The sequence below is a fragment of the Streptomyces sp. TLI_185 genome, assembly GCF_003814765.1.
In the GTDB taxonomy this organism is placed as follows: Bacteria; Actinomycetota; Actinomycetes; order Streptomycetales; family Streptomycetaceae; genus Streptomyces.
This window is the reverse complement of the sequence record NZ_RKRB01000001.1, coordinates 910,503-1,024,942: the sequence shown is the minus strand read 5'-3', so window position 1 is coordinate 1,024,942 and position 114,440 is coordinate 910,503. Positions and strand designations below refer to the sequence as shown.

General features: G+C 70.0%; 102 protein-coding genes and 3 pseudogenes (2 of these 105 cut by a window edge). 66 read left to right on the top strand and 39 right to left on the bottom strand.

Annotated elements, in window-relative coordinates:
• From EDD92_RS04735 to EDD92_RS04635, 21 genes are all read left to right on the top strand, one after another.
• Positions 1–961 carry the 3' portion of a sugar transferase gene (locus tag EDD92_RS04735; protein WP_123963137.1) on the top strand. It extends 518 nt beyond the left edge of the window, so 961 of the gene's 1,479 nt are visible here — the last part of the coding sequence; its start codon lies beyond the left edge, outside the window; it ends in the stop codon at positions 959–961.
• A 103-nt stretch (positions 962–1,064) separates the two neighbouring features.
• Positions 1,065–2,381 (top strand): nucleotide sugar dehydrogenase, encoded by a 1,317-nt coding sequence (locus tag EDD92_RS04730; protein WP_123963136.1) that lies wholly within the window; start codon positions 1,065–1,067, stop codon positions 2,379–2,381.
• On the top strand, positions 2,338–3,636 hold the full coding sequence (locus EDD92_RS04725) for a glycosyltransferase family 4 protein (protein WP_123963135.1): 1,299 nt from the start codon (positions 2,338–2,340) through the stop codon (positions 3,634–3,636). Before EDD92_RS04730 ends, EDD92_RS04725 begins: the two co-directional genes overlap by 44 nt.
• Complete coding sequence (locus EDD92_RS04720; protein WP_123963134.1) at positions 3,633–5,003, top strand: polysaccharide biosynthesis protein; 1,371 nt, start codon at positions 3,633–3,635, stop codon at positions 5,001–5,003. Before EDD92_RS04725 ends, EDD92_RS04720 begins: the two co-directional genes overlap by 4 nt.
• The gene (locus tag EDD92_RS04715; RefSeq protein ID WP_123963133.1) at positions 5,000–6,514 is read left to right on the top strand and encodes a Wzz/FepE/Etk N-terminal domain-containing protein; all 1,515 of its coding nucleotides are present in this window, start codon (positions 5,000–5,002) and stop codon (positions 6,512–6,514) included. Before EDD92_RS04720 ends, EDD92_RS04715 begins: the two co-directional genes overlap by 4 nt.
• Positions 6,515–6,517: 3 nt before the next feature.
• Complete coding sequence (gene asnB / locus EDD92_RS04710; protein WP_123963132.1) at positions 6,518–8,452, top strand: asparagine synthase (glutamine-hydrolyzing); 1,935 nt, start codon at positions 6,518–6,520, stop codon at positions 8,450–8,452.
• Between the two features lie 17 nt (positions 8,453–8,469).
• The gene (locus EDD92_RS04705; protein WP_123963131.1) at positions 8,470–10,650 is read left to right on the top strand and encodes a bi-domain-containing oxidoreductase; all 2,181 of its coding nucleotides are present in this window, start codon (positions 8,470–8,472) and stop codon (positions 10,648–10,650) included.
• Positions 10,647–12,605, top strand: a complete 1,959-nt coding sequence (locus EDD92_RS04700) for an alginate lyase family protein (protein WP_123963130.1) — start codon at positions 10,647–10,649, stop codon at positions 12,603–12,605. The genes EDD92_RS04705 and EDD92_RS04700 overlap by 4 nt, the downstream gene beginning before the upstream one ends.
• A gap of 8 nt (positions 12,606–12,613) precedes the next feature.
• The gene (locus EDD92_RS04695) at positions 12,614–14,152 is read left to right on the top strand and encodes a right-handed parallel beta-helix repeat-containing protein (RefSeq protein ID WP_123963129.1); all 1,539 of its coding nucleotides are present in this window, start codon (positions 12,614–12,616) and stop codon (positions 14,150–14,152) included.
• A gap of 1 nt (position 14,153) precedes the next feature.
• Positions 14,154–15,434 (top strand): O-antigen ligase domain-containing protein, encoded by a 1,281-nt coding sequence (locus EDD92_RS04690; RefSeq protein ID WP_123963128.1) that lies wholly within the window; start codon positions 14,154–14,156, stop codon positions 15,432–15,434.
• Between the two features lie 2 nt (positions 15,435–15,436).
• Entirely contained in the window at positions 15,437–16,681 is a 1,245-nt protein-coding gene (locus tag EDD92_RS04685) for a glycosyltransferase (protein ID WP_123963127.1), read from the top strand.
• On the top strand, positions 16,678–17,928 hold the full coding sequence (locus tag EDD92_RS04680; RefSeq protein WP_123963126.1) for a class I SAM-dependent methyltransferase: 1,251 nt from the start codon (positions 16,678–16,680) through the stop codon (positions 17,926–17,928). The genes EDD92_RS04685 and EDD92_RS04680 overlap by 4 nt, the downstream gene beginning before the upstream one ends.
• Positions 17,925–18,719, top strand: coding sequence for a glucose-1-phosphate cytidylyltransferase (locus EDD92_RS04675; RefSeq protein ID WP_123963125.1), 795 nt, complete (start codon positions 17,925–17,927; stop codon positions 18,717–18,719). Before EDD92_RS04680 ends, EDD92_RS04675 begins: the two co-directional genes overlap by 4 nt.
• Positions 18,716–19,363, top strand: a complete 648-nt coding sequence (locus EDD92_RS04670) for a PIG-L deacetylase family protein (RefSeq protein ID WP_123963124.1) — start codon at positions 18,716–18,718, stop codon at positions 19,361–19,363. Before EDD92_RS04675 ends, EDD92_RS04670 begins: the two co-directional genes overlap by 4 nt.
• A 3-nt stretch (positions 19,364–19,366) precedes the next feature.
• Positions 19,367–20,392 (top strand): NAD(P)-dependent oxidoreductase, encoded by a 1,026-nt coding sequence (locus EDD92_RS04665; protein ID WP_123963123.1) that lies wholly within the window; start codon positions 19,367–19,369, stop codon positions 20,390–20,392.
• Positions 20,380–21,663 carry a DUF4910 domain-containing protein gene (locus EDD92_RS04660; protein ID WP_123963122.1) on the top strand — a complete coding sequence of 428 codons (1,284 nt, stop codon included), beginning with the start codon at positions 20,380–20,382 and terminating at the stop codon, positions 21,661–21,663. The genes EDD92_RS04665 and EDD92_RS04660 overlap by 13 nt, the downstream gene beginning before the upstream one ends.
• Complete coding sequence (locus EDD92_RS04655) at positions 21,660–22,967, top strand: hypothetical protein (protein WP_123963121.1); 1,308 nt, start codon at positions 21,660–21,662, stop codon at positions 22,965–22,967. Before EDD92_RS04660 ends, EDD92_RS04655 begins: the two co-directional genes overlap by 4 nt.
• Positions 22,964–23,911 carry a glycosyltransferase family 2 protein gene (locus tag EDD92_RS04650; protein WP_123963120.1) on the top strand — a complete coding sequence of 316 codons (948 nt, stop codon included), beginning with the start codon at positions 22,964–22,966 and terminating at the stop codon, positions 23,909–23,911. The genes EDD92_RS04655 and EDD92_RS04650 overlap by 4 nt, the downstream gene beginning before the upstream one ends.
• Complete coding sequence (locus EDD92_RS04645; protein ID WP_123963119.1) at positions 23,908–25,128, top strand: polysaccharide pyruvyl transferase family protein; 1,221 nt, start codon at positions 23,908–23,910, stop codon at positions 25,126–25,128. Before EDD92_RS04650 ends, EDD92_RS04645 begins: the two co-directional genes overlap by 4 nt.
• Complete coding sequence (gene rfbC / locus EDD92_RS04640; RefSeq protein ID WP_123963118.1) at positions 25,125–25,676, top strand: dTDP-4-dehydrorhamnose 3,5-epimerase; 552 nt, start codon at positions 25,125–25,127, stop codon at positions 25,674–25,676. Before EDD92_RS04645 ends, rfbC begins: the two co-directional genes overlap by 4 nt.
• A 7-nt stretch (positions 25,677–25,683) precedes the next feature.
• Entirely contained in the window at positions 25,684–27,009 is a 1,326-nt protein-coding gene (locus EDD92_RS04635; RefSeq protein WP_123963117.1) for a glutamate-1-semialdehyde 2,1-aminomutase, read from the top strand.
• Positions 27,010–27,011: 2 nt separating this feature from the next.
• On the opposite strand, the gene EDD92_RS04630 is transcribed toward EDD92_RS04635, so the two are convergent.
• The 3 genes from EDD92_RS04630 to EDD92_RS04620 all read right to left on the bottom strand — a co-directional run bounded on the left by EDD92_RS04630 (position 27,012) and on the right by EDD92_RS04620 (position 31,477).
• Complete coding sequence (locus EDD92_RS04630; protein WP_123963116.1) at positions 27,012–27,698, bottom strand: phosphatase PAP2 family protein; 687 nt, start codon at positions 27,696–27,698, stop codon at positions 27,012–27,014.
• Between the two features lie 194 nt (positions 27,699–27,892).
• Positions 27,893–30,073: an RICIN domain-containing protein gene (locus tag EDD92_RS04625; RefSeq protein ID WP_123963115.1), complete on the bottom strand. Its 2,181-nt coding sequence runs from the start codon at positions 30,071–30,073 to the stop codon at positions 27,893–27,895.
• A 30-nt stretch (positions 30,074–30,103) separates the two neighbouring features.
• Positions 30,104–31,477: a chitinase gene (locus EDD92_RS04620; protein WP_123963114.1), complete on the bottom strand. Its 1,374-nt coding sequence runs from the start codon at positions 31,475–31,477 to the stop codon at positions 30,104–30,106.
• Between the two features lie 266 nt (positions 31,478–31,743).
• Here EDD92_RS04620 and EDD92_RS04615 point away from each other — a divergent pair, with 266 nt between their 5' ends.
• A complete protein-coding gene (locus EDD92_RS04615) occupies positions 31,744–31,974 on the top strand; it encodes a hypothetical protein (protein WP_185123933.1) in 231 nt (76 codons plus the stop codon).
• 79 nt (positions 31,975–32,053) lie between these two features.
• On the opposite strand, the gene EDD92_RS04610 is transcribed toward EDD92_RS04615, so the two are convergent.
• From EDD92_RS04610 to EDD92_RS04595, 4 genes are all read right to left on the bottom strand, one after another.
• Positions 32,054–33,274: an SGNH/GDSL hydrolase family protein gene (locus tag EDD92_RS04610; RefSeq protein WP_260326314.1), complete on the bottom strand. Its 1,221-nt coding sequence runs from the start codon at positions 33,272–33,274 to the stop codon at positions 32,054–32,056.
• 123 nt (positions 33,275–33,397) lie between these two features.
• Positions 33,398–35,815, bottom strand: a complete 2,418-nt coding sequence (locus EDD92_RS04605; protein WP_123963111.1) for a glycosyl hydrolase family 95 catalytic domain-containing protein — start codon at positions 35,813–35,815, stop codon at positions 33,398–33,400.
• A 123-nt stretch (positions 35,816–35,938) separates the two neighbouring features.
• Positions 35,939–37,807, bottom strand: a complete 1,869-nt coding sequence (locus EDD92_RS04600) for a carbohydrate-binding protein (RefSeq protein WP_123963110.1) — start codon at positions 37,805–37,807, stop codon at positions 35,939–35,941.
• Positions 37,808–37,930: 123 nt separating this feature from the next.
• The gene (locus EDD92_RS04595; protein ID WP_185123931.1) at positions 37,931–39,118 is read right to left on the bottom strand and encodes an ROK family transcriptional regulator; all 1,188 of its coding nucleotides are present in this window, start codon (positions 39,116–39,118) and stop codon (positions 37,931–37,933) included.
• 201 nt (positions 39,119–39,319) lie between these two features.
• Between EDD92_RS04595 and EDD92_RS04590 the strand changes: the two genes are divergently transcribed.
• On the top strand, positions 39,320–39,868 hold the full coding sequence (locus EDD92_RS04590) for an ABATE domain-containing protein (protein ID WP_123963109.1): 549 nt from the start codon (positions 39,320–39,322) through the stop codon (positions 39,866–39,868).
• 68 nt (positions 39,869–39,936) lie between these two features.
• Entirely contained in the window at positions 39,937–40,296 is a 360-nt protein-coding gene (locus EDD92_RS04585; protein ID WP_260326313.1) for a hypothetical protein, read from the top strand.
• Positions 40,297–40,305: 9 nt separating this feature from the next.
• Here EDD92_RS04585 and EDD92_RS04580 read toward each other — a convergent pair whose 3' ends face one another.
• Positions 40,306–41,337, bottom strand: a complete 1,032-nt coding sequence (locus EDD92_RS04580) for an alpha/beta fold hydrolase (protein WP_123963107.1) — start codon at positions 41,335–41,337, stop codon at positions 40,306–40,308.
• Positions 41,338–41,550: 213 nt separating this feature from the next.
• Here EDD92_RS04580 and EDD92_RS04575 point away from each other — a divergent pair, with 213 nt between their 5' ends.
• From EDD92_RS04575 to EDD92_RS04560, 4 genes are all read left to right on the top strand, one after another.
• Positions 41,551–41,745, top strand: a complete 195-nt coding sequence (locus tag EDD92_RS04575) for a hypothetical protein (RefSeq protein ID WP_123963106.1) — start codon at positions 41,551–41,553, stop codon at positions 41,743–41,745.
• Between the two features lie 28 nt (positions 41,746–41,773).
• Positions 41,774–43,348 (top strand): tannase/feruloyl esterase family alpha/beta hydrolase, encoded by a 1,575-nt coding sequence (locus EDD92_RS04570; RefSeq protein ID WP_123963105.1) that lies wholly within the window; start codon positions 41,774–41,776, stop codon positions 43,346–43,348.
• 79 nt (positions 43,349–43,427) lie between these two features.
• The gene (locus tag EDD92_RS04565) at positions 43,428–43,874 is read left to right on the top strand and encodes an Ohr family peroxiredoxin (protein ID WP_123963104.1); all 447 of its coding nucleotides are present in this window, start codon (positions 43,428–43,430) and stop codon (positions 43,872–43,874) included.
• A 65-nt stretch (positions 43,875–43,939) separates the two neighbouring features.
• Positions 43,940–44,725: an alpha/beta fold hydrolase gene (locus tag EDD92_RS04560; RefSeq protein ID WP_185124394.1), complete on the top strand. Its 786-nt coding sequence runs from the start codon at positions 43,940–43,942 to the stop codon at positions 44,723–44,725.
• Positions 44,726–44,826: 101 nt separating this feature from the next.
• Here the strand turns inward: EDD92_RS04560 and EDD92_RS52065 are convergent.
• Positions 44,827–44,931, bottom strand: a pseudogene (locus EDD92_RS52065) (glucose-1-phosphate thymidylyltransferase); the annotation flags it as partial.
• 37 nt (positions 44,932–44,968) lie between these two features.
• Positions 44,969–45,298: pseudogene (locus tag EDD92_RS52060) on the bottom strand (alpha/beta hydrolase fold domain-containing protein); the annotation flags it as partial.
• A gap of 328 nt (positions 45,299–45,626) precedes the next feature.
• Here EDD92_RS52060 and EDD92_RS04550 point away from each other — a divergent pair.
• Both EDD92_RS04550 and EDD92_RS04545 read left to right on the top strand, forming a co-directional pair.
• Entirely contained in the window at positions 45,627–47,147 is a 1,521-nt protein-coding gene (locus EDD92_RS04550; RefSeq protein ID WP_123963102.1) for a carboxylesterase/lipase family protein, read from the top strand.
• Between the two features lie 141 nt (positions 47,148–47,288).
• Positions 47,289–48,959: a hypothetical protein gene (locus tag EDD92_RS04545; RefSeq protein WP_123963101.1), complete on the top strand. Its 1,671-nt coding sequence runs from the start codon at positions 47,289–47,291 to the stop codon at positions 48,957–48,959.
• Between the two features lie 15 nt (positions 48,960–48,974).
• On the opposite strand, the gene EDD92_RS04540 is transcribed toward EDD92_RS04545, so the two are convergent.
• The 3 genes from EDD92_RS04540 to EDD92_RS04530 are packed head-to-tail and all read right to left on the bottom strand — an operon-like array spanning position 48,975 to position 51,328.
• The gene (locus EDD92_RS04540) at positions 48,975–49,553 is read right to left on the bottom strand and encodes a DUF6817 domain-containing protein (protein ID WP_123963100.1); all 579 of its coding nucleotides are present in this window, start codon (positions 49,551–49,553) and stop codon (positions 48,975–48,977) included.
• 60 nt (positions 49,554–49,613) lie between these two features.
• Entirely contained in the window at positions 49,614–50,693 is a 1,080-nt protein-coding gene (locus tag EDD92_RS04535; protein ID WP_123963099.1) for an endonuclease/exonuclease/phosphatase family protein, read from the bottom strand.
• Between the two features lie 23 nt (positions 50,694–50,716).
• Positions 50,717–51,328, bottom strand: a complete 612-nt coding sequence (locus EDD92_RS04530) for a M15 family metallopeptidase (RefSeq protein WP_123963098.1) — start codon at positions 51,326–51,328, stop codon at positions 50,717–50,719.
• A gap of 279 nt (positions 51,329–51,607) precedes the next feature.
• On the opposite strand from EDD92_RS04530, the gene EDD92_RS04525 reads away from it, so the two are divergent.
• Positions 51,608–52,846, top strand: a complete 1,239-nt coding sequence (locus EDD92_RS04525; protein ID WP_260327278.1) for an MFS transporter — start codon at positions 51,608–51,610, stop codon at positions 52,844–52,846.
• A 94-nt stretch (positions 52,847–52,940) separates the two neighbouring features.
• Here the strand turns inward: EDD92_RS04525 and EDD92_RS04520 are convergent, their stop codons facing one another.
• Positions 52,941–53,351, bottom strand: coding sequence for a hypothetical protein (locus EDD92_RS04520; protein WP_123963097.1), 411 nt, complete (start codon positions 53,349–53,351; stop codon positions 52,941–52,943).
• 269 nt (positions 53,352–53,620) lie between these two features.
• Here EDD92_RS04520 and EDD92_RS04515 point away from each other — a divergent pair, with 269 nt between their 5' ends.
• Positions 53,621–55,267, top strand: coding sequence for a sigma-70 family RNA polymerase sigma factor (locus EDD92_RS04515; protein ID WP_123963096.1), 1,647 nt, complete (start codon positions 53,621–53,623; stop codon positions 55,265–55,267).
• Positions 55,268–55,296: 29 nt separating this feature from the next.
• On the opposite strand, the gene EDD92_RS04510 is transcribed toward EDD92_RS04515, so the two are convergent.
• From EDD92_RS04510 to EDD92_RS04495, 4 genes are all read right to left on the bottom strand, one after another.
• Positions 55,297–56,076 (bottom strand): polysaccharide deacetylase family protein, encoded by a 780-nt coding sequence (locus EDD92_RS04510; protein WP_123963095.1) that lies wholly within the window; start codon positions 56,074–56,076, stop codon positions 55,297–55,299.
• 234 nt (positions 56,077–56,310) lie between these two features.
• Positions 56,311–57,018, bottom strand: a complete 708-nt coding sequence (locus EDD92_RS04505; protein WP_123963094.1) for a response regulator transcription factor — start codon at positions 57,016–57,018, stop codon at positions 56,311–56,313.
• A 147-nt stretch (positions 57,019–57,165) separates the two neighbouring features.
• Entirely contained in the window at positions 57,166–58,617 is a 1,452-nt protein-coding gene (locus EDD92_RS04500; protein ID WP_260326311.1) for a cytosine permease, read from the bottom strand.
• A 100-nt stretch (positions 58,618–58,717) separates the two neighbouring features.
• A complete protein-coding gene (locus EDD92_RS04495; protein WP_123963093.1) occupies positions 58,718–60,163 on the bottom strand; it encodes a glyceraldehyde-3-phosphate dehydrogenase in 1,446 nt (481 codons plus the stop codon).
• 195 nt (positions 60,164–60,358) lie between these two features.
• On the opposite strand from EDD92_RS04495, the gene gndA reads away from it, so the two are divergent.
• From gndA to EDD92_RS04465, 6 genes are all read left to right on the top strand, one after another.
• Positions 60,359–61,798 (top strand): NADP-dependent phosphogluconate dehydrogenase, encoded by a 1,440-nt coding sequence (gndA, locus tag EDD92_RS04490; protein ID WP_123963092.1) that lies wholly within the window; start codon positions 60,359–60,361, stop codon positions 61,796–61,798.
• A gap of 138 nt (positions 61,799–61,936) precedes the next feature.
• The gene (locus tag EDD92_RS04485) at positions 61,937–63,442 is read left to right on the top strand and encodes a cytosine permease (protein WP_123963091.1); all 1,506 of its coding nucleotides are present in this window, start codon (positions 61,937–61,939) and stop codon (positions 63,440–63,442) included.
• Entirely contained in the window at positions 63,439–63,996 is a 558-nt protein-coding gene (locus EDD92_RS04480; protein WP_123963090.1) for a cysteine hydrolase family protein, read from the top strand. The genes EDD92_RS04485 and EDD92_RS04480 overlap by 4 nt, the downstream gene beginning before the upstream one ends.
• Positions 63,993–64,715 (top strand): peptidase E, encoded by a 723-nt coding sequence (locus tag EDD92_RS04475; protein ID WP_123963089.1) that lies wholly within the window; start codon positions 63,993–63,995, stop codon positions 64,713–64,715. Before EDD92_RS04480 ends, EDD92_RS04475 begins: the two co-directional genes overlap by 4 nt.
• A 108-nt stretch (positions 64,716–64,823) precedes the next feature.
• Positions 64,824–66,065, top strand: coding sequence for an acyl-CoA dehydrogenase family protein (locus EDD92_RS04470; RefSeq protein WP_123963088.1), 1,242 nt, complete (start codon positions 64,824–64,826; stop codon positions 66,063–66,065).
• Positions 66,066–66,198: 133 nt separating this feature from the next.
• Entirely contained in the window at positions 66,199–66,600 is a 402-nt protein-coding gene (locus EDD92_RS04465) for an SseB family protein (RefSeq protein WP_123963087.1), read from the top strand.
• Positions 66,601–66,804: 204 nt separating this feature from the next.
• Here EDD92_RS04465 and EDD92_RS52360 read toward each other — a convergent pair whose 3' ends face one another.
• A complete protein-coding gene (locus EDD92_RS52360; protein WP_185123930.1) occupies positions 66,805–67,005 on the bottom strand; it encodes an FAD-linked oxidase C-terminal domain-containing protein in 201 nt (66 codons plus the stop codon).
• Between the two features lie 125 nt (positions 67,006–67,130).
• Between EDD92_RS52360 and EDD92_RS04455 the strand changes: the two genes are divergently transcribed.
• The 3 genes from EDD92_RS04455 (at position 67,131) to EDD92_RS04440 (ending at position 70,167) form a co-directional block, all read left to right on the top strand.
• Entirely contained in the window at positions 67,131–67,565 is a 435-nt protein-coding gene (locus EDD92_RS04455) for a VOC family protein (protein WP_123963086.1), read from the top strand.
• A 358-nt stretch (positions 67,566–67,923) separates the two neighbouring features.
• Entirely contained in the window at positions 67,924–69,051 is a 1,128-nt protein-coding gene (locus EDD92_RS04445; RefSeq protein ID WP_185123929.1) for a hypothetical protein, read from the top strand.
• A gap of 36 nt (positions 69,052–69,087) precedes the next feature.
• Positions 69,088–70,167, top strand: coding sequence for a hypothetical protein (locus tag EDD92_RS04440; RefSeq protein ID WP_123963085.1), 1,080 nt, complete (start codon positions 69,088–69,090; stop codon positions 70,165–70,167).
• 116 nt (positions 70,168–70,283) lie between these two features.
• Here EDD92_RS04440 and EDD92_RS04435 read toward each other — a convergent pair whose 3' ends face one another.
• Positions 70,284–71,198 (bottom strand): oxidoreductase, encoded by a 915-nt coding sequence (locus EDD92_RS04435; RefSeq protein ID WP_123963084.1) that lies wholly within the window; start codon positions 71,196–71,198, stop codon positions 70,284–70,286.
• Positions 71,199–71,298: 100 nt separating this feature from the next.
• On the opposite strand from EDD92_RS04435, the gene EDD92_RS04430 reads away from it, so the two are divergent.
• Complete coding sequence (locus EDD92_RS04430) at positions 71,299–71,898, top strand: TetR/AcrR family transcriptional regulator (RefSeq protein ID WP_123963083.1); 600 nt, start codon at positions 71,299–71,301, stop codon at positions 71,896–71,898.
• A 109-nt stretch (positions 71,899–72,007) separates the two neighbouring features.
• Positions 72,008–72,994 carry a L,D-transpeptidase gene (locus EDD92_RS04425; RefSeq protein ID WP_260326310.1) on the top strand — a complete coding sequence of 329 codons (987 nt, stop codon included), beginning with the start codon at positions 72,008–72,010 and terminating at the stop codon, positions 72,992–72,994.
• 31 nt (positions 72,995–73,025) lie between these two features.
• Here the strand turns inward: EDD92_RS04425 and EDD92_RS04420 are convergent, their stop codons facing one another.
• Together EDD92_RS04420 and EDD92_RS04415 are read right to left on the bottom strand one after the other, a co-directional pair.
• The gene (locus tag EDD92_RS04420; RefSeq protein ID WP_123963082.1) at positions 73,026–73,439 is read right to left on the bottom strand and encodes a MarR family winged helix-turn-helix transcriptional regulator; all 414 of its coding nucleotides are present in this window, start codon (positions 73,437–73,439) and stop codon (positions 73,026–73,028) included.
• 73 nt (positions 73,440–73,512) lie between these two features.
• Positions 73,513–73,863: a VOC family protein gene (locus tag EDD92_RS04415; RefSeq protein ID WP_030926708.1), complete on the bottom strand. Its 351-nt coding sequence runs from the start codon at positions 73,861–73,863 to the stop codon at positions 73,513–73,515.
• Between the two features lie 258 nt (positions 73,864–74,121).
• On the opposite strand from EDD92_RS04415, the gene EDD92_RS04410 reads away from it, so the two are divergent.
• The gene (locus EDD92_RS04410) at positions 74,122–74,415 is read left to right on the top strand and encodes a hypothetical protein (protein WP_123963081.1); all 294 of its coding nucleotides are present in this window, start codon (positions 74,122–74,124) and stop codon (positions 74,413–74,415) included.
• Positions 74,416–74,994: 579 nt separating this feature from the next.
• Here EDD92_RS04410 and EDD92_RS04405 read toward each other — a convergent pair.
• The 4 genes from EDD92_RS04405 to EDD92_RS04390 are packed head-to-tail and all read right to left on the bottom strand — an operon-like array spanning position 74,995 to position 79,164.
• Positions 74,995–76,026 (bottom strand): LacI family DNA-binding transcriptional regulator, encoded by a 1,032-nt coding sequence (locus tag EDD92_RS04405; RefSeq protein ID WP_123963080.1) that lies wholly within the window; start codon positions 76,024–76,026, stop codon positions 74,995–74,997.
• Entirely contained in the window at positions 76,023–76,928 is a 906-nt protein-coding gene (locus tag EDD92_RS04400) for a carbohydrate ABC transporter permease (RefSeq protein ID WP_123963079.1), read from the bottom strand. The genes EDD92_RS04405 and EDD92_RS04400 overlap by 4 nt, the downstream gene beginning before the upstream one ends.
• On the bottom strand, positions 76,925–77,848 hold the full coding sequence (locus EDD92_RS04395) for a carbohydrate ABC transporter permease (protein ID WP_123963078.1): 924 nt from the start codon (positions 77,846–77,848) through the stop codon (positions 76,925–76,927). Before EDD92_RS04395 ends, EDD92_RS04400 begins: the two co-directional genes overlap by 4 nt.
• A complete protein-coding gene (locus EDD92_RS04390; protein ID WP_123963077.1) occupies positions 77,845–79,164 on the bottom strand; it encodes an ABC transporter substrate-binding protein in 1,320 nt (439 codons plus the stop codon). Before EDD92_RS04390 ends, EDD92_RS04395 begins: the two co-directional genes overlap by 4 nt.
• A 229-nt stretch (positions 79,165–79,393) precedes the next feature.
• Between EDD92_RS04390 and EDD92_RS04385 the strand changes: the two genes are divergently transcribed.
• Together EDD92_RS04385 and EDD92_RS04380 are read left to right on the top strand one after the other, a co-directional pair.
• Positions 79,394–81,415 (top strand): beta-galactosidase, encoded by a 2,022-nt coding sequence (locus EDD92_RS04385; RefSeq protein WP_123963076.1) that lies wholly within the window; start codon positions 79,394–79,396, stop codon positions 81,413–81,415.
• A 130-nt stretch (positions 81,416–81,545) separates the two neighbouring features.
• On the top strand, positions 81,546–83,114 hold the full coding sequence (locus EDD92_RS04380) for an arabinogalactan endo-1,4-beta-galactosidase (RefSeq protein WP_123963075.1): 1,569 nt from the start codon (positions 81,546–81,548) through the stop codon (positions 83,112–83,114).
• A 58-nt stretch (positions 83,115–83,172) separates the two neighbouring features.
• Here the strand turns inward: EDD92_RS04380 and EDD92_RS04375 are convergent, their stop codons facing one another.
• Positions 83,173–84,015 carry a ribonuclease BN gene (locus EDD92_RS04375; RefSeq protein WP_123963074.1) on the bottom strand — a complete coding sequence of 281 codons (843 nt, stop codon included), beginning with the start codon at positions 84,013–84,015 and terminating at the stop codon, positions 83,173–83,175.
• A gap of 153 nt (positions 84,016–84,168) precedes the next feature.
• On the opposite strand from EDD92_RS04375, the gene EDD92_RS04370 reads away from it, so the two are divergent.
• The 13 genes from EDD92_RS04370 (at position 84,169) to EDD92_RS50865 (ending at position 97,250) form a co-directional block, all read left to right on the top strand.
• Entirely contained in the window at positions 84,169–85,131 is a 963-nt protein-coding gene (locus tag EDD92_RS04370) for an SMP-30/gluconolactonase/LRE family protein (RefSeq protein ID WP_123970261.1), read from the top strand.
• A 170-nt stretch (positions 85,132–85,301) separates the two neighbouring features.
• Positions 85,302–85,763: a fluoride efflux transporter CrcB gene (crcB, locus tag EDD92_RS04365; protein ID WP_123963073.1), complete on the top strand. Its 462-nt coding sequence runs from the start codon at positions 85,302–85,304 to the stop codon at positions 85,761–85,763.
• Positions 85,760–86,140: a DUF190 domain-containing protein gene (locus EDD92_RS04360; protein WP_123963072.1), complete on the top strand. Its 381-nt coding sequence runs from the start codon at positions 85,760–85,762 to the stop codon at positions 86,138–86,140. The genes crcB (EDD92_RS04365) and EDD92_RS04360 overlap by 4 nt, the downstream gene beginning before the upstream one ends.
• The gene (crcB, locus tag EDD92_RS04355; RefSeq protein WP_123963071.1) at positions 86,137–86,511 is read left to right on the top strand and encodes a fluoride efflux transporter CrcB; all 375 of its coding nucleotides are present in this window, start codon (positions 86,137–86,139) and stop codon (positions 86,509–86,511) included. The genes EDD92_RS04360 and crcB (EDD92_RS04355) overlap by 4 nt, the downstream gene beginning before the upstream one ends.
• A gap of 73 nt (positions 86,512–86,584) precedes the next feature.
• Positions 86,585–87,421, top strand: coding sequence for an undecaprenyl-diphosphate phosphatase (locus EDD92_RS04350; protein ID WP_123963070.1), 837 nt, complete (start codon positions 86,585–86,587; stop codon positions 87,419–87,421).
• A 178-nt stretch (positions 87,422–87,599) separates the two neighbouring features.
• Complete coding sequence (locus tag EDD92_RS04345) at positions 87,600–88,253, top strand: TOPRIM nucleotidyl transferase/hydrolase domain-containing protein (protein WP_123963069.1); 654 nt, start codon at positions 87,600–87,602, stop codon at positions 88,251–88,253.
• A 238-nt stretch (positions 88,254–88,491) separates the two neighbouring features.
• On the top strand, positions 88,492–89,169 hold the full coding sequence (locus EDD92_RS04340; protein WP_030926741.1) for a FadR/GntR family transcriptional regulator: 678 nt from the start codon (positions 88,492–88,494) through the stop codon (positions 89,167–89,169).
• On the top strand, positions 89,166–90,620 hold the full coding sequence (locus EDD92_RS04335; protein WP_123963068.1) for an amino acid permease: 1,455 nt from the start codon (positions 89,166–89,168) through the stop codon (positions 90,618–90,620). Before EDD92_RS04340 ends, EDD92_RS04335 begins: the two co-directional genes overlap by 4 nt.
• 31 nt (positions 90,621–90,651) lie before the next feature.
• Entirely contained in the window at positions 90,652–91,668 is a 1,017-nt protein-coding gene (locus EDD92_RS04330; RefSeq protein WP_123963067.1) for an asparaginase, read from the top strand.
• A 263-nt stretch (positions 91,669–91,931) separates the two neighbouring features.
• Positions 91,932–93,344: an aspartate ammonia-lyase gene (gene aspA, locus EDD92_RS04325; protein ID WP_123963066.1), complete on the top strand. Its 1,413-nt coding sequence runs from the start codon at positions 91,932–91,934 to the stop codon at positions 93,342–93,344.
• Between the two features lie 45 nt (positions 93,345–93,389).
• On the top strand, positions 93,390–94,319 hold the full coding sequence (locus tag EDD92_RS04320; protein ID WP_399181833.1) for a glutaminase: 930 nt from the start codon (positions 93,390–93,392) through the stop codon (positions 94,317–94,319).
• Between the two features lie 193 nt (positions 94,320–94,512).
• Positions 94,513–95,907, top strand: coding sequence for a polyprenol phosphomannose-dependent alpha 1,6 mannosyltransferase MptB (gene mptB, locus EDD92_RS04315; RefSeq protein WP_123963064.1), 1,395 nt, complete (start codon positions 94,513–94,515; stop codon positions 95,905–95,907).
• Positions 95,904–97,250 carry a glycosyltransferase 87 family protein gene (locus tag EDD92_RS50865; RefSeq protein ID WP_123963063.1) on the top strand — a complete coding sequence of 449 codons (1,347 nt, stop codon included), beginning with the start codon at positions 95,904–95,906 and terminating at the stop codon, positions 97,248–97,250. The genes mptB and EDD92_RS50865 overlap by 4 nt, the downstream gene beginning before the upstream one ends.
• 83 nt (positions 97,251–97,333) lie before the next feature.
• Here EDD92_RS50865 and EDD92_RS04305 read toward each other — a convergent pair.
• The 4 genes and pseudogenes from EDD92_RS04305 to EDD92_RS04290 form a co-directional block, all read right to left on the bottom strand.
• Positions 97,334–98,164 (bottom strand): annotated as a pseudogene (locus EDD92_RS04305) (D-alanyl-D-alanine carboxypeptidase family protein); the annotation flags it as partial.
• A 100-nt stretch (positions 98,165–98,264) separates the two neighbouring features.
• The gene (locus EDD92_RS04300) at positions 98,265–98,444 is read right to left on the bottom strand and encodes a hypothetical protein (RefSeq protein WP_311736755.1); all 180 of its coding nucleotides are present in this window, start codon (positions 98,442–98,444) and stop codon (positions 98,265–98,267) included.
• Between the two features lie 172 nt (positions 98,445–98,616).
• Positions 98,617–98,970, bottom strand: a complete 354-nt coding sequence (locus EDD92_RS04295) for a hypothetical protein (RefSeq protein ID WP_123963061.1) — start codon at positions 98,968–98,970, stop codon at positions 98,617–98,619.
• A gap of 32 nt (positions 98,971–99,002) precedes the next feature.
• Positions 99,003–99,644, bottom strand: a complete 642-nt coding sequence (locus tag EDD92_RS04290) for a maleylpyruvate isomerase family mycothiol-dependent enzyme (RefSeq protein ID WP_123963060.1) — start codon at positions 99,642–99,644, stop codon at positions 99,003–99,005.
• Positions 99,645–99,714: 70 nt separating this feature from the next.
• Here EDD92_RS04290 and EDD92_RS04285 point away from each other — a divergent pair, with 70 nt between their 5' ends.
• Positions 99,715–100,158, top strand: a complete 444-nt coding sequence (locus EDD92_RS04285) for a MarR family winged helix-turn-helix transcriptional regulator (protein WP_123963059.1) — start codon at positions 99,715–99,717, stop codon at positions 100,156–100,158.
• 742 nt (positions 100,159–100,900) lie between these two features.
• On the opposite strand, the gene EDD92_RS04280 is transcribed toward EDD92_RS04285, so the two are convergent.
• On the bottom strand, positions 100,901–101,776 hold the full coding sequence (locus EDD92_RS04280; protein ID WP_123963058.1) for an alpha/beta fold hydrolase: 876 nt from the start codon (positions 101,774–101,776) through the stop codon (positions 100,901–100,903).
• Here EDD92_RS04280 and EDD92_RS04275 point away from each other — a divergent pair.
• Both EDD92_RS04275 and EDD92_RS52355 read left to right on the top strand, forming a co-directional pair.
• On the top strand, positions 101,775–101,957 hold the full coding sequence (locus EDD92_RS04275) for a hypothetical protein (RefSeq protein WP_221268304.1): 183 nt from the start codon (positions 101,775–101,777) through the stop codon (positions 101,955–101,957). The genes EDD92_RS04280 and EDD92_RS04275 overlap by 2 nt on opposite strands.
• A gap of 147 nt (positions 101,958–102,104) precedes the next feature.
• Positions 102,105–103,025: a VOC family protein gene (locus tag EDD92_RS52355; RefSeq protein ID WP_399181826.1), complete on the top strand. Its 921-nt coding sequence runs from the start codon at positions 102,105–102,107 to the stop codon at positions 103,023–103,025.
• 439 nt (positions 103,026–103,464) lie between these two features.
• Here the strand turns inward: EDD92_RS52355 and EDD92_RS04260 are convergent, their stop codons facing one another.
• From EDD92_RS04260 to EDD92_RS04250, 3 genes are all read right to left on the bottom strand, one after another.
• Entirely contained in the window at positions 103,465–104,430 is a 966-nt protein-coding gene (locus tag EDD92_RS04260) for an NAD(P)H-quinone oxidoreductase (RefSeq protein ID WP_095849784.1), read from the bottom strand.
• 233 nt (positions 104,431–104,663) lie between these two features.
• Positions 104,664–105,347, bottom strand: a complete 684-nt coding sequence (locus tag EDD92_RS04255; RefSeq protein ID WP_093868131.1) for a type 1 glutamine amidotransferase domain-containing protein — start codon at positions 105,345–105,347, stop codon at positions 104,664–104,666.
• A gap of 227 nt (positions 105,348–105,574) precedes the next feature.
• Positions 105,575–106,270: a type 1 glutamine amidotransferase domain-containing protein gene (locus EDD92_RS04250; RefSeq protein WP_095849785.1), complete on the bottom strand. Its 696-nt coding sequence runs from the start codon at positions 106,268–106,270 to the stop codon at positions 105,575–105,577.
• A gap of 197 nt (positions 106,271–106,467) precedes the next feature.
• On the opposite strand from EDD92_RS04250, the gene EDD92_RS04245 reads away from it, so the two are divergent.
• Positions 106,468–107,376, top strand: coding sequence for a LysR family transcriptional regulator (locus EDD92_RS04245; RefSeq protein WP_260326308.1), 909 nt, complete (start codon positions 106,468–106,470; stop codon positions 107,374–107,376).
• Between the two features lie 675 nt (positions 107,377–108,051).
• Positions 108,052–108,846, top strand: a complete 795-nt coding sequence (locus EDD92_RS04240) for an IS5 family transposase (RefSeq protein ID WP_123963057.1) — start codon at positions 108,052–108,054, stop codon at positions 108,844–108,846.
• Here EDD92_RS04240 and EDD92_RS04235 read toward each other — a convergent pair.
• Positions 108,794–109,321, bottom strand: coding sequence for a hypothetical protein (locus EDD92_RS04235; RefSeq protein WP_179436212.1), 528 nt, complete (start codon positions 109,319–109,321; stop codon positions 108,794–108,796). The genes EDD92_RS04240 and EDD92_RS04235 overlap by 53 nt on opposite strands.
• Positions 109,322–109,563: 242 nt before the next feature.
• Between EDD92_RS04235 and EDD92_RS04230 the strand changes: the two genes are divergently transcribed.
• Positions 109,564–110,379, top strand: coding sequence for an endonuclease/exonuclease/phosphatase family protein (locus tag EDD92_RS04230; RefSeq protein ID WP_123963056.1), 816 nt, complete (start codon positions 109,564–109,566; stop codon positions 110,377–110,379).
• Between the two features lie 66 nt (positions 110,380–110,445).
• Here EDD92_RS04230 and EDD92_RS04225 read toward each other — a convergent pair whose 3' ends face one another.
• The 3 genes from EDD92_RS04225 to EDD92_RS52345 form a co-directional block, all read right to left on the bottom strand.
• The gene (locus EDD92_RS04225) at positions 110,446–110,685 is read right to left on the bottom strand and encodes a hypothetical protein (protein ID WP_123963055.1); all 240 of its coding nucleotides are present in this window, start codon (positions 110,683–110,685) and stop codon (positions 110,446–110,448) included.
• A 483-nt stretch (positions 110,686–111,168) separates the two neighbouring features.
• On the bottom strand, positions 111,169–111,582 hold the full coding sequence (locus EDD92_RS52350; protein WP_399181819.1) for a hypothetical protein: 414 nt from the start codon (positions 111,580–111,582) through the stop codon (positions 111,169–111,171).
• Entirely contained in the window at positions 111,533–111,793 is a 261-nt protein-coding gene (locus EDD92_RS52345) for a hypothetical protein (RefSeq protein WP_399181816.1), read from the bottom strand. Before EDD92_RS52345 ends, EDD92_RS52350 begins: the two co-directional genes overlap by 50 nt.
• Positions 111,794–112,481: 688 nt before the next feature.
• Between EDD92_RS52345 and EDD92_RS04215 the strand changes: the two genes are divergently transcribed.
• Positions 112,482–114,440, top strand: partial view of a LamG-like jellyroll fold domain-containing protein gene (locus EDD92_RS04215; protein ID WP_123963054.1) — the 5' portion only. It continues 660 nt past the right edge of the window; 1,959 of the gene's 2,619 nt are visible here — the first part of the coding sequence; its start codon is at positions 112,482–112,484; its stop codon lies beyond the right edge, outside the window.

Below are 114,440 nucleotides of genomic sequence, written 5' to 3'. Positions count from 1 at the left end.
CACCGTGCGCGACCTGATCAGCCGAACTCGCAAGTTCCCGCACATAGGCTGGCGGGTGGAGGCGGTGTGCACGACGGACGGTCGCGGGATCGACGGCGACCAACTGGACGGCGTGCCGGTCGTCGGCCGGCTGACGGACGTCGCCAAGCACGTCCGCCACGACGGCTACCGCGTCGTCGCGGTCACACCGGACCCGTACTGGACACCGGACCGGCTGCAGCGCCTGGCCTGGAACCTCGAAGGCAGTGATGCCGAGATGGTCGTGGCCCCGGTGCTGATGGAGGTGGCCGGCCCACGGCTGCACGTCGACGCGGTGCTCGGGATACCGCTGCTGCGGGTCAGCATGCCGACCTTCACCGGGGGCCGCCGGGCGATCAAGGGGGTCGTCGACCGGGTGGGCGCGGCGGTCCTGCTGATGGTGTTCGCGCCGCTGATGGTGTTCGTCGCGCTGCTCGTCCTGATGGACAGCAGGGGCGGGGCCTTCTACCGCCAGCGCAGGGTCGGCAAGGACGGCCGCGAGTTCACCATCCTCAAGTTCCGCACCATGGTCTCCGGGGCTCACGGAGCACGGGCCGAGCTCGCCGAGCGCAACGAGGGCGCAGGACTGCTGTTCAAGGTCCGCCGGGACCCGAGGGTGACCCGGGTGGGAGCAGTACTGCGCCGGTACTCGATCGACGAACTCCCGCAACTGTTCAACGTACTGACCGGATCGATGTCGCTCGTCGGTCCGCGGCCGCCCCTGCCGGAGGAGTGCGCCGCGTACGACCCGGACATCCGGCGGCGACTGCTGGTCAAGCCCGGGCTCACCGGCTTGTGGCAGATCAGCGGACGCAGCGATCTGCCGTGGGAGGAGGCCGTCCGCCTCGACCTGCGGTACGTGGAGGACTGGTCGCTCGCCCTCGACACAGTGATCTTGTGGAAGACGATGCGTGCGGTGCTTCACGGGCAGGGGGCCTACTGATGCGCGGGGGGCGTCGTCCGGCCGACATGTGGACGGCAGGCCGCAAGGGCCTGACTGGGGGGACCGCAGGCCACAAGGGCCTGTGTGGGGGGAGGAACGGGTCATGAGAGTCAGCGTTTTCGGGCTCGGCTACGTGGGCTGCGTGTCGGCCGCGTGCCTGGCCAGCATGGGGCACGAGGTCATCGGCGTGGACGTCAACCAGGTGAAGGTCGACCTGGTCAACGACGGCAAGGCCCCGGTGGTCGAGGAGCGGATCGGCGAGCTCATCGCCGACGTCGTGCGGACCGGAGCCCTGCGCGCCACCGGTGACGTCCGCGAGGCGATCATGGACAGCGAGATCTCGCTGATCTGCGTCGGCACGCCGTCGGAGCCCAACGGCAGCCTGTGCACCACGTACTTGGAGCGGGTCACCGAGGAGATCGGCGCAGCGCTGGCCGAGCGGGGCGGGCGGCACACCGTCGTGTTCCGCAGCACCATGCTCCCGGGCACCTGCCTGAACCTGCTGGTGCCGATCCTGGAGAAGAACCTCGGCGGCACGGTCGGGGTGGACGTCGGGGTCGCGGTCAACCCGGAGTTCCTGCGCGAGGGCACGAGCGTGCGGGACTTCTTCGACCCGCCCAAGACCGTCGTCGGCGAGCTCGACCCGGCAAGCGGCGACGCGGTGATGGCGCTGTACGACGGCCTGCCCGGCGAGGTGTTCCGGGTGCCGGTCCCGACGGCCGAGGCGATCAAGTACGCGGACAACGCGTTCCACGGACTCAAGATCGGCTTCGCGAACGAGCTGGGTGCGGTGTGCCAGGCGCTCGGGGTGGACTCGCACCAGGTCATGGACGTGTTCCTGGCCGACCGCAAGCTGAACATCAGTCCCGCCTATCTGCGGCCCGGCTTCGCCTTCGGCGGCTCCTGCCTGCCCAAGGACCTGCGCAGCCTGGTGCACGCGGCACAGCGGGCCGACGTCTCGGTGCCCATCCTCTCCCACGTGCTGCCCTCCAACGCCGACCATCTGCAGCGCGCGGTGGACCTGGTCGAGCGCACCGGCAAGCGCCGCGTGGGAATGTTCGGGCTGTCCTTCAAACCCGGCACCGACGACCTCCGCGAGAGCCCGCTCGTCGAGCTGGCCGAGCGGCTCTTCGGCAAGGGATACGACCTCAAGATCTACGACGCCAATGTGAGCCTCTCCCGGCTGCTCGGCGCGAACCGCGAGTACATCGAGAGCCGGCTGCCGCACCTCGCGCAGCTGCTCGCGGAGTCCGTCGAGGAGGTGCTCGACCATGCCGAGGTCTGCCTGGTCGGGACCAGGGATCCGGCCGTGCTGTCGGTGCTGCCCCATGGGAACGCCCCGGTGATCGTCGACCTCATCCACCTTCCCGACGCCGATGCGCGCCGGACCGAACCGGGGTACGTGGGCCTTGCTTGGTAATGCAATCAGCGGTGAGGGGTCGGGGCGACGCGCCCTGATCCTGGTGGAGAACCTGTCGGTGCCCTTCGACCGGCGGGTGTGGCAGGAGTGCACGACGCTGCGCGACGCGGGCTGGACGGTCCACGTCATCTGTCCGCAGGGCACCAAGCGCGACACGGAGCCGGAGGCCGAGATCGACGGGGTGCGGATCCACCGCTACCCGTTGCGCGCGGCCACCGGCGGACCGGCCGGCTACCTGAAGGAGTACGGATCGGCGTTGTGGCACACGGCCCGGCTGGCCCGCAAGGTCGGCCCGGTCGACGTGGTCCACGCCTGCAACCCGCCCGACCTGCTGTTCCTGCCGGCCCTGTGGCTCAAGCGGCGCGGTGCCCGGTTCGTCTTCGACCAGCACGACCTGGTGCCCGAGCTGTACCTGTCCCGGTTCGACCGCGGCAAGGACCTGCTCTACCGCGGCGTGTGCGCGCTGGAACGGCGGACCTACCGGGCCGCGGACATCGTCCTCGCCACGAACGAGAGCTACCGGGACGTCGCGATGCGCCGAGGCGGCAAGCGCCCGGAGGACGTCTTCGTGGTGCGCAGCGCGCCCCAGATCGAGCGGTTCCAACCGGTGCCGCCCGAGCCGGAGTTGAAGCGCGGCAAGTCTCATCTGCTGTGCTACCTCGGCGTCATGGGCCCCCAGGACGGCGTCGACTACGCCCTGCGGTCCCTGGCGAAGCTGCGCGACGAGCTCGGGCGGACCGACTGGCATGCGGTGTTCGTCGGCTCCGGCGACGCCTTCGACGCCATGGTGGAGCTGTCCAAGAAGCTCGGGCTCACCGAGCAGGTGCAGTTCACCGGCCGCATTCCGGACGCCGACCTGGTGCGCTATCTGTCCACCGCTGACGTGTGTCTTTCCCCCGACCCGCGCAATCCGCTCAACGACGTGTCGACCATGAACAAGGTCCTCGAGTACATGGCGATGGGCCGGCCGATCGTCTCCTTCGACCTGAAGGAGGCGCGCGTCTCCGCCGGTGACGCCGCCGTCTACGCACCCGCCAATGACGAGGCCCGATTCGCCGAACTCGTCGCGGAGTTGATGGACGATCCGGACAAGCGGGCCCGGATGGGCAAGATCGGCCAGGAGCGGATCAGCGGTCCGCTCTCCTGGCAGAACTCACAAGCGTCGCTGCTCGCCGCCTACGCGGCCGCCTGCCGTGACCACACCCCGGTGTCGGCGATCGGCCGGGTCCGGACAGGGAAGAGGCAGCGCAGTTGAGCGAGGACACGATACGCCTGGTCACCATCGGGCGGATATTCCATCGGCGTTGGCGGCTCCTCGCCGTCCTCGCCGTCGTGGGCGCGCTGGTCGGCTTCGGCGCCTCGGTCGTGGTGTTCCCACCGCGTTACACGGCCTCGGCACCGGTGCTGCTGCCGGGACTGTGGGAGGAGCGCGAGCTGCTCACCCAGGTGGACATCGCGACCAGTTCGGCGGTGGTCGACCGCGCGGCCGACACTCTGCACTGGTCCGGCGTCAGCGGCACCGAGCTGCGCGACCAGGTGAGCGCCAAGGCCGCGGACGGGAACATCATCACGATCGCGGGTACGGCCGACACCCCGAAGCGCGCGCAGCAGCTCGCCGACCAGGTGGCCCAGCAATTCGTGCAGTACACCGCGCAGATCGCGGGCAGCGGTACGGACTCCGCAGCGACCACGGCAAACGACGCGCTGCGGAAGAAGGTCGAGGAGACCAACCGCCGCATCAGCGACCTGGCCAAGGCGGCCGACCCGGGTCAGACCGTGGAGAGCGTGCAGGCCCGCACCGCGCTCGAGAACCTGCGCACCTCGCTGGAGGGGGCCATGAAGAAGGTGGCCGAGGCCAACCCGGCGACGAACAAGGCAGGCATGGTCGTCATGGGGCCCGCCGCCCCGCCGACCGGCGAGGCGGCGCCGACGAGGATCCAGCTCATCGTCGGCGGAGCGCTGTTGTTCTTCCTGCTCGCGGTCATCGGCCATCTCGTGGCCGCACGGATGAACCGCCGGCTGCGCACCGAACCGGAGATCGCCGCGGCGCTGGGTTCGACGCTCCTCGGCACCGTCGACGTGGCCGGTGAACGGCGCGCGCACCGGCCGGAAGGCGGCGGCCCACGAGCCCGGATCCGCCGACTCCTCGGCGTCGACACCCCGTGGGACGTACCGGCCCTGCAGAAGTCCGGCGACGAGGCCGGCAGACGGCTCCGTTACCGGCGGGTGTGTGCCCGGCTGAGGGAGCGACTGCCCTCTGCCCAGCGGCTGTTGGTCGTCGTACCCGACGGCGACGAGATCGCCCGCCGGGCTGCGGGACAGCTCGTCGCCGAGGCCAGGAGCGGTCCGACGCTGCGGATGGTGGAGGTCTCGGTGGAGCGCCCGGTGGTGCCGGACCGCGACAACGAGTCCGGCGCGGTGGTGGTCCTCAGTGCGGACAGCTGGACCGCGGAGGAGCTCGCCGGCATCGCGGAGGCATGCGCGGACGGCAGGCACGAGGTTGTCGGCATCGTCGTCGCCGACCTGGTTCGGTCCCGCCCCACGCGGTCCGCCGGCCCACTTCCTGACGACGCCACGCTGGCTCTCGCGGTGCGCGGCCACGCAACGGGAGGTTCAGCATGACGACAAGCACGACTTCGGAGTCGTCGGCCACCCCGCTCATCGACCTGCAGGCGCTGGTGGTGGCGGTGCGCAGGCGCCGCCGCCTGTGGACGGCCATGGCGCTCCTCGGCCTGCTGGCCGGCGCCGCGGTGGCGGTCCTGATGCCGCCGCCGCCGACCGCGGTCACCAAGGTGCTGGTCGCGCACGCGGAGGACCAGCCGAACGACACCGGAACGCTGATCCGCACCGACGTCCAGCTGCTGCAGACCACGCAGATCGCCGACAAGGCCCTGCAGTCCCTGAAGTCCCCGGAAAAACCGGAGGATTTCATGAAGGACTACCAGGGTGCCGGTCTGACCAACAACCTGCTGCAGATCACCGTGACAGGCGACAACGACGCACAAGCGGTGGCCCGCGCCAAGGCACTGGCCGACTCGTTCATCGCGGACCATGTACGGCGGATGCGGGACACCGCGCAGGCCGAGGCCAAGGCCCTGCTGGACCAGCGTGACCGCATGCGGGTCGAGCTCGCCCAGGTCAACAAGGAGATAGGAAACCGATCGCCGGACAGCGACCCGAAGGCGTCGGCGGGCATCGAGTCGCTCTTCGCCCGCCGGGCCGAACTCAACTCGCGCATCTCCGACTTCGACCAGCGCGCCGCGGACGCGCGCACCGGCACGCCCCAGGTCATCGCCGGCACGCAGATCGTGGACACACCGCGCGCGGTGCGCCACTCCCTGCCCAAGGCCCTGGTCACCGAAGCCGCGGTCGGGCTCGTCCTCGGCCTCGTCCTCGGGCTCGCGCTGGCCGCCGTCGGCACGGTGGTGGCGGACCGCCCCGTGCTGCGCCGGGACATCGCCGCGAACCTGGGCGCCTCGGTCATCGCGGAGCTGCCCCGCCGCTCGGGCAAACTGTGGCAGCGCCGACGCACCCGGGTGACACGCGAACGGCTCACCGCGACCCTGGCCCGCACCGCGGGTGACTCCGCGGAACCGGTGTCGCTGCTGGAACTGGGCTGCGCGCGCAGCACCGGCGTGATCGCCCTGGATCTCGCCAGGGCCATGGCCGCGCAGGGACCGGTCACCGTCGTCGACGGTCTGCCCGGCGCACAGCTCGAAGGCCGCAAAAAGCCAGGGGATCCGACCGTGGTCGGTGGCGAGCGTGCCGCGACCCTGTCGCCTCAGGAGCGCCGCATCGGCGTCGGCTCGGTGGCGCCCGGCACGGCATGGACCGACCTCCGCCACCTCGGCACCCAGACCGTGCTCGTCGTGCGGGCCGGACACGGCAGCGCCGCCTGGCTGCACACCGTCGCGCGGCAGCTCGCGGACCAGCGCATCCCGGTGATCGGTGTGGTGCTGATCGACCCCGATCCGCGCGACCGGACCGACGGCACCCTGTGGGACGGGCTGCACATCGCGCTGCGCGGCCGTGCCGAGCGGTCGACCCGGCACAACGGCACCAACCAGCCGCGGACGGAGCGGCAGCCGATCTGGGCCGCACGCGTCCCGGGCAACGACCAGGACGGGCGGTAGGACATGTGTGGCATCGCAGGCACTTACCGCTGGCCGGACGGAAAGGTCGTGACCGACCGGCTCACCGAGACCCTCGCCCACCGCGGCCCGGACGGGGCGGGCCGGTACGGCCACCCCGTCGGTGACGGCGAGGTGCACCTCGGGCACCGCCGCCTTTCCATCATCGACCTGACCGAGACCGGCGCCCAGCCGATGGTCTCCGACGGTCTCGCCCTGACGTACAACGGCGAGCTGTACAACGCGCCCGAGCTGCGCGCCGAGCTGGCAGCCTCCGGGGTGCGCTTCCGCGGCACCTCCGACACCGAGGTGCTGCTGGAGGCCTGGCGGCGCTGGGGCACGGACTGCCTGCCCCGGCTGCGCGGCATGTTCGCGTTCGGGATCTTCGACGAGCGCACCGGTGAACTGGTCCTGGCACGCGACCAGTTGGGCATCAAGCCGCTGTTCCTGCTGCGGCGCGGCGAGGGCCTGGTGTTCGCCTCCGAACTGAAGGCGCTCGCCGCCGCCACCGGCGGAAAGCTGGAAGTGGACCACGCGGCGCTCGTGGCCTCCCTCCTCTATTACTGGGTGCCGGACTCGCGCTGCGCGTTCCGCGAGGCCGAGAAGCTGCCGCCGGGCAGCTGGCTGCGGTGCCGGCCCGACGGCCGGGTGGAGCGCGGCCGGTTCTGGGACCTGAAGGACGTCGCCGCCGAGGGCCGGGAGCGGGCCCGCGCCGGCGAACAGCCCGACCTGGCCGCCGTCGTCGAGGAGTCCACCCGGCGCCACCTGCTCTCCGACGTACCCGTGGCGACCTTCCTCTCCGGTGGCCTCGACTCCAGCTATCTGACCGCGCTGGCGGCCCGCCACCAGCCGGGGATCTCCGCCTACACGATCGGCTTCCGCGCCGAGGACGCCAAGTTCGAGGCGATGCCCGACGACCTGCGCTACGCCCGGCAGGTGGCCGCCCGGTTCGGCGTCGACCTGCACGAGATCGAGATCGCCCCGAACGTGCTCGACCTGCTGCCGCAGATGACGTACAGCCTGGACGAGCCGATCGGCGACCCCGCCGCGATCAACACGTTCCTGATCTGCACGGCCGCACGCGAGGCCGGGGTCAAGGTGATGCTCTCGGGGATGGGCGCCGACGAGCTGTTCGCCGGGTACCGCAAGCACCTGGCCAACCTGATCGCGCTGCGCTACCAGCGCGTCCCGCGGCCCCTGCGGCGCGGGGTGTCCGCGGCCGTGGGCCGGCTGCCGGTCGCCACCTCCCGCCGGGGGTTCCGGTCGGTGCGCTTCGCGAAGCGGTTCCTGTCCTTCGCCGATCTTCCGGAGGAGACCGCGTTCCGACGCAGCTACACCATGTACGACCAGGAGGAGCTGCTCGCCCTGCTCGATCCGGACCTGGCCGGGACGGTCGACGACGTGCTGACCGAACATCAGGACGTCTACCAGGACAACGACCTCGACGACTTCGTCAACCGCATGTGCCTGACCGACGCCCGGATGTTCCTGCCGGGCCTGAACCTCACGTACACGGACCGCTCCAGCATGGCCGCGTCGACCGAGGTGCGGACGCCGTACGTGGACGTCGAGGTGGTCAGGGCGGCGTTCGCGATCCCCGGCGACCGCAAGATCGTCGGACGGCAGGGCAAGGCGGTCCTGAAGGAGGCGGCCACCTCGATCCTGCCCCGGGAGATCGTGTACCGGCCCAAGGGCCTGTTCAGCGCCCCGCTGCGGGCCTGGATGAGCCGGGATCTGGCACCGCTGGTGCGCGAGGTGGTCAACGACGGCGAGCTCGTCCGTTCCGGGATCCTGCGCCGCGACGCACTGAAGCGGATGGTCGCCGAGGACGCCGCCGGGCAGCAGGACTTCTCCAAGCATCTGTGGCATGTGCTGACCCTCGAGTACTGGTATCGCGACGCGACCTCTGGGTCCGGCCAGAGCACTCGGCAAACGGCTTAGGAATCAGGGGAGTTCGAGTGAAGCAGGTTGTACAGAACTACAAGAGCGGCGAGCTGGCGGTGCTCGACGTTCCGGTGCCGGGGTGCAAGCCGGGCGGTGTGCTGGTCCGCAGCGCCTACTCGCTGATCTCCACCGGCACCGAGATGATGAAGGTGTCCGAGGCGGGCATGTCGATGCTGGGCAAGGCCCGCTCCCGCCCGGACCAGGTGGCCAAGGTCATGCAGAGCGTGGCCACCAACGGGGTGCCCGCCACCTACCGCAAGGTGATGGGCAAGCTGGACTCCTACACGCCGCTGGGCTACTCGCTGTGCGGGGTGGTCGAGCAGGTCGGCGCCGGGATCGACGACGTGAAGGTCGGCGACCTCGTGGCCTGCGCCGGCAACGAGCACGCGCTGCACGCCGAGCTCAACTGGGTGCCGAAGAACCTCTACGTTCCGGTGCCGGACGGCCTCGCGCCCAGGCACGCGGCCTTCGGCACCGTCGGGTCGATCGCGATGCAGGGCGTCCGCCAGGGCGAGCCGCAGCTCGGCGAAGTGGCCCTCGTCATCGGCCTCGGGCTGATCGGGCAGCTGGTCGTGCAGCTCCTGGCCGCCTCGGGAGTCCGCGTCGTCGGCGCCGACCCCGACCCGGCGCGCTGCGAACTCGCCGAGCGCCTGGGCGCCGCGGCGTGCGGCGACCCCGCCTCCGCCGCCGTGGAGAACGCCGTCGCCGAACTCACCGACGGCCACGGCGTGGACCAGGTGTACCTGGCCGCCGGCGGCGGCAGCAACCAGCCCGTCGAGCTGGCCGCCAAGTTGGCCCGGGACCGCGGCCGGGTCGTCGACATCGGCAAGTGCCGCCTCGACCTGCCGTGGAACGCGTACTACGAGAAGGAACTCGACGTCCGCTTCTCCCGCTCGTACGGCCCCGGACGCTACGACCCGGAGTACGAACTGGAGGGCCGCGACTACCCGATCGGCTACGTCCGCTGGACCGAGCGCCGCAACCTGGCCTGCTTCCTCGACCTCGCCGCCCGCGGCAAGATCGACGTGGAGCCCCTGATCTCCCATGTCGCCGACTTCGACGACGCCGTCGAGACCTATCAGCGCCTGAAGGACGGCGACCTGAAGGCCATCACCGCGCTGTTCCGATACCCCGAACAGGCGGGGGAAGCGGAGGAGGCGAAGGCCCCGGTGGTGGCCGTGCCCGGGGTGAACGTCAAGCCGAACCCGGCTCGCGCCGCCAGGACTCCGGTGAAGCTGGCGTTCGTCGGCGCCGGGAACTACGCGACGTCGATGCTGCTGCCGCACCTGGCGCAGCGCGAGGGCGTCGAGTTGTCGACCGTCGTCACCACGACCGCGCTGTCCGCGGCCAACGCGCAGCGGAAGTTCGGCTTCGCCGACGCGACCACCGACCTCGACGCCGTGCTCGGCGACAAGTCCATCGACGCGGTGTTCGTGGTCACCCGGCACAGCTCGCACGCCGAACTGACCCGGCAGGCACTGCTGGCCGGCAAGACGGTGTTCGTGGAAAAGCCTCTGGCGCTCACCGAGGACGAACTGTCCGGCGTGCTCGCGGCGGTGGAGGAGTCCGGCAACGACCGGCTGCAGGTCGGCTTCAACCGCCGCTTCGCGCCTCTGCTGCAGGAGGCCAAGCAGCGGTTCGGTGCCCGGAGCGGCCCGGCGAGCCTGCGCTACCTGGTCAACGCGGGCCAGCTGCAGCACGGCAGCTGGTACCTCCAGCAGGGCACCGAGGGCTCGCGGTTCGCCGGTGAGGGCGGGCACTTCATCGACACGGCGAGCTGGCTGCTCGACGCCGACCCGGTCTCCGTTTACGCGGTCGCCCCGTCCGGCAACGAAGACCTGCAGGTCGTGCTGCGCTACCCGGACGGGTCCACCGCCACCATCAGCTACGTCACCACTGGCGCGCCCGGCTTCCCCAAGGAGACGCTCGACCTGGTCGCCGACGGCAAGGTGCTGCGCCTCGACGACTTCGTCCGTGCCTCGGTGTACGGCCGCAAGAAGTGGGTCAGTTCGAGGCTGCCCAAGGCCCGGGACAAGGGCCAGAACGCCGAACTGGCCGCGTTCATCAAGGCCGTGCGGACCGGCGGACCGATGCCGGTGCCGCTTCAGTCGCTGGTCGCCACCACGGCGGCCACCCTCGCCGTGCAGGCCGGCCTGGCCGGCGGCGCACCGGTGACGTTGGAGAACGCACGATGACGATGAGCGCGGGCTGGTACCTGCGACGGCTGTCCCGGATGGGACCGCAGGAGGTCGCGGGCCGGGTGGGCGACACGGTGCGCAGACGGCGCTGGCGGTCGGCGCCGCCGAACTGCCCGAGCGTGACCGGCGCCCGGTTCACCGCGGTACTGCCCGCCGGGGCGATCGCCGCGGTGCCGTCGGACGCCGCGAAACGCCTGGTGGCCGAGGCGGACCGGCTGATGGACGGGCACGTCGAGTACTTCGGGGTGGCCCGCGACGACCTCGTCGACCCGGACTGGTGGTACGACCCCAAGACCGGGCGCCGGGCCCCGTCGGGCTACGCCTTCGACGTGCCGTACCGCAGCGAGGACGCGGTCGGGGACATCAAGCAGATCTGGGAGCTGTCCCGGCACCACTACCTCACCCAGCTCGCCGCCGCCTATGCGATCACCGGGGACGAGCGGTACGCCGAGCGCGTGGCCGAGCACCTGCGGTCGTGGTGGGAGGCCAACCCACCGCTGCGCGGCGTCCATTGGATCAGCGGCATCGAGCTGGGCATCAGGCTGCTGTCCTGGGTGTGGGTGCGCCGGCTGCTCGACGGCTGGCCGGGCGCGGCCGCGCTGTTCGAGGACAACCCAGTGGCGCTGAACCAGATCTGGCACCATCAGCGCTGGCTGGCCGCCTTCCCCAGCCGGGGGTCGTCGGCAAACAACCACGTCATCGCCGAGGCCGCCGGACAGTTCGCCGCGGCCTGCGCGTTCGGCTGGTTCCCCGCCTCGGAGCGCTGGCGGGCCGACGCCCTGCGGTCGCTGGAGCGGCACCTGCGCAGCAACACCTTCCTCTCCGGAATCAACCGTGAGCTGGCCTCCGAGTACCACGGCCTGGTGCTGGAACTCGGCCTGGCCGCGCTGGCCGAGGCGGACGCCGCGGGCGTGCCGGTCCCCGGGACCGTGCGCCTGGTGCTGCTGCGGATGACCGACGCGCTCGCGGCCGTCGTGGACAACCGGCTGCGGCCGCCGCGCCAGGGCGACGCGGACGACGGGCACGGTCTGGTCCTGGACGGCGCGGGCACCGACCGCTGGGGTTCGCTGCTGTCCACCGGGGAGGCAGTGTTCGGCCGGCTCGCCTGGTGGCCGGCCGTGACCGGCACCGATGTGCGCACCCCCCTGCTGGCCGCGCTCATCCGGCCGTATCAGAAAAACGGAACCGGACCGGCCGTGTCCCGCCCGGCAAACCGGCCGGGTCACTTCGCCGATGCGGGCATGACCATCCTGCGCGGCCCGGAGGAGATCTGGTGCCGCTGCGACGGCGGCCCACACGGCTTCCTGTCCATCGCCGCGCACGCCCACGCGGACGCGCTGTCCGTGGAGGTCCGCCACGACGGGGTCGACGTGCTCGCCGACCCGGGGACGTACTGCTACCACGGGCAGCCCGAGTGGCGGCAGTACTTCCGCTCGACCCTCGGCCACAACACCCTTGAGCTGGACGGCGCCGACCAGTCCGTCTCCGGCGGCCCGTTCCTGTGGACCCGGCATGCCGAGAGCCGCGTCCTGGTCGCGGACCCCTCCGGCGAGGGGGCGGCCCGCTGGAGCGCGGAGCACGACGGTTACGAGGGTTCGGTGCACCGCCGCCAGGTGGAACTCACGGCCGAAAGCCAGGAGTTGAAGGTGGTCGACGAGGTGCGCGGCCCGGGCGGGGCCGTGCGTCTGGCCTTCCACCTCGGCCCGGCGATCACCGCGGACCTGGTGGACAACCGGGCCGAGCTCACCTGGACCAGGGACGGCGAGGACCGCCGCGCGGTGCTCGACCTGCCCGGACAGCTGTCCTGGCAGGCGCATCGCGGCGAGACCGATCCACCGCTGGGCTGGTACTCCTCAGGATTCGGGCGCAAGGAACCCGCCACGACCCTGGTCGGCACGGGCTTCACCGACGGCACGGAGGGCTTCACCACCGTGCTCAGGTTCCGCGGCTAGGGGGGCACGTGGCGATCAAGAGGCGGCACTGGGCGTGGGCGGCGGCACCGCTGACGCTGGCCCTGCTGGCGTTGACGGGCTGTGACGGCACGCAGCGCGCCGAGGCAAAGGCGACCGCTGCGCCCACCACTTCCGGGGCGCGGTCCACGTCCGTGGCCCGGGTGTGCGCCAAGCCCGAGGCCGGTCCGGAGAAGGCGCCGGCGGGCGCGGTGACGGTCGACCCCGCGAAGGTCGGTGACCTGGCGGCGAAGACCAAGAGCAGCCCCCCGAGCACCACGTTCTGGCTGCGACCGGGCAAGCACAGGCTCGACGCCGACCGCTACGCCCAGGTCGTCCCCAAGAAGGGGGACCGCTACCTCGGCGCGCCCGGCGCGGTGCTCGACGGCCGGAAGATCAACCAGTACGCGTTCGCCGGCACCGCCCAGGGCGTCACCATCCGCTACCTGACCGTGCAGGGTTTCGTCCCGCCGCAGAACGAGGGCGTGGTCAACCACGACTCGGCCGACGGGTGGGTGATCGAGCACGCGACGATCCAGAACAACTCCGGTGCCGGGCTGATGGCCGGTGCCCGCCAGCAGGTCCGCGGCAACTGCCTGCGCGCCAACGGCCAGTACGGCATGAACGCCTACAAGGGCAGCGGCCGTATCAGCGGCCTGGTGGTCGAGGGCAACGAGATCGTGGGCAACAACACCGGCGACTGGGAGCGGCGGCAGCAGGGCTGCGGCTGCACCGGAGGCATCAAGTTCTGGGCCGTCGACGGAGCCGACGTAACAGGCAACTGGGTGCACGACAACCGCGGAACCGGGTTGTGGGCGGACACCAACAACAATGACTTCCGCATCGAGGACAACGTGCTGGAGGCCAACGACGGCGCCGCGCTGATCTACGAGACCAGCTACAACGCGGTCATCCGCAACAACACGATCCGGCGGAACAACTGGGTCGAGGGCCGCAAGGCAGCCGGCCGCGGCGACAACTTCCCGTTCGCGACCGTCTACCTGTCCGAGTCCGGCGGCGAACCGCGGATCAAAGCCCGCACCGACAAGATCGAGATCTACGGCAACCTGCTGGAGAACAACTGGTCCGGGATCACCCTGTGGGAGAACGCCGACCGGTTCTGCAACAGCCCGGCCAACACCTCCTCCGGCGACTGCACGTTGCTGGTGAAGAAGACCGGCCGCTGCGGGAAGCCGGCGATCGCCAAGGCACCGCTCTACGCCGACTGCCGGTGGAAGACCCAGCGGGTGGACATCCACGACAACCGCTTCGTGCTGGACAAGGCCGTCATGAAGTGCACGACGAAGTGCGACCGCATGGCGGTGCTCTCCAACTACGGCACCTATCCGGACTGGTCGCCGTACAAGGGCGAGAAGGTGGCCGAGGCGATCACCCTCAAGCAGCACAACCGCTGGCACGACAACGTCTACGTCGGGCCCTGGGCCTTCGTCGTTCACGACCCGAGCAAGGTCCTCGACTTCCAGGGCTGGCAGGGCGCGCCGTACCGGCAGGACGCGGGCAGCACCTTCAGCGGACAGGCCGGTGGTTGAGATGAGCACGCTGTCCGGCACAGAACCGCGCCCTGCCGGCACATCCAGGATCATCGGGATCGTGTGGGGGCTGCTGGTCCTCAACACGCTCGGCTCCGCCGGGGCGAAGACCATCGTGCCGCTGCCCCGCTCCCTCATCCAGATGGTCACGATGGGCGCCTTGGTCGCCGCGTTCACCCTGGCGCTCGCGGTCAATCTCCGGCTGCGCATCCGATCCAGCGCGTACGTCTTCATGCTCACGCTGCTGCTGGTGTCGAGCGTGATCTCCAGCGCGAATCTGGAGTCCGGGTTCGGCGCGCTGTTCCGCTGCTTCCGGCTGGCTCTCTTCGTCGGCACACTGTGGCTGCTCACCCGCTGGTGGGACGGCGGCCTCACGTTCGTCCGGCACCACATCCGGATGTACTTCGCGGTGCTCGGATCGGTGGCTGCAGGACTTGCCGTCTCACCGGGTGCGGCCCTGCCCGACCTCTACGGCGGACGCCTGGTCGGCGCGTTGTGGCCGCTCACCCCGCCGCAGATCGGACAGTACGCGGCGGTGATCATCGGGCTCACCGTGCTGCTCCTCCTGGGCCGCCGGACCGACAAGAAGGGTGCGGCGGTGGTCATCGTGCCGTCCCTCGTCCTGCTCGCCCTGACCCATACCCGCACGGCCACGCTCGGCCTGCTCGTCGGGCTGGTGCTGGCGATCGGCTCGCTCCTGCTGACCAGCGCCGCCGCCCGCCGCTTCTTCACCTGGGCGGTGCTGTTGGCGACGGTGGCCGCGGTGGGGTTCGCCTCCATGCTCCAGTCGTGGTTCCTGCGCGGACAGAGCAAGGAGAACTTCTCCAGCCTCACCGGCCGCGCCAAGGTCTGGGACGCCCTGCTGTCCGCGCCCCGGTCGACTTCGGAGCAGCTGTTCGGCGTGGGCCTGGGCGACAAGTCGTTCGGCGGGCTGCCGATCGACAACAGCTGGCTGGCCGTCTACAACGAGCAGGGTCTGATCGGCGTGACCCTGGTCGCGATCATCATCATCGTGCTGGGCGGCGTCGCGTTGCTGCGGCCGCCGTCGCTGCAGCGGGCCTGCGCGATCTTCCTGATCAGCTACTGCGCGATGGCCTCGTACACCGAGGCCGGTCTGGGCGACGCCTCGCCGTATCTGCTGCATCTGGCGCTGGCCGCCTCGCTGCTGGCGGCACCCGCCGAGGCCGCCGTCCTCTCGACGCCCGAAGTACCTCGGCTTTCGACACGCGAAGTCCCTCGACAACGCGTCCCGCGCTGGGCCCGTGGATCGGAGGTGACCTGAGCATGCACATCCTCGTGGTGCACAACCGCTACGCCTCGGCGCAGCCGAGCGGTGAGAACAAGGTCGTCGACCAGGAGGTGGAGCTGCTGCGCGCGGCCGGCCACCGGGTCGAGGTGTTCGAGCGGCGCAGCGACGACATCGGCGCCATGTCCCTCCTCGCCAAGGTCGCGGTGCCCCTGCGGGTGCCGTGGAACCCGGCCGTCCGCACGGAGCTCGCCGCCAAGCTGCGCACCGAGCGGCCTGACGTGGTGCACGTCCACAATGTCTTCCCGCTCCTGTCGCCCGCGGTCCTTGCCGCCTGCGCCGACGCCGGCGTGCCCGCCGTCGCCACGCTGCACAACTACACCCAGGTCTGCCCGCCCGGCACGCTGCAGCGGGACGGCCGGCCGTGCACCGAGTGCGTCGGCTCGGCGGTGCCGCTGCCTGCCGTCCGGCACGGCTGCTACCGAGGCTCCCGCCTCGCCACGGTGCCGCTCGCGGTCAGCCTGACGGCCAACCGGCGGCGCTGGTGGTCCGGCGTGGAGCGGTTCTTCTGCATCTCCGCAGCCCAGCGCGACACCCTGGTGCGGGCCGGCATGCCGGCCGAACGGCTGGCGGTGAAGCACAACTTCGTACCCGACCCGGACGACCGCCGAGCAGGCGACGGAGAGCATCTGCTCTACCTCGGCCGGCTCGCGGAGGCCAAGGGCGTACGGCTGCTCATGGCCGCGTGGGACGAGATCGCGGCGGGCGGCGGTGTGGGCGTGCCGCTCGTCATCGCCGGCACGGGGCCACTGGAGCCGGAGGTGACCGCCTGGGCGGCGGGCCGGGACGACGTGCGCTACGTCGGCCTGTACGACACGGCGGAGTGCCAAAAGGCCATCGCGCGCTCGGTCGCCGTGGTGGCTCCGTCGACGTGGCTGGAGGCGTTCGGCCTGGTGGTCGTGGAGGCGATGGCGGCCGGGGTCCCGGTCGTCGCCGCCGGTCACGGCGCCTTCGTCGAACTCGTCGACGACGGGGTGACCGGGCTGCTGCACAAGCCGGGGGAGTCCGCCTCCCTCGCGTCCTGCATACGCCGGATCGCGGCCGAGCCGGACCTGGGCCGGGAGATGGGCCAGGCGGCCCGGCTCCGTTACGAACAGGGTTTCAGCCCGGCGGTCGGCCTCGACCGTCTGGTTGATGAGTACCGCACCGCGATCGCGGGGCGGTCAGCACAGACTCGCGGCGGGGACACCCGCGCGAGCAGGGGGGATGGGGACAACAGATGACACGATGCCGACTGTGCGGCTCGGAGGCGATGGCGAGCGTCGTCGACCTCGGGGCGACGCCACCTTGCGAGAGCTTTCTCGCCGCGGACCAACTCGACCAGCCGGAACCGGCGTACCCGCTGCACCTGCGGGTCTGCACCGAGTGCTGGCTGGCGCAGATCCCGCCGCTGATCACGCCGGAGGAGACCTTCAAGGAGTACGCGTACTTCTCCTCGTACTCGACCTCCTGGGTGGAGCACGCCCGCACGTTCGTCGCCGACGCCGTAGAGCGGGTGGGTCTCGGCACCGACGCCTTCGTCGTCGAGGTCGCGAGCAACGACGGGTACCTGCTGCGGCATGTGGTGGACCGGGGGATCCGCTGCCTGGGCATCGAGCCGTCGGTGAACGTCGGCGCCGCGGCACGCGAGGCGGGCGTGCCCACGCTCACGGAGTTCCTGAGCCCGGAGACCGGCTCGGCCGTCCGTGCAGAGCACGGCCCGGCGGACCTGGTCGTGGCCAACAACGTGTACGCGCACATCCCCGACGTGGTCGGGTTCACCCAGGGGCTGCGCGCCCTGGTCGCCGACGACGGCTGGGTCTCCATCGAGGTGCAGCACCTGCTGACCCTGATCGAGGAGAACCAGTACGACACGATCTACCACGAGCACTTCCAGTACTACACGGTCGCCTCCGCGATCCAGGCGCTGGCGAGCGGCGGACTCACGCTCGTGGACGTCGAGTTGCTGCCCACGCACGGCGGCTCCATCCGGCTGTGGGCCCGCCCGGCCGAGGTGGCCGGCGAGCCGACGCAGCGGGTGGCCGACGCACTGGCCCGGGAGAAGGCCGCCGGTCTGCAGGAGCTGTCCGGGTACACCGAGTTCTCCGCCCGCGTGGCCAAGGTGCGCCGGGACCTGCTCAAGTTCCTCATCGAGGCGGCCGAGCGCGGCCAGACGGTCGTCGGCTACGGCGCCCCGGGCAAGGGCAACACCCTGCTCAACCACTGCGGCATCCGGCCCGACCTGCTCGCGTACACGGTCGACCGCAACCCGTACAAGCACGGCAGGTTCACCCCGGGCACCCGCATCCCGATCCTGCCGCCCGAGCAGATCGCGGCCGACAAACCGGACTACGTCCTCGTCCTCCCGTGGAACCTGCGGGCAGAGCTGGTCGAGCAGCTGTCCTTCGTGCACGACTGGGGCGGCCGGCTGGTCTTTCCCATCCCGGAACTGAGTGTTGTCGAGGTCGCGTCCCGAAAGGTCACAGCATGAAGGTCGTTCTGTTCTGCGGCGGTTACGGGATGCGGATGCGCAACGGAGCCTCCGACGACGTGCCCAAGCCGATGGCGATGGTCGGGCCGAGGCCGCTGATCTGGCATGTCATGCGCTACTACGCGCACTTCGGGCACAAGGAGTTCATCCTGTGCCTCGGCTACGGGGCCCACCACATCAAGGACTTCTTCCTCAACTACGAGGAGACGACGTCCAACGACTTCGTGCTGCGGGGCGGGAAGACCGAGCTGCTGTCCACCGACATAGCCGACTGGACGATCACGTTCGCGCAGACCGGCATCGAGTCGCCGATCGGGGAGCGGCTGCGCCGGGTGCGCCACCACCTGGACGGCGACGAGATGTTCCTCGCCAACTACGCCGACGTGCTCACCGATGCCCCGCTGCCCGAGATGATCGACAACTTCGCCCGGCGCGACGCCGGTGCGTCGATGATGGTGGTGCCGCCCCAGTCCTCGTTCCACTGCGTGGACCTGGGCGAGGACGGCCTGGTGGGGGGCATCACCGCGGTGAGCGACATGCCGCTGTGGGAGAACGGCGGCTACTTCGTGCTCCGCCAGGAGGTCTTCGACCACATCCCGGAGAACGGGGACCTGGTCGCCGACGGATGCGCCCAACTGGCCAAGGAGGGCCGCCTGGTGGCGCACAAGCACCGCGGCTTCTGGAAGCCGACCGACACCGTGAAGGAGCGGGCCGCGCTCGACGAGGCCTACGCCCGGGGCGACCGACCGTGGGCCGTGTGGGAACGGGACAACGCCGGGGTGAGCGCGTGATCCCCCTCGGAGCAGGGCGCCCGGACCGGATCGTCGCAGTGGGCGCGCACTGCGACGACATCGCCATCGGCGCCGGCGGCACACTGCTGACGCTGTGTCACGCCCGGCCGGGCCTCCGCGTCGACGCGCTGGTGCTCTCCGGCGGTGGCAGCGAGCGGGAGCAGGAGGAGCAGGCCGCCCTCGCCGCCTTCTGCCCGGGCGCCGACCTGCGGCTGACCGTGCACAAGCTGCCGGACGGCCGGCTGCCCGTGCACTGGGACGAGGCCAAGGCCGCCGTCGAGGAACTGCGCGCGCAGACCGACCCGGATCTGATCCTGGCCCCGCGCACCGACGACGCCCACCAGGACCACCGCGGCCTGGCGCAGCTGATACCCACCGCGTTCCGCGACCACCTGGTCCTCGGCTACGAGATCGTCAAGTGGGACGGCGACCTCGGCCGGATGGCCGCGTACCAGCCGCTGTCGACGGAGATCGCCGAAGAGAAGGTGCGGCTGCTGCAGGAGCACTACGCCTCGCAGCGGCACCGGCCCTGGTACGACCGCGAAGCCTTCCTCGGGCTGGCACGGATCCGCGGCATCGAATGCCACGAGCGATACGCCGAGGCGTTCGCCGTCACCAAATTCACGCTCAACCTGGGGGGTTGAACCATGCGCGTACTACTGACCGGACACCAGGGATACCTGGGCACCGTGATGGCCCCGGTCCTCGCCGCCGCCGGACACGAGGTCGTCGGCCTCGACTCCGGCCTGTTCGCCGACTCCGTCCTCGGCGAGACACCCGCGGACCCCCAGGGGCACCGGGTGGACCTGCGCGACGTCACGGCCGAACACGTGGCCGGCGTGGACGCCGTGATCCACCTGGCCGCCCTGTCCAACGACCCGCTGGGCTCGCTGGCCCCGGAACTCACCTACGACATCAACCACCACGCGTCCGTACGGCTGGCCCGGCTGGCCCGCGACGCCGGAGTGCGGCGCTTCCTGTACGCGTCCACCTGCTCGGTCTACGGCGCCGCAGGCGGCGACGACCTGGTGGGCGAGGACGCCCCGCTGCGCCCCGTGACGCCGTACGCGGAGTCCAAGGTGCGGGTCGAGGACGACCTGCACGAGCTGGCCGACGACGACTTCACCCCGGTGTACATGCGCAACGCCACCGCCTTCGGCTACTCGCCCCGGCTGCGCGCCGACATCGTGCTGAACAACCTGGTGGGCCACGCACTGCTGTCCGGCGAGGTGCTGGTGCTCTCCGACGGGACCCCCTGGCGCCCGCTGGTGCACGCCGGCGACATCGCCCGGGCCTTCACGGCCGCGCTGACCGCGCCGCGCGAAGCGGTGCACGACCGGGCGTTCAACATCGGCAGCGAGACCAACAACGTCACGGTCGCCGAAATCGCCGAGCAGGTCGCCGAGGCGGTGCCCGGCGCGAAGGTGCGGATCACCGGGGAGAACGGGGCCGACCCGCGCTCCTACCGGGTGGACTTCTCCCGGTTCCGCGCCGCGATCCCCGGCTTCGACATCGAGTGGTCGGTCAAGCGCGGCGCGCTCGAACTCGCCGACGCCTACCGGAAGTTCGGGCTGACCAAGGAGGCCTTCGACCAGCGCTTCACCCGGCTCGCCGTGCTGCGCGCGGCGTCCGAGGCCGGCACCGTCGACGACACCCTGCGGTGGCGCCGATGACCCATCCCGGCGAAGAGATGCACGCCCTGGTGGAGCGGATGTACCCGCTGTGCCGGAGCATCACCGGCGACGGTGTCCGCGCCACCCTGGACATCGTCGGCGAGTACCTGCCGCTGCAGGTGCACGAGGTGCCGACCGGGACGCAGGTCCTCGACTGGACGGTGCCGCAGGAGTGGAACATCCGCGATGCATACATCGCCGACAGCGCCGGCAACCGGGTCGTCGACTTCGCCGCGTCCAGTCTGCACGTGCTCGGCTACAGCGTGCCGGTGTCGGCGACCATGCCGCTCGCCGAGCTGCGCGGACACCTGCACACCCTGCCGGACCACCCGAGTTGGGTGCCGTACCGCACCAGCTACTACAAGCCGGAGTGGGGCTTCTGCCTGGCCCAGGACACCCTGGACGCGATGCCGGACGGCGAGTACGAGGTGGTCATCGACTCGACGCTCGCCGACGGCCACCTCACCTACGCCGAGCACGTGGTGCCCGGGCAGGTCGCCGACGAGGTGATCGTCTCCTGTCACATCTGCCACCCGGCGCTGGCCAACGACAACATGGCCGGCGTGGCAGTGGCGACGTTCCTGGCCAAGGCGTTGGCCGAGGAAACGCCGTACTACACCTACCGGTTCATCTTCGCGCCCGGCACCATCGGGGCGATCACCTGGCTGGCCCGCAACGCGGAGCGGGTGGAGCGGGTCAAGCACGGCGTCGTGCTGGCCTGCGCCGGGGACCCGGGCCAGTTGACGTACAAGCAGAGCAGGCGCGGCGACGCGGAGATCGACCGGGTGATGCGGCACGTGCTGACCGCATCCGAACGCCCGCACCGCATCAACGAGTTCACGCCGTACGGCTACGACGAGCGGCAGTACTGCTCGCCCGGGTTCAACCTCGGCGTGGGCTCGCTCACCCGGACCCCGTACGCCGGTTACCCCGAGTACCACACTTCGGCGGACAACCTGGACTTCGTCTCCCCGGAGGCGATGGCGGACACCCTCGCGGTCTGCCGCGAGGCGTTCGCCGTCCTGGACCGCAACCGGCGGTATCTGAACCTCAGCCCTTACGGCGAACCGCAGCTGGGCCGGCGCGGGTTGTACGACGCGCTCGGCGGCCGCAGCGACACCAAGCAGGCCCAGATGGCCATGCTCTGGGTGCTCAGCCTCTCCGACGGCGAGCACAGTCTGCTGGACGTCGCTGAGCGGTCCGGGCTGCCCTTCGACACCGTCGCCGACGCGGCCGGTGCCCTGCACGAGGCAGGGCTGATCAAGACATGACGTCCATGCCCGTCGAGGGGGAGAACGCGCAGACAACGGCGCCACCGGCCGGATCCGCCAAGCGGGCCCTGGTCGGCCGGCTGTCGTGGGGACTGGCCGACCAGGCGGCCTCCAGCATCAGCAACTTCGCGGTGGGCATCTACGTGGCCCGCTCGCTGGGGGTGACCGCGTTCGGCGTGTTCAGCCTGGCCTGGGTGACCTACGGCGTGGTGCTCAACGTCTCCCGCGGGCTTGCCACCGACCCTCTGACGGTGCGCTTCAGCGGCGTGCCGGAGGCGTCCTGGCGCGGGGCGGTGGCCCGCTCGACGGGTACCGCACTCGGCGTGGGCGCAGCCATCGGCGTGGTGTGTCTGGTGGGCGGGCTCGGTCTCGGCGGCCGCGTGGGGCCCGCGTTCGCCTGCCTCGGTGTCCTGCTGCCGGGGCTGCTGCTGCAGGATGCCTGGAGGTTCTCGTTCTTCGCCGCCGGCATGGGGCGCAAGGCGTTCGTCAACGACCTCGTGTGGTGCGTCGCGCTCGTGCCGGCCATGCTCGTGGCGGCCCGCGTGGGCACCGTGGCCGCCTTCGTGCTCGCCTGGGGCGCGTCCGCCACGGTGGCCGCCGCGTACGGCTACTTCCAGTCCGACATCGGGCCCCGGGTGACCGAGGCGCGAGGGTGGTTTCGCGAGCAGCGCGATCTCGGCTACCGGTACCTGGTCGAGAACGTCAGCCTCAGCGGCGCGAGCCAGCTGCGGGCCTACGGGCTCGGCGCGATCGTCGGGCTCGGCGCGGTGGGTGCGGTGCGGGGCGCCGAGCTCCTGATGGGTCCCTTCCTCGCCGTGCTCATGGGTCTCTCGCTGGTCACGGTCCCGGAAGCGGCACGCGTGCTGCGGCAGGCCCCGCACCGCCTCGGCAGGTTCTGCCTCCTCCTCGGTGGCGGGCAGGCCGGTGCAGCGCTGCTGTGGGGCGCGGCGCTGCTGCTGATGCCGACCCGGCTCGGCGAACTCACCCTCGGCAACGTCTGGCACTCCGCCTCGCAGCTCATCGTGCCGATCACGCTCGGCGTCGCGGGCGCCGGCCTCGGTACCGGCGCGGCGGCCGGGCTGCGCGCGCTCGGCGCCGCCCGACGCAGCCTGCGCTCACAGCTGTTCGCCTCCGCCTGCTACGTCAGCGGCGGGCTCGGCGGGGCGGCCCTTGCCGGCACGGTCGGCTCGGCCTGGGGCGTCGCCACCGCGACCGTCAGCGGCTCGGCCGTGTGGTGGCTGCAGCTGCGGTCCGCCCTGCGCGAGCACCACCAAGACTCCATCCGCGAAGTGAGGACCTCATGACCGACCGACCCAGGCTGAGCATCGGCCTGCCCGTGTACAACGGCGAGGAATACCTGGCGGAATCGCTCGACGCCCTCCTCGGCCAGACCTACGAGGACTTCGAGCTGGTCATCTCCGACAACGCCTCCACGGACGGGACCGAGGACATCTGCCGCAAGTACGCCGCGCAGGACGCACGCATCCGCTACCTGCGGCTGCCCCGGAACGTCGGCGCCACGCCGAACCACAACTACGTGTTCACCCAGTGCCGCGGCGAGCTGTTCAAATGGGCCTCCCACGACGACCTTTACGCCCGCGACCTGCTGCGACGCTGCATTGAGGCGCTGGACGAGCGGCCCGACGTGATCCTCGCCCACGCCGACCAGGCGGTCATCGACGGCGACGGCCAGGTGAAGGTCCCCTACGAGTACACCCTCGCCACCGGCTCACCGCACGCGCCGGAGCGCTTCCGCAGCATGCTGTTCGAGCCCGGCGGCGACGACTTCTACGGGGTGATCCGGGCCGACGCGCTGCGCCGGGTGAAGCCGATGGACAGCTACCACCACGCGGACCGCACGTTCGTCGCCGAGATCGCCCTGCACGGGCGCTTCCACCAGGTGCCGGAGCTGCTGTACTTCCGCCGCGACCACCCCACCCGCGCCGAGCGGGCCAACCCCTCCAAGCGCGCCCGGTGCATCAACCTGGACCCGCGCCGGGCAGGCCTGCTGCACCCGACGCCCCGGCTGCTCGCCGAGTACATCTGGGGTTTCACCTCGGCGATCCGGCGGGCCCCGCTGTCCCCGGCCGACCGCCGCGAGTGCTACCGCCACCTGGGTGCATGGATGACCAGCCGGGTCCGGCCGGGCGCCGGCGAGCGGGTCGAGGACCGCGCCCCCATCGACCCGGAACTGCTCACCGTCTCCGTCGACGCCCTTGTCGCGGGCCGCGAGGGGCGGCGGGCATGAAGACGGCAACGCATGTGGGGGTGTTCGGCCTCCTGGGCTCCGGCAACCTCGGCAACGACGGCTCGCTGGAGGCCGTCCTCGGCTACCTGCGCGCCGAGCACCCGGATACGGCCGTCGACGCGCTGTGCGGCGGCCCCGAGGCCGTGACGACCCGGTTCGGGATCCCCGCCACGCGGCTGCACTGGAACCGCGCGGAGTACCGGACCGCGTCACGTGCGGGCGCGATCGTGTCGAAGGGCCTGGGCAAACTCGTCGACGTCTTCCGCACCGCCGCCTGGGTGCGCCGGCACGACGTGGTGATCGTGCCCGGCATGGGCGTCCTGGAGGCCACACTGCCGCTGCGGCCGTGGGGCTTCCCGTACTCCCTGTTCCTGCTCTGCGCGAGCGGCCGGCTGCTCGGCACCCGGGTCGCGCTGGTCAGCGTCGGCGCCGCCGAGATCCGCAACCGGCCCACCCGGGCACTGGTGCGCTGGTCGGCGCGGCTGGCCACGTACCGGTCCTACCGGGATGCCCAGAGCCGTGACGCGATGCGGGCGATGGGCGTGGACACCGCGCGCGACGAGGTCTACCCCGACCTCGCGTTCTCCCTGCCGACACCGCAGACGAGCGCGCCCTCGGGCTCGCCCGGCACCGTCTGCGTCGGCGTCATGGACTTCCATGGCGGAAACGACGACCGCGCCCGGGCCGACGAGATATACCGGCGCTACCTCGACGGGACGATCCGCTTCGTCCGTACGCTGGTCGAGGAGGGCAGGCCCATCCGGCTGCTCACCGGCGACCAGTGCGATGTGGCGGTGGTCGACGCGATCCTCGACGCGGTGGACTCGCCCCTGGTCACCGCCGCCGAGCCGGCCTCACTGGCCGACCTGATGAAGGAGATGGCGGCTGCCGACACCGTGGTCGCGGTCCGCTACCACAACCTGATCTGCGCGCTGAAGACCGGCACCCCGGTGCTCGCGCTCAGCTATGCGGCCAAGAGCGACGCGCTCATGGAGCGGATGGGCCTCGGCGCGTTCTGCCACCCGGCCCGCGAGGTCGACGCCGACCGGCTGCTCGAACAGTTCCGGACGCTGGAGAAGCGATCGACGGAACTGCGGCAGGTCCTCACCGAGCGGAACCAGGCAGCAGCAGAGCAACTCGCCGACCAGTTCGCCGCGTTGACCGCGGCCCTGTTCCCGACGACCGACCACCCTCACACCCTGCGGAAGGCTCGATGAAAGCGACCGAAGTCCCGGAGATCGCCGGCGCGTACCTGTTCGAGCCGACGCCGTACGCCGACGAACGCGGCTTCTTCTGCCGCACCTTCGACGCCGACGTGGTCCGCTCGGTGGGCCTCGACCCCAACGCCTTCGTCCAGGACAGCGTGTCCCGCTCGGTCCGGGGCGTGCTGCGCGGCCTGCACCTGCGTTCGGGCGCCGGCGAGGCCAAACTGGTGCGCTGCTCGCACGGGAAGATCTTCGACGTCGTCGTGGACCTGCGCCCGGACTCGCCGACCTACCGCAACCGGGCCTTCTTCGAGCTGTCCGGCGAGACGCAGAAGACCGTCTACATCCCGGCGGGATGCGCGCACGGCTTCCAGGCTCTTACCGAAATCGCGGATACCTCTTACCGTATCGATCGTCAGCACGATCCGTCCGAGGACGTGACGATCGCCTTCGACGACCCGGAACTCGCCATTCCCTGGCCGCTGCCGGTCACATCCATGTCCCAACGGGACCGGGAGGCGCCCAGCCTCGCCGAGGTCCTCAAGCACCAGGAAGGGTGAAGTCGGCTTGGACACCGAAGAGTTCCAACTACCCCGGTCGCAGGCGGCGAACGAGCGGCTGCACGCCATGATCCCCGGAGGCGCGCACACCTACGCCAAGGGCGACGACCAGTACCCCGAGAACCTGGCCCCGGTCATCAGCCACGGCCGCGGCGCCCATGTGTGGGACGTCGACGGGAACCGCTACATCGAGTACGGGTCCGGCCTGCGCTCGGTCAGCCTCGGCCACGCCCACCCAGGCGTGACCGAGGCGGTGCGGCGGGAGATCGACCGCGGCAGCAACTTCGTCCGGCCGTCCTTCGTGGAGGTCGAAGCCGCGGAACGCTTCCTCGCCACGGTGCCGACCGCCGAGATGGTGAAGTTCGCGAAGAACGGCTCCGACGCCACCACCGCCGCGGTGCGCCTCGCCCGCGCCGCCACCGGACGCCCGCGGGTGGCCCTCTGCGCCGACCACCCGTTCTTCTCCGTCGACGACTGGTTCATCGGCACCACACCGATGTCCGCCGGCATTCCGACGGCCACCAACGAGCTCACCGTGTCGTTCCCCTACGGGAACCTGGCCGCCACGGAGGAACTGCTCACCCGGTACGAGGGCGAGGTCGCCTGCCTGATCCTCGAGCCCGCCACCCACACCGAGCCGCCGCCCGGATACCTCGAGGGTCTGCGCGAACTGGCCCACCGGCACGGCTGCGTCCTGATCTTCGACGAGATGATCACCGGCTTCCGCTGGTCCGAGGCGGGAGCCCAGGGCCTGTACGGCGTGGTCCCCGACCTCTCCACCTTCGGCAAGGCACTGGGCAACGGGTTCGCGGTCTCCGCGCTGGCCGGGCGGCGCGAGCTGATGGAGCGGGGCGGGCTGCGGCACTCCGGCGAGCGGGTCTTCCTGCTGTCCACCACGCACGGTGCGGAAACGCACTCGCTGGCCGCCGCGATGGCCGTACAGACCATCTACGCCGAGGAGGGCGTCACCGCGCGACTGCACATGCTCGGCGAGCGGTTGGCCGCCGGTGTCCGCGAGGCCGCGGCCGGCATGGGCGTCGGCGAGCACATCGTCGTCCGGGGCCGGGCCAGCAACCTGGTCTTCGCCACTCTCGACGAGAACGGTCAGCCGTCGCAGGAGTACCGCACCCTGTTCCTGCGCCGGCTCCTCGAGGGCGGGGTGCTGGCCCCGTCGTTCGTGGTGAGCAGTGCGCTCAGCGACGACGACATCGATCACACCGTCGATGTGGTGGCCCAGGCATGTGCGGTGTACCGGAAGGCACTGGACGCCGGTGACCCCACCCCCTGGCTGGCCGGACGACCGGTGAAGCCGGTGTTCCGCCGCTTGGCGTGACGTCAGCGATGCTCCAGCCGACCGGCGTCGGCCGTGCGAACGGCCCGCCGGTCGGCCGTGCGGTCGACCAGCCATGCGGTCGCCGGTACCACCGCCAGTGCGGTGCACCAGCCGCCGAGGACATCGGTCGGGTAGTGCGCGCCCAGGGCGACCTGTGCCCACCCCATCGCGGCGCCGGCCACCAGCGCCGCGGCGAGCACGAGTGACATGCCGGCCGCCTTGCCGAGGCCGAGTCGGCCGGTCGCCGGCAGTGCCGCCGTGAGGGCGAGCGCGGTCAAGAAGGCGGTGTGCCCGCTCGGGTAGGACAGATTGTCGGCGCCGTGGATGGTGCGTCCCACCACGTGCTTGAGCAGCGTCGCCGTTCCCACGGTCACGCCGACCCCGGCCACGACGAGCACCGCCGCGCGAGGACGCCGAAGCAGCAGGCAGCCCGCCACGGCGGCCACGATCACCATCGCCGATCCGGCGGGCTCTCCCAAGAAGTCCAGGGTCAGAGCGACATACCGCCACGGCGGCCGCACACTGTCCGCCGTCGGCGAGATGAACCACCGGTCCACCCTGCCGGGCTCGCTGTGACCGGCGTACAGGACCCCGATCGCGGCGACCACCAGCGCGGCGAGAACCGCGATCAGCCCGAGCAACGGGCGCAGCGACGAGGGAAGTGCCGCGGGCGTCGGCCGGCCGGTCACGCGCCCACCGCGTCCGGTCGGCCTGCGCCGCCTTCCAGGCCCGCTCCTGCCAGGCGATCCAACGCGAGCCCCCCGTCGTGTCCGACTCCCCCTCCAGCGATCATAACCGTCGTGCGGACACCTGTTCTGGGCCTTTACGACTCCGTGGGGCTGTCAGTCCGTGCGCCGAGACGGGGGGGTGCGTACGTCCACTCCTACGGATAGCTGGTCAGGTTCGCCACGTTGGTGCCGGAGTTGGACGGGCCGCCCGTGTTGTTGATGACGTGGCTGATGGTGCCGGTGCCGCCGAGGGAGACCGTCACCATGCTGGTGAAACGAACGTCGGGGTGGTTCGGCGCTTCGATGGCGTGCGCGGCCACGACAGCGGGGTTGACGTTGAAGTAGCAGTAGCTGCCGAGGCCGTACGCCTGGTGGCTGGTGACCGAGTCGGCGACCTTGTAGGCCGCGTAGCCCTGGGTGGAGCCGTTCATCCATGCCGCCTGGTTCGGCGGGTCGTAGGGCATCTCGTTCTGGAAGAAGTACGTGCGGCCGCCGTTGCCGTTCCAGACGGTCTGGTACTTCTGGAAGTGCTCGACGAACAGGCCGTACATCGTCACGTTGTCACCGTTGACGATCATGCCGGTGTCCGCGGTGTTGCTGGTCCAGCCGACGCCGCTGCCGTGGTCGGCGCGCCAGATCCACATGTGGTCGCCGATGACGTTGTCGCTGTTGACGACGAGGCCGGTGGTCACCTTGCCGACGCCCGCACCGCCGACGCGGAAGTAGACGTCGTGCAGGGAGGCCGGATCGGCCGTGTGGGAGGCGGAGGAGCCGCTCGGCCCGACCTCCAGCAGGGAGGGCGAGGCGGTCGCGCCGGCGTCGAACAGCAGGCCCGCGATGTTCACCCCGTCGACGTCGGCGACCTTCATGGCGGTGATGCCGTTGTCGGGGACGAAGGTGGCCAGGCCCAGGCCGAGGACGACCGTGTCGGCGCGGTTGATCTGCAGGGTCTGGTCGAGGTGGTAGAGGCCGGGGGTGACCAGGAGGTTCTTGCCCGCCGCGAGGGCGGAGTTGATCTGCGAGGCGGTGGCGCCCGGCTTGACGACGTAGAAGGAGTCCAGCGAGAGCGAGGAGCCCGACGTGCCGCTCGACCAGCTGGTGCCTGAGGAGTTGGACCGCACGGACGGCACGAACACCTGGTAGTTGCCGGATCCGTCCACGTACAGGAACGGCTTCTCGCGGGAGACCGGGCTCTGCGCGACGGTGGTGTCCGGCGGGCTGGGGAAGCTGGTGGCGGGGGTTCCCGTGCTGCCGGTGAAGACCATGTTCCAGTTGGAGCCGGTCCAGCTGCCCAGCTGGGAGTTGCGGGTCAGCCACTGCTGCTGGCTGCCCGAGTCGACCTGGCCGTCGATCTTGCTGTCGGCGATGAGACCGCCGCTGGACCAGCCGCCGTCGTCGAGGGCGAGGTTGCCGCGCAGGTGCATCCGGCGGTACGGCGCCGCCTGTGAGACCGCCCAGCGGTCGCTGCCGCCGGCCGGGTTGACCGACAGGTTCTCCGCGCCGCGCCAGAAATTCTGGGTGGCGTTGCCCTGGAACCAGTCGGCCTCGGCGTGCACCGCACCGTTGATCGTCACCGCGTCGGGCGACAGGCCGAGGCCCAGCACCTGTGTGTAGAAGCCGACGTTGACGTCGGCGCTGTAGGCGCCCGGCTTGAACAGCACGGCGTAGCGCTGGGAGCCGAACTGGTTGGTCTCCTGCTGCTGGAAGATCGTGTTCAGCCTGCTCTGGATCGTCGAGGACGACATCGACGGGTCGAAGACGACCACGTTCGGACCCAGGTCGGGGTCGGCGGCCGACTGGGTCACGGGTACGACCTGGAAGCGCTGGGCCGCGGTGCCGTTGCAGGTGTACTGCACGAACTGCACGCTGTCGGCGGTCGAGGCCGCGGGGTCGTCGAGGCACTTGCCGCTGTTGCGGTTGACGAAGTGGTAGGCGCCGCCGCCCTCGTCCACCGGCAGCCACTGCTGGTTGGCGCCGCCGCCGTAGGTCCACAGGTGGACCAGGGCGTTGTCGGCCGTGGAGACGTCGGCGACGTCCGCGACCTGGTTGGTGTCGTTGGCATTGTTGATCCGGACGTATCCGTCGCTCGTGGCGGTGAAGCTCCACCGCTGCGCCGTGGTGCCGTTGCACGAGTACTGCTGCACGACGGTGCCGTTCGCGGTGGCGGCCGCCTTGGCGTCGAGGCACCGGCCGCTCGCGGCGTTCATGACGGTCGCGAAGCCGGTGGGCAGGGCGGTGACCGCGGCGTGCGCGGGCGCTCCGGTGAGCAGGGACGCGGCGGCCGTGGCCACCACTGCGGCCGCGGCGGATCTGCCGCGCCATGGGAGGGAAAGCATGGGTTGTTCTCCTGGTCTCGTGCGGGGAAGTCAGCCGGTGAATCCGGCGAAGACGCGGGTGTAGTCCCAGTCGGACTGGCTCACGCCGGAGCAGGTGTCGGCGGAGCCACCGGTGCAGGGCCGGTCGCGGTTGGCGGACCAGAACGTGAGCCGGGCCAGATGGTGCTGCTGGGCGTAGCCGAGGATGGTCCGGAAGTCGGCCACCGTGACGGTCTCGTTGTTGTCGGTGATGCCGTTCATCGACGAGATGCCCATGTCCCGGTAGGCGGTGTCGTCGCTGTAGCCGTACGCGTTCTTCAGCGCGTTCTTGAGGCCCTCGGCGGCCTGGGTGGTGAGGTTGCCCGTGTTCTGGCCGGCCCCGCCGAAGTCGAACGGCATGATGGCCCAGGCGTCGACGGTCAGCCCTGAGGACGCGGCCCGGTTGATGAGGCTCGTGTCCGGACCGCTCTGGCCGGTGCCGATGGTGATGTACACCTTCAGGCCGGGGTTGTCGGCCTTCACGGTTTTCAGCGCGTCCACGGTCCGCTGCTGCACGGTTCCGTTGCTGTAGGCGTCGGCCTCCAGGTCGATGTCGATGGCCTTGAGGCCGCCGTAGGCGTTGATGACCTTCTGGTACGCCGCCGCCAGCTCGCTCGCGCTGGAGCAGGAGCTCTCCAGCTTGTTGCCGCTGTAGCCGCCGAAGGACGGGATGACGTCACCGCCGTTGCTGCGCACGGTGTTGATCGTCTGCTGGTCGACACCGCCGGTCAGCGCCCGGCTGCCGTCCCACTGCGGGTTGCAGTAGCCGTTGCTGAGGACGAAGGCGAGCGTGTAGTACTTCACGCCGGTCGCGTTGGTGATCGTGGTCGGGCTCGGCGGGTCGCCCCAGCCGTTGTAGAGGTACGGCGCCACGGCCATCGGCGCGGACGGGGCGGTGCCGTCACCGGCCGCGGGCGCGGTCCACTTCTGGTTGGCGCCGCCTGTGCAGGACCAGATCTGGGCGCGGGCGCCGTTGGCCGAGGAGTTGTCGGTGACGTCCAGGCACTTGTTCGCCTGCGGGTTGACGATGTCGTGGGCGGCGGTGACGGTCCACTTCTGGTTGGCACCGCCGGAACAGGTCCACAGCTGGACCTTGGCGCCGTCGGCAGTTGAATTGCCGGTCACGTCAAGGCACTTGCCGAGGGCGCGGACGGTGCCGTCGGAGCCCACGGTCCACTGCTGGGCGGCGGTGCCGTTGCAGTCGTAGAGCTGGACGGCCGTACCGTCCGCGGAGTCGGCGCCGGCGACGTCGAGGCACTTGCCGGCGAGCCCGGTGATCGTGCCGGTGGCGGCCTGGGCGGGGGACGCGGCGAGCAGGCCGGTGGACAGGGTGAGAGCGGTGACCGTCAGGGCGGCGGATGCGGGGAGTGGCCTGCGTCTGGGCATGGCGGGGCGCCCTTTCGTGGGGGGTGGGGTACTCGAGCCGCGTTCACCTTGTGAACGGGGCATTGCACGCGCGGGGTTGGGGCTGCCGGTGAAACTAAAGGTACGGACCACTTTCGTCAAGGTGTGAAGTAAGAGTTGATGGAAGGGAGTTGCTGCGGTCCGAGTCGCGACGGCGACCGTGGGGGGCCGCTCCACCGGCCGCCGGCGCGGCGCAGCAAGACGGCGCGGACCACTGGGCCTTCTGCTGGATGGCACCGGCAGGATCGGTGAAGGTCACGTTCGCCGACGGGGACACCTCGTGCCTCAGCGGCCAGGGCTTCGTCGGGTTCGACCCGAACGACCCGGACTGGACCGTCCGGAAGATCGAGACGAACAACAGCTGGGGCGCGGTCGTCTACCCCGGCACCGTCGATCCACCGACAACCCGCTGCGACCGCAACCAGGACGTGCCCGTCAACTCGCGCCTCAACGGCATCTATCTGAACACCGCTTCCTGACCCCGAACCGGATCTCGGGAGACAGTGTCCGCCCGCCCTCTGTGTGCGTGCGGACACTGTCGTGTTGAGTGGCGGGGCGTCAGCTGCGCAGGAGCCGAAGGTCGATCGCGTCCGCCATGGCCTTCATTCCCTCGTCGTTGGGGTGGATGTGATCGCCCGAGTCGTACGCCGGGTTGAGGGCGGCCGGGTTCGCGGGGTCACGCATGGTCCGGTCGAAGTCGATGACGCCGTCGAAGGCACCGCTGGTGCGGATCCACCGGTTGACGCTCTGGCGAATGGCCTCGGCGGCGGGCATGTAGTAGCCGTTGCCCTCGTCGGGCATCAGGGTCGCGCCGATGACGTCGACGTGTGCGACGTGTGCCTGGCCGATCAGGGTGCGGTAGCCGTCGATGAGGTCCTGGGCAGTGAGCGGCCGGCCGTCGGGGCCGGCGTTGTTGCCGATGTCGTTGATGCCTTCGAAGAGGATGACGTCCTTGACGCCCGGCCGGCCGAGGGCGTCGTGGCCGAAGCGCTTGAGGGCGCTGACACCCTGCCACAGGTTCGGGACGTCGGTGAGGACGCGGTTGCCGCCGATGCCGGCGTCGACGACGCTCAGCCGCTGCGGGCCCGGTCCGGCGCCGAGCCGGCGTCCGAGGAAGTCGGGCCACCGGGTGTAGGTACCGGTCGAGGAGTGGTAGCCGTCCGTGATGGAGTCGCCGAAGGCAACGACGGTACCCCTGGCGGTCGATGACAGAACGTCAAGGCCCGCCAGGTAGTACCACGAGGTCGTGGTGGTGCCGAACGCGGCGGCGCTGTCGTCACCCGTATGGTTGCCGGAGGCGATGTAGGTGGTGTCGAAGGCGTCGGAGTGCCAGGTCGACATGCCTGTCGCACCGGGGACGTAGAGGCTGACGAGCAGGTTCTCGCCCGCGCCGACCGGGATCGGGACGACATCGCTGACCGCCTCTTCGCCGACCGGGATCGTGAGGTGGCGGGAGCCGGCGAAGGTGACGTTGCGGATGGTCCCGCGTGTCGCTTCGCCACCGCTCGCCTGGACGGCCACGTCCACGGCGCCCACGTCGAGCGGGGTGTTGCTGTACCGGTTGGACAGGGTGATGCGGGCGCCCGAGCCCGCCACGCTACTGTGCACCACCATCCGGATGGTCTGGTCGTCGAAGGACGGGCCGCCGGTCGTCATGCCGGGCGACCAGGCACTGACCCTGGTGGCCTTGCCCTGCGAAGACGAGGTGGCCGCGCTTGCCAGGTCGGCGGTGCTCAACGGAACGACCGTGAGCGCCATGCCGGTCAGTGCGCCCCACACGGACAGCAATGATCTGCGACGCGGTCCGCGTCCCGCCGCCGGTCTTCCCTTTGCAGAGGACATCGTCGTTCTCTCCGCTCTTGCTTGTCGTCGTCTCATCGGGGGGTGGGGGCAGGACCGGACTCAGCCGAAGTTGCGCAGCGTGACGGACGCCCCGGGCTTGAGGCTGATCTTTCGAGCGGTCCTGCCCGCGAAGACGGTCGTGTCGCGGCCACCGACGCTCTTCAGCGTCAGCTGTGTGACCTTGCCGTCTCGCCACTTGAGGTCGGCGACGAAGCCGCCGCGGACGCCGACGCCTGTCACCGAGCCGGATGCCGCCCAGGCGGCGGGCAGGGCGGGCAGCAACTCGACGTGACCCGGCCGCGAATAGACCAGCATCTCGATCATCGCGGAGGGGGTGCCGAAGTTCGCGTCGATCTGGAAGATGCCGCGGCCCTGCCCCATGTCCATGATGTCGAAGAGATTGGACGCGCTGCCGTTGCTGCCGTCCACCGACGGCTTCAGGTTGTTGACGACCAGCTGGTAGGCCTTCTCCGCGTTCTTCAGCCGCGCCCAGCACAGGCTGCGCCAGGCGTTGGACCAGCCGTAGCTGTTCATGCCGCGGGCGTTCAGCAGGGCCGTCGCCCCGGCGAGGATGTCCTTCGGCGTGGATTCGTCCGGGCGGATCCGGTCGCCGGGGAAGAGGCCGAACAGCGGGGAGAGATGACGGTGCGTGGTCTCGCCGAGGTTGTCGGGCGACATCCACTCCTCCAGCCAGCCGGTCGTGGGGCTGACCACCGGCAGGTACAGGCGCTCACGCAGGCCGTCTACGGTCGCTCCGTAGGAGAGGTCCTTGCCGAGTACCCGGGTTGCGGTCCGGTAGTTGCCGAAGAGGTTCCACACCGCTTCCTGGGCGTAGGTGATGCCCTTGGCGTCCTGCGGGCCCTGCTCGGGCGACCAGTCGCTGTCGTCGATGAGGACCTCGCGCGAGGTTCCCGTGGCGTCGGTGACGGTCGTGGTGATGAGGCGGGCCTCCCAGAACTCCACGGCGCCCTTGAGGAGGGGATAGATCCTTTCGAGGTAGGCGCGGTCCTGCGTGAACTCGTAGTGCTCGAACAGGTTCTGGCAGAGCCAGGCATTGCCCGCCGGGTGCCACCACCAACCGCTGCCGCCGTAGGGGTTGGTGGAGAAGGCCACGGCCCAACCGGCGACCCTTCCACTGGAGTTGCGGTATCTGTTGGTCGAGGTGTTGAACAGCCGCTGCGTGACGTCCGTCCACGAGGGCAGCTGTGCGAGGCAGTAGTCCGCGAAGGCGTCGAAGCAGTCTGACAGGCCCGTCCGGTCGGCCATCCAGTAGTTCATCTGGACGTTGACGTCGGTGTGGTAGTCGCCCATCCAGTCCGGGTCGTTGCCGTCCAGCCACGGGCCCTGCAGGCCCATCGGCAGGCTGCCCCGTGACCCGGAGATCATCAGATAGCGGCCGAACTGCAGGTAGGCCGCCTCGAGTTCGGGGTCGGGCACGTCGTCCCGGTAGCGCGCCTGCACCCGCTGCCAGGTGTCCAGTCTGCGCTGGGCGGTGGACGACGTGCCGAGGTTGATGTCCTGCTGCTCGAACACCGGGCGGAAGTCGGCGACATGGGTGGCCAGCAGTGTGCTCGCGGAGTGGCCGGCGGCGGCCAGGACCTTGGTCCGCGCCAGGCGCTCAGGGTCCACGGACGGGTCGCGGAACCCGGCGGCTGCATCCGGGGCGTAGTTGGTGCCCCCGCTGACCACGACGGTCAGGTCCTTGCAGTTGCGGAACGAGATCGACGGACCGTCGACCGCGACCGTGCCCGCGCTGCTGTAGGCAGTGACGGCGGCCCCGTACTTCAATCCGTTGGCGAAGGAAGCACCGAACGAGGCATGGCGCCCCGCGCGGTTCGCAGTGGTGGTCTCGCCGTGGGTGCCGGCGAGGGAGACGGTACCGGTGTAACTGCCGCCGCCCTGCTGGGAGAAGTGCACAACGATGACGTCGTCGGGGCGACTGGCGAGGACCTGCCGCTGGTAGGTGACGCCGGACAGGTCGTAGGAGGCGCTGACGAAGCCCTGGGCGAGGTCGAGGGTACGGCGGTAGTTGTTGACCGAGCCCAGGTCGTGCGCGGGGATGTCGACGGTGAGCTCGGCCAGCAGGGTCAGGGAGCCGAAGTCGTCACGGCCGTAGGGGAACTGGCCGTCGCTCTGCAGGGTGTCGTTGCGGCCGCCGGTCCACAGGGTGGCGTCGGTGAGCGTCAGCAGTTCGGCGGCGGGGTCATTGCTCGCGAGCGCTCCGAGGCGCCCGTTCCCGACCGGCAGGCCCTGCTGGATCATCGAGGTGGGGGAACCGGGGGCCCGCCACCACAACTGGTTCTTCGCGGCGGCGGCCGCGGACAGCATGGGGGAGGAAGCGGGGCGGAGGGGGGCCGCCGAGGCGGTGAAGGCGGGCAGCCCGCCGAGGGCGGCGACCGCGCCGGCCGTGGTGGCGAGGGTCAGAAAGCGTCTGCGGCTCGGGTGGTCGTCGGGTGATTCGGTGTGCTGGGTGTCCACGGTGTGCACTCCAGATCCGGGGGAACGGCGCATGCGGGAACGACGGATACGGGCCGTCGGCGGCGGACTGATCAGGCAGGCTGATCAGCCGGATTGATCAGCCGGATTGATCAGGCGGATTGATCAGGCGGATTTGGGTACGTCGATCCGGTCGATGTCGGGTGAGTAGTCCCAGCCGCTGTCGAACGTGATCGTGTTGGAGCCCGCCGTCAGGGCCAACTGGATGCTGACGGTGTCGGCCGTGCTCCAGTCGCCGGTGGAGGGGAACTTCAGGCTGGTGCCGTGGCCGCTGTTGGAGTAGACGGTCACCGAGCGGGGATCGCCGCTGACGTAGGCGACGTTGACGGTGTAGATGCCGTCCTTCTTCACCGTGATGTCGTTGAACTGCAGCCTGCTGTCGAGGTAGAGGTTGCCGACCTTCTTGCCGCCGGAACAGGCGTCGCACGAGGCGACGGAGGCGTTCCCGGTCAGGGCGTTGTTGCCGGACTCGGCCTCGTAGCGGGTGGTCGCGAGAGGAGTGCCGCCGGGCTTGACGGTGAACAATCGGGAGCCGTGTGCGGGCAGCGTCGAGGTGATCCGGTTCTTGTACGTGCCGAGGTTCTGGTGGTTCCACAGGTCGCGTACGGCGGCCGCGCCGGTGAAGCCGAAGGATGCCCAGTCCGCGGTGACGGAGGCCGACGAGCCGCCGAGGTTGAACAAGGCCACGGTGTAACTGCCGTCGGGGTTCTTGGTTGCCCAGACCTGCTGGTCGCCCATCGGGGTGACCGGACGTGCGACGGGCGAGGCGTTCTGGTCGACCGCTATGACTTCCTGGTTGGTAAGCAAAGAGAGGCCGTAGCTGTCGAGTTGCGTGAGGTCGTCACCGGTGAACAAAGGCGACTTGTTGATGGCCCACAGTGTCATGTAGCTCTGCCGTTCGGCCTTGGAGAGGCCGTCCATCGCGCCGTTGCCGACGTCGATCGCGTCGAGGTCGTTCCAGCCGCCGGGGCCCGCCTTGCCGCTCCACGCGGGGGCGTCGTTCCACCGGTCGTCGACCGAGTTCTCCCAGGTGACCAGGGTGTTGCAGTAGCACTCCACGTCGGTGTCGATGCGCCAGCCGTTGGAGTACTTCTTCCAGTCCGCGGCGTGGGAGATGTCGAGCGACCAGGACAGCTCGAGGTGGATCGGCCGCCCGGTGCCGGCGATGGCCCGGTGCCAGGCGGCGACGTCCGCGACGTTGTTGTAGTTGTCACCGGACTTGGACGAACCGGGGCCCACACCGTCGAGCTTGAGGAAGTCGTAGCCCCAGCCCGCGAGCAACTGCGCCTGCGAGTCGATGTACTTCTGCGCGCAGGGGTTGTCGAAGTTCAGCTTGTAGGCGCTGTCCCAGCCGTTGGTGGTCCGCAGGTCCGGGTAGACGACGTCCGCGGTGGTGCAGCCCGGGGCGTCGTGGACCGGCACCTTGCCGTCGCCGTACGCGCCCTTCTCCAGGCCGACGGGCAGATAGATGCCGGCCTTGAGGCCCTTGGCGTGGATGTGGTCGGCGACCGACTTCATGCCGTGGGGAAAGCGCACCGGGTCGGGTGTCTGCCGACCGTACTGGTCGAACTCGGAGGTCCAGTTCTTGTCCATCCACCAGCCGGCGTCGATGTTGACGTAGTCGTAGCCGTACTTCTTCAGCGTGGCGGCCAGGGCGTCCGTCTGCTTCAGTACGTTCGCCTCGGTGAGGTAGCTGTAGTTGCCGTCCGGGTTGAGGCCCGGGTACTGGGAGGACTGCATGCTCCAGCTGGACCAGCCCATGTACGGCTTGGCCGCCGGGCCGGCGGCGGTGGCGTCCGCCGAGGCCGGAGCCGAACTGGCCGCTGAGGTCGCGGACTTGGAGGTGACGGGCGTGACCTGAGTGGCGGCGGCCGGGACCGCTGTGCCGAGTCCGGCCGTGACGGCCAGGACCAGGACGGCTCTGAGGGGACGGCGCATGAATCCGGGGAGGGCTCTGGAGGGGGATGAGGGCATGGGTCGCCTCCTGGTGAGTGAATGGGGTTGTGCGAACGGCACCCGGTGGGGGCGGGTATCGGTGAGGTCCGGGCTAAAACAGGACGGCGACTGCGGCGGCTCGCGGGCTGCGGCTCTGCAGCGTCATGGCTGCTCCTCGTACGTGTCCGACCCCATGAAGGACTGGATCGCGGTGGCCGCGGCCCCACGCGCCCACTCCTCGAAGGGCAGCGGACGTGTCATCACGTCACACTGCGAAGCGGTACCGAAGGCGGACGCGGCGAACGCGTCCCGGATGCCCTCGGCGAAAAGGTCGTATGCGGCCAGGCCCTCCCCGGAGATGACCACCCGCTCGGGGCCGAGGAGGTTCACCAGGGAGGCGATGGCCTTGCCGATGGCCTCGCCGGCCTGTGCGTAGACCGCCCGGGCCCCGGGGTCTCCGCCGTGTGCCAGATCCAACGCCTCGGCCACATCGGTCAGTTGCCTGCCCGTGGCCGCGCTCACAGCGCGGAGGATCGCGGGGTCCGCCGCGATCGCCTCCACACAACCGCGGTTGCCGCAGTGGCAGAGCGGGCCCCTCGGGTCGAGGGACAGATGCCCGATCTCGCCCGCCACGCCGTGCGCGCCCGACACCACCCGGCCGTGCACCACCAGGCCACAGCCGATGCCGGCGCCCACGGTCACCAGGGCGAAGTCCGAGAGCCCGACTCCGGCCCCGAACCAGAGCTCGGCGACCGTGAGCGCCCGCACATCGTTGTCGACCGTGACCGGCAGCCCGGTCGCGGTACCGGCGAGCTCGGCGAGCGGTACGTCGCGCCACTCCAGGAAGGGGGAGTAGCGAACCAGACCGTCCGCGCGGTCCACGTCCCCCGAGATCGCGATGCCCAGCCCCCGTACCTGCACACCGAATCCGACGGCCTCGGTGAGCAACTCCTGTACCAGCGCGGTGATGGCGGGGAGCACGGCCTGGGGCTCGCGGCCCGTGAGGGCCACGTGTCGGGACACCCGGATACGGCAACACAGGTCGGCCAGCACGGCGATGATCTCGTCGCCTGTCACCTTGACGCCGATGAACAGCGCCCTTCCCGCGTCCACCGACACCAGGGTGGCCGGACGCCCCACCGCGGGCCGCGCCTCTTCGTCCGCGCCCTCGACGAGATAGCCGAGCTCCATCAGCGGACGGACCGCCTTGGTGACCGCGGCCGGAGACAGCTTGGTGCGCCGCCCCACCTCGGTCCGGGTGAGCGGACCGTGGGAGAGCAGTGTGGTGAAGACCAGGGAGGCGGCCGGAGTCATGGTGGGGACCGACTCGTGGGCGAAGGTCGGGCGCATGGCCGGAAACCTAAGGTCGGATCTTTTCCGCTGTCAATAAAAAAACCATACTTGCTCCAAGGCATGGCGGAAGCGGTGTTGAGCCGACGAAAGTAGGGCTGTTTATGCGCCAGGGCGCGTAATCGAAGGCCTGCGTCTCGGGCGTGCCGCATCGGCAGGCAGGATGTTGCACATCCAGGTGTCACCCGTCAGTATGGTTACGTGAATCATGCTTTTCCCTGCGGGACGCTTCCTCTGGACTTCGTCGGCACGTTGCGCGCGCGACGCAACGGCGAGCCGCTCGAGAAGCTCGCCTCCCCCGAACTGCTCGACGACTGGTTCCTGGAGTCCGGGATGCTCGATCTGGCGCCCGGGGCGAGCGAGGCCGACCTCTCCCTCGCAGTGGACCTGCGTGAGGCGGTCTACTCCCTGGTGGCGGCCCGGATCGAGCGACGGCCACTGCCTGCCGAGGCGGTCGCCGAGGTGAACCTGCAGGCGTCAGGTCTCCCCGTGACCGTGCGGCTCGGTCCCGACGGTGCGACCCGTACCGGCACGGTCGTCCAAGGGCTCGCCGCCCTCGCTCGTGAGGCCGTCGAGATCGTCGGCGGTGAAGAGGCCGCGCTGTTGCGCGAGTGTTCCCGTCCCGAGTGCACCCAGGTCTACCTCGACCGCTCGCGCGGCCACCGACGGGAGTGGTGCGCCATGCGAACCTGCGGCAACCGGGTCAAGGCCGCCGCCTACCGGGCACGCCAGCACGGCACGACGAGCTGACGCCGGGGGAGTGAACGGTCGTGACTGGTCCATCCGCCTCTCTCCGGACGAGGTATGTCGAACAAGCCGTGTCCGATCTGGCGGAGAACCGCCGCCGGCAGCGCGAACTGGCCGAGAAGCTCAAGATGTTGAAGCAGGAGGAAGCCCTCCTGACGGACATCCTCAGGCTCGCCGAACGGAACGAGAAGGCGAACCCTTCTCCCACACGTCTGCTCAGAGACGTCCTGATCGAACTGCTCGGCGCCCAGGACGGGCCGCGGTCGGCGAAGGCTCTGTGTGACGAGCTGAAGGAGCGGCACCCGGACCGTTCGCCCACCCCGCAGGTCGTGCGCAGCGCCCTCGAATCACTCGTCGCGAAGGGGCGGGTGCGTCGCCACAAGCGGGAGCGGGCGGTGTCGTACTCCCTCGCGGAGCGTGCGACGGACTGACCTCCCCAGTCAGAGGCGGTCCGCGTCGACAACGGCCTGGGCGAAGGCCGTCGGGGCCTCCTGCGGCAGGTTGTGCCCGATGCCGGTCAGCGTCCGGTGCTCGTACTTGCCGGTGAACTTGTCGCGGTACATGGACCCGTTGCCGGGCAGGGTGAAGGGGTCCTTCTCGGGGTCGAGGGTGATGGCCGGCACCGTGATGGGCGGTGCCGTGGCCAGCTTCTCCTCGTAGCGGTCGTAGCGGGGTTCTCCCTCGGCCACGCTGAGCCGCCAGCGGTAGTTGTGGATGACGACCGCGGCGTAGTCGGGGTTGTCGAAGGCGGCCGCGGTGCGCGCGAAGGTGGCGTCGTCGAAGTTCCAGGTCGGGGAGACGAGATCCCAGACGAGCCGGGTCAACTGGAGGCGGTGGTCATGGTCCTCCATGGCCTTCTTGCCCCGCTCGGTGGCGAAGTAGAACTGGTACCACCATGTGTGCTCCGCGGCCGCCGCGAGCGGTTCGAGCTGGGCCTTGCGGTTGGTGATGAGGTAACCGCTCACCGAGACCAGGGCCTTGACGCGCTCGGGCCACAGCGCCGCGAGGATGTCGCCGGTCCGTGAGCCCCAGTCGAAGCCGGCGATGACCGCCTTGTGGATCTTGAGTGCGTCCATCAGCGCGATGATGTCCAGGGCGATCGCCGACTGCTGCCCGTTGCGGAAGGTGCGGGAGGACAGGAACCGAGTGGTGCCGTGACCGCGGAGGTAGGGCACGATCACGCGATAACCCTTGGCCGCCAGCAGGGGAGCGACGTCGACATAGCTGTGGATGTCGTACGGCCAGCCGTGCAGGCAGATGACCACCGGACCGTGCGCGGGGCCCAGTTCGGCGTAACCGACCTCCAGCAGACCGGCCTTGACCTGTTTCAGCGAGGGGAACGAGGTGTGGGCGCCCGGAGTGGTCGAGAGGGCCGGCGCCGCGCTCGAAACCCCCTGCAGGCCGGCCAGTGAGACGGCGGCCGTTCCCGTGCCCAGGCCCAGGGCTGTGTTGAAGGTACGCCTGTTGATCATCTGAAGCCTCCCGTGTATGGGACAAGTTCCGCACAGCTGCCGAGAGTTCGACGGCAGGGCGACTTTGACACAGCGCGCATCACCTGTCAAAGGGGTTACGAAGTGAGTTTGATAACCGGTTAGAACGGTGATTGCTCTTGTGGCCCAGACCGTCACCTGTCAGGGTGGTTACGTGATCGAGGGCATCGACCGACAAAGAAGTGGAGTTCGGCCATGAACAAGGAACCGATGACGGACCCGGCCGCGTCGGCTCGGCACGCGCGGTACGGCACGCTTCCCGAGCGCATCCGCTTCGAGGACATGACCGAAGAGGTGGAAGCCGGCCACGGCGGTGGGGCGGCGGCCTCGTACAACCCCGAGGGCTCCTGGAAGTACTACTCGTGCCTCGCCCTGGACCTGGGGCTGTAGGAGGCCGTTCGCCATGACAGGAAAGCCAATGAGACGACTTCTGACCTTTCTCGCGGCCGGAGTACCGCTGGCGGCGGCCTTATGCATGCCGGCCGGCGCTTCCGCGGACACCCGAGGCTCCGCCGCCCCCTTCAACTGCTCGACCGTCTCGGTGCGGCCCCCGGCCGGCACCGGGGTGGAGTCCGTGACGGTGACCCGCCAGGGGGGAGGCACCGTGAACGGGACCGGGATCCTGGGCGGTTCGGTCTCCGGCGTACCGGCCTACTGCGAAGTGACCGTCACCCTCACCCATACCGGCGACGGCGACCACGCCAAGGTGCGGACGTGGCTGCCCGCGCAGGGCTGGAACGGCCGTTTCCAGGCGCTCGGCGGGAGCGCCTACGCCGCCGGGGACAATGGCGTGGGCCTGGGAACGGCGGTCAAGAACGGCTATGCCGCCGCCACCACCGACGCAGGCGTGGGCGACGTCCTGGACACCGGCTGGGCGTTGACCAGCAAGGGGCAGGTCGACATCGCGCTGCTGAAGAACTTCGCCGACCGCTCCCAGCACGAGATGGCGCTCGTCGGCAAGCAGGTCGTCGACGAGGTCTACGGCAGGGCCGCCTCCTACTCCTACTGGACCGGCTGCTCCACCGGCGGACGCCAGGGCTACATGGAGGCCCAGCGCCACCCGGACGACTTCGACGGCATTCTCGCCGACGCACCCGCCGTCAACTGGGACGAGTTCGAGGTCGCCACCCTGTGGCCGCAGGTGGTGATGAACGAGGCGAAGACCCGCCCGGGCATCTGTAAGCTCAACGCCTTCAACCAGGCGGCCCTCAAGGCCTGCGACAAGCTCGACGGCATCAACGACGGTCTGGTCTCCGACGCGGAGCGCTGCACCTACGATCCCCGCAGCCTGATCGGCACCAAGATCGTGTGCGCCGGCAAGCAGGAGACCGTCACGGCAGCCGACGCAGCCGTGGTGCGCAAGATCTGGGACGGTCCGCGGACCCCGTCGGGCAAGAGGCTGTGGTACGGACTCCCCGTCGGCGCCGACTTCACGTATCTCGCGGGCGACGCCCCGTTCTCCGTCCCGGCCGCCTGGGTCGCGTCGTGGGTGAAGAAGCAGCCCTCCTTCGACACCTCGAAGCTGACGTACGACCAGTTCACGCAGGTGTTCAGGCAGTCCCAGGACGAGTACGGCAAGGTCATCGGCACGGATGACCCGGACCTGTCCGCGTTCCGTGAGGCCGGAGGAAAGCTCCTCACCTACCACGGTCAGGCGGACCAGCTGATCCCCACTCGGGGCACCGTCGACTACCGCGAGCGCGTCGAACGGAAGCTGGGCGGCTCACACCGGGTCGACGACTTCTACCGGCTCTTCCTCGCTCCGGGCACCGCACACTGTGCACTCAAGGGTTCGGTGGACGACCTGGCGGCTCTGACCAAGTGGGTCGAGCAGGGCAAGGCACCCGCAACACTCACCGCCTCCCTCACCAACACCTCCGGCCGGACGCTCACTCGCGACCTGTGCCGCTACCCCCTGATCTCCCACTACAAGGGCCAGGGCGACCCTGCCGACGCCGACAGCTTCCGCTGCGTCCCGCCGAACCGGCGCTGACCGGCGTCCCGGCGTAAAGCGTCTCGACCACCTTCCCAGCACATCCCGACACATCCCGACCCAAGATGGGGGACCCGTCATGGCAGTCAGTTACACAGCCGTCGTCAATGTCACCGGGGAGGGCCGCAATGGCGGCACCGTCCGCTCGCAGGACGGCCTCCTGGACCACAACCTGGCCATACCCAAGGAACTCGGCGGCGCGGGCAACGCCACCAACCCGGAACAACTCCTCGCCGCCGGCTGGGCAGCCTGCTTCCTCGGCGCCCTGCGCCGCGCCGCCGCCACTCGCAGGATCAAGCTCACCAGCACCGCCATCACCTCCGAGATCACGCTTACGCACGGCGAGGACGGCGAGTTCACCCTCTCCGCCACGCTCAACCCCGTCCTCGGCGGCGTCGACGACTGCACCGCCCGCGAACTCGCCGAGGCCGCCCACCAGATCTGCCCGTACTCCAAGGCCACCCGCGACAACATTCCCGTGACGATCAACGTGGCCACGACCTCCGAGAAAGGTGACTTGCGGTGAAGACCGACAAGGGTACGAAGCGGGCGCGTGGACGGCAGTTCGCGACGGTTGCCGCCGCGACAGTCCTGGCGAGTGCCGCGGTCGGTACGCTCGCCGTCACCGCGAACGGCGCATCCCGGCCTGTCGCGGAGGGCCGGCACGCCAGGCCGACCATCGTCCTGGAACACGGCGCCTTCGCCGACGGCTCCAGCTGGAACGGCGTGATCCAAACGCTACAGGCCGACGGTTACTCGGTCGTCGCGGCAGCCAACGCGCTGCGCGGTCCGCACAGCGACGCTGCCGCCTTGCGCAGCGTCCTAGACGACATCAAGGGCCCCAAGGTCCTCGTCGGCCACTCCTACGGCGGCTCGGTGATCAGCGAGGCCGCCGCCGACGATCCCCAGGTGAAGGCCCTGGTCTACGTCGCGGCCTTCCTCCCGGCCCCCGGCGAGAATGCCCTCGGTCTCACGAACAAGTACCTGGGCTCCACTCTCCCCGACGCCCTCGACCCCGTTCCCTGCACGAACGCCGACGGCACCACCGGAACCGACCTGTACATCAAGCAGGACAAGTTCCGACACCAGTTCGCCGCCGACGTTCCCGCGAACCAGGCCGCCCTGATGGCCGCGGCCCAACGGCCCATCTCTCAGGCTGCGTTGGAGGAGAAGGTCACCGTCGCCGCCTGGAAGGACAGGCCCGCCTGGGACATCGTCACCACCCAGGACCTCAACATCCCGGTCGCCGTGCAGCGCTTCATGGCCCGGCGCGCCCACGCCCACACCCTCGAAGTCGCCGCTTCGCACTCGGTGGCCGTCTCACATCCCCGTCTCGTCGCCGATGTCATCGAAAAGGCGGCACGGGCCACGCGCTGAGGTCTTCGCTGCCGACGCAAGCACGCGGTTGCTCTGCCGGCCCTCTCGGCGGGTGGAGCAACCGGCAGGTCTCCCGTAGGACCGTCTCCACATAGTGGTTGTCACGACGCGATCTGCACCTTGCTGCGGTCGCGGAGGACGAAATGGTGGGAGGCGGGCTTGCGTGGCGCGGGAGTGACCTCGACGTTGCGGCCGATGAGGGAGGCCTAGGAAGTCGGTCGGCGGGTAGAACGGCACGGCCGCCTGGACGGCGCTGGACGGGCCACGCACACCGACCTCGCCCTCCAGCGCCGGAATGGCCCCGGTGACGGCCGCCATCGCGGTGGTCCAGCCGCCCGAGGAGTCACCCATGATCGCGACCCGGTCCGGGTCCAGGTGGTTTTTCGCGTTCGTGCCCAGCCGGCGGATGGCGCCCTCGACGTCGTACAACTGGGCCGGGAACCGCGCCTGGCCGCTGGAGCGGACGGCCAATCCCGCGACCGCGAACCCGTGCGGGTTGAGCTGCGCGGCCACCTTGTCGGCGCCCGTGCGTCCGCTGTCCGCGAGCCGGCCCGAGCCGCTGGTGAAGATCACCAGCGGTGCCGGGCGCTCGGACCGGGGGGACGTAGAGGTCCAGCAGGTGGCCCTGGGTGCCGGGTGGTCGGGCGGGTGCGTGGGCGAGGTCCTTGGTGATCTGCACGTGCGTGTCCGTCCGGGGGGAGAGGCTGACTCTTCCCTTCTGTTCGTCTGGTGAATTGTGCTTCACTGAAGCCTGGCGTGAGTCTCGGGTCGCACCCAGCGGGTGTCAATGGCGCGGAACAAGGAATCCCCGAGCCCTTGATCTTGCGGCGACTAATTGATACTTCAAGTACATCTGGGTACGGAACGGAGGCCGCCGAGGGGCGGCGCCTGAGGAGCCATCATGAGCAGTGCGGAGTTTCCAGAGGCCGACACCACGGCGGGCTCAGTGCGCGGCCGTCGCGAGGAGGGCCTGGCGGTCTTCCGCGGCATCCCGTATGCGCAGCCCCCGGTGGGCGAGGCCCGCTTCGCCGCGCCGCGACCGGCGGAGCGCTGGGACGGCGTCCGGGAGGCGTTCGCGTTCGGTCCGCCGCCTCCGCAGGAGCCCCTCGGACCCGACGCCGAGCCTGTCGGCACCCTCCCGGCCGGTGACGACTGGCTGACGGTCAACGTCTGGACGCCGGAAGCGGATCCGGCGGCGCGACGGCCGGTGATGGTGTGGATCTACGGCGGCGCCTACAAGTTCGGCTCCGCCGACGACCCCGCCTACGACGCCGGTCGTCTCTCCCGGGACGGCGAGCTGGTCGTGGTGACCTTCAACTACCGCGTCGGCATGGAGGGGTTCGCACGGATCGAGGGGGCCCCGGCGAACCGGGGACTGCTCGACCAGGTGGCCGCCCTGGAGTGGGTGCGCGACAACATCACCGCCTTCGGCGGCGACCCCGACCAGGTCACCGTCTTCGGAGAATCGGCCGGCGCCGGATCCATCGCCTCGCTGATGGCCATGCCACGCGCCCGGGGCCTGTTCCGGCGGGCCATCGCGCAGAGCGTGCCCGGCACGTTCTTCTCGGACGCGCTGGCCGCGGACATCGCCCAGGCCGTCGCGGGTGAGCTGGGGCTGCGCCCGACGGTGGCCGACCTGTCCGGTGTGGACCCGCGCAAACTGACCGAGGCGGGGGCCGCGTTGAGCGCCCGGATGCGCGAGTACCTGCACCGCTGGGGACCGGTCGCCCTCACCCCGACCCCGTATTCGCCGGTCGTCGACGGCGAGGTCCTGCCCACCACTCCATGGGAGGCACTGGCGGGCGGATCCGCACGGGACATCGAGCTGATCACCGGGCACAACCGGGACGAATACCGGCTCTTCCTCCTGCTCGGCGGGCTGCTCGGCCGCGTGGACGACAACCTCGCATCGATGGCGCTGGGGGTGTTCGGTCCGACACCGGACGCCGGGCAGGCCTACCGGGCCGCCTTCCCCGAGGCCTCCGCGGAGTCCCTGTTCGAACTCGTCCAGTCCGACTGGCTGTTCCGCATGCCCACGCTGCACCTCGCTCAGGCACAGGTGACGGGCGGTGGCCGGGCGCACCTGTATGAACTGACCTGGTCCGCCCCGGCGAACGGCGGCGCCCTGGGCGCCTGCCACGGCCTGGACGTGCCCCTGACCTTCGGCGTGTACGGCGGCCTGGGAGCCATGCTGATCGGACCCACACCCGCACCCGGGACCGAGGAACTCTCCGCCCGCTTCCGCTCGGCCTGGACCACCTTCGCCACCACCGGCGACCCGGGCTGGCCCGCCTACGACAGCGAACGGCGCCTCGTCCAACTCCTCGATGCCGAACCCAGGGTGGCCGCCTACCCCGAGGAAGCCTCCCGTCGGCTCTGGGAGCGGCACATGTTTGCTCCGCTGGACCTGACAACGCCGTGACGACGCGTTGAACCGACGGGAATGCGCCCGGACGAACAACCTCAACTCTCCTGCCGTAGGGCAGAGTTCATGCACACTTACTGATGCGCCTGAGCTTGGTTGTCCTCACAGGGATCAGCGGCCGGAGGTTGTCCAGTGGCCATGGAAGACCCGAGCGATACCTCATGGGCCCAGGTCCATGAGGGCATCGAGGCCGTGATCACGCGCTGGGACGAGGCGCTGGCACGCATCTCCGACGAGACGGCGGCACAGCGCACCGTCCGCGACTATCTCGTGGACTACGTGTTTCCGCGGGCCGGTGGCTCCCTCCAGGACGCCGCAGAGTTCCTGTTTCTGATCGTGCAGCGGTTGGCAGAACTGGAGCGGGCCGGTGACGCTCTTACCGTCCTTGAGTGGATCGCGGAGTTGTACGCCGGTCATGGCGATGCCGATGTGGCCGTGCCCGCGCTCATGGCTCTGACCGACGCGGCCGTGGCACTGGCAGCGCACGACAAGGACCCGGGCCATGCCGTCGCGGTCCTGAACCGGGCGGCGGACCAGGTTGCACCACAGGCGCACGTGGCGATTCAGCGAGCAGCGTGCCGAGCGCTCGCCCATGCAGCGTTCCTCACCGGCACGGCCCGGGTCGCCGAGGGGGACCGGGGTGTCAGGCAGCAGGCCGAGCCGTGGCGCACGATCCTCGACCGCTGGTCGGGCAGCAGGGACGTGATTCTGCGCTGGCGGCTTGCCCAGGCGCACTTCCACATCGGCCTGTTCCACCTGCTGTTGGGAGAGGACACGTCGGCCGACGCCAGCTTCGCCGACGCGGCAGCACAGTCGAACGGCCTCGCCGTCGATGCTGCCGTCGCCGGGGAACTCGACACGGAGTACTTCGCCCGCGGTGAGTACGCCCGCCGCGTCCTTCGTGCCGTCGAACTCCCGGGCCGTGCGGCGAACCTGACCGCAGAGCAGCTGATGAGGCCTGCCGCAGACCGGTGGGAGAGGGGACGCGAGCGGCATCAGGCGAAGGAACTCGTCCGCGCCGCGCAGCACCGGCACAGAAGGTCGGTCGGTGAAGTCAAGACCTGGTGCTGTTGCGGGCAGCCCTTTGCGCTGCTTCTGCGCAACTTCGGCCTGCTGGAGTGGACGGTCCGGCAGCCCGGGGCGGACTACGCGGGTGGACAAGGCTTCCACCAGGTTCAGACGTTCACCTATCAGCGTCGTGGCGATCACGTGGTGCGAGAGCTGGGACACGAGGTCCCCATCGTGCAGGTGGCCGCCTCGCAATCGGCAGGGCTCGAGCTCGACTCCTGGCGATTCCACGGCGAGCCCCTGGCCCAGGCCCAGCTGTACCTCTCGAACGACAGCTGGTTCGAGACGGTGACTCACCTGATCACCCTCGCGGAAACCATCATCATCTGGGCCGAAGGCATGACACCCGCACTCGCACAGGAGATGGCTGCCGTACGAGCCCAAGGACGCACGCAGGACGCGGTCGTCCTCATCGAGAAGCTGGACGACGACCCTGCACAACGGGCCCCGATCGCCTTCGCCCTGGCGCAGCAGATCGTCGGGGAGGACAGTGACGACCATGACGCGGTCCGGTCATTGGCGAACGATCTGATGACACAGGTCAGAACCTCACGCGAGCAACTCACCCCTGAGTCCCCGGCCCTCGCCGGATTCCCGCATGTGGTGGACGTCCGCCAGGCCCCTGAGCCGGACAGCGCACAACACCCCGCCGTCCTGGCCAGACGGCGGCATCACCAGGGGCTCGCGGAGCTTCCTTGGGACGAACGGATGGCGCGTCTGTCGAGACGACTCGGCACCTGACGGCGGCAGTGGAGCCTACGGCAGGTGCGCGAGTTGCCGGTCGACGGCGTCCTGCGCGGCAGGGGAGAGCAGCGAGCCGGCCCGTTTGAGGAAGCCGTACAGACCGGGGCCGTGCTGCTCGGCCAGATCCGCGTTGTGTGCCAGTACGTCGAGTTCGTTGGCGGCCGTGATCTCGAGGAACGCCCTCAGGCCGGCGGGGGAGGGGTGGTGCTCGCGGCCGGTGAAGCGGTCCCGGAAGGCGACTGCCGCGGTGCCGTCGATCCGTGGGTAGACGGTGGCGCGGTCGCAGCTGGCGTACAGGTACACCAACGCCTCCGCCGACTCACCGATCAGGGCGACGAGCGTCGCCCGTTCGGTGAGGGGGAGCAGTGTCGTGGCGAAGCCGTCGGTTCCGTAAGTCGCGTGACAGAGTCCCGCCGTCTGCAGGGCGGCGCCCGCTCCCCATTCGGCCAGCAGCCGCTGAACCCGCAGCAGGTGCTCGAGCAGCGTGCCGCCCGGATGAGGCAATTGGCCGGCTCCGTGGTCGCGCAGGAACTCCTCGATCGCTGCCTGAGTATTTTCCCCGCTCGGGGGCTGTTGCCGGGCCCGTGGCATGGTCGGACGTCCTCTCACCAGTGGTGATCTCGCAACGAAGACCAGCCTATGGCCCGGGGTTCACCAGCTGATTCCGGCCGCCACCGGAAGGTGGTCGCTGCCGGTGGCCGGCAGCACCCACGAGCTCTGCGGCTGTACGCCGTGGACCAGGATCTGGTCGATCCGCGCCACCGGGAACTTCGCCGGCCAGCTGAAGCCGAAACCGTCCCCGGCCACCTCCTGCGCCGAGCGCAGGTGCGAGGTGAGGCCGGCGAACGCACGGTCGTCCGTGGTGCCGTTGAGATCGCCGAGCAGCACCACCCGCTTGCTCTTCTCGGCGGCGACGGCCTTGCCGAGCGCCTGCGCGTTCCTGTCCCGCGAATCCGTCGCGAAGCCCGCTCGGGGATTCACCCGCGCGGATCCCAGGTGGGCCACATACACCGCCAGCGGACCGTGGTGCGTGGTCACCGTGGTGCGCAGCCCCCGGTTGTAGGTCAGCTTCACGGCGGCCGGCTTGGTTGCCGCCAGCGGCCCGTAGTCCATCCCGATGTCGACCGGCCGGGTTTCCGAGATCGGCAGCTTGCTCCACAGCCCGACCGTGCCCAGCACCGTGTGGTACGGGTACGCCTTCGCCAGCCCCTTCTCGTAGGCGCCCTGAGCCTGCGGGGTGATCTCCTCCAGCGCCAGCACGTCCGCGCCGGATGCGACGAGGTCGCGGGCGGTGCCGGCCGGGTCCGGGTTGTCGGCGCCGACGTTGTGGCTGGCCACGGTGAGATAGCTGCCCGCGTGGGACTTGTCGCTGAGCATCCCGCCGAAGAGGTACAGCCACACGGTCACCGGCAGCAGCAGCGCGGCCACCGCGGAGGCGGAGCGGCGCCAGAGCGCCCATGCCAGCAGCACCGGGATGAACACGCCGAACCACGGCAGGAAGGTCTCCGCCAGGCTGCCGAGGTTCCCGACCCGGTTCGGGATCTCGGCGTGCAGCAGCATGAGCAGGCCGAGCAGCAGCGCCGACGCCGCGAGGACCGGGCCGCGCTTCCAGGGATCGGGCCGGGACGCTCTACGGATCGCCTGCCGGATGGGCGGGCGCCACGTACCGGAGCCGGTGTTCCGGCGGCCGGCTCCGTCCTGTCCGGTCCCCGCCGCGTCCACCTGCGTCATCGTCTGTCCTCGCTCACTGCCGGTCACTGCTGCATCCTCGGGTCCTCGGTGGGGTCGGCATACATCCGCGGGCAGCCACGCTCGATCGCACTGATCCGCAGCTCGTAATGCCAGGTTTCGTTCCGGTAGATCTGGCACAGCCCGTACTCGGCGCCGTGCCCGGCCAGCCACGCCGTCGCATCCGAACGCCCGAGGTCGACGGCGTCTCCCGTAACGTGCGGAGAGGTCGCCGCGGTGGCCACCCATCGGGCGGCCTCGTTCTCGGATCCGTACTTGGCGACCGCCTGGCGAAGCAGCTGGTTCTGGTACGCCGTTGAACGCCAGCCGCTGTTGACGTAGAACTCGACTCCGTCGTGCGCGGCGCCCGACGCCGCCCGGCGCAGTGCCTTGAGCAGATCCGGATCGAGCTTGGCCACAGCCGGAATCGTGTCGTCGAAGACCGTCACACCGTCGGGGACGATCCCGTCGGCCTCGCCCAGCGCACCACTGTGCGCACCGCGACGAGCATCCGAAGGTAATGCGGCCGACGGAGGCGAAAGCGACGAGGAGGACGAGGACCTCGGCAGCTGGTAGCCGAGGACTGTGGTGATCACCGCTATGACGACGATCAGGCCGACGACAAGCAGGCCGCGCATCCGGCGGTTCGTGGTAGGTGCCGATGGTCGTGTTCGAGTCATGCCACCAGTCAAGGCAGCAGGGTGTTGCCGGCACGTATGTGGTTTTCGATATACCGACGATATGCGCCGACTCGAAGCGCAAATGACGTGCATGTGCGGGTTGTTGAGGACGAACCTTGTCCGGCAGAAGCCATCGGGCAGGCACAGCGAGCCTTCCCGTCTTCGGTCGTACGAGAGGTCCCTGTGCCGTTCTCTTCCGCCGCCGCATCCGCTTCCGGCCGACGTGCTCCGTCAAGCCTGTGGCGGGACGGAGACTTCCGCCGGCTCTGGGTGGGTCAGACGGCCTCTCAACTGGGCGAGCAGGCAAGCCTGGTGGTCCTGCCGCTCTTCGCCGTGCTGACACTCAACGCCGGCGCCGGCCAGTTGGGCGCGCTGCGCGCGGCGGGGCAGGCGCCGATCCTGCTGCTGTCGCTGTGCGTCGGGGCATGGGTGGACAGGTGGCGGACCCGCACGGTGATGGTGCTGACGGACGCCGGCCGGGCCCTGGCACTGGGCGCCGCCGCCGTGGCCGCTCTCCTGGGATGGCTCGGCCTGTCGGCGCTGCTCGTGGTGGCCTTCGCCGTCGGAGCTCTGTCCGTGTTCTTCGACATGGCATACCAGGCGTCTTTGGTACGGCTGGTCGAACGCGATCAGTTGGTGCGGGGCAACAGCGCACTCGAGGGCAGCCGGTCCGCTGCGCAGATCGGCGGCCCCGCCCTCGGCGGTGCGCTGGTGTCCGCGCTGTCGGCGCCGATCGCCGCCGACTCCAGCGCAGTGTTCTTCGCCCTGTCGTTCCTGTCGATCCGACGGATGGGGCGCCGCGAATCGGTCCCGGAACGTTCGGAACGTCCTCCTCGGCTCTGGCGGCGCATCCAAGAGGGCCTGCGCTTTGTCGCCGGAGAGGCCTTGCTGCGGACCGTGTGCCTCGCATCAGCCGCCTTCCAGTTCTTCTTCGCGGCTGCCATGACCGTCTATCTGCTGTTCCTGCCACGGGACCTGCACCTGTCGGGCGCCGCCGTCGGGCTCGCCCTCGCGGCGACGGGGCCGGGCGCGCTCCTGGGCTCGCTGCTGGCCGCCCGTCTACCGGGCCGCTTCGGATACGGCGCCGTGCTCGTGTCCGCGGCGCCGCTCGGCGACGGCGTGTTCCTGTTCGTGCCCGCGCTGCACGGGTCCTCGGTGGTGACGGTTGCCGCGCTCGTCGCGGTCAACTTCGTCTTCGGGACCTTCAGTCAGCTGGTGAATGTCACGGTCATGGCCGTCCGGCAGAGCGTCACTCCGGACGGGATGCAGGGCCGGGCGGCCGCGACGATCAACTTTGTCGGCATGGGGATGACCCCGCTCGGCTCGCTGCTCGGCGGCTTTCTCGCGGAAGTGTGGGGCACGCACAGCAGCCTTCTGGTGACCGCCGCAGGCATGCTGCTCTCGCCGGCCCTGATGGCCCTCTCTCCACTGGCCCGCCTGGGAGCGCTGGGCCCTCACGTCCTGGATGACGCTTGAGGACGACGTGGAGGACGGAGAGGGATCAGCCGTCTCCGCCCTTGCGCCCGGCGGTCCGAGGCCCGCACGTCATGCCCACATGGCCGGTCGCGGACTACGCATGCCCGAACCAGCTGCCGCCCCACACCGCCCGGGTTCCCGCAGGGCAGGTCAGACGGAAGTCCCACCGGCCGGAGTAGGAGCGCCGGAACTCATGGCGGCCGTCGGTGCAGTCCACATACACCGGGTAGGTGTGGCTGTCGCAGGTCAGGTAGACGTTTCGGTTGCCGTCGGTGCGCCCATTGAAGCAAGCCACCCCGAGCTCGCTCTCCTCCGGGGCCGAGGCGCGCTGCACGAAGTCGAGCAGGGAGTGCTCCAGTGGGGCGCTCTCCTGGATGGTTCGCCCGTCGACGTTGGTGGCCTGGGCTTGGGCATCGCCGACGGCCGTGCCGGACGCGCCGGCCGGCACGGACGCGCCGGCCAACGCAGTGACAGCGATCGCCACGGTGGCTGCAACGTTCCTCATGGACGTCAAGTTCTCCTCCACAGAAGGGACAATGGGCTACAGATGCAACGGAAGGTAGCGAATTACTCCCGGCACCTCCAGCGAGACATCCACTGGAACGTCACTGGTTGACGCGCTCACACGCATCGTGTGGTTGACAGCGAGGTTCTTGTCCCGGTGATGTGGACGCTTTGTGGAGCGTGTGTCCGAAGAACTGTTATCCGAGACCCATCGACCGGTCTCCCAGGTATCGGGCAGGAACGTTCGGCGTCGAGGACGGGACAGTTTTCATGGGTACACAGCGCACGGTGGAGCCGGCGGCATTGGTGGCCGCCGCTCGAGGGGGCGACCCGGAAGCTCAGGATGCCCTGGTCAGTGCGTACCTCCCGCTGGTCTACAACATCGCGGGGCGGGCGCTGAACGGCTCGGTCGACGTCGACGACGTGGTGCAGGAGACCATGCTGCGTGCCCTGGACGGACTGGGCGGTCTGCGCACCCCCGAGAGTTTCCGTTCCTGGCTCGTGGCGATCACGATGAACGAGATCCGCAAGCACTGGCAGGACCGGCAGGGCGCCCCGGGCACCGTGGAGGAGGCCGAGGAACTCGCTGATCCGGGCGCCGACTTCGTGGACCTGACCCTCGTCCAGCTTCAGCTCTCCGGCCAGCGCCAGGAGACCGCGCGCGCCACTCGCTGGCTGGAGCCGGAGGACCGGGGACTGCTGTCGCTGTGGTGGCTGGAGTGTGCCGGGGAACTGACCCGGGCCGAGGTGGCTGCCGCCCTGGAGTTGTCGGCGCAGCACACCGCGGTACGGGTGCAGCGGATGAAGGCGCAACTGGAGGCGGCCCGCGTGGTGGTGCGGGCGCTCGACGCGCAGCTGCCCTGCCTGGAACTGCGCGGCATGCTGGGCACCTGGGACGGGCGGCCCTCGGCACTGTGGCGCAAACGAATAGCCCGGCACGCCCGTGGCTGCGGGCGGTGCTCCGGCCTGTGGAGCGGGTTGATGCCCGTGGAGGGGCTGCTGGCAGGGCTGGCACTGGTTGCTGCGGCGCCCTCGCTGCTGGCGGGCGTGCGCGCCGCCCGCGGAGGGATGGCCGAGACCGCGATGGCAGCGCCCGGCGCGGGGACCCGGCCCTCCGGCAGCCACACCGGATCGGGCCCGGGAACGGGACACCGTGCCGCCCGCGGCCGGACGGCATCCCGAAGCGAGGTGCGCCGACGCCGGCGCAACCGTCGGCGGGCCGTCGGCGGTGCGGTCGTGGCGGCCTGTGTGACGGGCGGCGGCCTCTGGTACTTCGGCACGGACCCCGGGACCGGCAGCGAACGGGCGAGCGCAGAGCGGACCGCGGGCGCCCCCGTCGCCGACCTGTCGGAATCCGGTGCCGTCGAGACATCTCCGTCGGCCTCCACGTCGCCGTCTCCGTCCGCATCACCGACGAAGAAGGCGAGCGCCTCCAAGAGCCCGCGCCCCGCGAAGAAGGACGCGCCGGCTCCCCGCCCGTCCGCTCGCCCGTCGCGGACGGCGACCAGCACACCCGAGGCGTCGCCGGCGCCGTCGGACACCGTCGCGCAGGTGGTCGCGCTGGTGAACAAGGAACGGGCGGCCAACGGCTGCGGCGCGCTCACCGAGGACCCGCAACTGGAGAAGGCAGCGCAGGGCCACTCCGACGACATGGCCGCCCGCAACTTCTTCGACCACACCAATCCGGACGGCGCCGACCCCGGGCAGCGCATCACCGCCGCGGGCTACAAGTGGTCCACGTACGGGGAGAACATCGCCCAGGGGCAGCAGACGCCTCAGGCGGTGATGGAGTCCTGGATGAACAGCCCCGGCCACCGCGCCAACATCCTCAACTGCTCGTTCAAGGACATCGGCGTGGGCGTCCACAAGGGGTCGGGCGGACCGTGGTGGACGCAGGACTTCGGCGCCGAGCTCTGACGTGCGAGAGGCCGTTGCCCGGCCGGTGCTCAGCGCACCGGGAAGCCGAAGGAGTGCCCCTGCTGCTTCAGCCAGGGCAGGATTTCGCGCAGGGCGGCCACCGTCTGGGAACGGTCTCCGCCGGCGTCGTGGAAGAGGATCGTCGGGCCGTTGGACAGCTCGTTCTTGACGGTGGCGATGATGGCGGCGGTGCCGGGGCGTTCGAAGTCCTTGGAGTCCACGTTCCAGCCCAGTGGCCGCATCCCCTGCGAGGCGGCGAGGTGCCTGCTGTAGGGCGTGAAGGCACCGCCAGGGGCCCGGTAGTAGAGCGGCCGGACGCCCCCGGAGGCCTTGGTGATCATGCCGGCGGCGTCCAGGATCTCCTTGGACTGATAGGAGTTGGGCTTCTTGTCCATGGTGGTGTCGTGCGACACCGTGTGGTCGCACAGCCGGTGCCCGGCCGCCACCACCGCCTTGACCAGGTCGGGGTGCGCCTGGGCCTGAGCGCCGACCATGCAGAAGGTCGCCTTCACACCGTTGTCCTTCAGCACCTGCAGGACCTGCGGTGTCCAGACCGGGTCCGGCCCGTCGTCAATGGTGATGTTGACGCCCCGGGCGCCCTGGTCCGAGGCGTGCACGATGCTCACCGCCACCGGGGACCGGCCGGCACCGGCGGCCGCTGAGGAGGGGTGCGCCGTGGCGCCCGAGTGCTGCCCGCTGAAGGGGCCGGCCTGTGCGGTCCACACCGAGGTGGCCGCCGCCACCGCCGTCACCCCGACCGCCGCCGCGAATACCCGGCCGTACCATCCCCGCCCGCCATGCCGCGCCATGTCTGTCCCGCCCTTGTCATCCCGGTGGTTCTTGTGCACCTGTCAGGACGGCGAAAGGTTGCTCCGGGATCCGTCTGTTACTGATCACGGACAATTCCGCGGGAGTTCCGGGACGCACGACCGGCACATACGGGCGGAACAGGGGCGACGCCTCTGCCGGACAGCCGGTTCTTCAGCACCCGGGCGGAGTCGGCTCGACCGATCGGCTGTGGAAGGTCTCGTGATCCCCGGGCCTCAGGCCGCCGGCCGTATCAGCCCGGACTCGTAGGCGAAGGCCACTGCCTGAACGCGGGCGCGGGCGCCGATCTTGGCGAGGATGTGGCTGACGTGGGATTTGACGGTGGTGGGGGCGATGGACAGCCGTACGGCGATCTCGGTGTTGGACCAACCGGAGGCGACGGCGGTCAGGACGTCGCGTTCGCGTTCGGTGAGGGTGTTCAGTCCGACCTCCCGCCCGGCGGTGCGGTCGGCCGGCTGTTCGCGGACCGCGTCGATGAGCGCACGGGTCAGGGCCGGGGTGATCGCCGCGTCTCCGGCGGCCACCACGCGGATGGCCGCGGTCAGTTCGTCCGGGGCGGCGTCCGTGAGGAGGAATCCGGCTGCCCCGGCGCGCAGGGCGGCATAGGCATGCCTCTCGTGCGGGGTCGAAGTCAGGACCAGGACGCGGGGAGGGGGCCCGCCGGCCGTTGCGGGCTCGGGGGTCGGGAGGAACCGCGGGAGGTCCGCGGGGCGTGCGATGCGCCGGATGGCTTCGATGTCGTCCGTATCGGCGAGGCGGCTGTCCAACAGGACGACGTCCGGACGGAGCGCCGAACACATGCCGACCGCCTGGGCTGCGCTCGCCGCTTCGCCGACCACGGTCAGGTCGGGCTCGGCAGTCAGGAGCATGCGCAGGCCGACGCGTTGCAGGGACTGGTCGTTGACGATGAGTACGGAGACCATGTCTGTCCTTCCCGCCTCTAAACGAAACGGTTTCGTTCACTTGGAGATCAGAATAGCGCTCTCGGTTAGCGAAACGGCATCGTTCTCCTTATGGTCTGGGTCACATCTCTCGACCGTCGTGGACGGACGTTGCTTCCCGGGGAACGGTCAGGGTTCGCGGTGCTCGTGTGCCGCCTGTTCCAGCGCCTCCGCCTCGGCCTCGGCCAGCCGCTGCTCGGCCTCCACGTCGATCGAACGGGTCAGCAGCCAGTAGAGCGCCGCGGCGACCGGCAGTCCGATGAACAGCGAGATGTCGGCTCCGTCGAGCGCGTCGGCGACGGGGCCCGTGTAGAGGGTGCCGACGGAGAAGAAGGGGATCATCACGGCGAAGCCCACCAGGTAGGCGATGATGCCGTGCCAGCCCCAACGGCCGTAGATTCCACGGGGGTTGAAGATCTCGGCGATGGCGTAGTGGCCGCGGCGCACCACGTAGTAGTCCATCAGGTTGACCGCGGTCCACGGGATGAACAGATAGAGCACCAGCAGCAGGAAGTTGTTGAAGTTCTCAAGGAAGTTGGAGGTGGCGGCCAGCGCGCCGGCCAGGGAGAGCGCCGCGGTCAGCCCGATGGTCACCAGCCGCACGCCGAGCGTCGGCCGCACCCGCCGGATCGAGTCGATGGCGCTGATGAGGGTCAGCGAGCCGCCGTACATGTTCAGCGCGGTGACGGAGACCAGACCCAGGACGGCGAAGAGCAGCACGATCGCGCCGAACCCGCTGAAGACCTTGTCGCCGGCCGCGTTGATCGACCGGATCGTCTCGAAGTCCTTGCCCGCCCACGCGGCGAGCAGCGCCCCGAGGACCATCAGCCAGATGCCGCCCAGCGCCGAACCGAAGTAGGTCCAGTAGAAGGTCTTGCGGACGGTCACGCCCGGCGGGAGGTAGCGCGAGTAGTCCGAGACATAGATGGCCCAGCTGATCTGGTAGCCGGCGACCACCCCGAACTGCGCGAGGAACGGTGTGGCCTTGAAGGCGCCGAGGTCGAAGGAGCCCGCCGGGTAGTGCAGCGTGACCAGGACGCCCACGGTGAAGATGCCGAAGACGACCAGGAAGGAGTACGTCAGGAACTGCTCGGCCTTGTGGATGACGTCGTAACCCACGAGCGCGATCACCAGGGCGACGACGGTGACCACGACCACCCACAGCTTGACGCCGCCGTGCACCGTGGTGTGCATCGCCTCACCGGCGAGGATGGTGTTGAAGACGTTGAAGCCCGCGTACTGGACGTAGGCGAACAGCCACACCAGCAGGGCGCCCACATAGCCGAACTGGGGCCGCGACTGGATCATCTGCGGGAGACCCAGCTGCGGGCCCTGGGCCGAGTGGAAGGCCATGAAGAAGGTGCCGAGGACGGTGCCCGCCACGATCGCGATCAGCGACCAGATGAGGTTGCCGCCCTCGGTGATGCTGATCAGACCCACTGCGAGCGTGGCGATCTGTGCGTTCGACATGAACCACAGGGGGCCCAGATGCCACAGCTTGCCGTGGCGCTCGTCCAGCGGGACATAGTCGATGGAGCGGATCTCCAGGCCCGACACCCGCGGCTGAGACGAAGTGGTCACGGCACCTCCAGAGATGACCCGCCCCTGTGGCCGGATTCATTCCCCGGAGGCGTCCGGTCAAGCGGTCATTGCCGACCCTTGACCGGACGGCTCACCGAGGTCAGGCCGCCGGGCTGGGGAAGGTCGGGTACTCCACCCCGGAGACGTGCTGGACGACACGGATGACCTGGCAGGAGTAGCCGAACTCGTTGTCGTACCAGAGGTAGAGGATGGCGTTGTCGCCGTCCACCTTGGTCGCACCCGCATCGATGATCGAGGCGTGGCGCGAGCCGATGAAGTCGCTGGAGACCGCGTCGGGAGCGGTCGTGAAGTCGATCTGGCGCCTCAGCGGCGAGGTCAGCGACACATTGCGCAGGTAGTCGAGGACCTCTTCGCGGTCGGTCTCGCGGCCGAGCCGCAGGCTGAGGATCGCGATCGACACGTCCGGCACCGGGACGCGGATCGAGCTGCCGGTGATGGGCGCCTTGAGGTCCGGCAGCGCCTTCGCGACGGCGGAGGCGGCACCGGTCTCGGTGATCACCATGTTCAGCGGCGCGGAACGGCCGCGGCGGTCGGCCTTGTGGTAATTGTCCAGCAGGTTCTGGTCGTTGGTGAACGAGTGGACCGTCTCCACATGGCCGCGCAGCACACCGAACTCGTCGTCCATCGCCTTCAACGGCGGCACGATCGCGTTGGTGGTGCAGGACGCGCAGGACAGGATCTGCTCGTCCGGCTTGATCGTGTCGTGGTTGACGCCGTGCACGATGTTCGGGACGTCGCCCTTGCCCGGCGCGGTCAGCACGACCTTGTCGATGCCGGGGCGCAGGTGCTCGGAGAGGCCCTCGCGGTCGCGCCACTTGCCGGTGTTGTCGATGAGGATGGCGTTGCTGATGCCGTACTCGGTGTAGTCGACCTCGGACGGGTCGTTCGCGTAGATCACCTTGATCGCGTTGCCGTTGGCGAAGATCGTGCTGCTCGCCTCGTCCACCGTGATCGTGCCCTGGAACTGGCCGTGGATGGAGTCCCGGCGCAGCAGCGAGGCCCGCTTGACGATGTCCTGGTCGCCACCGCCGCGCACGACGATTGCGCGCAGCCTGAGACCGTTGCCGGAGCCCGCCTTCTCGATCAGCAGGCGGGCCACCAGACGGCCGATGCGGCCGAAGCCGTACAGGACGACGTCACGGCCCTCGCCGCGCTCGATCTTGTTGGCGCCGGTGGCGCCCGCGACGGCCTCAGCGGTGAAAGCCTCCACCGACAGACCGCGGTCGTCGCTCTTGTACGTTGCCGCCAGCATGCCGATGTCGATCTGCGAGGGACCGAGGTCGAGCGCGGTGAGCGCCTCCAGGAACGGCAGGGTCTCGATGACCGAGAGCTCCTCGCCGGCGATCTGCCGGGCGAACCGGTGCGTCTTGAGGATGCTGACCACCGACTTGTTCACCAAGGAGCGGCTGTGCAGCAGGACCGTCACGTCCCGCTCGCGATGCAGCTTCCCGATGATCGGGATCATCGACTCCGCGATCTCCTCGCGGGTCTTCCAGTTGGTGAACGAGTCGTCGTTGACAGTCACAGATCCATCTTTCGAGCTAGGCGGCGCTCATATGTTAATCCCTGTTTGATCGATCGTTTGAGCGGGGTTCGTCACACCGTCCCTCACACCCGTCCGCGCCCGGAATCGAGACGATCCGGCCGCCCGTCCGTACCTGACGGGCATGGGGCACGCCCGCCCCGCAACCGCCATCGGACCGACCGAGGGACGTACACCATGAACGCAACCGCAGCCATCGGCGTGACCGGCCTGGGCGTGATGGGCCGCAACCTGGCGCGGAACTTCGCCCGCAACGGCTTCACCGTCGCCGTTCACAACCGCACGGCGGGCCGCACGCGCGCGCTCATGGAGGTGTACGGCGACGAGGGCGCGTTCGTCCCCGCCGAGACGCCCGCGGACTTCGTGGCCGCCCTGGAACGCCCCCGCCGCCTGATGATCATGGTGCAGGCGGGGGAGGCCACCGACGCGGTCATCGACGAGTTCGCCCCGCTGCTGGAGCCCGGCGACATGATCATCGACGGGGGCAACGCCCACTTCGCCGACACCCGCCGCCGCGAGGCCGCCCTGCGCGAGCGCGGCATCCACTTCGTCGGCACCGGCGTCTCCGGCGGCGAGGAAGGCGCCCTCGAAGGACCGTCGATCATGGTCGGCGGTTCGGCGGAGGCATACGACGTCCTCGGCCCCATGCTCGAGACCATCAGCGCCAAGGTCGGCGGCGAACCGTGCGCCGCGCACATCGGCAGCGACGGCGCCGGGCACTTCGTCAAGATGGTCCACAACGGCATCGAGTACGCCGACATGCAGCTCATCGCGGAGGCCTACGACCTGCTGCGCCAGGTCGCCGGCTACACCCCGGCCGAGATCGCGGACATCTTCCGCCGCTGGAACCAGGGCCGGCTCGGTTCCTACCTGATCGAGATCACCGCCGAGGTGCTGGCGCACACCGACCCGGTCACCGGCGCCCCGTTCGTCGATGTCGTCGCGGACGCCGCAGGCCAGAAGGGCACCGGCCGCTGGACCGTGCAGACCGCGCTCGACCTGGGCTCGCCGGTCACCGCCATCGCCCAGGCCACCTTCGCCCGCGCCGCCTCCGGCCAGCGCGACCTGCGCGCCGCCTACTCGGGCCTGCCCGGCGGCACCCGCCCGCCGCTCAGCCGCACCGAGGCCGAACGCTTCACCTCACAGGTCGAGCACGCCCTGTACGCGTCGAAGGTCATCGCCTACGACCAGGGCTGGAAGATGATCCAGGACGCGGCCGCCGAGTACGGCTGGAAGATCGACCTCGGCACCGTCGCCCGGATCTGGCGCGGCGGCTGCATCATCCGCGCCTCCTTCCTCGACCGCATCCGCGCCGCCTACGCCTTCGACCGCGAGCTGGTCAGCCTGCTCGGCGAGATGGAGTTCGCCATGGAGATCACCGACGCGCAGGTCCCCTGGCGGGAGATCATCGCCTCGGCGGCCCGCCGCGGCATCCCCGTCCCCGCCTTCTCCGCCGCCCTCGCCCACTACGACACCCTGCGCGCCGACCGTCTGCCCGCCGCCCTCCTGCAGGGCCAGCGCGACTACTTCGGCGCCCACACCTACCTCCGCACGGACCGCCCCGGCACCTTCCACACCCACTGGACGGCACCGGAACGCTCCGAAACGACGGCCTGACCGGGAAGGTCCGCACCGGGGCCGTGAACGCTTCCTGAGGGTCCCGGTGCGCGAACGGGTACGTCCTGTGCAGCCTTGACGCCCCGACCTGCGCCGACAAGGCTTCGGGCAACACCCGCCCGGACAGGTAGGACGACGATGGCAGACTCGCCGGACACTCCCGACAACAGAGGCGCGGGCCGACAGCTCCAGGTGGAGACGCACGGCCTCGACGTCATCGCCGACGCCGAGCGCAAGGGCACCCCGCGGACCCTGTTCTGGCCCTGGTTCGGCGCCAACGTCTCCATCCTGGGGCTGAGTTACGGCGCCTTCGCGCTCGGCTTCCGGATCTCCTTCTGGCAGGCGCTGATCGCGGGCGTCATCGGCATCGTCTTCTCGTTCCTGCTCTGCGGTTTCATCGCGGTCGCCGGCAAACGCGGGTCGGCGCCCACCATGGTCCTCAGCCGCGCCGCGTACGGGGTGCGCGGCAACCGCCTGCCCTCGGTGATCTCCTGGGTGCTCACCGTCGGCTGGGAGACCGTGCTGTGCGCGCTCGCCACCATGGCCACCGCGACGGTGTTCGGACGGCTCGGCTGGGGAGGCGGCACGGAGACCAAGGTGGTCGCTCTCGTCCTGGTCGGCGCGCTGACCGTCATCGGCGGCGTGATGGGCTTCGACCTGATCATGCGGCTGCAGACCGTGATCACGGTCGTCACCGGCGTCCTGACCGTCGTGTACATCGTGCTGGTCGCCGACCACATCCACTGGAGCACCGTCAGCGCGATCCCGTCGGGCTCCGCCCAGGAGTTCATCGGCGCGCTGGTGTTCATGATGACCGGCTTCGGCCTCGGCTGGGTCAACGCCGCCGCCGACTACTCCCGCTATCTGCCGCGCAGTTCGTCCAGCCCCGGCGTGATCGGCTGGACGACGTTCGGCGCATCCGTGGCCCCGCTGCTCCTGCTGGTCTTCGGCCTGCTGTTGGCCGGCTCCTCCACCCCGCTCTTCGCGGGGGTCGCCGCCGACCCCATCGGCGCCCTCACGAGCATCCTGCCCACCTGGTTCCTGGTCCCGTTCGCCGTGGTCGCCGTACTCGGACTGGTCGGCGGCGCGGTCCTCGACATCTACTCCTCCGGCCTCGCCCTGCTGTCGGCAGGCCTCAGGATCCCCCGCTACCTGGCCGCCTTCGTCGACGGCGTCCTGATGATCGCCGGCTCGATCTACATCGTCTTCTTCGCCGACGACTTCCTCGGCCAGTTCATGGGCTTCCTGACCACCCTCGGCGTCCCCATCGCCGCCTGGTGCGGCCTCGTGCTCGCCGATCTCGCCCTGCGCCGCCGCGACTACGACGAGGGCGACCTCTACCGCCCCGGCGGCCGCTACGGCGACGTACCGCCCGCCCCGCTGCTCCTCACCCTCGCCGCCACCGCCCTCGGCTGGGGCCTGGTCACCAACTCCGCGGCGAGCTGGCTGAGTTGGCAGGGCTACCTGCTCGAACCGTTCGGCCTCGGCGGCAAGTCGGGCGCCTGGGCGTACGCCAACCTCGGCGTCCTCGCCGCCCTGGCGCTCGCCTTCCTCGGCACTCTGGCCCTGGGCCGCGCCCGTGTCCGCGTACAGGAGGCCGAGGCGCCGAGCCCGGCCACGGGGGAGGAGGTGCCGCTCGCATGACCTCGTCCGCGACCGGACTGCTCGCCGTCATCGACATGCAGCGCGTCTTCGCCGACCCGGAAAGTCCCTGGGCCACCCCCCGCTTCACCGAGGCCGCGGCAGGAGTACGACGCCTGCTGCCGGCCTACGGCGACCGGGTCGCCTTCACCCGCTTCCTGGCCCCCGCCGAACCCGAGGGTGCCTGGCAGACGTACTACGAACAGTGGCCCTTCGCCCTCCAACCGCCGAACGCCCAACTCTGGCAACTGGCCGACGAGTTCACCTCTCACGCGCGGCATGTCGTCGACGCCACCACCTTCGGCAAGTGGACCCCGGAGCTCGCCCGGCACCTCGGCCCCGGGGGCCGCCTGGTGCTGACCGGCGTCAGCACCGACTGCTGCGTCCTGTCCACCGCGCTCGCCGCCGCCGATGCCGGTGTGGAAGTGCTGGTCGCAGCCGACGCCTGCGCCGGCGCGGACGACGACTCGCACGCCAAGGCGCTGCACGTCATGGACCTGTACCGCCCGCTGATCCGCGTGACCACCGTCGCCGAACTCCTCGGGGAGGCGGGGTGAGCGAATCCCCGCTCAAGCAGCGCCGTCTGGCCCTCCTCGGCGGCGGCTTCAGCCTCGACGACGACGGCCGGCTGGACGACTGGCTGCTGAGCCACGCGCGCACCACCCGACCCCGCGTGTGCTTCGTACCCACCGCCAGCGGCGACGCCGCCGCGTATGTCGAACGGTTCTACGACGTGTTCCGGTCACGCCACACCGGTGAGCCGTCCGTACTGCCGCTGTTCCGGCGGGAGTTGGACGACGAAGCACTGCGGGCGTTCATCCTGGCGCAGGACGTCGTGTACGTGGGCGGGGGCAACACCGCGAACATGCTGGCGGTATGGCGCACACACGGCGTGGACCGGCTGCTGCGCGAGGCCTATGACCGGGGCACCCTGCTGTGCGGCATCAGCGCCGGCGCCAACTGCTGGGCCGAGGGATCGCACACCGACTCCTTCGGCCCCCTCACCTTCCTCCCGGACGGACTGGGCCTGCTGCCCGGCTCGGTCTGCCCGCACTACGACAGCGAGCCGGGCCGCCGTCCCTCGTACCGTACTGCGGTCGCCGACGGCTCGCTGCCCGCCGGATGGGCACTGGACGACGGGGTGGGCGCACTCTTCCTGGACAGGCAGCTGACGGAGACGGTGACGCGGGTGCCGGGCGCCCAGGTGTACCGGGTGGAGCCGGACGGGCGAGGCGGCGCCGACGAGCGGGCGCTCCCGTGCCGCCTGCTCACCTGAGTGTCGGGCGACCTTGGCCTTATCCGGTCGGTACCCGCAGGGCACTTGCCGGGTTCAATCACTTCTATCGCGTGACGTGACCGACGGCTCCACCCGTCAGGAGGCACCGTGCTCGCCGCTCCCGAACCCGACCTCACCGAAGACGACATCATCGAGCGCGCCGTTGTGCTCAGGCCCGTCCTGCTCGAACGTCAGCCGGAGACCGAGCGGTTGACGCACTACCCCAAGGACACCCACGAGGACTTCCTCAGGGCCGGCTTCTACCGGATGCTCCAGCCGCGGCGCTACGGCGGCTACGAGTTCGGCCTGCCGGTCTTCTACCGCGTGGTCACCGAGATCGCGCGCGGCTGCCCCTCCACCGGGTGGGCGCTCTCGCTGACCGCCGCCCATGTGCTCCAGGTCGCCACCCTCTTCGACGAGCAGGCACAGGACGAGATCTTCGGCGCCGACGGAGACTTCCGGGCCGCGTCCACCGTCGTACCCGTCGGAGTCGCCCAGCCCGACGGCAACGGCCATGTCGTCCTGGACGGCATCTGGCCGTACTCCTCGGGCGCCTCCTACTCGACGCACTACGTCGGCCAGACCCTGCGCGCCCCGGCCGCACCGGGCGAGGCACCGGGGCCGCCCGTGCTGTTCGTCGCGCCGCGCTCGGTGTGGACGGTGCTCGACGACTGGCACGGAGTCCTCGGCCTGCGCGGCAGCGGCTCCAACAGCATCCACATGGAGCAGGCCCGCATCCCGGCCCACCTCACCCGCGAGGCCTTCCTGCTCGACCTGCCGGTCGAGGGCGGCAGCGTCGGCTCGACACTGCACGGCAATCCGATGTACGCCGGGCGGGCGCCGAGCTTCTTCCACGGCGAGCTGGCCGCCATCATGATCGGCACCGCGTACGCGGCCGCCGACGAGTACGCCCGGATCGTCGCCGCCCGCCCCCTCGCCCTGGAACCCGACCGCACCCGTGCCGACCTGCACGACTACCAGCGTCACCTCGGCGAGGCGCTCGGCATCATCGACATGGCCGAGGCGGCGCTGCGGCAGACCGCGCAGGACTGGATGGAGACCTGCCGACGCAACGTCACTGGGGAGGCCCCCTTCACCGTCGTCGAGGACAACCGGCTCGCGCTGATGTTCCTGAACGCCGGGCGCGCCGCCTGGGACGTGCTGCAGGGCACCCTCTTCCGCACGGCCGGCTCCCGGCACGCCCGCGACGGCGAGCGGATGCAGCGCTACTTCCGGGACGCGGCCACGTACTGGACGCATGTGGGAGCCGGCATGGCGGAGCCGCTGACCCGCCGGGTCGGCTGCGACCGGCTGGGGCTGCCCTCGCAGGACATCCCGCTGATTCCCTGAGGCAACCACCCGTGGTGAATTCCTGGGAAACGGATGAATGGGCTGGTTGGGATCGGGTACGCGAGCAAGACCGTGCCGGGGGCCGATCTTGTCCCGGGCGGGCCGTACGACCGCCGCTACCAGGGGATCTGCCATGGAGATACCTGCCAACGACCACACCGCCACACCGGCCCGGCAGGCGCTGGACGCGCTGGCCGTGAACACCGAGGACACGGCGGCGCTGGACACGCTCGCCGGCAGCGAGGTGCTCGTTCCCGTGCCCGACGACGCAAGCCAGGAGGATGAAGGGGATCCGAGCGCGGTGGCGCTGCCGGTCCTGGAGCAGCCGGGCGGCGACCCGGTGGTGCCTGTGTTCACCTCGGAAGGGGAGATGGCCGGGCTGCTGCCGTTCGTCTCCCGCTACCGTCTGGTGCCGCTCGGTGCGCTGGCCTCGCAGTGGCCCGCCGACGATCTGTCGCTCACCATCGACGCCGGGTCCGAGCACCCGCTGACGCTCACCTCCGAGGGCGTACGGACCCTGCTGGTCCGGCCCTGACGACACAGTGGACGGCGCCGGGCCCGGGAGATGAACGGCGCCGACCCCGCTCATGCCCGGGCGCCCGCAGTCGCCGTGCCAGACGATACGACTGGCACGGCCGCCGCGTCGCTCCCGGACGCGCCGCGACCGCCCGCAGAACACGGCGGATTGCGGCATTTCATCGGGTGCCTCCTTCCTTGAGCACCAGAGGTTCTTGGAGCGTCAGAAGCCCTTGCCCGGGTTGGGGATCCCCTGCGGGTCGAACACGTCCTTGAGCCGCCGCTGCAAGGTGTGGTCGGCGGGCCCGCGCCGACGGCGGCCTCCCGCTGACCGGGCACGCCGTCCCAGGGCGCCAGGCCGTGCCGCTCCGGCGTCGCTGGTCGCGGTCGAGGGCCCGTGCGCGATCCGCCGCCGCGCGACCACGACGTCCGTCGCACACGGCGTGCCTGCCCCGGCGCCGACCCGGCGACGGACGGGGCCGCCTTCGCCGCCGTACGGGATCTGGTGCGGCAGAAGTGGGACGCATGCGGCCGCAGTAACGTGATCGCATGGAACAGCGCATCACATTGATCACGCTGGGAGTGTCCGATCTCGCCCGCGCCAAGCGCTTCTACGAGGCGCTGGGCTGGCGGGGCCAGGAAGTCGAGGAGACCGTCTTCTTCCAGGCGGGCGGCATGGGGCTGGTCCTGTGGAGCCGCGAGAAACTCGCCCGTGACTGCGGCCTGGAACCGGGAGTTGCCGGGGGTTTCGGCGGGATCGCCCTCGCGCACAACGTCCGCTCCGAGGCGGAGGTCGACGCACTGCTCGCCGCCGTCCAGCGGGCAGGCGGCACCATCACCAAGCCTGCCGCCACCAACGCCATCGGGTTCTACTCCAGCGCCTTCGTCGACCCGGACGGCCACGCCTGGGAGATCGCCCACAACCCCGGGTTTCCCCTGGCCGAGGACGGGTCGGTCACGCTTCCCGATTTCGGCGCCGAATAGGGCCTGGTGAACCGTCCGTTCACCGTTCAGGATCCCAGGGTGCGGCAGGTGGAACCGATGATCGATCGGGAGTGGACACCGCTGAAGGACCGCACCTACCTCAAATTGCCCTGGATGCAACGGCACATCGGCAACCCGTGCCAGACGGTGCCCGTCGCCGTCCTGGAGCACGAGGGCGAGCGCTACCTCGTCTCCTGCCGGGCGTCCGCCCCTGATGGGGACCTGCCGCGAGAAGCACGGCAGCATGCCCACGGTGTCCGAGGTCCTGACCGCCCTGCCCGACCCCGCAGACCACCCCGTCTTCCGCCTCCGCGGCCGTAACTGATCACCGCATGCCGCAGCGGTCCACAATGGCCGCATGACGTGGATCTCCGGCGTGGCCGGCGGGCTGCTGCTGGCGGTCACGGCCGCCAGCGTGCTGCGGACCCTGGTGGTGCCGCGAGGGCTCTACTCGATGCTGGTGTACCGGCTGTGGTGGGTGCTGCGCCGAATTCTGCGGCTGGCGGCGATACGCGGCGGCTACGGCGCCGTCGACCGCGCGCAGACCTGGCTCGCCGCGCTGATCCTGATCGGCATGCTCGCGACCTGGCTCGGCGGAGCGCTGGCCGGCTTCGGGCTGCTGCTGCACGCCGTGTCCGGGCTGTCGTGGGGCGGTTCCTTCCGGGAGGCGGGCTCCAGCCTGCTCACCCTCGGTTTCGCCAGTGGCGACCGGCTGCGGCTGTCCGCGCTCGACTTCGTCGCGGCGGCCACGGGACCGGTCCTGATCGCCCTGCAGATCGCCTACCTGCCCACGCTCTACGCCGCCTACAACCGGCGCGAGCTGGAGGTGACCCTGCTGCAGTCCCGGGCCGGCGAGCCCGCCTGGGGTCCGGAGATCCTGGCCCGGCAGTGGCTGGTCGACACCGAGACCGCGCTGCCGGAGCTGTACCGGGCCTGGGAGCGGCTGGCCTCCGACATCGGCGAGAGCCACTCCACGTACCCGGTCCTGATGGCGTTCCGCTCGCCGCGGCCCTACCGGCACTGGCTGGTGGGTCTGGTCGCCGTGATGGACGCGGCGGCCATACAGCTGGCGCTCACCCCGCGCAGCGCCCCGCCGGAGGCCCGTCTGGTGCTGCGGGCCGGCTTCACCGCCCTGCGTGACATCGCCCGCGTCCAGCGCTTCCCCTTCGACCCCGATCCCCCTCCGGACGCCGCCCTGCGTCTGACCTACGTCGAGTTCGAGGCCGCGGTCGCGATGCTGGAGGCGGCGGGCTTCAGCGCCGAACGCAGCGTCGCCGACGCCTGGCCGCACTTCCACGGCTGGCGGGTCAACTACGAGGCGATCGCGTACGAGATGTGCCGCCGCTGTGACGCGGTACCCGCGCTGTGGACGGGACCGCGCGCCTTCGCGTCGACGCCGATCCCGCCGCGCAGACCGGCGGATCGTAGGCCCGGCGAGGACCGGCCGGGGCAGCCGGGCGGCCCCTCCGGTGGCAGTGATCCCTGATCACGGGCCGTCCGGAGTGCTTGCTGGCGTGCGGTCGTGCCCACAGAGATCACCCGGCTCGTCGACGAACTCGTCGCGCAGATGAGATCCCGCAACGGCCACGGTTGCCGCCAGGCCATGGGCCGGCTCGCCGAGGCCGCCCGAACCGGTGGCCCCGAGAGCGCGACCGCGGTGATCGAGGCCCTTGCCCCGTGGTTGCGCGGCCTGCAGGGCGACTACGCCATGACGGCCGTGCTGGCGGGGGCGTGCGTGGAGTGGGGCGGCTCGCCCATGGCCCTGGTAGACGTCCTGCCGCAACGAGCCTCTGAAGCCATGATGCTCAATGCGGCGCTGCCGGAGTTCTGGGCCAGGGCGACCCGGTGGAGACCGCTGCCGGAGCCGGTGAGCGCGAGCTCCGGCCGACTTGTGAAGACCCTGGGCAAGCTGGTCCGGCAGGGCGTCGATGAAGGGTTCCTGACCCGGATGGCCATGTCCTGGTTCGACGTGGAGGACTGGCTCAAGGCGCTGATCACAGTCCTCGCCCGTGATCCCTTCCGGCCGGCCGTCGCCGCACCCGTCAAGGCCGAGCTGCGCGAGCACGGCGCCGCGGTCGCCGACCGTTCACAACGTGCCGCCTGGGTCGGTCAGTTGGCCGCGGTCCTCGACGACGAGCCGCTGCTCGTCCTGGACCCCCGCACCCGCAGGGGGTACGCCCTGACGATGGGCGGCATCGGGGACAACTTCCAGCTGCACACCCTCCTCGCGGACCGGCTGATCGGCGATCCCGAGCAGGGATTGGTCGCGGGGGAGCGCCCCGCGCGCACGTGGGTCAAGGCAGCCACCGACGGCGACCCGAACCTGGGAACGAGCGATCCTTCGATACGCCGCTTCCGCCTCTTCGACGGGCACGGCGGCCATGTGTACCCCGAGGGCATCCCGGCCGACATCGAGCCACTCGACGGCACCCGTGTGCTCGTCCTGCATCCGCCGGGCGGCACCTTCGGCATGGGAGTCGGCCGCGTCTTCGAGCACATGACGCCCACGCTCGAACTGGACCGCGTACTCGAACCGGCGCAGACGCAGGTCTGGTTCGACCGGGTGGCACCCGCCGTCGAGAAGGATCTGATGGCGGGCTGACTGGCCCCGACGAAGTCCGCGGCGGTGCGGCAGCGGCCCTGAGGGGGTGCGCAGGCGATCGACGGCCCATCGCGGCCCCGCGGGGCAGCCGCAAATCGGCACAGCCCGCGGAGAGCTCAAGCCGGGATCGAGGCCGGCTGCGGGAACGTGACGCCGGTCAGCTCCTCGGAGACCGTCCACAGGCGGCGGGCGGTGGCCGGGTCGCTGGCCGCCGGTGAGCGGCCGACCAGGGTCGGGGCGCCGCGCATCTCGCCGAGGCCGTCCGGGCCGACATAGCTCGCACCGGGCAGGTCCTGCACGGCGGCGTACAGCGTCGGCAGGGCGCCTGCCTTGCTGTCCTGGGCCATGAAACGGTTGCCGACCCGCATGAGGGCCCGTCGCAGTGCACTGCCGTCATGGCTCTGGAGGTTCGTTGCCGCGTAGCCGGGGTGGGCGGCGAGGGCACGTACGGACGAGCCCGACTCGGCAAGGCGGCGCTGCAGTTCGAGGGTGAAGAGCAGATTGGCCAGCTTGGACTGGCTGTACGCCGTGATGGGCGCGTACTCGCCGGTGAGGTTGAGGTTGTCGAAGTGGATGCGCGGCGTGCCCGGCATCTTGTGCGCGCCGGACGACACGGTCACCACGCGGTCGGTGATGTGCGGCAGCAGCAGGTTCGTCAGGGCGAAGTGCCCCAGGTGATTGGTGCCGAACTGCATCTCGAAGCCGTCCTTGGTGGCGGACTCCGGGATGTTCATGACACCGGCGTTGTTGACGAGCAGATCAAGGCCGCCCTGCCAGCCGGCGGCGAACTCGCGCACCGAGGTGAGATCGGCGAGGTCGAGCCGGCGCACCTCCACGCTCCCTCGCACGCCTGCGGCAGCGGCCTCGCCGCGCTTCACGTCCCGTACGGCGAGCACCACATGTGCGCCCGCACCGGCCAGCGCCTCGACGGTGGCGATGCCGAGCCCGCTGTTGGCGCCGGTGACGACGGCGGTGCGGCCGGTCTGGTCGGGGATGTCGGTGACGTTCCACTTGCTGGGTTGAGTAGTCATGCCCGCCAATGTAGGCGGCGCCAACAATGCTGTCAATGACAACAATGGTGACGCCGACAACAATGTAGGCGCCACAAACATGACCGATACACTGACGCCCATGCACACCCGCAATCGCCGCTACCACCACGGAGACCTCCGCGCCGCCCTGCTGACCCGTGCCGAGGAAACGCTCCGCGAGAAGGGGCCGGCCGCGCTGTCCCTGCGCGAACTCGCCCGTGACCTCGGCGTCAGCCATGCCGCGCCGAGCCGTCACTTCAAGGACAAGCAGGCACTGCTGGACGCGCTCGCGCTGACCGGATTCGAGCGGCTGACCGCCGTCCTCGGGGCCTCGCAGGACGGCGTGGGGGAGGCGTTCGCCAAGCGGCTCGACGCGATGGTCCGGGCGTATGTGGGTTTCGCGCGGGAGAACGCCGAGCTGCTCGACCTCATGTACTCGATCAAGCATGATCCGGAGGCTTCCGACGCGCTGCAGGAGGCCGAGCAGCGCTGGTCGGACCTGGTCGTCCGGCTGATCGGCGAGGGTCAGGCCCAGGGTGCGGTGCGGGAGGGCCCGATGGAGCGCGTCGGCCTCCCGGTCTTCGCGGCCCTGCACGGCTACGCCGACCTCGCGGTGACCGGCATGCTGCCCCCGGAGGTGGACGAGCACGGGCTGGACGACGTGATTGCGTTCATGCTCCAGGGATGCGCTCCGGCGTGACATGGATCACTAAAGATCTACCCGCCTGCTGCAACTGCCGCCCGTGCCGTAACTGTCTGACAGGGAGGCGGGCCCTTCGGGGCCGAGGAGCGAGAGAGCGGGGCAGGTCGTGGGACGGCGCAAGGGCAGCATAGGGATCGCACTCGTCACGGTGGCGATGCTGGCGGCCACGAGTGCCTGCGGCGGAGCGGGCAGCAGCAAGGCGGGCGCGGACGACGGAAAGGCGGGCGGCAAGGCGGGTGCGAGCGCCTCGCCGTCACCGACGAAGCCCGCGGGCCCGCCGATGCTGCTGGACACGATCACCCCGCAGACGGGAACCACGGTCGGCGTGGCCATGCCGATCTCGGTGATCTTCACGAACCCGGTGGCGGCCAAGGCACGGGCCACCGTCGAGAAGCACATGAAGGTCAGCGCCTCGCAGCCGGTGGCCGGCGCCTGGCACTGGATGGGCGACAGGCGCGCCGACTGGCGGCCGAAGACGTACTGGCCCTCCGGCACGAAGGTGAAGATCGACGCCGACCTGAAGGGCGTCAGCAACGGCAACGGCCGCTACGGCGTGCACGGTTACACGCACACCTTCACCATCGGCGACGACGTGCGCGCGGACGTCTCGGTGACCGGCCACACCATGAAGGTGACCCGGAACGGCAAGCTGGTGCGCACCCTGTCGATCAATGCGGGAAGCGCCCAGTACCCGACGTGGGACGGCACGATGGCCGTCATCGACAAGCAGGAGAAGGTCCACATGACCTCCTGCAGCGTCGGCATCAGCTGTGACAAGGGCAGCCCCAACTTCTACGACCTGACGCTGCCCTGGGACATCCACCTGACCCAGTCCGGCACGTACGTCCACTACTCGACCGGCGACCCCAACCCGGGAAGCGGCAGTGCCCGCGGCTCGCACGGCTGCGTCCATCTGTCCATGTCGGACGCCAAGTGGTTCTACGGCCAGGTCAAGCAGGGCGACCCGGTCACCGTCACAGGCTCGCCCCGTGGCAAGGCCGCGGCCGACAACGGCTACGCCGCGTTCAACCTGAGCTGGTCCCAGTGGCTCGCAGGCAGCGCGGCCGGGGAGCAGACGACCGCACAGCTGTGACGCCGAGCATGCAGAGGGCTCACCCCGAGCTCTAGGAAGAACCGTGGGCCGCGGCCCGGCTGCCCAGCAGCCGGGCCAGCACCGCACGCTGCAGCGGCAGCACCACGGTGTGCAGGTCGCGGCCCTTGCCGGTGAGGGCGACATACACACCGCGCCGGTCCTCCGCGCAGACGGAACGCTCCACCAGGCCGTCTTTTTCCAGTCGGCCGATCAGCCGGGACAGCGCACTCTGGCTGAGATGGACCCGTCCCGCGAGGTTCTGCACCCGGCACTGGTCGCCCTCGCCGGGTGCCTCGGACGCGAGGATGTCGAGCACCTCGAAATCGCTCGCGCCCAGACCGTGCGGGTGCAGGACCCGGTCGATCTCGCACATCGTGCGGGCGTGCACGGAGAGGATGTCCCGCCACCTCTCCTCGAGCCCGGACTCGGCCGTCTTCACTGCCATACCTGCACGGTAACACCGAATCAGCCATTAGTTGACTGTGCAATGAATGCGGGTGCATGCAGCCCGGCGGTCGTCAGGCGGGCGGGTCCTGGAGCAGCCCGACCAGATTGCCGTCGGCGTCCTTCAGCGAAGCGATCAACCTGCCGTTGCCGACGTCCTGAACGTCCTGGACCACCTCCGCCCCCGCGTCCACCAGTGCGGCGAGCCGCCCCCGGATGTCGTCGACGTGCCAGTACGGCACCGGCCCGGTGAGGCCCTTCGCGTGTCCGTTGGGGTCGAGGCCGACGTCCTGCCCGGCGTCCTTGAAGCCGACGTAGTACGGCGCATCCGCGTACGGCTCCACTTGCAGCAGGGCGCTGAACAGGGCCTTCGCCCGGGCGATGTCCTTGACGGGGTAGATGATCGTCTTGAGGCCGGCGGTCATGATGGCTCCTCCGCATCGGGTGGCCCGACGGAATTCGTCGGTGATTCCACGCTAGGGCGGAGGGTGCTCCGGCGGCTTCTCCAATCCTGACCGGTCCGCTACCGTCGGAACACTGAGTGAGGGGGCCTCACGGAGTGTCGCGCGAGCGCGCGGGGGCAACTGGTCCACGTCGACCGCGAGGACGCGCCGTCGGGCGGCGTCATCTTCCGCCCGCCCGCCGGTGAAGCCAGCGCGGATGTCGAGCGCCTCGCGGAGCGGATGAGCGTGATTCTGCACACTCCGTTCAACCAGACCACCAGGACCGAGGCCCGTGCCTTCGATCCGTGGACCATCGCGGCGGTGCTGCGGACCGACGCGCGCACCGAGGCCCAGCGCAAGGCGGAGCAGGTGCTCCTCGGTCCGAACGCGCAGCCCGGCGTAAGGGAGTTGGTGGAGGCGGTGTCCCGGATGGCGCTGGGCGCGGGACAGCTGCTCACGATCAACGCCGCCAATCCGCTGGTCCAGCGCCTGGCAGCGCTGCAGGAGGCGGCGGACGAGAAGGTCAGCAGCTGATGCTGGCGCTCTACCACAGCGCGGCCCTGGCGACCGGGCAGATGATCACTGCGCAGGCGGCGCAGAGCGGCGTCGTGGGCCCTCGAAGCGCTCGTGTCGCCCCAACAACCTGCCGACCGCGCCGGTGCCACCGATCTCGCTGTCTATGCCCTCCTGCTCGAGGAACCGCAGGGAGATCCTTGCCTGCCCGGCGCACTGGGCGCGTCTGCGGCTGAAGCAGCAGACCGACGACGGCGTACGGACGGTCGGGGACCGTTACAACCGGCACCACGTCCTCGTCTGCCCCGAACTCACGAGCCTTTGCGACGCGGCCGGCATGGCCCCGCTTGACCACGCCTACGACCGACAGCCCGACCCCCGACCGACCTCGACCGGATCCGCCTGCCGGACGAGATCGGCAAGCGGCTGGCCGTGCTCCACGAGGCGTGCGGCGCAGCGCTCAGCCACGCCCGGCAGGCGGACACCCGCCTCGGCTGTACCCGGCGGCAGCAAGAAATCGCCGACCTGAGAGACCGCGGTGAACGTATAGCCCAAGCCCTGTGGCACCGGGACCGCCCCCACGGACCGGCCCCGGTCACCTCACGTCGACTCCCGCTTCACCAGCTCCGTCGGCAGAATCACCGCCGCCGGGTCCTCGCCGCCGATCTGGGCCAGCAGTACCCGTACCATCTCGGAGCTGATGCGGTCGTAGGGCTGGCGGATCGTGGTGAGGGCGGGGGTGGCCTCCGTCGCCGCGATGGAGTCGTCGAAGCCGCCCACCGACACGTCCTCGGGCACTCGTCGGCCCGCACGGCGCAGCGCCGTCAGCGCGCCCTGTGCCATCAGGTCGGAGGCCACGAACACGGCGTCCATGTCCGGGGCCTGCGCCAGCAGCCGTTCGCAGCCCGCCTCGCCGCTGGCCCGGCTGTAGTCGCCGGAGACGATGAGCCGCTCGTCGATCTCGATGCTCGCTTCCGTGAGCACCTCCTTGTAGCCGGCGAGGCGATCGACTCCGCCCGGGGTGTCCAGCGGGCCGCTCACCATGCCGATCCGGCGGCGCCCCCGAGACAGCAGGTGGCGCACCATGTCACGGGCGCCGTCCCGGTCGTCCGCGGCCACATAACTCACCTTGGAGCCGAGCCCCATGGGCTTGCCGCACTGGACGAGGGGCACCCCCGCCTCGCGCAGCTGCTCCGCGACCGGGTCCCCGGAGTGGCTGGAGACCAGCAGCACCCCGTCGACGTGCCCGGCCGTGATGTACCGGGTAATGCGCCGCCGTTCGTCCTCGGTGCCCGCCAGCATCAGCAGCAGCGGGATGTCGTGCGCGGCCAGCGCCTGGGTGCACGCGCTCAGCAGGACGTTGAAGTTGGGGTCTTCGAAGAACCGCTCCTGAGGCTCCGTCAGCAGGAAGCCGACCGAGTCCGAACGTCCGGTGATCAGCGAGCGGGCGTGCCGGTTGACGACATAACCCGTCTTGCGGATCGCGGCGTTGACCGCCTCCTGGGCGGACGGGCTGACATAGTGCCCGCCGTTGAGCACCCGTGAGACGGTGCCCCGTGAGACACCCGCCTCGCGGGCCACGTCGTGGATCGTCGGCGGTCTGCGTCGGCCCCCCGTGTTGCTCATGGTCATGACTTTACGGCTCCGGAGAGCAGATCGAGGCTCCAGAAGCGCTGGATGACCAGGAACAGCGCGATCAGCGGGAGTACCGCGAGGAACGCACCCGTGATCACCAGGGTGTAGAGCGCAGGCTGGTTCGATCCCTGTTCCAGGAGTGTGTACAGGCCGAGCGTGATCGGGAACTTCTCGTCGTCGCTGAGCATGATGTACGGCAGCAGGAAGTTGTTCCAGATCGCCACGAACTGGAACAGGAACACCGTCACCAGGCCGGGCACCATCATCGGCAGCGCGACCCGGGTGAAGATGCGCCACTCGCTCGCCCCGTCCATCCGCCCGGCCTCCACCACATCACCCGGGACGGCCGCGGCCGCGTAGATGCGGGCGAGGTAGACGCCGTACGGGGAGAGGATCTGCGGCAGCATCACGGACAGGTAGGAGTCCGTGAGATCCGCCTTCGCCAGCAGCAGGTACTGCGGGATGGCGAGGATGATCGGCGGCATCAGCACGCCCGCGAGCAGGATGTTGAACATCGTCTCGCGGCCGCGGAAGCGGTACATGGCGAGGGCGTAACCGCTGAAGGACGACACCACTGTGGACAACAGGGCGCCGAGACCGGCGTACAGGGCGGAGTTGTCCATCCACTTCCAGTACACGCCGTCGCGATAGGTGCCCAGCTGCTTGATGTTGTCCGCGAAGCCGGTGCCCGGCAGGAACGTGAACGTGGAGAACAGCTCACGCCCGGACTTGGTGGACGCGATGATCACCCACGCCACCGGCAGCAGCGTGTAGACCGCGCCGAGCACCAGCGTGATCGTCGGGACCAGTGCGATACGGCGGCGCAGTGGCGGACGGCCCTGGGCGGCACCGGTGGTGCCGGCCGCCGACGGGGCCTTGTGGACGGCAAGAGAACTCATCGTGCTGCCTCCTGCTTCTGGCGACGGTTCGCGGCCCGCAGGAAGCCGAATGACAGGACGAGCGTGGCGAGGGCGATGATCACGGCCTCGGCGGCGGCCTGGTAGATGTCCCCCTTGCGGAACGCGTCCTGGTACACGTTCATCAGCGGACTCCACGTCAGCGGCAGGGAGTTGGTCAGCGGCTTGAGGGTGGTCGGTTCGTTGAACACCTGGAGCGTCGCGATGATCGAGAAGAAGAAGGTCAGCACCAGTGAGGGTGCCACCATCGGAATCTTGATCCTCAGGGCGATCTGCAGCGGGGTGGCGCCGTCCAGCTTCGCCGCCTCGTACACCTCGGCCGGGATGGCCTGCAGCGAGGTGTAGATGACGATCATGTTGAAGCCGGTGCCGCCCCAGACCGCGATGTTCGCCATGGCGAGATACAGCGGACCGCCGTCGAGGAGGTCGGGCTGCGGCATGTGCAGCTTCTCGAGCAGGTAGTAGAACGGGCTGACGTCCGGCAGGTACAAAAAGCCCCACATCAGGGCCGCCACCACGCCGGGGATGGCGTACGGCAGGAAGATCGCGAGCCGGGTGAACGGCGCGAACCGCACCTTGTCCGAGTCGAGCATCAGCGCGAACAGCAGGGCGAGGCCGAGCATCACCGGCACGACGATGCAGCCGTAGCCGAGGACGCGCAGAGCCCCGTGGCCCAGCTCGCTGTCGGTGAGAGTGTCGGTGTAGTTCTCCAGGCCGGCCCAGACCTCCTTGCGGGCGCCCGCGCCCAGGCCGAGCCCGGAGACGTGCACCTTGCGGAAGCTGAGGTAGACCGCGTAGCCGATGGGCAGCGCGAAGAACAGGGCGAAGAGGAGCGTGGCGGGGAGAAGGAAGGCGTACGGGGCCCCCTTGACCCCGTACGACCTCCGGCGTGCGGTGGTCACTCGGAGACCTCGAAGCCCTGCTTCTTGAGGTCGGCGACCGTGGCGTCCTGCATCTTGGCCAGGGCGGCCGTGAAGTCCGACTTGCTCTTGGCGGCGGCGCCGAAGGCGTCGTTGAAGGTCGTGTAGGCGACGTTCACGTTCGGGCCCCAGGCGGAGGGCGCCGTGGTCTTCGCGATCGCGGCGGCCTTGGTGTAGAAGTCCGACTGGTTGGAGAAGTAGGCCGGCGGTTGGGCGAAGGCGCCGCTGGTCTGGGCGTTGGTGGCGGCCGGGTAGATGCCGCTCTCCTTGGCCAGCGCCTGCAGCGCGGAGCCGTCGGTGTTCAGCCAGGCGGCGAACTCGGCGGCGGCCGCCTGGTGGGCGGAGTCCGTGGTGACGGCGGTGGAGGAGCCGCCCCAGCTGCCGGTGACGTTGTCGCCCGCGGACCACTGGGGGAGCGGGGCCATGGCCCACTTGCCCTTGGTCTCGGGCGCGGCCGTGGTCAGCGTGCCCGGCGCCCACACGGCGGAGACCCAGGCGATCTGCTTGCCGGTGTTGAGGGCCTTGTTCCAGGCAGGGGTGTACATCGGCTGGTTGTCGACGGCGCCCTCCTTGACCAGGCCGCCCCAGAAGCCGGCGACCTTCTTGGTGGCCGCGTCGTCGATGCCGACCTTCCACTTGTCGCCGGAGGTCGTCCACCACTTGGCGCCGGCCTGCTGGGCGAGGCCCGCGAAGAGGCCGGAGTCATTGGCGGAGAAGGTGGTGAGGTCCATGTCCGGCGCCTTCTTCTTCAGCGCGCGGGCCGTCGCGGCGAACTGCTCCCAGGTGGTGGGGACCGTCAGGCCGTACTTCTTGAACAGGTCCTGGCGGTAGTAGAACATCATCGGCCCGATGTCCTGCGGGATCGCGTAGACCGCGTCCGTGCCCAGGGTGGTCTGCTGCCACACGCCGTCGGCGAACTTGCTCTTGGTGTCGCCGACGTCCTTCGATATGTCGGCCAGCGCGTCATTGCTGACCAGCGTCGGCAGCGCCTGGTACTCGGCCTGCACCAGGTCGGGGGCCTTCTTCGCCTTGTGCGCCGTGAGGATCTTGGTGATCAGCGAGTCGCCGGACGCCTGCTTCTTCACCGTGACCGTGATCTGGTCCTTCTTGCCCGGACCCTTGTTCCACAGGTCCACGACCTTGTCCATGCCGGGCGTCCAGGTCCAGTACGTCAGCGAGACCGGACCGGACTCGGTCTTGCTGTCCGAGTCGGACGAGCCACAGGCGGCGAGGGCGGTGGCGCCGAGGGCGACGGCGATGGTGGATGCCACGAGGCGAGTGCGCTTCGTGTTGGGCATGGATCTCTCCCCTGACCTGGGTCCCCGCCTGGTGCGGAAACCTGCCATGCGAATCACTTGAGCCGGGTTCTCGCCCGTCGCGAGGACCTGAGATGCTCTCTGTGAGCGTTCACAGTAGAGAAACATCCCGGACACTTGTCAATGGTTGTTGCTGTGCGGTTATGTTGGGCTCATACCGCCGCCGCTGTGTGTGCACGTTCCCAAATGATCGATAAAACGGGAGAGATCCATGCCGGAGACCAGCCCCAGAGGCCTCACCAGGCTCGCCTTCGGTGGGGACTACAACCCCGAGCAGTGGCCGGAAAGCGTCTGGCACGAGGACGTCCGGCTGATGCGGGAGGCCGGCGTCACCATGGTGAGCGTCGGGATCTTCTCCTGGGCGCTGCTGGAGCCCTCACCCGGGGTGTACGACTTCGGCTGGCTCGACCGCCTGCTCGACCTGCTGCACGAGAACGGCATACGCGCCGACCTGGGCACCCCCACCGTGTGCCCGCCGGTCTGGTTCTACCGGGCCCACCCGGAGGCCCTCCCCGTGACCCCCGAGGGCGTGCGCCACGAGTTCGGCTCCCGCGCTGCCATCTGTCACAGCAACGCCGACTACCGCGCGGCCGCCGCCGGCATCACCACCCGGCTCGCCGAGCGCTACGGCGACCACCCTGCCCTGGCGATGTGGCACGTGCACAACGAGTACGGCGTCCCCGTCTCGGCCTGCTACTGCGACTCCTGCGCGGCCCACTTCCGCCGCTGGCTCGCCTCGACGTACGACACGGTCGAAGCCGTCAACGAGGCCTGGGGCACGGCCTTCTGGGGCCAGCGCTACACCGACTTCGAGCAGATCAACCCGCCCCGCTCCACCCCGACGGCCGTCAACCCGGCCCAGGCGCTGGACTACAAGCGCTTCGCCGACGCCACCATGCGCGAGAACTTCCGTATGGAGCGGGACATCCTGCACCGCCTCTCGCCCGGCGTCCCGGTGACGACGAACTTCATGACCGCCCTCAGCCAGTGCGACTCCGTCGACTACTGGGCCTGGGGCCGTGAGGTCGACCTCGTCACCAACGACCACTATCTGATCACCGACGGCCGCCGCACCCACGTCAACCTCGCGATGGCCGCCGACCTCACCCGCTCCGTCGCCGGCGGAGCCCCCTGGCTGCTCCTGGAGCACTCCACCTCGGGCGTCAACTGGCAGCCCCGCAACCCCGCCAAGGCCCCCGGCCAGATGGCCCGCAACTCCCTCGCCCATGTGGCCCGCGGCTCCGACGGCGCCCTGTTCTTCCAGTGGCGCCAGTCCCGGCGCGGCGCCGAGAAGTTCCACTCGGCGATGCTCCCGCACGGCGGCACTCAGACCCGCGTCTGGCGCGAGGTCGTCGAACTGGGCGCCGCCCTCGACTCGTTGAGCCAGGTCCTCGGCACCCGCACCCGGGCCGATGTCGCCGTCCTGTGGGACTGGCACTCCTGGTGGGCGCAGAACCTCGACTGGCGCCCCAGCGAGGACCACGACGCGCGCGAACGCGCCGACGCCTTCTACGAGACCCTCTACGACCGCCACCTCACCGTCGACTTCGCCCATCCGGAAGCCGACTTGTCGGCCTATCCCCTTGTCGTCGTGCCCGCCCTGTACCTGATGACGGAGGCGGCCGGCAACAACCTCAAGGAGTACGTCGAAGGCGGCGGCACGCTTGTCGTCTCGTACTTCTCCGGCATCGTCGACGAGCACGACGCCGTCCACGAGGGCGCCTACCCGGGTGCGCTCAGGGACGTGCTCGGCCTGACGGTCGAGGAGTTCTCGCCGCTGCTGCAGGGCCGGTCGGTGCGTCTGAGCGGCCCGGACGGCTCCGAGCTCAGCGGCGACGTGTGGACGGAGTTCGTCGTCCCGCGCGGCGCCGAGACCGTGTGGACGTACGCCGACGGCCTGACCGTGGGCCACCCGGCCGTCACCCGCCACCGCCTCGGCGAGGGCACCGCCTGGTACGTCTCCACCCGCCTGGGCGCCGAGGGCCTGGACGCCCTGCTCGGCTGGGCGATCGAGGACGCGCGTGTCACCCCGCGCGCCGACCTGCCACGCGACGTCGAGGTCGTCCGCCGCACCGGCGAGTCGGGCAGCTATCTGTTCGCGGTCAACCACTCCGCGTCGGACGCCAAGGTGCCGCTGGAGACGCACGGCACCGAGCTGCTGACCGGTGAACGCGCCGCGGGCCGCCTCGAAGTCCCCGCGGGAGCCGTCCGGGTCGTACGCCTCGACGGCTGAGCCGACTCCCCTCCGTCCGCGTGTGCCACGAGAGCCGCGGGCGGAGGGGCCCTCCTTCCGCACCCACCGGAGGGACCCCCATCCTCAGGGATCTCCCCATCCCCATTCGTCGAAGGGACGACGGACGACGATGTTCCATCCCAGACGCACCCTCAGAGCCCTGCTGATGCCGCTGGTGGCCGGGCTCGCCCTGGTCGCCCTGCCCGCACCCAGCGCGCAGGCGGCCGGCACCCTGACCAACGGCGGCTTCGAGTCCGACGGCACCGGCACCGCCACGCCGGCCGGCTGGTCGACGTACTCGGCAGCCGGCCAGAACTCCGCCTCGTACACCGAGTCCGGTGGCCACAGCGGCAGCTACCGTCTGTCCCACTACTCCGCCTCGGCCTACAAGGTCGAGACGTACCAGTACCTGTCGGGGCTGACCAACGGCGCCTACACCCTCACCGCCTGGACCCGCTCCAGCGGCGGGCAGAACTCCGCCTACATAGCCCTGAAGAACTGCGGCAGTTCCGACCAGCGCACCGATCTTCCGGTGTCCACGAGCAGCTGGATCCGCATCGTCACGTCGATCAATGTGACCAACAACCAGTGCACGATCAGCATCAACAGTGACGCGAACGCCGGCAACTGGATCAATGTTGACGACCTGACCTTCGCGTCCGGCTCCACGGGCCTGTCCATCAAGGGTGCCGACATCTCCTCCCTGGCCAAGAGCGAGGCCCTCGGCGGCGTCTACAGGACCAGCTCCGGCACGACCGGCGACGCGGTCACCATCCTCAAGAACACGGGCATGAACTACGCGCGCCTGAAGGTGTGGGTCAACCCCGCCGACGGCTACAACAACAAGACGCGCGTGCTGGCCATGGCCAAGCGCATCAAGGCGGCCGGCATGAAGCTGCTGGTCGACTTCCACTACTCGGACACCTGGGCCGACCCGGGAGCCCAGAGCAAGCCCGCCGCCTGGTCGGGGCACAGCTACAGCCAGCTGAAGACGGACGTGTACAACCACACGTACGACGTGCTGAGCGCGCTCAAGGCCCAGGGCACCGCCGCCGACATGGTCCAGGTCGGCAACGAGATCAACGGCGGCATGTTGTGGTCCGAGGGCTCCACGGACAACTGGTCGCAGCTCGCCGGCCTGATCAACTCCGGCTACAGCGCGGTCAAGGCCGTCTCCTCCGGCACCCAGGTCGCGCTGCACCTCGCCAACGCCGGTGACGACTCCACGGTCCGCTGGTGGTTCGACAGCGCCAAGACGTACAACATCAACTACGACGTGATCGGCCTGTCGTACTACGGCTACTGGCACGGCTCGCTGGCCGCCGCGCAGACCACCCTGGACGACGTGGTCTCCCGCTACGGCAAGCCGGTGTTCATCGCCGAGACGGCCTACCCGTTCCGGCTGGACAGCAAGGACTCGCTCACCAACCAGATCGACACCACCGGCGAACTGGTCTCCGGCTACCCGGCCACCCAGGCGGGCCAGCTGGCCTGGATGAACGCCGTCGCGAACATCGTGGAGGCCGTCCCGGGCAACAAGGGCCTCGGCGTCTTCTACTGGGAGGCGACCTGGACCGCGGTCACCGGGAACGGCTGGGACCCGACCGACGCCACCTCCGGCAACGGCTGGGAGAACCAGGCCCTCTTCGACTACGACAACAAGGCCACCTCGGCCACGAGCTGGTTCAGCCACCGCTGAACCTGTGTGGAGAGGGCCCGGTCGCAGGGGAGCGGCCGGGTCCTCGCCCATGTTCCCGCTAGGAGCGCAGGGCCGAAGGCCCCTGTCCGCGGTCCGTCGGTGCCCGTGCCGCCCGGTCGGGCGGGTCCGGCGGCTCGTCGAGGTGTCCGAGCCACTCGCATATGAGCCGCCCCAGCAGCGCACCGCCGTAGACGACGAACCCCACTCCGACCAGCCAGGACTCCACCACCAGGACCGTGCCGACCGGGCCGTAGCTGATCGCGTTGGTGACCAGGAGCGGGGTGAAGACCAGATACGAGAAGCCGCGCAGGCCCACCAGGCCCGCCATCGTGGCGAGCGCACCGGGCAGCAGATACCGCCAGGGCACCTGGCGGCTGAGCAGGAAGTGCGGCGCCCACCAGAAGAACAGCACACCGACCCCCACGCTGAGCAGAATGCGGGGCGGGCCCTCCAGCACGGTCCGGGTCTGCACCTGTGCGTACAGGTACGCCATCAGCATGACCAGCCAGACCGCGTGCCGCCAGAGGTGGTGCCAGGGAGCGGCGGCCGTCCTCCAGATCCGCTCATAGCCGTTCTGCACGCTGGAGGCGAAGGACATGCCGAACAGTGCGAGCAGGGCCAGGCTCAGCGCGCTGGTGGTGCTGATCACCTTGCGGGTCGGGCCGAAGACATGCGCGAGCGCGTCGGCGGACCGGCCGTTCAGGGCCATGCCGTCCACCAGCCACAGCGCGAAGCCGCCGTGCCCGAACGGATCCGCCGCGGCCACCACGATCAGCAGCGGAGCCAGGGTGACCAGGGCGAGCGTCGCAAACCCCATGGCCCGGTGCATCAACTCCAGCTCTTTGCCGCGTCGGTGCAGCTCGGCGAACCCCAGCCGGTGCCAGGCGGCCAGCCGTGACATGGCACCACCCCTTCCTCCGGCCGGGGCTACCGGTGGTGGTGTCCTGAGTGGCCAGGAACGCGTCCCGGTAAACCTGATCGGGTGACCCGGCACCCGGTGGGCATCCCTACACATGCCAGCATGAACTGTCCCGACCTCGACGAGGAGGTTTTCATGGACCGTCCCAGTGAACTCGTTCCGCTCCGGTACGTCGCCATCGGCGGCCGTGGCCCCGAGGACGTCGTCGCCGACGCCCACGGCCGGGTGCTGACCGGAGTGGAGGACGGCCGCATCCTGCGCATCGACGGACTGGCCGAGCCCTCGGCCGCCCGCGTCGAGGTGCTCGCCGAAACCGGAGGCCGACCGCTAGGCCTCGAACTTCTCCCCGACGATGCCCTGTTGGTGTGCGACGCCGAACTCGGGCTGCTGCGCGTCGACCTCGGCGAGGGCATCGTGCGCATCCTCGCCGACTCGGTGGCGGGGGAGAGGCTGCGGTTCTGCAGCAATGCGGTCGCCCTGTCCGACGGCAGTGTCTGCTTCACCGTCTCCAGCCGCCGCTACCCGTTGGACCAGTGGATCGGCGACCTCGTCGAACACACCGGGACCGGCCGCCTGCTGCGCCTCGCCCCGGGCAGCGAGAGCCCGGAAGTGCTGCTGGAGGGGCTCCAGTTCGCCAACGGGCTGGCGCTGAGCGCTGATGAATCGTTCCTGGTCGTCGCCGAGACCGGCGCCCGCAGACTGACCCGCTACTGGCTCACCGGCGAGAAGTCCGGACGGAGCGAACCCTTCGTGGAGAACCTGCCGGGCATGCCCGACAATCTCTGGCGGGCCGGCCCGGACGGCCCGGTCTGGGTCTCCCTCGCCGGGCCCCGCGTGCCCCCGCTCGACCTGCTGCACCGCACCGCCCCCGCCGTCCGCGGCGCCGCCGCCCGCATCGCCGTCCGTGCCCCCTTCCGCCCCACCGGCACCATCGGCGTCCTCGCGGTCGACGACCAGGGGACGATCGTCCACCACCTCGCCCGCCGGCACTCCGGCTACCGCATGGTGACCAGCGTCTGCGAGGCCGCCGGCCACCTGGTCCTCGGCTCCCTGTGGGAGCGGGGCATCGCGGTGTGCGAGCGACCGGCCCCGAAGTGACCCGGGTCAGGGCCGGGCGCTACCCTGTTGCCCGGCCGCGAGCACCCCTCGCGGCGCGGCGGTGGGGCCCGCCGTACCCGAACCGCGGCAGTGGTGCCGCCAACGGTCCCTACTTGCGAAGGAGCGGCGCCCGCATGCCCCGGGCCCCGGCGAGTAGGAGACGTACGACCATGACAGCCCCGGACGCCGAGAGCCTCCGCGCCCGCCCCCACACCCCGCGACCGCCCGCCTGGCGCACCCAGGCCCCCGTCGTCGCGGTGGTCGCGCTCGGCGGCGCCCTCGGCGCCACCGCCCGCTACGCCCTGTCCCTGTGGTGGCCCACCCAGCCCGGCGGATTCCCCTGGGCGACCTTCTGGACCAACGTCGTCGGCTGCGCCGTGATCGGTGTGTTCATGGTCGTCATCACCGACGTATGGGCCGCCCACCGCCTCGTACGCCCCTTCTTCGGCACCGGCGTGCTCGGCGGCTTCACCACCTTCTCCACCTACGCCGTCGACATCCAGAAGCTGGTCGACGCTGGCCACCCGCGCACCGGGCTGGCCTACCTCGCCGCGACCCTGCTCGCGGCGCTCACGGCGGTGTGGCTCGCGGTCACCGCGGCCCGCCGCGTCCTGAAGTGGAGGCAGCCATGACGAGGCTGACCGGCAGCGCCCTGCGCGTGACCGTCTTCATCGGCGAGAACGACACCTGGCACCACAAGCCCCTCTACTCGGAGATCGTGCACCGCGCCCACGCGGCGGGCCTCGCCGGCGCCAGCGTCTTCCGCGGTATCGAGGGCTTCGGCGCCTCCTCCATGATCCACACCTCGCGGCTGCTGTCGCTGAGTGAGGACCTGCCCGTCGCGATCGTCATCGTCGACACCGAGGAACGCGTCCGCGCCTTCCTGCCGCAGCTCGACGAGCTCGTCGGCGAGGGCCTGGTCATCCTCGACGACTGCGAGGTCATCCGGTACGTCGGCCGCGAGGACAGCCCCGGCAAAACGGATATGAAGGGTAAGGAGTCGTTGTGAACTGGGTGTTGGTCGTCGCGGGCGCCATGGTCGGTGCCCCGCTGCGCTACCTCACCGACCGCGCGGTGCAGTCCCGCCACGACTCGGTCTTCCCCTGGGGTACCTTCGCGGTGAACGTCACCGGCTGCCTGATCCTCGGCCTGCTGACCGGCGCGGTGGCCGAGGTGGTCGCCGGTTCCCATCTGCAGCTGCTCCTCGGCACCGGCCTGTGCGGAGCCCTGACGACGTACTCGACCTTCTCCTACGAGACCCTGCGGCTGACCGAGACCGGGGCGGGGCTCTACGCTGCCGCCAACGTCGTCGGGAGCGTGACGGCAGGCCTCGGCGCGGCATTCGCCGGGGTGTCGATCGCCCAGGCCTTGTGGGGGTAGGCGACCGGCCTGACTCCCGCGCGTAGTAAGACTGTCTACAGCACTGTCGACCAACTCCTCAGAACTGGATCCCATGAGCGTCATCAACGTCGGTCAGGCCGCCGTCCTCGGAGTCGTGGAAGGGCTGACCGAGTTCCTTCCCGTTTCCTCCACCGGACATCTGAAGATCACCGAAGGGCTCATGAGCATCCCGGTCGACGACAAGGCCGTCGTCGGCTTCTCGGCCGTCATCCAGGTCGGCGCGATCGCAGCCGTGCTCCTGTACTTCTTCAAGGACATCGTGCGGATCGTCTCCGCCTGGGGCCGTGGCCTGGTCAACAAGGAAGAGCGCTACCACCACGACTACAAGTTCGCCTGGTGGGTGATCTACGCGACCATCCCGATCGTGGTCGTGGGCCTGGCCGCCAAGCCGCTCATCGAGGGCCCGCTCGCCTCGCTGTGGGTGGTCGCCGCCTCGCTGATCGTCGGCAGCGGCGTCATGTGGGCTGCGGACCAGATGGGCCGGCACAAGCGCGGTGAGGACGACACCACCTTCAAGGACGCGATGCTGGTCGGCGGCTCCCAGATCCTCGCCCTGCTCTTCCCCGGCTTCTCCCGCTCCGGCGCCACCATGTCCACCGCACTCATCCTCGACCTGGACCGCGTCGCCGCCACCCGCCTCTCCTTCTTCCTCGGCATCCCGGCGCTGACCGGCGCCGGCCTGTACGAGCTCAAGGACGCCCTGGGCACGGGCGTGGGCGCCGCGCCGCTCGCCGTCGGCACGATCGTCTCCTTCGTCGTCGCCTACGCCTCCATCGCCTGGCTGCTGAAGTTCGTCGCCAAGCACTCCTTCAACGCCTTCGTCGTCTACCGGATCATCGTCGGCGTGCTGCTGCTCGGTCTGCTCAGCACGGGTGGCCTCAGCAGCTGACGGCGGTCGCGGAAACGGGCGCCTCTCGGGGAGCCGGACAGCGTCGCGGACGAGCCCCTGGTGCGCGGCGATGCCGAGAAGGCGCCGTATCCGCTGATTTCTCGCACCCCGCCCCGGAAAAACGCGCGTGCGTACGGGATCTCCGCCGTGCCACGATGGCGCGGGGAAGCGAGGTCTCGTGGACGAGATGAGGCGATTTCGCAGGGCGCTGGTCGCGTGGGCGGCCGGGGGAGCGGGGGCGAGCGCGGCCGCCGAGGCGGCGCGGCATCTGGCCGGCGGTGTGCGGACGATCGTGCTCGTCGAGGGAAGCAGCGATCAGGCCGCCCTCGAAGCGCTGGCCGCGCGCCATGGCCGCGACCTCGGCACGCAGGGCGTTGCGGTGGTGCCGCTCGGAGGAGCGACGAACATCGGGCGTTTCCTGGACGTGTGCGGACCTGCGGGACTCGACCTTCCGCTGGCCGGCCTCTGCGACATCGGCGAGGAACGGCACTTCCGGCGCCATCTGGAGCGGGTCGGGCTCGGCTCCGGTCTCACCCGCGTCGGCCTTGAGGCACTCGGGTTCCACCTGTGCGTCGCCGACCTGGAGGACGAACTGATCCGCGCGCTCGGGGCCGAAGGCGTGCAGCAGGTGATCGAGGCACAGGGCGAGACGCGCCCCTTCCACACCTTCCAGGGCCAGCCGGCCCAGCGGAACCGGCCCGTGGAGCACCAGCTGCGGCGCTTCATGGGGACCCACAGCGGCCGCAAGGCGCTCTACGCGCAGGCACTGGTCGAGCATCTCGACCTCGAGCGGGTTCCCCGGCCGCTGGAGCGCCTGCTTGCGCGCGTCTGACACGGCTCGGCCGTCGGGGCCGTCCCTGCCTGAGGCGGCGGAGCGGCCTCCGTAATCCCGGCGGTGGCGAGAGCGCGGACGCGATGCCCGATCGGGAAGTCTGTTTTCAGGCGCCGCGCCCCATGAATTTCGCCTTTCGCTTCCCCCTTGACAGTTCCCGCCCGTCACCCGCAGGATCGCTCCCGTGAACCTGTCAGACAGCAAGACAGCCAGTCAGGGTCCGCGGCGCATCAGCGCCATGGAAGCGGTCCTGGCGCATCTGCGCGCCGCCATCGAGAACGGCGAGTACGCCGTGGGGGACAAGCTCCCCTCCGAGGCGGAGCTGTGCCGCACCCTCGAGGTCAGCCGGCCCGTGCTGCGCGAGGCCCTCAGGGCGCTGCAGACGATGGGCCTGACCGTCTCCAAGACGGGCAAGGGCACTTTCGTCGTGGCCAGCACCGTCGAGGACCCCACCTTCGGCGACTACGCGGCCAGCGACCTGCTGGAGGTGCGCCGCCACGTGGAGATCCCGGTGGCGGGCTACGCGGCCGTGCGCCGCACGCCCGAGGACCTCGACCACCTGGCGCACCTGCTGGAGCGCATGGAGCGGGAGACCGACACCACCTCGTGGGTCGCCCTCGACACACTGTTCCACCTAGCTGTCGCCCAGGCCGCCCAGAACCCGGTCTTCCGCCGGGTCATCGAGGAGATCCGCGACGCACTGGCGCGTCAGTCGGCCTTCCTCAACGAGCTGGGCGGACGCCGCGAGCAGTCCAACCGCGAGCACCGGGCGATCGTCGAGGCGCTGATGGACGGTTCCGAACTCGACGCGGTCGACGCCATGGCGCACCATCTCGACCGCGTCGAGACGACCCTCACCGACATCGTGCGCCCCGCGCGCACGGACATCCCCACGGAAGGCGGACCCGAGGCGTGAGCGAGCAGCACCTCAAAGACGAGACGCGCACACCGGCCGCACATGTCGACGCAGGCGACGCGGGCTACAGCAAGTCGCTGAAGTCCCGGCACGTCAACATGATCGCCATCGGCGGCGCGATAGGCACCGGTCTCTTCCTCGGCGCGGGCGGCCGTCTCGCCGACGCCGGCCCGTCCCTGTTCATCGCCTACGCGGTCTGCGGCATCTTCGCCTTCCTGGTCGTGCGCGCCCTCGGCGAACTCGTCCTGTACCGGCCCTCGTCCGGCGCCTTCGTCTCCTACGCCCGTGAGTTCCTGGGGGAGAAGGGCGCGTACACCGCGGGCTGGATGTACTTCCTGAACTGGGCGACCACCGGCATTGCCGACATCACCGCGGTGGCCACCTACACGCACTACTGGGGCATGTTCTCCGACATCCCTCAATGGTTGATCGCATTGATCGCCCTGGCCGTCGTCCTGACGGTCAACCTGATCTCCGTCAAGATCTTCGGTGAGCTGGAGTTCTGGTTCGCCATCGTCAAGGTCAGTGCACTCGTGATCTTCATGTGCATCGGCATCTTCCTGCTGGTCACCCAGCACCCCGTCGACGGCGCCCACCCCGGCCCGGCCCTGATCACCGACAACGGCGGCGTCTTCCCCAACGGCCTGCTGCCCATGCTGCTGATCATCCAGGGCGTCGTGTTCGCCTACGCCTCCGTCGAGCTGGTGGGCGTCGCCGCGGGTGAGACCCAGAACCCCGAGAAGATCATGCCGAAGGCGATCAACTCGATCATGTGGCGCGTCGGCCTCTTCTACGTCGGCTCGGTCGTCCTGCTCTCGATGCTGCTGCCCTGGAACAAGTACAGCGCCGCCGAGAGCCCCTTCGTGACCGTGCTGTCCCACATCGGCATCCCGGCCGCCGGCGGCGTGATGAACCTCGTCGTCCTCACGGCGGCCATGTCCTCGCTCAACTCGGGCCTGTACTCCACGGGGCGCATCCTGCGCTCCATGGCGATGTCCGGATCCGCCCCCAAGTTCACCTCGGTGATGAGCCGCAGCCAGGTCCCGTACGGCGGCATCCTGCTCACCAGCGGTATCTGTGTCCTGGGCGTCGGCCTCAACTTCGTCGTCCCGGCGGACGCCTTCGAGATCGTCCTGAACTTCGCGGCGATCGGCATCCTCTCCACCTGGGGCATGATCATGATCTGTCACCTCCTCTTCTGGCAGAAGACTCAGAAGGGCGAGCTGACCCGCCCCGGCTACCGACTGCCGGGGTCCCCCTGGACCGAACTCGTGACGCTGGCCTTCCTCGCCTCCGTCCTGGTCCTCATGTACGCCGACGGAGGCGCCGGCCGCACCACCGTGCTGTGCCTGCCGCTGATCGTCGGAGCCCTGGTCGGCGGATGGTTCGCCGTCCGCGGCCGGGTCGCACGCAAGTCCACGGAGAGCACATCGACCGGAGCCGGCGCGTGAGCCACGCGCCGCTCCCTGACAAGAGGCAGTGATGTTGAGCAGTTCCGTCGCGGTCGCACCCCTGATCCGCGAACCCCTCCACGCCCCCGTCGCCCACCTGATACGCGGCGGGGTCGTGGAGGGCATCCACTACGGCTCCGTCGTCGTCCTCGGCGCCGACGGGAAGGTCCAGCTCCAACTCGGCGACATCGAGGCCGCCTTCTACCCGCGCTCGGCCCTCAAGCCGGTCCAGGCCGTCTCCATGGTCCGCGCCGGGCTCCCGCTCGACGGCGAGCTCCTCTCGCTCACCGCGGCCAGCCACTCCGGCGAGGAACGCCACCTCGCCGGCACCCGGCGCATCCTGGAGCTCGCCGGCCTCACCGAGGACCATCTGCGCAACGTGACGGACATGCCGTTCGACCCGGTGGTCCGCGACGAGTGGATCCGTACGGGCCGTCTGCCCTCCCGGCTGGCCCATAACTGCTCCGGCAAGCACGCGGCCATGCTGTACACCTGCAAGCTCAACGGCTGGTCCCTCGACGGCTACCTCGACCCGGAGCACCCGCTCCAGCAGGCGATCGCCGAGATCGTCGAGGACCTCACCGGGCAGCGGATCGCCCAGGTCACCGTCGACGGGTGCGGTGCTCCTCTCTTCTCCATCTCCCTGCACGGCCTTGCCCGAGCCACCGCCCGCATCACCACGGCGGCCGAGGGCACTCCGGAGGCCCGGGTCGCGAACGCCATGCGCGAGCACGCCGAGATGGCCTCGGGCGCCGGCCGTGACGTCGCCGCCCTGATGCGGGCCGTCCCCGGGCTTCTCGCGAAGGACGGTTTCGAGGGCGTGGAGGTCGCCGCCCTGCCCGACGGCCGGGCGGTCGCCGTCAAGATCTCCGACGGCGCGAACCGGGCCCGGATCCCCGTCACGGCCGCCGCCCTCGCCCGGGCCGGCGTCGACCCCGCCCTCCTCACCCGGTTCGCGGGCGAACCCCTCCTCGGCGGAGGCGAACCGGTCGGCGCGGTCCGCCCGGCCCGCGCGCTGGAGCCCCTCACGGTCCGGGCCTGCGCCTGACACAGGCTCTGACGGCTCCGGTGGCCACCGAGTGTGCGCGGTGGCCACCGGCGGACCACCCGATCCGGTCGTGTGCCCGCCGGATCCACGCTGCCGGCACACCGACGACCGGCCCCCGAACCACCGGTCCCGTCACCACCGGGCCGGTGCCTCGACCGGCTCGGGCGGGCGTCACCCCGTACCGCCCGAGCCGGATCCACCCCGCCCCCGACGTTGCCGGCCACACCCACCCTCACCACCCTCAGAAAGAGGACCCGCACCTCATGACCGCCGCCGCCAGCCGCAGCGAACACGACCTGCTCGGAGACCGCGACGTCCCCGTCGACGCGTACTGGGGTGTCCACACCCTGCGCGCCACGGAGAACTTCCCCATCACGGGCACCCCGATCTCCGCCTACCCGCACCTGATCGACGCCCTCGCCGCCGTCAAGGAGGCCGCCGCCCTCGCCAATGAGGAACTCGGCCTGATGGAGCCGAAGAAGGCCGCCGCCATCGTGGAGGCCTGCCGGGAGATCCGTGACGGCAAGCTGCACGACCAGTTCGTCGTCGACGTCATCCAGGGCGGCGCGGGCACCTCGACCAACATGAACGCCAACGAGGTCGTCGCCAACCGGGCGCTGGAGCTGCTGGGGTTCGAGAAGGGCCAGTACCAGCACCTGCACCCCAATGAGGACGTCAACCTGGGCCAGTCGACCAATGACGTCTACCCGACCGCCGTCAAGATCGCGACGGTCTTCGCGGTCCGTGGACTGCTCAAGGCGATGTCCGTACTGCAGGACGCCTTCGCCCGCAAGGCCGTCGAATTCCGTGGCGTGCTCAAGATGGGCCGTACACAGTTGCAGGACGCGGTACCGATGACGCTCGGTCAAGAGTTCTCCGCATACGCCGTCATGATTGACGAGGACCGCAACCGCCTTGACGAGGCCGTCCAGTTGATCCATGAGATCAACCTCGGCGCCACGGCCATCGGCACCGGACTCAACGCCCCCGCCGGATACACCGAGTCGGCCCGCCGCCACCTCGCCGCCATCACCGGCCTGCCCCTGGTCACTGCCGCCAACCTGGTCGAAGCCACCCAGGACTGCGGTGCGTTCGTGCAGATGTCCGGCGTACTCAAGCGGATCGCCGTCAAGCTCTCCAAGAGCTGCAACGACCTGCGGCTGCTGTCCTCGGGGCCGCGGGCGGGTCTGGGTGAGATCAACCTGCCGCCGGTGCAGGCGGGTTCGTCGATCATGCCGGGCAAGGTCAACCCGGTGATTCCCGAGGTCGTCAACCAGGTCGCCTTCGAGGTGATCGGCAACGACGTCACCATCACCATGGCCGCCGAGGCCGGACAACTCCAGCTCAACGCCTTCGAGCCGATCATCCTGCACTCCCTGTCGGAGTCCGTCACGCACCTGCAGAGCGCCTGCCTGACGCTCGCCGAGCGGTGCGTCGACGGCATCACCGCCAACACCGAGGCACTGCGCGCGAGCGTGGAGAACTCCATCGGCCTGGTGACCGCCCTCAACCCGCACATCGGGTACACGGCCGCCACCGACATCGCCAAGGAAGCCCTCGTCACCGGCCGCGGGGTCGCCGAACTCGTCCTGGAGAAGGGCCTGTTGCCCGCCGAGCGACTCGCCGACCTGCTGCGCCCCGAGGTCCTCGCGGGCAGCGGCCCCGCCCTCGCCTGAGTCACGGCCGCGCGCCAGGACCGACCCGGAGGCACAATAGTGATCATGACAACGACGTCGTCCTACGCCTTCCAGCCGGTCCTGGAGCGCATCGCCGAGGAGATCGGTCGCACCCCAGGCCGCGGCCGCCCCGCCGACTACATCCCGGCACTCGCGGCCTGCGACCCGCGCCGCTTCGGCATGGCCGTCGCGGAACTGGACGGCACGGTGTACGGCGTGGGGGACTGGCGCGAGCCGTTCTCCACGCAGTCCCTCACCAAGGTCTTCACCCTCGCCCTCGACCTGGCCCGCGAGGGCGACGAGCTGTGGGAGCACGTCGGCCGCGAGCCCTCCGGCAATCCCTTCAACTCCCTGATCCAGCTGGAGTACGAGAACGGCATCCCGCGTAACCCGTTCATCAACGCGGGCGCCCTCGTCGTCACCGACCGCCTGCAGACCCGTACCGGCGACGCGGCGGGCGAACTGCTGACCTTTCTGCGCACGGAGAGCGGCAACCCGGCCCTGGACTTCGACAAGGACGTCGCCGCCTCCGAGGCCGCACACGGCGACCGCAACGCCGCCCTCGCCCATTTCATGGCCTCCTACGGCAACATCGACAACCCGATCCCGGTGCTCCTTGACCAGTACTTCCGCCAGTGCTCCCTCACCGCCTCCTGCGCCGACCTCGCCCTCGCCACCGGCTTCCTGGCCCGCCACGGCGTCTGCGCCGACGGCAGCAGACTGCTCACCCAGAGCCAGGCCAAGCAGGTCAACGCGGTGATGCTGACCTGCGGGACGTACGACGCGGCGGGCGAATTCGCCTACCGGGTGGGGCTGCCCGGCAAGAGCGGCGTCGGCGGCGGCATCATCGCGGTCGTGCCCGGCCGCTGCACCCTGTGCGTGTGGAGCCCGGGCCTCGACGAGCGCGGCAACTCGGTGGCGGGCGTAGCGGCACTGGACCGCTTCACGACTCTGACCGGCCTGTCGGTGTTCTGAACCGGCGGCTCGGTCCGTTCGAACGAGGGGTTCAGCCCAGGAACTCGGTCAGCAGCGGCACCAGCTGGGACGTGCGCCGGAAGTCATCGCTCCGGTCGTACGATCACGTGCCGGTCACACGCAGGCCCCCGCCCGGAAGGCGGCGCGTCAATTTCCGGCCACCCGGCGTTGACACGCTTTCCGAGTGTTGGCCATGGCTTTCCCCGTCGATCTCCGCCGCTGTCAGGTTCTGGGCCTGGCCGGCACCGCCTTCCTCGCCCTCGGAGGTGAGACGGCCGGCGCCCTGCCCGTGCGGGATCTCCTGTCCCCGGCGACCGCCCGCGCGGCGCTGGGCCTGGTCGGCGTGTACTTCGGCGTGGTGCTGCTGATCGCCGCCTGGATGCTGCTCGGGCGGCTCGTGCGCAGCGCCGACGCGCCCACCCCGCGCGAACTGCTGCTGGTGCTCGCCGTCTGGGCGGCCCCGCTGCTGCTCGCCCCGCCGCTGTTCAGCCGGGACGTCTACAGCTACCTCGCCCAGGGCGCCATGGTCGACGCCCACATGGACGTCTACGCATACGGGCCCGCCCAGCTCGGTGGCCCCCTCGCCGACGAGGTCGCCCCGCTGTGGCAGCACACCGGCGCCCCGTACGGCCCGGTGTTCCTCGCCGTCGCCTCCGCGCTGTCCGGCCTGACCCGCGGTGAACTCCCCGCCGGGCTGGTCGGGATGCGGTTGGTCGCGCTGCTCGGAGTGGCACTGATGGCGGCCGCCCTGCCCCGGCTCGCCCGGCACAGCGGCGCCGATCCGGCCGCCGCGCTCTGGCTCGGCGCCCTCAACCCGCTGGTGCTGCTCCACCTGGTCGCCGGCGCCCACAACGACGCCATCATGCTCGGCCTGCTGGGCGTCGGCCTGGTCGCGGCACTGGGCCGGTGGCCGGTCCTCGGAGCCGTACTCGTCACCCTCGCGGCCCTGGTCAAGGCGCCCGCCGTGCTCGGGCTCGCCGCGGTCGTCGTCCTCCAGGTGCGAGCCGGGCACCGTCCGGCGAAGGCCGTCCTGTCGACCGCCCTTGCCGCCGCGGCCACCACGGCCGCCGCAACAGCCCTCGCAGGCACGGGATACGGCTGGATAGGCGCTCTCGACACCCCCGTCTCCCCGCACAACTGGGCGTTGACCAGCCTCCTCGGCCGGGCCACCGGAGCCATGCTGGAACACCTCGGTAGCGACCTCGCGCCCCTCGCCCTGCCGGTCTGGCACCTGCTCGGCCTGGCGATCACCGCGCTGGTGATAGCGGCCATATGGTGGCGGCTGCGCCCCCGCCCGGTCTACGCCCTCGGCCTGAGCCTGGCCGCCGTGGCCGCCTTCGGCCCGGCGATCCGCCCCTGGTACGCCCTGTGGGGGCTGTTCCTCATCGCGGCCGCGGCACCCACCACCTCGGTACGGCACCGGGTGGCGGCCGTGACGGGCGTGCTCGCGCTCGCCACCCTGCCCAGCGGCGGCCCGGTCGACAGCGGGCAGCTGATGCTGGCCGTCTCCGGCGGGGCGCTGGCCGTGGTGGTCCTGTGGCAGGTCCACCAGGCGGCCCACGCACCCGCGCTCGGAGAAACCGTATGACCCTGCCCCGCACTGACCGCGGCCGACTGTTCCTGGTCCTCGCCCTCGCCGCCGCCGTCACCGCCTTCACCGCGACCGTGCCGCTGCTGCGCGACTGGTTCGACCTGCGCGTCTACCACGGCGCCGTCAACAGCTGGATCCACCACGGCGGACGGCTCTACGACTACCAGGTGCCGGGGACGACGTACGGCTTCACCTATCCGCCGTTCGCCGCCGTCAGCATGCTGCCCATGGCCCTCGTCGGCCTGCGCACGGCGATCGCCGGATCCTTCCTGTTCAACCTGGCGGCCCTGGCCTGGGTCCTGCACATCCTCACCGAGGGGGCATGGCGCCGCTACGGCTGGTTCGGATGCGCCCTGGGCGCCTGCCTGCTGGCCCTGTTCGAACCGCTCCGCGACACCTTCAGCTTCGGCCAGGTCAACCTCCTCCTCCTGGCCCTCGTCCTCACCGACGCCTGGCTGCTCACCACCGGGCGGGAACGCTGGGCAGGCGTCGGCATCGGCCTGGCGGCCGCGATCAAACTCACGCCGGCCCTCTTCATCGGCCTGCTTCTGCTGGCCGGCCGCCGGCGTGCCGCGGCGGTCGCGACGGCCGTCACCGCGGCGGCGACAGGACTCGCCGCCTGGGTGGCCCCGGACGCCTCCCGCTTCTACTGGACCGAGGCCCTGTGGGACACGAACCGGGTGGGCCGCCTCGACTACGTCTCCAACCAGTCGCTGCAGGGCATCCTGGCCCGGCTCGGCGTGGCGGACCGCGCGGTCTGGGCCGCGGCGGTCCTGGTGGTCCTCGGCGTCTGGGCGTGGCGCACCCGCCGGGCCGTCACCGCGGCCAACTGGCCGGCCGCCTTCGCCCTCACCGGCCTGACCGCCTGCCTCGTCAGCCCCATCACCTGGGTGCACCACCTGGTGTGGCTGCTGCCGTCCTTCGCGGTGCTGATCCGCGCCGGGCACCCACGCGTGGCCGGCGCCCTGTACGCGGTGCTGTGCACCAGCGTGGTGTGGCTGTGGTTCCACGACGCGTCCGGAGTGGACGGTTTCCTGGGCAGCAACATCTACACGTGGATCACTCTGGGGCTTCTGCTGTGGCTGCCGGTGGGTCAACTCCGCGCCGACAGCCCGCCCTTGCGCCGCAGCACCAGCGCCACCGTCCCCGCGCCGAATGCGACGGCACCCGAGATGACGCCCGCCGTCGGCCACCCCGACCCGCCGTCCGGCGCGACGGCCACGGGCGTGGCGCGCGGCCCCGGCCGGGGTCTGTCCAGCAGCGCGTCCAGCGAGCCCACCGGTTCGACACGCCCCGCGGCCTCGAACCCCCAGTCGAGCAGTTCGCGCGCCTCCTCGTAGACGGCGAAGCCACCGCCCGCCTGAGGGTTCATCACGGTGACCACGAGCGTGCGTCCGCCCCGGCGGGCGGCGGCGACGAGGGTGTTGCCCGCGTTGCTCGTGTAACCGTTCTTGACCCCGATCAGCCCCGGGTACGGCTGCACACCGTCCGCCCCGGTCAGCAGCCGGTTGGTGTTCTCGATCTCGTACGACCAGCTGCCCCCGCCCGGGAACCTCGCCACCGCCGTACCGCAGTAGCGTGCGAAGTCCGGATTGCGCAGCCCCGCCCGGCCGAACACCGCCAGGTCGTACGCCGACGACACCTGGCCCGGAGTGTCGTACCCGTCGGGCGACCGCACCTGCGTGTCGAGGGCCCCCAGCGAACGGGCCCTGGCCTGCATCTGCGCGGCCGTCGCCCGCCAGCCGCCGTTCAGCGAGGCCAGCACGTCCACGGCGTCGTTCCCGGAGTTGAGGAAGACCCCGCGCCACAGGTCGGCAATCCGGTACGTCCTCCCCTCGGCGACCCCGACCCTGCTGCTGCCCTCACCGATGTCCTCCATCTCCTCCTCCCGCACCGTGTGCCGGGCGTTCGCGGGGAGCGTCGGCAGCACGGTCAGCGCGAACAGGGTCTTGAGTGTGCTGGCGGGCGGCAGCTTGCGATGCGCGTCGTGCGCGGCCAGCACGTCCCCGCTATGGGCGTCCGCGACCAGCCAGGACAGCGCGGACACGTCCGGAACCCCGGGCGCCCCGTGATGGGCCCGCACCTGAGTGCCCTCGCGATACAGGAACGAGGGATCCGGCAGCGCGCCCCGCGGCACGCCGGGCGGGGTGGGCTCCGCACCGGCGGCGACCGCGATGGGCGTGAACGCCAGGACGCCGGCCGCACAGAGCGCGCAGGCGGTGAGGGCTGTCCGGGACGAGAAGTGGATGATCATACGATCAACCTAGGAATCGACCTGGCGTGCGGGACGGAGACCGGGCCGGGCGCGGGGTGCTAGCACCCGGATGCCGCAGTGGCGGGGGAATTGGAGCGCCTCAGGGAGGCCTGACGGCATCGGGGGCGAGCTGGTCGAAGACCGCGTCCTGCTTCACGTCGATGCTGATGAAGAGCCGCCCGTCCGGCCGGTGCGAGACATCGCCGTGGCCGACGATCCGATCGTCGGCCACGGCCTGCCACTGCGTCTCCGCGACCCGCGGAATCGCCAGAGTGTTCATGGGTGTTCGCCTTTCCGGAGTGCCTTCTTGGAGCGGCGCTCCCGACGACACCCGGATTCATCGCACGCCGTGACGGAATGAGGGAGCACCCGCCTCGATACAGCGTTCATGGGTCTCGCCTCCTCCGGCCGAGTCAGGGTCAACTGCGAGCGGCCCGGCGGCGGCGGTGGCGTCAGGCCTGCTCGGCGGCGGTCGGACGGGCGGCAGGCGCCAGCAGCGCGATGGCGGTGGCGGTGCCGACAATGAGGACCGCCACGACGATCCGGGCCCAGCCGGGTGCGTCCGTGGTGAAGAACACCGGGAGGCCGAGCAGTGCCGAGATCAGCCGTGAGCCGACGACGACCCGCAGGGCGCGGGTGTTGCCCCGGGCGGCGGGCCGGTAGGCGGCCAGGGTGACGGCTCCCAGCACCGCGCCGGTGATGGCGACGGCGGGCGGCGGTCCGGGGTGCTGCCACAGGCCGACGATGCCGGCCAGGTCGAGTACGGCGAGAACTGCGCAGAGGGTCATGCCGATGGTGCGACGCATCAGATGCTCCGTTTCTCGTGCAAGTGGATGTCTCAGCGATTTGCGTACGAGGCCTTGAGCCGGTCGACGCCGTCGCCCTGCAGGGTGTCCAGGCAGGCGGTGCGTCCGGTCGAGAGCAGCAGAAGGGCCAGGGCGGGCCCGGCGATCTCCGGTCCGTCGCCCGCCGCCCAGTCGGTGTCGGTCGCCCGGAGCGCGAAACCGGCCAGGCGGCGCTCGGCGTGGAACGGCCAGCCCATCGCCCAGACCCGCCGCAGTGCTTCGCGGCTGTGTTCGGCTGGGACGGGAAAGTGACGAGCGAGCGGGAGGGCGATGTCCTGGCCGTGGACGATCGCGTCGAAGAGCGCGTTGCGGGTGTCCAGCACCTTCGCCGTCCGCCGGGTGCCGGCGTCGTTGCGGATCGCGGCGATCAGGTCCGCGGGATCGCGGGAGCCGTGCCGGCGGGCCAGGACGGTATTGATCCGGTCGGGGCTGAACCGTGCACGCGGTGCGACCGCGACCATGTCCCAGGTGGTGATGGTAGGGACCAGGGCGAGGTGTCCCGCCACGTCCCGCACACGCCAGCCCCGGCACAGCGACTCCTGCTCCCATTCGGCCGGGGCGAGTTCTTCCAGCAGGTCCGCGATCTGCAGACGGGTCGCGCGGACAGTGGCCCAGTACGAGTCGGAGTCGTCCACGACAGCCTCCAAAGGTCCGAATCTCGGACCATATTAGTACGAGCTTCGGACCTTCTGCAATGATGGAGGCATGACCGACGACGACGCTGACGAGCTCAACCTGGCACTGCTGATGTTCATCCCGTACCGCTTCATGGAGTCGGCCGTGATGGCCGCCCTGAAGTCCGCCGGGCACGACATCTCGCTCACCCAGGCACGGGTCTTCCAGCGGATCGGCCCGGAGGGCTCGCGGCTGGCCGAGCTGGCCGAGGCGTCACAGGTCAGCAAGCAGACCATCGGGTCGATCGTCGACCAGCTCGAACGAGCCGGATACGTCCGACGCGTGCCCGACCCGCGCGACGCACGAGCCCGACTGGTCACCATCACCGCCCGCGGCCACGAACTCGTCGAACTGAGCCTGCCCGTCGTCCGCGACATCCAGAGCCAATGGACAGCCCACCTGGGCCCCGGACGCACCCGGCAGCTGAGACAGGCACTGGAAGCCCTGCGGGAGATCACCGACCCACACCGCTGACCGATCGTCCTTGGTGACTTCAACGCCGTGCCGGTCGACCTCGCGCTGCTGGAACTGGCCCTGAGGCTGGACGTGGCGCCCGTGGGTGCCATGGGCTCCCGGCGCACTCACGCGCAACCGATGAAGGCCCTGCGCGCCACCGACCTGACCGGCGAGCAACGGACCCGCCTGCACTCCGCTTGCACTCCCCGATCGGCCGGGACATCGGCGCCAACTCCTCAGGGGAGACGGCGGTTTCCATCGCAGCCGACATCATCGCCGCCCGCTCCTCAGCCCCGTGCCTTGCCCTGCGCGCGACCGATGGGCCCATCCATCGCGCCATCACTGCCCCGGCGTGAGGATGCCTGAGAATCGCGCACCAGCCGCCCCGTGGTGACGCCGGCGTACAGCGGCGGACCGGAAGGCGCTGGTCAGTATGTCGGCCATCCTGGAGCATGCGGCGTCCAGCGGTGTCGGCAGGTCCTACATGACCGGAACGAACATGGTCCCGATCACCGAGGCCACGATTCCGGCGAAGGGCGGCACCGGAACGATTGCTGCGGCGTGTCTCTGGGCGGGCTGGTCTGCGGTCGTGCGGGTCATTGCGTGCAGCCTTCAGGCCGGAAGGGGTTATGCAGAGGTACGACTGTCTGTGTTTCCTCCGGTGTGGGAAGGCAGCAGGAGCGGGTGGCGACCGTCGGCACGTGGGGCCGCGGTCACCATCCGTGGTGGTGCTACCGGGGGCGGTCTCTGGCTTGCCGGGTCAGCGCAGGAACTCCAGTACTGCCGTGCCGATTTGCTCCGGCGTCTCTTCGCGCAGGAAGTGGCCGGTTCCGGGGATGACCAGTCCGGTGACGTCCGTGGCCACCAGGCGCAGGGTTTCCTCCGGCATGGTGCCGGTGCTGTGCCGACCGCCTATGGCCAGGACCGGAATGGTCAACAGCCCCTCGTCACGCGAGCGCTGGACGTGCTCGGCGGTGGTGTCGAGGGTGCGGTAGTACTCGAAGCTGGCGCGCCGGGCGGCCGGGTCGCGCAGGTGGTCGACGTACAGGTCCACGGCGTACTGCGGGATGGCGCCGGGTGTGGCGGTCTTGGTCGCGAACTGGTAGCCGAAGTAGATCTCCTCGCGGCCGGCGATCAGGCGTTCGTTGAGGTCTGCGAGGCGGTTGGTGACGAAGTGCGACATCACCTCGTTGGTGGTCGGGTCCGTCAGCATCGGCGGGAACGGAGTGAGGCCGGGAAGGATCGACTCGGCTCCGACCACACGGGTGACGCGGTCGCGGTGGCCCGCGCCGAGGGCGTAGCCGACCAGCATGCCCAGGTCGTACCCGACGACGGCGAAGCGGTCGTGGCCCAGGGCGGTCATCAACTCAGCCATGTCGTCGGCGAGCGTGGCGGCGTCGTAGCCGCCGGCGGGCTTGTCGCTCGCGCCCATGCCGCGCAGGTCGGGTGCGATGACGGTGAAGTGCTCGGCCAGGGCGGGCATGACCAGGCGCCAGCTGTACCAGAACTGGAGCCAGCCGGGCAGGAGCGACAGCGGCGGGCCGTCGCCGCCGATGACGGCGTGGAGGGTCAGCTCGGTGGTCTTGACGGTGTGGCTGGTGAATGTGTCGGTGAACCCGGCGGCCAGCTCAGGCATGTCGGTAACGGCGGGGCTGGCTCCCGACCCCGCCGCCCTCGCGATGGTGTTCAAGCTCCTCGAGCCCGCCCGGCAGCGGTGGCGGGCCATGAACGCACCCCACCTCGTCGCCCGCGTTTGCGCCGGAGTCCGCTTCGAACGCGGCCGCCTCGCCCAACGTCCCGAGCTCAGCGCCGCCTGAGGAACCTCAACCGCAGCACAACTGACAATTGAGCTCCGGGCCGATGAGTTTGCCGTTTGCCTGCAGTCTTCCCTTGCGGCACTACCGCCTCTGCGGGAACCAGGAACCGATGTGTCGCGATGTCATGGAGGAGAGATGGAGGCCAGGATGCGCAATCCGATTCGGCTGTACATGTCGATGTCGCTCGACGGCTATATCGCGGGTCCGGACGATCGACCGGGCCAGGAGCTCGGACGCGACGGCGGGCGTCTCTTCAACTGGCTCGACGATCGAGAATCCGACGGCCCGAACGGACAGGTCTACCGCGAAGCGCTGGCGACCGGCGCGGTGATCTCCGGCCGGCGGACTTTCGAACTCGCCGGGCGTTGGCAGGGCGACCACCATGACGGCGTACCGATCTTCGTCCTCACTCACCACGTGGACGACGGAGACGTACCACCCGGCCATGCGCAATTCGTCACCGATGTGGAGGACTGCGCCCGTGAGGCCCGCGAGGCCGCCGGGGACCGGCCGGTCATGGTCCATGGGGCCGGTGCGGCCCAAGCCCTGCTGCGAGCGGGGCAGCTCGACGAGATGGAGATCCACCTGGTGCAGGTGCTCCTCGGGGACGGCCGGCGGCTGTTCGACCACACGCCACTCCGACCAGGAGGCGACGTGAAGACGCTCTTCGTCTCCTACCGTGTCACCGACCTGGACCAGTCGCTGCACTTCTACAGCGCCCTGGGCTACGCCGAGGTAGGCAGGGTCGAGGGCGGCGACGGCACTCGCCTGGTGATCCTCAAGTTCCCCGGCGAATCGGCGGCCTCGCTCGAACTGGTCCACCGCCCAGGTGACGGACGCGTCGACGTGGGCAGCGGTTTCGACCACCTCGCGATCCAGGTGGACACGCTGGCCACCACCCTGGAGATGCTGACCGTCGCCGGTCTGGAGCCGGAACCCATCCAGCACCCTGCCGGTCCGCACGGGCCGAAGACATCGTGGCTGACCGACCCCGACGGTTACCGGATCGAGTTGGTGCAGTGGCCGCCCGGGCACCCCGACGGCATCACCGAAGCAGACTTCTCCTGAAGCGATCACCGTGAGTGGCCCGATGAATCGCCTCTGGCCGACACTCCCACCCACAGGTTTTGACGACTGCATCATTTGATTGGAACCGGCCGGACAGCGCGTTTGTGCCGGTGACGGCCTGGGCCTGAGCTGCACCCTTGCTGAACTGCGACGTTGCCCAGGAGGCCGTACCGCAGTTCCCGGGAGTGTCGTAAGAAGCCGTATCTCTATCGGTCATCAGGACATTTGGGATCGAACAACGGCCCAGGTCGGGTGATCTCGGCCGGGTGGCTGGCACGAGAACAGAGCCTCCTGGGCAGCTCGGGGTCGCGCCGCCACTCGAGTGGAGTCCCTGTTGTTCCAGTCCCGTGTGCCGGTCCCCGCTCCGTCCAAACCTCCCGCTTGGCGCGGTGCGATCGCCTCGTGCACCGGTTCGGGGTCGGTCGGCCGACTCTTGGAGTCATGCCGCGTCGGGGTTGAGTAGGACGATTTTGCCGATGTGGTGGGCGTCCAGGATGCGATGGGCTTCTGCGGTTTGGTCCATGGGCAGGGTCCGGTCGATGACGACCTGCACCGTTCCGTTCTCGATCAATGGCCATACATGTTCCTGGACTTCGGCCACGATGGCTGCCCTCTGTCCAGCTTGGCGGGAGCGCAGGGTGGTGCCGTGCACGGATGCACGCCTGGCGAGGAGTTCGACGAGGTTGAGTTCGGCCGTCAGGCCGTTCTGCAGCCCGATGACGACCAAGCGCCCGTCGAGGGCCAGGGAGTGGATGTTGCGCGGAAGGTAGTCGCCGCCGATGACGTCGAGGATCACGTCGTAGGGGCCGTGCTCGGCGAAGTCCTCGGTGCGGTAGTTGATCGCGAGGTCGGCGCCGAGTTCTCGGACCCTGGCAGCCTGCTCGGGCCCGCCGACGGTGGTGACGACGCGGGCACCGTGGGCCTTGGCGATCTGAATGGCTGTCGTGCCGATGCCGCCGGCTCCGCCGTGCATGAGGAAGGTCTCGCCTGGCTTCAGCCCACCGGTCATGAAGACGTTGGACCACACCGTTGCGGTGGCTTCCGGCAACGCTGCCGCCTGGACCAGGCTGACGCCCTTGGGCACCGTGAGCAGCTGCCCTTCAGGGACAGCGACCTTCTGCGCGTATCCGCCTCCGGTCAGCAGTGCGCACACCTCGTCGCCGGGCTGCCAACGCGTCACACCCTCGCCGAGAGCGCTGATCCGTCCGGAGACCTCCAGGCCCGGGTAAGGTGACGCTCCCTCCGGAACCGGGTACAGCCCCAGCCGCTGTGCCACATCGGCCCGATTGACGGCGCTGGCAACGACGTCGATGACCACTTCACCCCTCGCGGGGACGGGGTCCTCCACATCGATCCACTGCAGGACTTCCGGCCCACCGGGTTCCTTGATCGAAACTGCTTTCAAGACATTCCTCCGAGTGCGCCGCCTGACGGACGGCACATACGCCGGTCCGACGTTGTGAAAATGCGAGTGAGAGGGCACTGTCCAGCCCGCGCACTGGAAACTGACGAGCCCAGGACCCGGACAGCCCTGAGCTCGAAGAACAAGCCACCTGTCACCGACAAGACGCGAGCAGAACCGTCAAACGCCCCGAGACACTTCACGAGCAGGACCGGTCCGGCCGATGCGGATCAAGGTCAAAGTTGGCGCAGCGTCTCGATGATCTTTGCCGTGACGACCTTGGTGGAAACGGGGTTCTGTCCCGTCACGAGCCTGCCGTCAGCGGTGGCGAAGGGGGTCATCGGGATGGTGGCCTTGACATAGTTCGCGCCCCGCTTGCGGAACTCGTCCTCCACCAGGAACGGCACCCGGCTCTTCACCATGGCGACTCGCTCCTCCGCGGTGGAGAACCCGGTGACCGTGCGGCCCTCGACGAGCAGGGAGCCGTCGGAGAGCGTGATGTTCAGCAGTCCGCAGGCACCATGGCAGACCGAGGAGACCACGCCGCCGTTCTCATAGATATCCCGCGCGACCTGCTGAAGCGCGGCACTGCCGGGGAAGTCCCACATGACGCCATGCCCGCCCGTGTAGAAGATCGCTGCATACTCGGCCGGGTCGACGTCGGCCGCCTTCCTGGTGTGGTCCAGGCTCGACATGAACGCGCGATCGTTCATGTACTTGCGAACCTCTTTGTCGGCCAATCTGACGCTTCGCGGATCCAGCGGTACCTGTCCCCCTTCCGGACTGACGATGTCGACCTCGAATCCAGCCTGGCGGACTCGGTCGTAGAAGTGAACCAGCTCTGCGATCCACAGCCCGGTCCGGTGGGGGTTCGTTCCGTAGGTCGACTGGTTGGTGACTACGGCGAGGATCTTGCTCATCTGTGTGCCTCCGGCGGTGAGGCAGGGCTGTGGCGGCTGCCCGGATCACGAGCCTTTTTTCATGGCCACGACCTGCCAAGAGTGAGACGGCTTGTGAGGAGTCGGCCGCCTCAGTCGCCGTTGTCATAGGTGCCGATGTCGTCCGCGTGCCTCACTGCGCCCGTACGGGGCCGGCTGGCGAAAGCAGCGTCTGGTGCCCCTCCCAGGCGCAAGCGGATATGCGAGGTTCAGGCCAGCTTCTTGAGGATTTCGGCTGCGGCGGGTCCGGCGGAGGCGGGGTTCTGGCCGGTGATCAGGTTGCGGTCGACGACCACGTTCGGGGCCCACGGCTCGCCCTCCTGGTAGTCCGCGCCGATCTCGACCAGACGGTCCTGGAGCAGCCACTTGGCATTGGCCGCAAGGCCCGTCTGGGTCTCCTCGGCGTTGCTGAAACCGGTGAGCCGATAGCCGGCGAAGGCGTTGCCGCCGTCGGCCGTGGTGGCGGCGAGCAGGGCGGCCGGTGCGTGGCAGACCACGCCGAGCGGCTTGCCCGAGGCGAGGGCGTCGATGAGGAGCCTGCCGGATGTGGCGTCGACGGCCAGGTCCTCCATCGGGCCGTGGCCACCGGGGTAGAAGACGACGGCGTAGTCGGCGAGGTCGACGTCCTCCAGCCTGATGGGGTGCTGAATCTCGTCGATCGAGGCGAGGGCGTCCGCCACCTTCTTCGCCCCCACCTCTCCGCCGTTGAACTGCGGCGCCAGGCTGCCCTGGTCCAGAGGCGGTACGACGCCGCCGGGTGTGGCGACGACGATCTCGTGGCCGGCGGCCGTGAACGCCTGGTACGGGGCCACGGCCTCCTCGGCCCAGAAGCCGGTCGGGCGCTTGGTGCCGTCCGCCAGCGTCCAGTGGTCGGCGCCGGTCATCACAAAAAGGATCTTCGACATGGTGTGGTGGTCTCCGAGAGCTGGGGGTTCACGCTTTGACGTTTCGACTTCAGAACGTCAGCGCTCCTGCGTTCGAAACTAAAGCCGCCGAAGAAATCGCGCCAATGAAGGCATCGATACCAGGTATCGACGAACCGATGCCCTGCACGGGGACGAATGGCAGGTGGCTGCCGTGCGTACCTCGTAGGCTCGACGCCGTGAGCGATCAGGACACTCATGGATTGGGTCCGCTGGACCTGAACCTGTTGCGCACCTTCCTTGCCGTGCACCGCCTGGGGTCCTTCACCGCCGCTGCACGGCGGCTGGGGCTGTCGCAGTCCACCGTGACCACGCAGATCCGGGCGCTGGAGAACCGTCTGGGCCGTGAACTGTTCGAACGCCGGGCGCACGGTGTCACCTCGCTGCCCCACGCGGACGAACTTGCCACGCGACTGTCAGGCCCCCTGGATCAGTTGGCCGACATCACCGGCGAGGAGCCGAGCAGCACCGCGGGACCGGTGCACCTGGCCGGGCCCGCAGAGTTCATGAGTACCCTCGGCCTTCAGACGCTGGCTCCGCTGGTCGCGCAGGGCGTCCGGCTGCGGGTGGCCATCGGACTGACCGAACCGCTGCTCGAGGAAATGCGGGCCGGACGCCACGACCTCGTCGTCGCCACCCGCCGGCCCCGGGGCCGGACGCTGCAGGCCGAACTCCTCGCCGACGAGGAGTTCGTCCTGGTTGCTGCCCCCGTCTGGGCCGAACAGCTCATGGGACAGGAACTGCCTACTGCCCTGGAAAGCCTGCCCATGATCGCCTACGCCGAGGACCTGCCCATCGCCCGCCGCTACTGGCGCCACGTCTTCGACCGCCGCCTGCGCGTCCAGGCCGCGATCACCATCCCCGACCTGCGCAGCGTCCTCACCGCCCTCACGGCCGGCGCCGGCTGGAGCGTCGTGCCCAGCTACCTGTGCCGGACCGAACTCGCCTCCGGCGCCCTCCGGCTACTGCACCAGCCGGAGGACCCCCCGATCAACACTGCCTACCTCGTCCAACGCCCAGGCAGTTCCATCAATCCTCACGTCACGCTCGTCCGTGAGCATCTGCTCGCCGCTGCGAAGACCTGGTGAGCCCAAGCCGGTACCCCGAGGTCATGTCGGGCTGACATCGGGTTGCGTCGCCGGCACTCCCGATCAGCTGGGGCTACGAGCCAACACAGCGCCATTCGTAACGCAGAGTAACAACCCTCTACCGATCGTGAGGCTGGTTCTGATCGAACACGGTCCTTGGCCGGGCGATCTCGGCCGGGTGTTGAGTACGGGGCCCCTAGCTCGGGTTTGCGACCACTGGAGTGCCAGGAGGTCCTGTTGTTCCGGTCTCGCGTCACGGTCCCCGTCTCGTCCAACTCCCGCATGTCGCCGCTCTGCCTTGAGGCATCACACGCCAGGGCCTCTTGGGGCATCCGTACGGCGCCCACGTGACCGCCACCACCATGAGCACCAGGACCGTGCACGCTGTCTAAAGCGAGGCGTTGCCCGCCCGGCAGCCACGAGGTGTCACGGTCCGGTACTCGAACATCCCGGGAACCAACCGCTTCCCCGGAACGCCCTTAGCAACGGATTAGGGCCTCTCGGTAGCTCGGGGATGCGAATCTAACCGAGTGGTGCCGGGAGGCCCTAGTGTCCTTGTTGTACGCGTCCGAGCCCGTTCAGTTCAACTCGGCTGCTCCATCGTGTGATTGCCTCGCGCACGTGTACGGCAACGCGGCCGATCATCCCGATCGGGTGCGCCGGTATCCGTCGGACATGACGGATGCGGAGTGGGCGGCCATCCGGCCTTTGCTGCCGGTGCCGGCCTGGCTCCAGGGCAGAGGCGGACAGCCCGAGGGCTACTGCCACCGCCAGCTGCTGGACGCGATCCGCTACCTGGTCGCGGGCGGGATCTCCTGGCGGGCGCTGCCCGCGGACTTCCCCGACTGGGGCCGCGTCTACGCCTTCTTCCGCCGCTGGCGCGAGCACGGGCTGCTCACCGAGTTCCACGACCGGTTGCGCGGACGGGTGCGTGAGCGCGAGGGCCGTGAGGCGGAGCCGACGGCGGGGATCATCGACGCGCAGTCGGTGAAGGCCGCCGCCTCGGTGCCGTCCGTCTCGCGCGGCTGGGACGGCGGGAAGAAGGTGGGTGGCCGCAAGCGGCACATCGTGACGGACTGTCTCGGTCTGCTGCTGGTCGTCGCGGTGACCGCCGCGAACGTCGGGGACCAGGATGCCGCGATGGGCCTGCTGATACGGCTGCGGCGCCTGCACCGTGACATCTGCCTGGTCTGGGCCGACGGCGGTTACACCGGCGGCATCGTCGACTGGGCACGGGCGAAACTCGCGCTTACCCTTCAGGTCGTCAAGCGAACCGACGACATGCAGGGGTTCGTGGTGCTGCCGAGGCGCTGGGTAATAGAGCGCACGTTCGCATGGCTGATGCATTCACGCCGGCTGGCCCGGGACTACGAGACGTTGCCGGCCAGCAGCGAGGCGATGATCCGATGGTCGATGGTCACGCGGATGGGACGGCGCCTGGCACGGCCGCGGGCCGCCGGCCCGCGCTGAACATTCCCGACGTCTCCTGCACGAGCCACCCTCGCTCCGCCAGGCGCCTGGCCTTCGAGCGCACCCCCTCGACCTTCGCCGACGTCGGCTGAAGGCCCAGCACCACCGCGATCTCCTTGGCCTTCACCGGTCCTTGGCCCGCCGACTGCCGCTCCTCGAGCACACCCAGGATCCGCTGATAGTCCGGCGCCAGCACCGTCACCGGCAGTCCTTCGCGCCAAGGCGGCACGATCGAGCCCGGCACCGGCGCAGGTGAGGACACGGCTTCCGTCTCCGCCTTGGTCACAGCGGTGGTCTCGGCAGCCGTGGCCGCCAGGGCCTCGACCAGTTCCTCCCGCGCGATCACCCGCCGGTCCAGCTCGATCTCCGCAGCCTCCAGTACCTCGGACAGCCGCGCGACTTCCTCGCGCAGTCCTTCCACCCGCACCCGGGCCGCTGTCTCCCGCTCCCCCAGCATTCCCAACACCGACGCCATCGTGCACCCCTCGATCACGGAGCCGAAACAAGACGTCGCATGCCTCCCTCATTCCGAGCTAGACCATGCCTGACCAGCGGAAATCAAGTGATCACGTTCGGTTGAGATACGGCTTCTAAGGCAACGAGATCCGGCACACCGCACGTTGTAAGCGGCCCCGTCTCATAACCTCGTGCAGGGAGACGGCAGATGCCACGTGGGTCCACCTTGGGGAGGCGACGGTGTTCGGGAGGGGCACGCGGATGCTCGCGGGCACCGTGATCGTGGCCTGCATGGTGCTCGTCGGCCCCAGCGCACCGAGCGGTGCCCCCTTTGCCAGAGCGCTGCCCGCAGATGCCGTCAGGGATGTCGTGCCCAACCGGGTCATGACGTGGAACCTGTGCAACCCCTGCGAGGAAGGCAACGTCGACCGGGCAGCGGAGATCGCCAGGTATGCGCCTCAGGTCGTCGGTCTGCAAGAAGCGTGCGTGCGTGACGTGGAGAGGATCCGGGACTATCTGGAGAGCATTTACGGGCTGGTCTACCACGTCGAGTACGGGGCGGTTCTTCGGAGTTGGGGCCGCTGCGGGGGAGTGCCGTGGAGTCCGGGGGGCTTCGGCCAGGCGGTCCTCTCGGCGGCGCCGATGACGGACGCGGTCAACGTGGAGTACCCCGACGGTGGATCCGAAGACCGTGGGTACATGGCGGTCACCACCACGGTGGGCGGCCGGTCCGTCCGGGTTTTCAACACTCACCTCGCTCAACGGCGCCAAGAGGCGATCCGCGCTGACCAGGTCGCCGTACTCGCCGCAGCCGTCGCCCGGCACGACCGCGCGATCGTTCTGGGCGACTTCAACGCCGTGCCGGACGCCCCCGAGCTCACCCCGATGTGGGCCCTGGCCGCGGATGCAGACCCACAGTGCCGTCCCTCGTCCACCGGCACCTGCAAGCCGACCACCGACTGGCAGAGCAAGTTCGACTACGTCTTCCTGCGCAGCATCGTCCCTGTCGGGCATGGTGTGCATCCGAGCCGGTACTCGGACCACCACTTGCTGCACGCCGATCTGGATCCGACTTAGGCGGCACCCTCGCCCACCGCTTCATCCTGCCGGCTTCCGTCGTTCGGCAGGGGCTCGCGCTGTTCGTCACGCGATCCTGTTGATCCTGCTCGGCACCATCGGTGAGACCCTGCGATCGCGCCACGACCGCAAAACCGCCGTCGGCTTGGTCGCCGGCGACGTTCGCCACTGCGGGGGCAACCGTTCCAGGAGCTGCCGGTATCTCTCGATCACCACCGGATACGCCTCGCGGTAGGTGTGCTGCGGGGTCAGGCCGTAGAACGGCACCTCGACCCGGACGCCTTCGTCGGCCAGCGCGCCGACCAAGGCCCAGTGCTGTTCGGTGCTCTCCCGCCGTGCAGGTACACCGCACCGCGAGTGGCCGTCTTTCCGCGTGGCAGGACGGTCCAGCAGGCGAACCCGCTGACCTGCGGTCCGGGCACGTCGTGGCGTCGGCTCGGCGCGGCCGGTGGTTGTGCGGACCTCTTCGGCTTGCGCATCCTGTCCTGGGCACGCTCTGCGGTCGACGAGCCGGGCGTGGCGGTGACCCGCAGGTGCAGTGGGACGGCATGCATCGCGAGGCTTATCCGCTCCTCCAGCAATGACGATGCGTCAGCGTATCCGCATACATCCACCGGCAACGTCGGACTGCACCTCTCTCGGACACTGGACGATCGAACACATCGTCGCCCGACTCATACGGGGCCGCCGCCTCACCGGCGAAGCCACCCTTGTCAGGCGCGAACCTGCCGTGGGGGTCCACGATGGCCCGACCTCCGGCGGCCGGACGGGGGCCGGCCGGCCCGACTGCTACGGCGTGGAGAACAGGCCCGGCCCCGGAGACGAGGGGCCGTCGGCGCGGAGGCCTTTGGCGACCCGCAGGAACTCCAGCTTCTCCGCATCGGCGGAGCCCGCTGCCACCGTGTAGACGACGAGGCGGATGTCGCAGCCCGGGACGGTGAGCACGTCGCAGTCGCACGTCACCTCGCCGATCTGGGGGTGCACGACGGTCTTTCGGGCCGAGACGTGCGGACCGACCGCACCCTCGTCCCACAGGCGAGTGAACTCAGCACTGGTGAAGCGCAGTTCTTCGACAAGGTCGATCAGTGCACGGTCGCCGGGGTAGTCGACGAGAGCCGTCCGCAGATCGGCAACGAGGGCGGGGCGCAGGGCGTCAGCAGCAGCAGGCCGCGCACTGCCCGACCACCGAGACCGGCTGCACACAGCTGCCCGGGACTTCGACGCCGTCCTGGAGCACGAGCCAGGCCGCCAGCCCGCTGGGCCCTGCGGAGAAGACCGCCCGCACCAGGTTCCGCTCGACGTGTGTCCGTGCGTTGGGGTCGCCCATCAGCACTGCCCATGCGGGAGTCCAGGACAGCAAGGTCCAGTCGGCACTGAACACGCCCACGGGGAACTCGCCGAGGCGAGCCAGCATCCGTTTGGACTCCCGCCGGAACATGCGTGGAGATCGCCCCCTTCCTGGGAAGGGAGAAGGCCGGCCAGCCGGTAGGCGTGATCGCGTTCCACCGGTTGCAGCTGCAGTGCCCTGGCCAGGCTCGCGACGACCTGCGCCGAAGGGCTCGTGGCGCGCTCCTGCTCCAGCCGCACCACACCAAGCCGGCCGGGTAGGGGTGCATGGCCTCGCGAATCAGGGTGTTGGCGCTGACGGTGACAGAGTTGCCTGCGTAGTAGGCGGCGGTGTCGATGCGGTTGAACGTCGAGCTCGACGGCGCCGCGCAGGACCGCGCGACCAGTCCGCGGACCGAGGACCGGGCCGATCATGCCACCGTGATGGACGGCGTCGCGGTGGATCGGCTCGGGGCTGTGGTGGAAGCCCTCGGGCCCCGCACCCGCCAAGCCCCGGGGGGTGGCGTCGGTGGCGTGGCCGCCGGGGATCGTGGCTTGGCCGCCGCGAACATCGGCAGCCCCGTCCGGCACAGGGACTCGCAAAAGCATTGCCGTACGAGGGGTGTTGACGGACCTCACCAACACCCTAAGATCCCTGCTGCTCGAAGTACCGACCATCGTACGAGATATCGAACAATGTCGGCTGACGGCTGAGGCAGGCCGCCCGACTCCGGCAGGTACACAACACAACGGTCTGTCACAAAGGAATGAGCCGCATGCCTTCAGAAGCCGGAGTGCCCCGGAGAACCGTCCTCACCGTCCTTGGCGCCGCCTCCCTCGCCGGGACGTTCGCCGCCACCGTCCCCGCCAGGGCCGCCGATCCCACCAGCGCCACCGCAAATGCCACTGCCGCGGACCTCCCCGCCGCGGCCGCCCACTGGACCTTCGACGAGGGCGCCGGCACCTCCGCCGCCGACGTCTCCGGCAACAGTCGCACCGCGACGCTCCAAGCGGCCGCGGGCTGGGACACCGGCAAGGTCGGCACCCACAGCCTGAGCCTCACGGCGGGCGGCAACGCCACCGCGCCCGGGCCGGCCCTCGACACCTCCAAGGCGTTCTCGGTGGGCGTCTGGGTCAACCTGGCTCAACTCGGCGGCTACCAGACCGCCGTCAGCATCGACGGCAAGGTGGTCAGCTCCTTCTACCTGGGACTGCGCGACGACACCGGCACCTTCGCCTTCGCCCGGCTCGACTCGGACGCCACGCAGGGTGCCGCCGTGGCAGCCGCTGCTTCAGCTCCCACCACCAACACCTGGACCCACCTGGTCGGCGTCAGCGACCCGACCGCCGGCGTCATCCGTCTCTACGTCAACGGCGTGCTGGAGGGGGAGACCGCCTACACGGCAGGCTGGGCCAGCAGCGGTGACACCGCCATCGGCCGTGCGCTCTACGGCGGTGGGCACGTCGACCAGTGGCACGGCCTGATCGACGACGTGTGGATGTTCCCGTCCGTCCTCACCTCCGAGCAGGTCGCGGCGCTGGCCGGGGTACCGGTGGAGACCACGACACCGCTGCTGAGCGTGGACGTCGGCACGCCCGCGCACGCCGTGTCCCCCATCCTCCCCGGTTTGATGTTCGAGGACATCAACCACTCCGGAGAGGGCGGCATCTACGCCGAACTGGTGCAGAACCGCTCGATGATGGCCAGCGACACGTCGCCCGTCCACTGGTCCGCCGTCGGCGGAACGACCCTCGCACTCGACACCACCAACCCGCTCAACGCCGCGCTCAACCGCTCCCTCAAGGTCGTGCTGCCGAGCAACACCGGAGCCGGGAACCGAGCCGGTGTCGCCAACGACGGCTTCTGGGGCATACCGGTGCGGCCCAGAACCACCTACACCGCCCGGCTGTTCGCCAAGGCGTCACGACGCATCGGCGCGCTCACGGTGACCATCGAGTCCGCGGACGGCGCGACGGTGTACGCGTCCGCCCACGTGCCCCACATCGGCACCGCCTTCCCCGGCCGCCCGTACGAACTGACCCTGCGCACCGGGGCGCGCACCCCCGTGACCGGCGACGCGAGACTGACCGTCACCGCCGCCGACCCCGCCGCCGCGGGCGAGACCCTGTGGCTCCAGCACGTCTCCCTCTTCCCACCCACCCACAACCACCGCCCCAACGGCCTGCGCACCGACCTGATGGACAAACTCATCGCCCTGAAGCCGAAGTTCCTGCGCTTCCCCGGCGGGAACTTCCTCGAGGGCAACACCATCGCGACCCGGTTCAACTGGAAGAACACCATCGGCCCGGTCTGGGAGCGCCCCGGCCACATGGACGACGCCTGGGGCTACTGGTCCACGGACGGCCTCGGACTCCTCGAATACCTGGAATGGGTCGAGGACCTGCACGCCCAGCCGGTCCTCGCCGTGTTCGCCGGCTACGCGCTCAAGGGCGAACACGTCACCGGCGACGCGCTCAAGCCGTACATCCAGGACGCCCTCGACGAGATCGAGTACGTCACCGGTCCCGCCACCAGCACCTGGGGCGCACGACGTGCCGCCGACGGACACCCGGAGCCGTTCCCCCTGGAGTACGTGGAGATCGGCAACGAGGACTGGTTCGACACCTCGGGGTCGTACGACGAGCGGTTCGCGGCCTTCCACGACGCGATCAAGGCGAAGTACCCGCACCTGAAGCTGATCGCCACGACGACGGTGACGAGCCGCACGCCGGAC

Excerpts from the sequence above, each read along its gene's own strand:
- EDD92_RS04730 (WP_123963136.1), top strand. The coding sequence starts at position 1,065 with ATGAGAGTCAGCGTTTTCGGGCTCGGCTACGTGGGCTGCGTGTCGGCC.
- EDD92_RS04725 (WP_123963135.1), top strand. The coding sequence starts at position 2,338 with ATGCGCGCCGGACCGAACCGGGGTACGTGGGCCTTGCTTGGTAATGCA.
- EDD92_RS04715 (WP_123963133.1), top strand. The coding sequence starts at position 5,000 with ATGACGACAAGCACGACTTCGGAGTCGTCGGCCACCCCGCTCATCGAC.
- asnB (WP_123963132.1), top strand. The coding sequence starts at position 6,518 with ATGTGTGGCATCGCAGGCACTTACCGCTGGCCGGACGGAAAGGTCGTG.
- EDD92_RS04700 (WP_123963130.1), top strand. The coding sequence starts at position 10,647 with ATGACGATGAGCGCGGGCTGGTACCTGCGACGGCTGTCCCGGATGGGA.
- EDD92_RS04690 (WP_123963128.1), top strand. The coding sequence starts at position 14,154 with ATGAGCACGCTGTCCGGCACAGAACCGCGCCCTGCCGGCACATCCAGG.
- EDD92_RS04685 (WP_123963127.1), top strand. The coding sequence starts at position 15,437 with ATGCACATCCTCGTGGTGCACAACCGCTACGCCTCGGCGCAGCCGAGC.
- EDD92_RS04680 (WP_123963126.1), top strand. The coding sequence starts at position 16,678 with ATGACACGATGCCGACTGTGCGGCTCGGAGGCGATGGCGAGCGTCGTC.
- EDD92_RS04675 (WP_123963125.1), top strand. The coding sequence starts at position 17,925 with ATGAAGGTCGTTCTGTTCTGCGGCGGTTACGGGATGCGGATGCGCAAC.
- EDD92_RS04665 (WP_123963123.1), top strand. The coding sequence starts at position 19,367 with ATGCGCGTACTACTGACCGGACACCAGGGATACCTGGGCACCGTGATG.
- EDD92_RS04655 (WP_123963121.1), top strand. The coding sequence starts at position 21,660 with ATGACGTCCATGCCCGTCGAGGGGGAGAACGCGCAGACAACGGCGCCA.
- EDD92_RS04650 (WP_123963120.1), top strand. The coding sequence starts at position 22,964 with ATGACCGACCGACCCAGGCTGAGCATCGGCCTGCCCGTGTACAACGGC.
- EDD92_RS04645 (WP_123963119.1), top strand. The coding sequence starts at position 23,908 with ATGAAGACGGCAACGCATGTGGGGGTGTTCGGCCTCCTGGGCTCCGGC.
- rfbC (WP_123963118.1), top strand. The coding sequence starts at position 25,125 with ATGAAAGCGACCGAAGTCCCGGAGATCGCCGGCGCGTACCTGTTCGAG.
- EDD92_RS04625 (WP_123963115.1), bottom strand. The coding sequence starts at position 30,073 with ATGCTTTCCCTCCCATGGCGCGGCAGATCCGCCGCGGCCGCAGTGGTG.
- EDD92_RS04620 (WP_123963114.1), bottom strand. The coding sequence starts at position 31,477 with ATGCCCAGACGCAGGCCACTCCCCGCATCCGCCGCCCTGACGGTCACC.
- EDD92_RS04600 (WP_123963110.1), bottom strand. The coding sequence starts at position 37,807 with ATGCCCTCATCCCCCTCCAGAGCCCTCCCCGGATTCATGCGCCGTCCC.
- EDD92_RS04595 (WP_185123931.1), bottom strand. The coding sequence starts at position 39,118 with ATGCGCCCGACCTTCGCCCACGAGTCGGTCCCCACCATGACTCCGGCC.
- EDD92_RS04580 (WP_123963107.1), bottom strand. The coding sequence starts at position 41,337 with ATGATCAACAGGCGTACCTTCAACACAGCCCTGGGCCTGGGCACGGGA.
- EDD92_RS04575 (WP_123963106.1), top strand. The coding sequence starts at position 41,551 with ATGAACAAGGAACCGATGACGGACCCGGCCGCGTCGGCTCGGCACGCG.
- EDD92_RS04570 (WP_123963105.1), top strand. The coding sequence starts at position 41,774 with ATGAGACGACTTCTGACCTTTCTCGCGGCCGGAGTACCGCTGGCGGCG.
- EDD92_RS04565 (WP_123963104.1), top strand. The coding sequence starts at position 43,428 with ATGGCAGTCAGTTACACAGCCGTCGTCAATGTCACCGGGGAGGGCCGC.
- EDD92_RS04550 (WP_123963102.1), top strand. The coding sequence starts at position 45,627 with ATGAGCAGTGCGGAGTTTCCAGAGGCCGACACCACGGCGGGCTCAGTG.
- EDD92_RS04545 (WP_123963101.1), top strand. The coding sequence starts at position 47,289 with ATGGAAGACCCGAGCGATACCTCATGGGCCCAGGTCCATGAGGGCATC.
- EDD92_RS04540 (WP_123963100.1), bottom strand. The coding sequence starts at position 49,553 with ATGCCACGGGCCCGGCAACAGCCCCCGAGCGGGGAAAATACTCAGGCA.
- EDD92_RS04535 (WP_123963099.1), bottom strand. The coding sequence starts at position 50,693 with ATGACGCAGGTGGACGCGGCGGGGACCGGACAGGACGGAGCCGGCCGC.
- EDD92_RS04530 (WP_123963098.1), bottom strand. The coding sequence starts at position 51,328 with ATGCGCGGCCTGCTTGTCGTCGGCCTGATCGTCGTCATAGCGGTGATC.
- EDD92_RS04520 (WP_123963097.1), bottom strand. The coding sequence starts at position 53,351 with ATGAGGAACGTTGCAGCCACCGTGGCGATCGCTGTCACTGCGTTGGCC.
- EDD92_RS04515 (WP_123963096.1), top strand. The coding sequence starts at position 53,621 with ATGGGTACACAGCGCACGGTGGAGCCGGCGGCATTGGTGGCCGCCGCT.
- EDD92_RS04510 (WP_123963095.1), bottom strand. The coding sequence starts at position 56,076 with ATGGCGCGGCATGGCGGGCGGGGATGGTACGGCCGGGTATTCGCGGCG.
- EDD92_RS04505 (WP_123963094.1), bottom strand. The coding sequence starts at position 57,018 with ATGGTCTCCGTACTCATCGTCAACGACCAGTCCCTGCAACGCGTCGGC.
- gndA (WP_123963092.1), top strand. The coding sequence starts at position 60,359 with ATGAACGCAACCGCAGCCATCGGCGTGACCGGCCTGGGCGTGATGGGC.
- EDD92_RS04485 (WP_123963091.1), top strand. The coding sequence starts at position 61,937 with ATGGCAGACTCGCCGGACACTCCCGACAACAGAGGCGCGGGCCGACAG.
- EDD92_RS04480 (WP_123963090.1), top strand. The coding sequence starts at position 63,439 with ATGACCTCGTCCGCGACCGGACTGCTCGCCGTCATCGACATGCAGCGC.
- EDD92_RS04465 (WP_123963087.1), top strand. The coding sequence starts at position 66,199 with ATGGAGATACCTGCCAACGACCACACCGCCACACCGGCCCGGCAGGCG.
- EDD92_RS04455 (WP_123963086.1), top strand. The coding sequence starts at position 67,131 with ATGGAACAGCGCATCACATTGATCACGCTGGGAGTGTCCGATCTCGCC.
- EDD92_RS04445 (WP_185123929.1), top strand. The coding sequence starts at position 67,924 with ATGACGTGGATCTCCGGCGTGGCCGGCGGGCTGCTGCTGGCGGTCACG.
- EDD92_RS04435 (WP_123963084.1), bottom strand. The coding sequence starts at position 71,198 with ATGACTACTCAACCCAGCAAGTGGAACGTCACCGACATCCCCGACCAG.
- EDD92_RS04430 (WP_123963083.1), top strand. The coding sequence starts at position 71,299 with ATGCACACCCGCAATCGCCGCTACCACCACGGAGACCTCCGCGCCGCC.
- EDD92_RS04420 (WP_123963082.1), bottom strand. The coding sequence starts at position 73,439 with ATGGCAGTGAAGACGGCCGAGTCCGGGCTCGAGGAGAGGTGGCGGGAC.
- EDD92_RS04415 (WP_030926708.1), bottom strand. The coding sequence starts at position 73,863 with ATGACCGCCGGCCTCAAGACGATCATCTACCCCGTCAAGGACATCGCC.
- EDD92_RS04410 (WP_123963081.1), top strand. The coding sequence starts at position 74,122 with ATGAGCGTGATTCTGCACACTCCGTTCAACCAGACCACCAGGACCGAG.
- EDD92_RS04405 (WP_123963080.1), bottom strand. The coding sequence starts at position 76,026 with ATGACCATGAGCAACACGGGGGGCCGACGCAGACCGCCGACGATCCAC.
- EDD92_RS04400 (WP_123963079.1), bottom strand. The coding sequence starts at position 76,928 with ATGAGTTCTCTTGCCGTCCACAAGGCCCCGTCGGCGGCCGGCACCACC.
- EDD92_RS04390 (WP_123963077.1), bottom strand. The coding sequence starts at position 79,164 with ATGCCCAACACGAAGCGCACTCGCCTCGTGGCATCCACCATCGCCGTC.
- EDD92_RS04385 (WP_123963076.1), top strand. The coding sequence starts at position 79,394 with ATGCCGGAGACCAGCCCCAGAGGCCTCACCAGGCTCGCCTTCGGTGGG.
- EDD92_RS04380 (WP_123963075.1), top strand. The coding sequence starts at position 81,546 with ATGTTCCATCCCAGACGCACCCTCAGAGCCCTGCTGATGCCGCTGGTG.
- EDD92_RS04375 (WP_123963074.1), bottom strand. The coding sequence starts at position 84,015 with ATGTCACGGCTGGCCGCCTGGCACCGGCTGGGGTTCGCCGAGCTGCAC.
- EDD92_RS04370 (WP_123970261.1), top strand. The coding sequence starts at position 84,169 with ATGGACCGTCCCAGTGAACTCGTTCCGCTCCGGTACGTCGCCATCGGC.
- crcB (WP_123963073.1), top strand. The coding sequence starts at position 85,302 with ATGACAGCCCCGGACGCCGAGAGCCTCCGCGCCCGCCCCCACACCCCG.
- EDD92_RS04360 (WP_123963072.1), top strand. The coding sequence starts at position 85,760 with ATGACGAGGCTGACCGGCAGCGCCCTGCGCGTGACCGTCTTCATCGGC.
- EDD92_RS04350 (WP_123963070.1), top strand. The coding sequence starts at position 86,585 with ATGAGCGTCATCAACGTCGGTCAGGCCGCCGTCCTCGGAGTCGTGGAA.
- EDD92_RS04340 (WP_030926741.1), top strand. The coding sequence starts at position 88,492 with ATGGAAGCGGTCCTGGCGCATCTGCGCGCCGCCATCGAGAACGGCGAG.
- EDD92_RS04330 (WP_123963067.1), top strand. The coding sequence starts at position 90,652 with ATGTTGAGCAGTTCCGTCGCGGTCGCACCCCTGATCCGCGAACCCCTC.
- aspA (WP_123963066.1), top strand. The coding sequence starts at position 91,932 with ATGACCGCCGCCGCCAGCCGCAGCGAACACGACCTGCTCGGAGACCGC.
- EDD92_RS04320 (WP_399181833.1), top strand. The coding sequence starts at position 93,390 with ATGACAACGACGTCGTCCTACGCCTTCCAGCCGGTCCTGGAGCGCATC.
- mptB (WP_123963064.1), top strand. The coding sequence starts at position 94,513 with ATGGCTTTCCCCGTCGATCTCCGCCGCTGTCAGGTTCTGGGCCTGGCC.
- EDD92_RS50865 (WP_123963063.1), top strand. The coding sequence starts at position 95,904 with ATGACCCTGCCCCGCACTGACCGCGGCCGACTGTTCCTGGTCCTCGCC.
- EDD92_RS04300 (WP_311736755.1), bottom strand. The coding sequence starts at position 98,444 with ATGAACACTCTGGCGATTCCGCGGGTCGCGGAGACGCAGTGGCAGGCC.
- EDD92_RS04295 (WP_123963061.1), bottom strand. The coding sequence starts at position 98,970 with ATGCGTCGCACCATCGGCATGACCCTCTGCGCAGTTCTCGCCGTACTC.
- EDD92_RS04285 (WP_123963059.1), top strand. The coding sequence starts at position 99,715 with ATGACCGACGACGACGCTGACGAGCTCAACCTGGCACTGCTGATGTTC.
- EDD92_RS04275 (WP_221268304.1), top strand. The coding sequence starts at position 101,775 with ATGTCGGTAACGGCGGGGCTGGCTCCCGACCCCGCCGCCCTCGCGATG.
- EDD92_RS04280 (WP_123963058.1), bottom strand. The coding sequence starts at position 101,776 with ATGCCTGAGCTGGCCGCCGGGTTCACCGACACATTCACCAGCCACACC.
- EDD92_RS52355 (WP_399181826.1), top strand. The coding sequence starts at position 102,105 with ATGCGCAATCCGATTCGGCTGTACATGTCGATGTCGCTCGACGGCTAT.
- EDD92_RS04255 (WP_093868131.1), bottom strand. The coding sequence starts at position 105,347 with ATGAGCAAGATCCTCGCCGTAGTCACCAACCAGTCGACCTACGGAACG.
- EDD92_RS04250 (WP_095849785.1), bottom strand. The coding sequence starts at position 106,270 with ATGTCGAAGATCCTTTTTGTGATGACCGGCGCCGACCACTGGACGCTG.
- EDD92_RS04240 (WP_123963057.1), top strand. The coding sequence starts at position 108,052 with ATGACGGATGCGGAGTGGGCGGCCATCCGGCCTTTGCTGCCGGTGCCG.
- EDD92_RS04235 (WP_179436212.1), bottom strand. The coding sequence starts at position 109,321 with ATGGCGTCGGTGTTGGGAATGCTGGGGGAGCGGGAGACAGCGGCCCGG.
- EDD92_RS04230 (WP_123963056.1), top strand. The coding sequence starts at position 109,564 with ATGCTCGCGGGCACCGTGATCGTGGCCTGCATGGTGCTCGTCGGCCCC.
- EDD92_RS52345 (WP_399181816.1), bottom strand. The coding sequence starts at position 111,793 with ATGCTGGCTCGCCTCGGCGAGTTCCCCGTGGGCGTGTTCAGTGCCGAC.